General features: G+C 35.6%; 110 protein-coding genes and 1 riboswitch (1 of these 111 only partly in view). Of the genes, 38 read left to right on the plus strand and 72 right to left on the minus strand.

What is annotated here, in order from left to right:
• Nucleotides 1–290 precede the first annotated feature (290 nt).
• Complete coding sequence (gene metE, locus JNUCC52_RS04080; protein WP_337981478.1) at nucleotides 291–2,585, minus strand: 5-methyltetrahydropteroyltriglutamate--homocysteine S-methyltransferase; 2,295 nt, start codon at nucleotides 2,583–2,585, stop codon at nucleotides 291–293.
• Between the two features lie 182 nt (nucleotides 2,586–2,767).
• Nucleotides 2,768–2,946: riboswitch (cobalamin riboswitch) on the minus strand.
• 205 nt (nucleotides 2,947–3,151) lie between these two features.
• On the opposite strand from metE, the gene JNUCC52_RS04085 reads away from it, so the two are divergent.
• Nucleotides 3,152–3,514: a VOC family protein gene (locus JNUCC52_RS04085; protein WP_172771211.1), complete on the plus strand. Its 363-nt coding sequence runs from the start codon at nucleotides 3,152–3,154 to the stop codon at nucleotides 3,512–3,514.
• A gap of 40 nt (nucleotides 3,515–3,554) precedes the next feature.
• On the opposite strand, the gene JNUCC52_RS04090 is transcribed toward JNUCC52_RS04085, so the two are convergent.
• The gene (locus JNUCC52_RS04090; RefSeq protein ID WP_337981479.1) at nucleotides 3,555–5,249 is read right to left on the minus strand and encodes a methyl-accepting chemotaxis protein; all 1,695 of its coding nucleotides are present in this window, start codon (nucleotides 5,247–5,249) and stop codon (nucleotides 3,555–3,557) included.
• 565 nt (nucleotides 5,250–5,814) lie between these two features.
• Between JNUCC52_RS04090 and JNUCC52_RS04095 the strand changes: the two genes are divergently transcribed.
• A complete protein-coding gene (locus tag JNUCC52_RS04095) occupies nucleotides 5,815–6,747 on the plus strand; it encodes a C40 family peptidase (protein ID WP_337981480.1) in 933 nt (310 codons plus the stop codon).
• Nucleotides 6,748–6,953: 206 nt separating this feature from the next.
• Here JNUCC52_RS04095 and JNUCC52_RS04100 read toward each other — a convergent pair whose 3' ends face one another.
• Together JNUCC52_RS04100 and JNUCC52_RS04105 are read right to left on the minus strand one after the other, a co-directional pair.
• Entirely contained in the window at nucleotides 6,954–8,339 is a 1,386-nt protein-coding gene (locus tag JNUCC52_RS04100) for a UDP-N-acetylmuramoyl-tripeptide--D-alanyl-D-alanine ligase (protein WP_172771208.1), read from the minus strand.
• Nucleotides 8,340–8,552: 213 nt separating this feature from the next.
• On the minus strand, nucleotides 8,553–9,953 hold the full coding sequence (locus tag JNUCC52_RS04105; protein WP_172771207.1) for a Mur ligase family protein: 1,401 nt from the start codon (nucleotides 9,951–9,953) through the stop codon (nucleotides 8,553–8,555).
• Between the two features lie 151 nt (nucleotides 9,954–10,104).
• Between JNUCC52_RS04105 and JNUCC52_RS04110 the strand changes: the two genes are divergently transcribed.
• On the plus strand, nucleotides 10,105–11,310 hold the full coding sequence (locus JNUCC52_RS04110; protein WP_337982180.1) for an ATP-grasp domain-containing protein: 1,206 nt from the start codon (nucleotides 10,105–10,107) through the stop codon (nucleotides 11,308–11,310).
• A gap of 168 nt (nucleotides 11,311–11,478) precedes the next feature.
• Here the strand turns inward: JNUCC52_RS04110 and JNUCC52_RS04115 are convergent, their stop codons facing one another.
• The 7 genes from JNUCC52_RS04115 to JNUCC52_RS04145 all read right to left on the minus strand — a co-directional run bounded on the left by JNUCC52_RS04115 (nucleotide 11,479) and on the right by JNUCC52_RS04145 (nucleotide 18,435).
• Nucleotides 11,479–13,731 carry a YheC/YheD family protein gene (locus tag JNUCC52_RS04115; RefSeq protein ID WP_337981481.1) on the minus strand — a complete coding sequence of 751 codons (2,253 nt, stop codon included), beginning with the start codon at nucleotides 13,729–13,731 and terminating at the stop codon, nucleotides 11,479–11,481.
• Nucleotides 13,732–13,845: 114 nt separating this feature from the next.
• A complete protein-coding gene (locus tag JNUCC52_RS04120) occupies nucleotides 13,846–14,277 on the minus strand; it encodes a CotY/CotZ family spore coat protein (protein ID WP_172771205.1) in 432 nt (143 codons plus the stop codon).
• Nucleotides 14,278–14,616: 339 nt separating this feature from the next.
• Entirely contained in the window at nucleotides 14,617–14,961 is a 345-nt protein-coding gene (locus JNUCC52_RS04125) for a DMT family transporter (RefSeq protein ID WP_172771204.1), read from the minus strand.
• Nucleotides 14,962–14,973: 12 nt separating this feature from the next.
• Nucleotides 14,974–15,300: a DMT family transporter gene (locus JNUCC52_RS04130; RefSeq protein WP_172771203.1), complete on the minus strand. Its 327-nt coding sequence runs from the start codon at nucleotides 15,298–15,300 to the stop codon at nucleotides 14,974–14,976.
• Complete coding sequence (locus JNUCC52_RS04135; protein ID WP_337981482.1) at nucleotides 15,297–15,839, minus strand: TetR/AcrR family transcriptional regulator; 543 nt, start codon at nucleotides 15,837–15,839, stop codon at nucleotides 15,297–15,299. The genes JNUCC52_RS04130 and JNUCC52_RS04135 overlap by 4 nt, the downstream gene beginning before the upstream one ends.
• A 132-nt stretch (nucleotides 15,840–15,971) precedes the next feature.
• Entirely contained in the window at nucleotides 15,972–17,486 is a 1,515-nt protein-coding gene (opuFB, locus tag JNUCC52_RS04140; protein WP_337981483.1) for an osmoprotectant update ABC transporter permease/substrate-binding subunit OpuFB, read from the minus strand.
• Nucleotides 17,479–18,435 (minus strand): ABC transporter ATP-binding protein, encoded by a 957-nt coding sequence (locus tag JNUCC52_RS04145; RefSeq protein ID WP_337981484.1) that lies wholly within the window; start codon nucleotides 18,433–18,435, stop codon nucleotides 17,479–17,481. The genes opuFB and JNUCC52_RS04145 overlap by 8 nt, the downstream gene beginning before the upstream one ends.
• 377 nt (nucleotides 18,436–18,812) lie before the next feature.
• On the opposite strand from JNUCC52_RS04145, the gene JNUCC52_RS04150 reads away from it, so the two are divergent.
• Entirely contained in the window at nucleotides 18,813–19,571 is a 759-nt protein-coding gene (locus tag JNUCC52_RS04150) for a glucosaminidase domain-containing protein (RefSeq protein ID WP_337981485.1), read from the plus strand.
• Between the two features lie 95 nt (nucleotides 19,572–19,666).
• Here JNUCC52_RS04150 and JNUCC52_RS04155 read toward each other — a convergent pair whose 3' ends face one another.
• The 10 genes from JNUCC52_RS04155 to JNUCC52_RS04200 form a co-directional block, all read right to left on the minus strand.
• The gene (locus tag JNUCC52_RS04155) at nucleotides 19,667–20,482 is read right to left on the minus strand and encodes an SH3 domain-containing C40 family peptidase (protein ID WP_337981486.1); all 816 of its coding nucleotides are present in this window, start codon (nucleotides 20,480–20,482) and stop codon (nucleotides 19,667–19,669) included.
• Nucleotides 20,479–21,264 (minus strand): serine hydrolase, encoded by a 786-nt coding sequence (locus JNUCC52_RS04160; protein WP_337981487.1) that lies wholly within the window; start codon nucleotides 21,262–21,264, stop codon nucleotides 20,479–20,481. The genes JNUCC52_RS04155 and JNUCC52_RS04160 overlap by 4 nt, the downstream gene beginning before the upstream one ends.
• Nucleotides 21,265–21,271: 7 nt before the next feature.
• On the minus strand, nucleotides 21,272–22,201 hold the full coding sequence (locus JNUCC52_RS04165; RefSeq protein ID WP_337981488.1) for a S66 peptidase family protein: 930 nt from the start codon (nucleotides 22,199–22,201) through the stop codon (nucleotides 21,272–21,274).
• Nucleotides 22,198–23,145: an ATP-binding cassette domain-containing protein gene (locus tag JNUCC52_RS04170; RefSeq protein ID WP_337981489.1), complete on the minus strand. Its 948-nt coding sequence runs from the start codon at nucleotides 23,143–23,145 to the stop codon at nucleotides 22,198–22,200. Before JNUCC52_RS04170 ends, JNUCC52_RS04165 begins: the two co-directional genes overlap by 4 nt.
• A complete protein-coding gene (locus JNUCC52_RS04175; RefSeq protein WP_337981490.1) occupies nucleotides 23,135–24,196 on the minus strand; it encodes an ABC transporter ATP-binding protein in 1,062 nt (353 codons plus the stop codon). Before JNUCC52_RS04175 ends, JNUCC52_RS04170 begins: the two co-directional genes overlap by 11 nt.
• A gap of 12 nt (nucleotides 24,197–24,208) precedes the next feature.
• On the minus strand, nucleotides 24,209–25,183 hold the full coding sequence (locus tag JNUCC52_RS04180; RefSeq protein ID WP_172771193.1) for an ABC transporter permease: 975 nt from the start codon (nucleotides 25,181–25,183) through the stop codon (nucleotides 24,209–24,211).
• Nucleotides 25,183–26,127, minus strand: coding sequence for an ABC transporter permease (locus tag JNUCC52_RS04185; protein WP_337981491.1), 945 nt, complete (start codon nucleotides 26,125–26,127; stop codon nucleotides 25,183–25,185). The genes JNUCC52_RS04180 and JNUCC52_RS04185 overlap by 1 nt, the downstream gene beginning before the upstream one ends.
• A gap of 142 nt (nucleotides 26,128–26,269) precedes the next feature.
• A complete protein-coding gene (locus JNUCC52_RS04190; protein ID WP_443136910.1) occupies nucleotides 26,270–28,096 on the minus strand; it encodes a peptide ABC transporter substrate-binding protein in 1,827 nt (608 codons plus the stop codon).
• A 143-nt stretch (nucleotides 28,097–28,239) separates the two neighbouring features.
• Nucleotides 28,240–29,034 (minus strand): M55 family metallopeptidase, encoded by a 795-nt coding sequence (locus JNUCC52_RS04195; protein WP_337981492.1) that lies wholly within the window; start codon nucleotides 29,032–29,034, stop codon nucleotides 28,240–28,242.
• Entirely contained in the window at nucleotides 29,031–29,768 is a 738-nt protein-coding gene (locus JNUCC52_RS04200; RefSeq protein WP_337981493.1) for a M15 family metallopeptidase, read from the minus strand. The genes JNUCC52_RS04195 and JNUCC52_RS04200 overlap by 4 nt, the downstream gene beginning before the upstream one ends.
• Nucleotides 29,769–30,075: 307 nt before the next feature.
• Here JNUCC52_RS04200 and JNUCC52_RS04205 point away from each other — a divergent pair, with 307 nt between their 5' ends.
• A complete protein-coding gene (locus tag JNUCC52_RS04205; protein ID WP_337981494.1) occupies nucleotides 30,076–30,531 on the plus strand; it encodes a hypothetical protein in 456 nt (151 codons plus the stop codon).
• 44 nt (nucleotides 30,532–30,575) lie between these two features.
• Here the strand turns inward: JNUCC52_RS04205 and JNUCC52_RS04210 are convergent, their stop codons facing one another.
• Both JNUCC52_RS04210 and JNUCC52_RS04215 read right to left on the minus strand, forming a co-directional pair.
• Complete coding sequence (locus tag JNUCC52_RS04210) at nucleotides 30,576–31,634, minus strand: DmpA family aminopeptidase (protein ID WP_337981495.1); 1,059 nt, start codon at nucleotides 31,632–31,634, stop codon at nucleotides 30,576–30,578.
• A gap of 28 nt (nucleotides 31,635–31,662) precedes the next feature.
• The gene (locus JNUCC52_RS04215) at nucleotides 31,663–32,352 is read right to left on the minus strand and encodes an aspartate/glutamate racemase family protein (RefSeq protein ID WP_337981496.1); all 690 of its coding nucleotides are present in this window, start codon (nucleotides 32,350–32,352) and stop codon (nucleotides 31,663–31,665) included.
• A gap of 387 nt (nucleotides 32,353–32,739) precedes the next feature.
• Here JNUCC52_RS04215 and JNUCC52_RS04220 point away from each other — a divergent pair, with 387 nt between their 5' ends.
• Nucleotides 32,740–34,137 carry an alanine/glycine:cation symporter family protein gene (locus JNUCC52_RS04220; protein ID WP_172771186.1) on the plus strand — a complete coding sequence of 466 codons (1,398 nt, stop codon included), beginning with the start codon at nucleotides 32,740–32,742 and terminating at the stop codon, nucleotides 34,135–34,137.
• A 127-nt stretch (nucleotides 34,138–34,264) separates the two neighbouring features.
• On the opposite strand, the gene JNUCC52_RS04225 is transcribed toward JNUCC52_RS04220, so the two are convergent.
• The 4 genes from JNUCC52_RS04225 to JNUCC52_RS04240 form a co-directional block, all read right to left on the minus strand.
• The gene (locus tag JNUCC52_RS04225) at nucleotides 34,265–34,795 is read right to left on the minus strand and encodes a DUF1572 family protein (RefSeq protein WP_337981497.1); all 531 of its coding nucleotides are present in this window, start codon (nucleotides 34,793–34,795) and stop codon (nucleotides 34,265–34,267) included.
• 132 nt (nucleotides 34,796–34,927) lie between these two features.
• A complete protein-coding gene (locus tag JNUCC52_RS04230; protein WP_337981498.1) occupies nucleotides 34,928–35,578 on the minus strand; it encodes an amino acid ABC transporter permease in 651 nt (216 codons plus the stop codon).
• Between the two features lie 62 nt (nucleotides 35,579–35,640).
• Nucleotides 35,641–36,450 (minus strand): transporter substrate-binding domain-containing protein, encoded by an 810-nt coding sequence (locus JNUCC52_RS04235; RefSeq protein WP_172771183.1) that lies wholly within the window; start codon nucleotides 36,448–36,450, stop codon nucleotides 35,641–35,643.
• On the minus strand, nucleotides 36,431–37,189 hold the full coding sequence (locus JNUCC52_RS04240; protein ID WP_337982182.1) for an amino acid ABC transporter ATP-binding protein: 759 nt from the start codon (nucleotides 37,187–37,189) through the stop codon (nucleotides 36,431–36,433). Before JNUCC52_RS04240 ends, JNUCC52_RS04235 begins: the two co-directional genes overlap by 20 nt.
• A gap of 386 nt (nucleotides 37,190–37,575) precedes the next feature.
• On the opposite strand from JNUCC52_RS04240, the gene JNUCC52_RS04245 reads away from it, so the two are divergent.
• Nucleotides 37,576–38,313: a response regulator transcription factor gene (locus tag JNUCC52_RS04245; RefSeq protein ID WP_337981499.1), complete on the plus strand. Its 738-nt coding sequence runs from the start codon at nucleotides 37,576–37,578 to the stop codon at nucleotides 38,311–38,313.
• The gene (locus JNUCC52_RS04250) at nucleotides 38,306–40,066 is read left to right on the plus strand and encodes a sensor histidine kinase (protein ID WP_337981500.1); all 1,761 of its coding nucleotides are present in this window, start codon (nucleotides 38,306–38,308) and stop codon (nucleotides 40,064–40,066) included. The genes JNUCC52_RS04245 and JNUCC52_RS04250 overlap by 8 nt, the downstream gene beginning before the upstream one ends.
• Nucleotides 40,067–40,114: 48 nt before the next feature.
• Here JNUCC52_RS04250 and JNUCC52_RS04255 read toward each other — a convergent pair whose 3' ends face one another.
• From JNUCC52_RS04255 to JNUCC52_RS04280, 6 genes are all read right to left on the minus strand, one after another.
• The gene (locus tag JNUCC52_RS04255) at nucleotides 40,115–40,723 is read right to left on the minus strand and encodes an SCO family protein (protein WP_337981501.1); all 609 of its coding nucleotides are present in this window, start codon (nucleotides 40,721–40,723) and stop codon (nucleotides 40,115–40,117) included.
• 96 nt (nucleotides 40,724–40,819) lie between these two features.
• Nucleotides 40,820–40,948 (minus strand): YvrJ family protein, encoded by a 129-nt coding sequence (locus tag JNUCC52_RS04260; protein ID WP_337981502.1) that lies wholly within the window; start codon nucleotides 40,946–40,948, stop codon nucleotides 40,820–40,822.
• Nucleotides 40,949–41,025: 77 nt separating this feature from the next.
• Nucleotides 41,026–41,250: a DUF2922 domain-containing protein gene (locus JNUCC52_RS04265; RefSeq protein WP_172771178.1), complete on the minus strand. Its 225-nt coding sequence runs from the start codon at nucleotides 41,248–41,250 to the stop codon at nucleotides 41,026–41,028.
• A gap of 27 nt (nucleotides 41,251–41,277) precedes the next feature.
• Complete coding sequence (locus JNUCC52_RS04270; protein ID WP_172771177.1) at nucleotides 41,278–41,493, minus strand: DUF1659 domain-containing protein; 216 nt, start codon at nucleotides 41,491–41,493, stop codon at nucleotides 41,278–41,280.
• A 223-nt stretch (nucleotides 41,494–41,716) separates the two neighbouring features.
• Nucleotides 41,717–42,145, minus strand: a complete 429-nt coding sequence (locus JNUCC52_RS04275) for an NUDIX hydrolase (protein WP_337981503.1) — start codon at nucleotides 42,143–42,145, stop codon at nucleotides 41,717–41,719.
• 300 nt (nucleotides 42,146–42,445) lie between these two features.
• Nucleotides 42,446–43,885, minus strand: coding sequence for a sigma-54 interaction domain-containing protein (locus JNUCC52_RS04280; RefSeq protein WP_172771176.1), 1,440 nt, complete (start codon nucleotides 43,883–43,885; stop codon nucleotides 42,446–42,448).
• Between the two features lie 367 nt (nucleotides 43,886–44,252).
• Between JNUCC52_RS04280 and JNUCC52_RS04285 the strand changes: the two genes are divergently transcribed.
• Genes JNUCC52_RS04285 through JNUCC52_RS04295 form a run of 3 tightly spaced genes read left to right on the plus strand, consistent with a single transcriptional unit; the run spans nucleotide 44,253 to nucleotide 47,108 of the window.
• Nucleotides 44,253–45,434, plus strand: a complete 1,182-nt coding sequence (locus tag JNUCC52_RS04285) for an aminotransferase A (RefSeq protein WP_337981504.1) — start codon at nucleotides 44,253–44,255, stop codon at nucleotides 45,432–45,434.
• Nucleotide 45,435: 1 nt separating this feature from the next.
• Complete coding sequence (locus JNUCC52_RS04290) at nucleotides 45,436–45,633, plus strand: DUF3311 domain-containing protein (RefSeq protein ID WP_172771174.1); 198 nt, start codon at nucleotides 45,436–45,438, stop codon at nucleotides 45,631–45,633.
• The gene (locus tag JNUCC52_RS04295) at nucleotides 45,630–47,108 is read left to right on the plus strand and encodes a sodium:solute symporter family protein (protein ID WP_337981505.1); all 1,479 of its coding nucleotides are present in this window, start codon (nucleotides 45,630–45,632) and stop codon (nucleotides 47,106–47,108) included. The genes JNUCC52_RS04290 and JNUCC52_RS04295 overlap by 4 nt, the downstream gene beginning before the upstream one ends.
• A gap of 88 nt (nucleotides 47,109–47,196) precedes the next feature.
• Here the strand turns inward: JNUCC52_RS04295 and JNUCC52_RS04300 are convergent, their stop codons facing one another.
• A complete protein-coding gene (locus JNUCC52_RS04300) occupies nucleotides 47,197–47,895 on the minus strand; it encodes a Type 1 glutamine amidotransferase-like domain-containing protein (RefSeq protein ID WP_172771172.1) in 699 nt (232 codons plus the stop codon).
• 228 nt (nucleotides 47,896–48,123) lie between these two features.
• Between JNUCC52_RS04300 and JNUCC52_RS04305 the strand changes: the two genes are divergently transcribed.
• The 3 genes from JNUCC52_RS04305 to JNUCC52_RS04315 all read left to right on the plus strand — a co-directional run bounded on the left by JNUCC52_RS04305 (nucleotide 48,124) and on the right by JNUCC52_RS04315 (nucleotide 51,234).
• Nucleotides 48,124–48,447, plus strand: a complete 324-nt coding sequence (locus tag JNUCC52_RS04305; protein WP_337981506.1) for a hypothetical protein — start codon at nucleotides 48,124–48,126, stop codon at nucleotides 48,445–48,447.
• Nucleotides 48,448–48,828: 381 nt separating this feature from the next.
• Nucleotides 48,829–50,031: an MFS transporter gene (locus JNUCC52_RS04310; protein ID WP_172771170.1), complete on the plus strand. Its 1,203-nt coding sequence runs from the start codon at nucleotides 48,829–48,831 to the stop codon at nucleotides 50,029–50,031.
• 300 nt (nucleotides 50,032–50,331) lie between these two features.
• Complete coding sequence (locus tag JNUCC52_RS04315) at nucleotides 50,332–51,234, plus strand: cation diffusion facilitator family transporter (protein WP_172771169.1); 903 nt, start codon at nucleotides 50,332–50,334, stop codon at nucleotides 51,232–51,234.
• 81 nt (nucleotides 51,235–51,315) lie between these two features.
• Here JNUCC52_RS04315 and JNUCC52_RS04320 read toward each other — a convergent pair whose 3' ends face one another.
• Nucleotides 51,316–52,014 carry a CPBP family intramembrane glutamic endopeptidase gene (locus JNUCC52_RS04320; RefSeq protein WP_337981507.1) on the minus strand — a complete coding sequence of 233 codons (699 nt, stop codon included), beginning with the start codon at nucleotides 52,012–52,014 and terminating at the stop codon, nucleotides 51,316–51,318.
• A gap of 86 nt (nucleotides 52,015–52,100) precedes the next feature.
• Between JNUCC52_RS04320 and JNUCC52_RS04325 the strand changes: the two genes are divergently transcribed.
• Complete coding sequence (locus tag JNUCC52_RS04325) at nucleotides 52,101–52,826, plus strand: MerR family transcriptional regulator (RefSeq protein ID WP_172771167.1); 726 nt, start codon at nucleotides 52,101–52,103, stop codon at nucleotides 52,824–52,826.
• Between the two features lie 86 nt (nucleotides 52,827–52,912).
• On the opposite strand, the gene JNUCC52_RS04330 is transcribed toward JNUCC52_RS04325, so the two are convergent.
• The 4 genes from JNUCC52_RS04330 to JNUCC52_RS04345 form a co-directional block, all read right to left on the minus strand.
• A complete protein-coding gene (locus JNUCC52_RS04330) occupies nucleotides 52,913–53,230 on the minus strand; it encodes a thioredoxin family protein (RefSeq protein WP_337981508.1) in 318 nt (105 codons plus the stop codon).
• Between the two features lie 104 nt (nucleotides 53,231–53,334).
• Nucleotides 53,335–53,952 carry an FMN-binding negative transcriptional regulator gene (locus JNUCC52_RS04335; RefSeq protein ID WP_337981509.1) on the minus strand — a complete coding sequence of 206 codons (618 nt, stop codon included), beginning with the start codon at nucleotides 53,950–53,952 and terminating at the stop codon, nucleotides 53,335–53,337.
• An 18-nt stretch (nucleotides 53,953–53,970) separates the two neighbouring features.
• On the minus strand, nucleotides 53,971–54,489 hold the full coding sequence (gene paiA, locus JNUCC52_RS04340) for a spermidine/spermine N(1)-acetyltransferase (protein ID WP_337981510.1): 519 nt from the start codon (nucleotides 54,487–54,489) through the stop codon (nucleotides 53,971–53,973).
• A 26-nt stretch (nucleotides 54,490–54,515) separates the two neighbouring features.
• Nucleotides 54,516–54,968, minus strand: coding sequence for a MarR family winged helix-turn-helix transcriptional regulator (locus tag JNUCC52_RS04345; RefSeq protein WP_172771163.1), 453 nt, complete (start codon nucleotides 54,966–54,968; stop codon nucleotides 54,516–54,518).
• A 112-nt stretch (nucleotides 54,969–55,080) separates the two neighbouring features.
• On the opposite strand from JNUCC52_RS04345, the gene JNUCC52_RS04350 reads away from it, so the two are divergent.
• The 4 genes from JNUCC52_RS04350 (at nucleotide 55,081) to JNUCC52_RS04365 (ending at nucleotide 58,995) form a co-directional block, all read left to right on the plus strand.
• A complete protein-coding gene (locus tag JNUCC52_RS04350; protein ID WP_172771162.1) occupies nucleotides 55,081–55,701 on the plus strand; it encodes a YczE/YyaS/YitT family protein in 621 nt (206 codons plus the stop codon).
• A 132-nt stretch (nucleotides 55,702–55,833) separates the two neighbouring features.
• The gene (locus JNUCC52_RS04355; RefSeq protein WP_172771161.1) at nucleotides 55,834–56,976 is read left to right on the plus strand and encodes a winged helix-turn-helix domain-containing protein; all 1,143 of its coding nucleotides are present in this window, start codon (nucleotides 55,834–55,836) and stop codon (nucleotides 56,974–56,976) included.
• A gap of 83 nt (nucleotides 56,977–57,059) precedes the next feature.
• The gene (locus JNUCC52_RS04360; RefSeq protein WP_337981511.1) at nucleotides 57,060–58,334 is read left to right on the plus strand and encodes an MFS transporter; all 1,275 of its coding nucleotides are present in this window, start codon (nucleotides 57,060–57,062) and stop codon (nucleotides 58,332–58,334) included.
• Nucleotides 58,335–58,566: 232 nt separating this feature from the next.
• Nucleotides 58,567–58,995: a DUF2621 domain-containing protein gene (locus JNUCC52_RS04365; RefSeq protein ID WP_172771918.1), complete on the plus strand. Its 429-nt coding sequence runs from the start codon at nucleotides 58,567–58,569 to the stop codon at nucleotides 58,993–58,995.
• 150 nt (nucleotides 58,996–59,145) lie between these two features.
• Here JNUCC52_RS04365 and JNUCC52_RS04370 read toward each other — a convergent pair whose 3' ends face one another.
• The 5 genes from JNUCC52_RS04370 to JNUCC52_RS04390 form a co-directional block, all read right to left on the minus strand.
• Nucleotides 59,146–59,337, minus strand: coding sequence for a hypothetical protein (locus tag JNUCC52_RS04370; protein WP_337981512.1), 192 nt, complete (start codon nucleotides 59,335–59,337; stop codon nucleotides 59,146–59,148).
• A 100-nt stretch (nucleotides 59,338–59,437) separates the two neighbouring features.
• Nucleotides 59,438–59,935, minus strand: a complete 498-nt coding sequence (locus JNUCC52_RS04375; protein WP_172771158.1) for a CcdC family protein — start codon at nucleotides 59,933–59,935, stop codon at nucleotides 59,438–59,440.
• 24 nt (nucleotides 59,936–59,959) lie between these two features.
• Nucleotides 59,960–60,328, minus strand: coding sequence for a response regulator (locus JNUCC52_RS04380; RefSeq protein WP_255639719.1), 369 nt, complete (start codon nucleotides 60,326–60,328; stop codon nucleotides 59,960–59,962).
• A gap of 51 nt (nucleotides 60,329–60,379) precedes the next feature.
• The gene (locus tag JNUCC52_RS04385; RefSeq protein WP_172771156.1) at nucleotides 60,380–61,090 is read right to left on the minus strand and encodes a cytochrome c biogenesis CcdA family protein; all 711 of its coding nucleotides are present in this window, start codon (nucleotides 61,088–61,090) and stop codon (nucleotides 60,380–60,382) included.
• Nucleotides 61,091–61,404: 314 nt separating this feature from the next.
• Nucleotides 61,405–63,081, minus strand: a complete 1,677-nt coding sequence (locus tag JNUCC52_RS04390) for an L-lactate permease (protein WP_337981513.1) — start codon at nucleotides 63,079–63,081, stop codon at nucleotides 61,405–61,407.
• 447 nt (nucleotides 63,082–63,528) lie between these two features.
• On the opposite strand from JNUCC52_RS04390, the gene JNUCC52_RS04395 reads away from it, so the two are divergent.
• From JNUCC52_RS04395 to JNUCC52_RS04410, 4 genes are all read left to right on the plus strand, one after another.
• Complete coding sequence (locus JNUCC52_RS04395; protein WP_337981514.1) at nucleotides 63,529–64,248, plus strand: FadR/GntR family transcriptional regulator; 720 nt, start codon at nucleotides 63,529–63,531, stop codon at nucleotides 64,246–64,248.
• A 181-nt stretch (nucleotides 64,249–64,429) separates the two neighbouring features.
• Nucleotides 64,430–65,146 carry a (Fe-S)-binding protein gene (locus tag JNUCC52_RS04400; protein WP_337981515.1) on the plus strand — a complete coding sequence of 239 codons (717 nt, stop codon included), beginning with the start codon at nucleotides 64,430–64,432 and terminating at the stop codon, nucleotides 65,144–65,146.
• 24 nt (nucleotides 65,147–65,170) lie between these two features.
• On the plus strand, nucleotides 65,171–66,598 hold the full coding sequence (locus tag JNUCC52_RS04405) for a LutB/LldF family L-lactate oxidation iron-sulfur protein (RefSeq protein WP_337981516.1): 1,428 nt from the start codon (nucleotides 65,171–65,173) through the stop codon (nucleotides 66,596–66,598).
• Nucleotides 66,598–67,314 (plus strand): LutC/YkgG family protein, encoded by a 717-nt coding sequence (locus JNUCC52_RS04410; RefSeq protein WP_172771151.1) that lies wholly within the window; start codon nucleotides 66,598–66,600, stop codon nucleotides 67,312–67,314. Before JNUCC52_RS04405 ends, JNUCC52_RS04410 begins: the two co-directional genes overlap by 1 nt.
• A 171-nt stretch (nucleotides 67,315–67,485) precedes the next feature.
• On the opposite strand, the gene JNUCC52_RS04415 is transcribed toward JNUCC52_RS04410, so the two are convergent.
• Nucleotides 67,486–68,772, minus strand: a complete 1,287-nt coding sequence (locus tag JNUCC52_RS04415) for an MFS transporter (protein ID WP_172771150.1) — start codon at nucleotides 68,770–68,772, stop codon at nucleotides 67,486–67,488.
• 215 nt (nucleotides 68,773–68,987) lie between these two features.
• Here JNUCC52_RS04415 and JNUCC52_RS04420 point away from each other — a divergent pair, with 215 nt between their 5' ends.
• Nucleotides 68,988–70,232, plus strand: coding sequence for a helix-turn-helix domain-containing protein (locus JNUCC52_RS04420; RefSeq protein WP_172771149.1), 1,245 nt, complete (start codon nucleotides 68,988–68,990; stop codon nucleotides 70,230–70,232).
• A gap of 96 nt (nucleotides 70,233–70,328) precedes the next feature.
• Here the strand turns inward: JNUCC52_RS04420 and rarD are convergent, their stop codons facing one another.
• The 4 genes from rarD to JNUCC52_RS04440 form a co-directional block, all read right to left on the minus strand.
• A complete protein-coding gene (rarD, locus tag JNUCC52_RS04425) occupies nucleotides 70,329–71,234 on the minus strand; it encodes an EamA family transporter RarD (protein ID WP_172771148.1) in 906 nt (301 codons plus the stop codon).
• Nucleotides 71,235–71,404: 170 nt separating this feature from the next.
• Complete coding sequence (locus tag JNUCC52_RS04430; protein WP_172771147.1) at nucleotides 71,405–71,941, minus strand: hypothetical protein; 537 nt, start codon at nucleotides 71,939–71,941, stop codon at nucleotides 71,405–71,407.
• A gap of 236 nt (nucleotides 71,942–72,177) precedes the next feature.
• The gene (locus JNUCC52_RS04435) at nucleotides 72,178–72,969 is read right to left on the minus strand and encodes a 3-hydroxybutyrate dehydrogenase (RefSeq protein WP_337981517.1); all 792 of its coding nucleotides are present in this window, start codon (nucleotides 72,967–72,969) and stop codon (nucleotides 72,178–72,180) included.
• A gap of 37 nt (nucleotides 72,970–73,006) precedes the next feature.
• A complete protein-coding gene (locus tag JNUCC52_RS04440) occupies nucleotides 73,007–74,293 on the minus strand; it encodes a GntP family permease (RefSeq protein ID WP_337981518.1) in 1,287 nt (428 codons plus the stop codon).
• Nucleotides 74,294–74,700: 407 nt separating this feature from the next.
• Between JNUCC52_RS04440 and JNUCC52_RS04445 the strand changes: the two genes are divergently transcribed.
• From JNUCC52_RS04445 to JNUCC52_RS04480, 8 genes are all read left to right on the plus strand, one after another.
• Nucleotides 74,701–75,609: a LysR family transcriptional regulator gene (locus JNUCC52_RS04445; protein WP_337981519.1), complete on the plus strand. Its 909-nt coding sequence runs from the start codon at nucleotides 74,701–74,703 to the stop codon at nucleotides 75,607–75,609.
• A 565-nt stretch (nucleotides 75,610–76,174) separates the two neighbouring features.
• Complete coding sequence (locus JNUCC52_RS04450; protein ID WP_172771143.1) at nucleotides 76,175–76,822, plus strand: response regulator transcription factor; 648 nt, start codon at nucleotides 76,175–76,177, stop codon at nucleotides 76,820–76,822.
• A 243-nt stretch (nucleotides 76,823–77,065) separates the two neighbouring features.
• Nucleotides 77,066–77,191: a lariocidin family lasso peptide gene (locus JNUCC52_RS04455; protein WP_255639718.1), complete on the plus strand. Its 126-nt coding sequence runs from the start codon at nucleotides 77,066–77,068 to the stop codon at nucleotides 77,189–77,191.
• 87 nt (nucleotides 77,192–77,278) lie between these two features.
• The gene (locus JNUCC52_RS04460; protein ID WP_172771142.1) at nucleotides 77,279–77,548 is read left to right on the plus strand and encodes a PqqD family peptide modification chaperone; all 270 of its coding nucleotides are present in this window, start codon (nucleotides 77,279–77,281) and stop codon (nucleotides 77,546–77,548) included.
• Between the two features lie 17 nt (nucleotides 77,549–77,565).
• Nucleotides 77,566–78,036: a lasso peptide biosynthesis B2 protein gene (locus JNUCC52_RS04465; protein ID WP_172771141.1), complete on the plus strand. Its 471-nt coding sequence runs from the start codon at nucleotides 77,566–77,568 to the stop codon at nucleotides 78,034–78,036.
• Nucleotides 78,005–79,984 (plus strand): asparagine synthase-related protein, encoded by a 1,980-nt coding sequence (locus JNUCC52_RS04470; protein WP_172771140.1) that lies wholly within the window; start codon nucleotides 78,005–78,007, stop codon nucleotides 79,982–79,984. The genes JNUCC52_RS04465 and JNUCC52_RS04470 overlap by 32 nt, the downstream gene beginning before the upstream one ends.
• A gap of 58 nt (nucleotides 79,985–80,042) precedes the next feature.
• On the plus strand, nucleotides 80,043–82,049 hold the full coding sequence (locus JNUCC52_RS04475; protein WP_337981520.1) for an ABC transporter ATP-binding protein: 2,007 nt from the start codon (nucleotides 80,043–80,045) through the stop codon (nucleotides 82,047–82,049).
• Nucleotides 82,043–83,848 carry an ABC transporter ATP-binding protein gene (locus JNUCC52_RS04480; RefSeq protein WP_337981521.1) on the plus strand — a complete coding sequence of 602 codons (1,806 nt, stop codon included), beginning with the start codon at nucleotides 82,043–82,045 and terminating at the stop codon, nucleotides 83,846–83,848. The genes JNUCC52_RS04475 and JNUCC52_RS04480 overlap by 7 nt, the downstream gene beginning before the upstream one ends.
• Before the next feature lie 360 nt (nucleotides 83,849–84,208).
• Here JNUCC52_RS04480 and JNUCC52_RS04485 read toward each other — a convergent pair whose 3' ends face one another.
• Nucleotides 84,209–84,877 (minus strand): MBL fold metallo-hydrolase, encoded by a 669-nt coding sequence (locus JNUCC52_RS04485; RefSeq protein ID WP_337981522.1) that lies wholly within the window; start codon nucleotides 84,875–84,877, stop codon nucleotides 84,209–84,211.
• A gap of 65 nt (nucleotides 84,878–84,942) precedes the next feature.
• A complete protein-coding gene (locus JNUCC52_RS04490; RefSeq protein WP_337981523.1) occupies nucleotides 84,943–85,866 on the minus strand; it encodes a DMT family transporter in 924 nt (307 codons plus the stop codon).
• A gap of 112 nt (nucleotides 85,867–85,978) precedes the next feature.
• On the opposite strand from JNUCC52_RS04490, the gene JNUCC52_RS04495 reads away from it, so the two are divergent.
• The 5 genes from JNUCC52_RS04495 (at nucleotide 85,979) to JNUCC52_RS04515 (ending at nucleotide 91,649) form a co-directional block, all read left to right on the plus strand.
• A complete protein-coding gene (locus JNUCC52_RS04495) occupies nucleotides 85,979–87,406 on the plus strand; it encodes an aminotransferase-like domain-containing protein (RefSeq protein WP_337981524.1) in 1,428 nt (475 codons plus the stop codon).
• Between the two features lie 788 nt (nucleotides 87,407–88,194).
• The gene (locus JNUCC52_RS04500) at nucleotides 88,195–88,503 is read left to right on the plus strand and encodes a hypothetical protein (protein ID WP_172771135.1); all 309 of its coding nucleotides are present in this window, start codon (nucleotides 88,195–88,197) and stop codon (nucleotides 88,501–88,503) included.
• Nucleotides 88,497–89,171: a hypothetical protein gene (locus JNUCC52_RS04505; RefSeq protein WP_172771134.1), complete on the plus strand. Its 675-nt coding sequence runs from the start codon at nucleotides 88,497–88,499 to the stop codon at nucleotides 89,169–89,171. Before JNUCC52_RS04500 ends, JNUCC52_RS04505 begins: the two co-directional genes overlap by 7 nt.
• Before the next feature lie 295 nt (nucleotides 89,172–89,466).
• A complete protein-coding gene (locus tag JNUCC52_RS04510) occupies nucleotides 89,467–89,997 on the plus strand; it encodes a hypothetical protein (RefSeq protein ID WP_172771133.1) in 531 nt (176 codons plus the stop codon).
• Nucleotides 89,998–90,467: 470 nt separating this feature from the next.
• Nucleotides 90,468–91,649 carry a M20 metallopeptidase family protein gene (locus tag JNUCC52_RS04515; RefSeq protein ID WP_337981525.1) on the plus strand — a complete coding sequence of 394 codons (1,182 nt, stop codon included), beginning with the start codon at nucleotides 90,468–90,470 and terminating at the stop codon, nucleotides 91,647–91,649.
• A gap of 165 nt (nucleotides 91,650–91,814) precedes the next feature.
• Here the strand turns inward: JNUCC52_RS04515 and opp4C are convergent, their stop codons facing one another.
• The 14 genes from opp4C to JNUCC52_RS04585 form a co-directional block, all read right to left on the minus strand.
• On the minus strand, nucleotides 91,815–92,738 hold the full coding sequence (gene opp4C, locus JNUCC52_RS04520; protein ID WP_337981526.1) for an oligopeptide ABC transporter permease: 924 nt from the start codon (nucleotides 92,736–92,738) through the stop codon (nucleotides 91,815–91,817).
• Nucleotides 92,735–93,709 (minus strand): ABC transporter permease, encoded by a 975-nt coding sequence (locus JNUCC52_RS04525; RefSeq protein ID WP_337981527.1) that lies wholly within the window; start codon nucleotides 93,707–93,709, stop codon nucleotides 92,735–92,737. The genes opp4C and JNUCC52_RS04525 overlap by 4 nt, the downstream gene beginning before the upstream one ends.
• Nucleotides 93,703–94,557, minus strand: coding sequence for an ABC transporter ATP-binding protein (locus JNUCC52_RS04530; protein WP_337981528.1), 855 nt, complete (start codon nucleotides 94,555–94,557; stop codon nucleotides 93,703–93,705). Before JNUCC52_RS04530 ends, JNUCC52_RS04525 begins: the two co-directional genes overlap by 7 nt.
• A complete protein-coding gene (locus tag JNUCC52_RS04535) occupies nucleotides 94,554–95,543 on the minus strand; it encodes an ABC transporter ATP-binding protein (protein WP_172771129.1) in 990 nt (329 codons plus the stop codon). The genes JNUCC52_RS04530 and JNUCC52_RS04535 overlap by 4 nt, the downstream gene beginning before the upstream one ends.
• A 23-nt stretch (nucleotides 95,544–95,566) precedes the next feature.
• Nucleotides 95,567–97,177, minus strand: a complete 1,611-nt coding sequence (locus JNUCC52_RS04540) for an ABC transporter substrate-binding protein (RefSeq protein ID WP_337981529.1) — start codon at nucleotides 97,175–97,177, stop codon at nucleotides 95,567–95,569.
• A 36-nt stretch (nucleotides 97,178–97,213) separates the two neighbouring features.
• A complete protein-coding gene (locus JNUCC52_RS04545) occupies nucleotides 97,214–97,990 on the minus strand; it encodes a DUF1684 domain-containing protein (RefSeq protein ID WP_337981530.1) in 777 nt (258 codons plus the stop codon).
• A gap of 6 nt (nucleotides 97,991–97,996) precedes the next feature.
• Nucleotides 97,997–98,854 (minus strand): alpha/beta fold hydrolase, encoded by an 858-nt coding sequence (locus JNUCC52_RS04550; RefSeq protein ID WP_337981531.1) that lies wholly within the window; start codon nucleotides 98,852–98,854, stop codon nucleotides 97,997–97,999.
• 360 nt (nucleotides 98,855–99,214) lie between these two features.
• On the minus strand, nucleotides 99,215–100,192 hold the full coding sequence (locus tag JNUCC52_RS04555; protein ID WP_337981532.1) for an Rpn family recombination-promoting nuclease/putative transposase: 978 nt from the start codon (nucleotides 100,190–100,192) through the stop codon (nucleotides 99,215–99,217).
• A 505-nt stretch (nucleotides 100,193–100,697) separates the two neighbouring features.
• Nucleotides 100,698–101,882, minus strand: a complete 1,185-nt coding sequence (locus tag JNUCC52_RS04560) for a thiolase family protein (RefSeq protein WP_337981533.1) — start codon at nucleotides 101,880–101,882, stop codon at nucleotides 100,698–100,700.
• A gap of 13 nt (nucleotides 101,883–101,895) precedes the next feature.
• Complete coding sequence (locus tag JNUCC52_RS04565) at nucleotides 101,896–102,642, minus strand: 3-hydroxybutyrate dehydrogenase (protein ID WP_172771123.1); 747 nt, start codon at nucleotides 102,640–102,642, stop codon at nucleotides 101,896–101,898.
• On the minus strand, nucleotides 102,635–103,591 hold the full coding sequence (locus JNUCC52_RS04570) for a 3-hydroxyacyl-CoA dehydrogenase family protein (protein ID WP_172771122.1): 957 nt from the start codon (nucleotides 103,589–103,591) through the stop codon (nucleotides 102,635–102,637). The genes JNUCC52_RS04565 and JNUCC52_RS04570 overlap by 8 nt, the downstream gene beginning before the upstream one ends.
• Nucleotides 103,592–103,610: 19 nt before the next feature.
• A complete protein-coding gene (locus tag JNUCC52_RS04575) occupies nucleotides 103,611–104,921 on the minus strand; it encodes a GntP family permease (RefSeq protein ID WP_172771121.1) in 1,311 nt (436 codons plus the stop codon).
• A 16-nt stretch (nucleotides 104,922–104,937) separates the two neighbouring features.
• Nucleotides 104,938–105,582: a 3-oxoacid CoA-transferase subunit B gene (locus JNUCC52_RS04580; protein ID WP_172771120.1), complete on the minus strand. Its 645-nt coding sequence runs from the start codon at nucleotides 105,580–105,582 to the stop codon at nucleotides 104,938–104,940.
• The gene (locus tag JNUCC52_RS04585) at nucleotides 105,566–106,252 is read right to left on the minus strand and encodes a CoA transferase subunit A (protein ID WP_255639716.1); all 687 of its coding nucleotides are present in this window, start codon (nucleotides 106,250–106,252) and stop codon (nucleotides 105,566–105,568) included. The genes JNUCC52_RS04580 and JNUCC52_RS04585 overlap by 17 nt, the downstream gene beginning before the upstream one ends.
• A 105-nt stretch (nucleotides 106,253–106,357) precedes the next feature.
• On the opposite strand from JNUCC52_RS04585, the gene JNUCC52_RS04590 reads away from it, so the two are divergent.
• The gene (locus JNUCC52_RS04590; protein ID WP_172771119.1) at nucleotides 106,358–106,957 is read left to right on the plus strand and encodes a TetR/AcrR family transcriptional regulator; all 600 of its coding nucleotides are present in this window, start codon (nucleotides 106,358–106,360) and stop codon (nucleotides 106,955–106,957) included.
• 194 nt (nucleotides 106,958–107,151) lie between these two features.
• Here JNUCC52_RS04590 and JNUCC52_RS04595 read toward each other — a convergent pair whose 3' ends face one another.
• The 7 genes from JNUCC52_RS04595 to JNUCC52_RS04625 form a co-directional block, all read right to left on the minus strand.
• The gene (locus JNUCC52_RS04595) at nucleotides 107,152–107,850 is read right to left on the minus strand and encodes a YczE/YyaS/YitT family protein (protein ID WP_337981534.1); all 699 of its coding nucleotides are present in this window, start codon (nucleotides 107,848–107,850) and stop codon (nucleotides 107,152–107,154) included.
• Nucleotides 107,851–108,039: 189 nt separating this feature from the next.
• Complete coding sequence (locus JNUCC52_RS04600) at nucleotides 108,040–109,767, minus strand: amidohydrolase family protein (RefSeq protein WP_337981535.1); 1,728 nt, start codon at nucleotides 109,765–109,767, stop codon at nucleotides 108,040–108,042.
• Between the two features lie 290 nt (nucleotides 109,768–110,057).
• Nucleotides 110,058–111,038, minus strand: coding sequence for a LacI family DNA-binding transcriptional regulator (locus JNUCC52_RS04605; protein ID WP_172771116.1), 981 nt, complete (start codon nucleotides 111,036–111,038; stop codon nucleotides 110,058–110,060).
• A gap of 204 nt (nucleotides 111,039–111,242) precedes the next feature.
• Nucleotides 111,243–112,412: a toxic anion resistance protein gene (locus JNUCC52_RS04610; RefSeq protein WP_337981536.1), complete on the minus strand. Its 1,170-nt coding sequence runs from the start codon at nucleotides 112,410–112,412 to the stop codon at nucleotides 111,243–111,245.
• Between the two features lie 278 nt (nucleotides 112,413–112,690).
• Nucleotides 112,691–113,932 (minus strand): ABC transporter permease, encoded by a 1,242-nt coding sequence (locus tag JNUCC52_RS04615; protein WP_337981537.1) that lies wholly within the window; start codon nucleotides 113,930–113,932, stop codon nucleotides 112,691–112,693.
• Nucleotides 113,919–114,824, minus strand: a complete 906-nt coding sequence (locus JNUCC52_RS04620) for an ABC transporter ATP-binding protein (protein ID WP_337981538.1) — start codon at nucleotides 114,822–114,824, stop codon at nucleotides 113,919–113,921. The genes JNUCC52_RS04615 and JNUCC52_RS04620 overlap by 14 nt, the downstream gene beginning before the upstream one ends.
• Before the next feature lie 12 nt (nucleotides 114,825–114,836).
• Nucleotides 114,837–115,343, minus strand: partial view of a DUF2812 domain-containing protein gene (locus tag JNUCC52_RS04625; protein ID WP_337981539.1) — the 3' portion only. Its footprint extends 24 nt past the window's final position; 507 of the gene's 531 nt are visible here — the last part of the coding sequence; its start codon lies beyond the right edge, outside the window; the stop codon is at nucleotides 114,837–114,839.

Here is a 115,343-nt window from a genome sequence, read left to right on the forward strand (position 1 = left end):
TAATCTTGCATATATCGGTAAAAACATTAAAAACTTTCGATTTCAAAAACTTTTAACATCTTTACTTGCATCTACTTTACCTGTTCTATCACTAATAAAAAATGTCTTTTCGCTCCTGTAACCATCTTTGCATTCCTAGTCGTAGCAATTATTAAAAGACTATCCTTATGAATCTTAGAGTACCATCACCAACTTTAGATAAAAAAATCCCCTGAGCATTTTTGCCTTTCAGGGGATATATTTTAATAAAACGCTTATGGAAAAGGAACGTTTTTTCTTATACTATATAATTAAAAAGTTGATTGCTGTACTTGTTGACGTAACGTTTTGGCAGCAGTAACCATATGTGCTAGTGCTGCCACTGTTTCAGGTTCTTTTCTTGTTTTTAGACCACAATCTGGATTGACCCAAAATTGATTTTTGGATAATACTTGTAGACTATCCTGCATGATACTTAACATTTCTTGTTCACTCGGCACACGAGGGCTATGAATATCATAAACACCCAATCCTATCCCTTTTCCATATGGATTGATTTGCAGGGATGTAATAAGCTCTCCATGACTGCGTGACGTCTCGATAGATATAACGTCAGCATCCAGTGCACTAATTGGCTCGATAAAATCATTGAACTCACAGTAACACATATGTGTATGAATTTGTGTTTCATCCTTTACACTAGCCGTAGCGAGCTTAAATGCATTCACTGTCCAATCCAAATATGCGTCCCAATGCTCTTTACGTAAAGGCAAGCCTTCTCGCAATGCAGGTTCATCGACTTGAATAATAGAAATGCCAGCCGCCTCTAGTGCCTCAACCTCTTTCCTTAGTGCAAGCGCAATTTGATAGGTCACTTCTTTCCGTGCAATATCGTCACGTACAAATGACCAGTTTAAAATCGTAACTGGGCCTGTTAACATCCCTTTCACATAGCGATTTGTTAAACTTTGTGCATAGGCCGTTTCTTTCACTGTCATCGGCGCTTCCCATGCAACATCACCGTAAATAATCGGTGGTTTTACACAACGAGAGCCGTACGAAACGACCCAAGCTTTTTCTGTAAAAGCGAAGCCTGTTAGTTTTTCACCAAAGTATTCCACCATATCTGTACGCTCAAATTCACCATGCACAAGTACATCAATATCTAAATCTTCTTGTATGGCAACCCACCTTTTCGTTTCTTGTGCGACAAAGTCAGCATATGCTTCATCTGAGATCTGTTTTTTACGCCATGCATTACGCGTGCGCTTCACTTCTTCAGATTGAGGGAAACTTCCAATCGTAGTCGTAGGGAATAGTGGTAGTTGCAGTGACTGTTGTTGAATAAGCTGACGAGTATTAAAATCATTTTGACGTTCAAAATCCTCTGACGAGACCGTTTGCATTTCTTGTTGAACTGCCTGATTATTTCGTACTGGATGTTTTTTTAATGCATCAATTGCTTTCATGCTTTCAGAGATTGTGTGATTTGATGAGTGGTTTTTTTCTTTTAAATATTTAGCCACCTCTGATATTTCAGCCAATTTTTCATCAGCAAATGCAAGTGCATTTTTCAAGACAGGGTCTAGCTTTGTTTCAAGGGCGGTCGAAATCGGCACATGCTGTAAGCTACATGACGATTGAATCCATAGCTCTTGTACACTAGTCAACTGTTCGATTGCCTTAATCGTTGTACTTACCTCTGCTAAATTTGCTCGCCAAATATCTCGTCCGTTAACAATACCTATCCCCAATACTTTATCCTGTGGAAAACCAAATTGGCGTAGTGCCTCCATATTTTTCGTATAGCCATGAACAAAATCTAAGCCAAATCCTTGTACAGGGAGTTCAATTAGTGTGTTATAAGCTGATAACGATTCAAAATACGTTTGTAGCATAATATTGGCCTCTGGAACAGCGGCTGCTAATTGTGTATATATTTCTTGCACTAGTTTGACCTCAGCCTCTTCTAAAGTGGAGACTAATGCAGGTTCCTCTAATTGAACCCAGTCAGCACCAGCTGTAACGAGTTCTTGGATTACCTGCGCATAGAGTGGTAGTAATGCTAAAATAAAGGCAACTTGTGATACTTTATCGTAGCCTTTAGTTAGCTTGCAAAATGTATAAGGTCCGATTAGCGTTGGCTTTGCAGTAATGCCAAATGCATCTTTAACCTCAAGGAAATCTGTAAGTATTGTATTCTCTGTTAATTGTAGTGTTTGTCCTTCATATTCAGGTACAATGTAATGATAATTTGTGTTAAACCATTTCGTCATTTCACTAGCAACAGCTTCTTTATTTCCGCGCGCTACCGCGTAATACGTTTGTAAATCAACCTTTCCACCTTGCCAGCCAAAGCGCTTTGGCACTAAACCAAACATCGTCGCTGTATCAAGCATTCTGTCATAGCGTGTAAAATCCCCTACAGTGACAATATCTATTCCGCTCCGAAGCTGCCTATCAATACGTGCAAGACGGATTTTTTTAATTTTTTGTAAGAAATCTTCTTCTGTAAGTTCATTTCTCCAAAACGCCTCTAATGCCTTTTTCCATTCACGGTCTTCTCCTATATATGGATAGCCTACTACAGTTGTGGTATACGTCATGTTACATCTCTCCTCAAATTAAAATAAAAAAAACCATCTTCCTTTTCGGAAAATGGTAGTTATTGTAAATCTAATTAGCTATGACGAAGCGATACGATAATGTATTAATTGTCGTATATATTCGTTAGTCGCACAGTGCCAATTCGGTCACATCTCACCACCTATTTCCACGTAGGTTATTTGGTGTGTACTAGACATTGGCAGGTCTCCTGGCTTCTCATCAACACGCCTCACAGCCTTCCCAGTTCCCCAGTGGCATTTGTGATTTGCTCCGATTTACAGTTGCGGGACAGCGTCGGATTTACACCGACTTCCCTTTTAAGCCAAACTTTCATTTGGCACCAACTCTTACACAATATTCAATTATGCTCTTACTATAGCATACATTTTTCTGAAAAGTATAACTTTTATACAGTTATGCGCATATTTTCAGTAGATTGTTACAAGAGGAGTAATTTTAACTTGTACTAATTGATGCCAATATAATAAAAAATATACTAAAAAAGGTATTTTAAGTAATTTGTAGAATTATATAGTTATTACAAGAAATAGCGAGGAGGAATACTATGATTGTCGGTTTACATCATGTACAACTTACAATTCCTAAAGGCTCTGAGGAGCAAGGAAAAGCATTTTATTGCAATGTACTGGGGTTAAAAGAAATAGAGAAACCAGCATCTCTTAAAGGGCGTGGTGGTTTTTGGCTACAAGTAGGTAATCAAGAAGTACATGTCGGCACAGAAGATGGCTTTGATCGACTCACAACGAAAGCACATATTGCTTATCATGTAGAAGATGTTGCACATTGGAAAAAGATATTAACAGAACATCAAATAGAAATACTTGATTCTGTTCCAATTCCGCATTTCGAGCGCTTTGAATTTAGAGATCCTTTTGGTAATCGAGTAGAAATTATTCAGCCGATTTAAAATGAAAAAGCAGCCATCTTGCTAATGGCTGCTTTACTATTTATAGTTTAAAGTGCTGAACTTCTTTGTTTAACTTCTCTGCCATCGATGCTAAATGATCTGTATTTTTTGAGATTTCATCCATCGTCGCGACTGTTTGATCGATTGTTGCGGTCGTTTGCTCTACCCCTGCGGCAGATTGCTCAGATATTGCTGCTATTTCATCGATAGAACGGTTAATTTGTTCCGTTGTTGTGGAAATACCTTGTAAGTTTTCTGTGATGCCTTGAATATTACTAAACATACTATTAACGGCTGAAGCAATTTGTTCAAAGGTTGTATTTGTAGTCGTAATTTGCTCTGTGCCCCTTTTTACTTCTTCATAGCCCGTTTGAAGTGATGCTGTAACCCCAACTGTTTCATTTTGAATACGTCCCACTATAGATGAAATATCCGTCACAGAATAGGATACTTGTTCAGCAAGCTTGCGCACTTCATCGGCCACAACCGCAAAACCTTTGCCTTGCTCCCCTGCCCTTGCTGCTTCGATTGCAGCATTCAATGCTAATAAGTTGGTTTGGTTGGCAATATCATCAATAACAGAAACTAATTTAGAAATTTCTTGTGATTGCCTATTTAAGCCTTCAACATTTGCAACAGCCTCTTGGACGATTTTATCAATAGCAAACATTTGCTGTGTTGAAGTATTCATTAAATGTTGTCCACTTGCTGTAAGCTGCAAAACTTCACTCGAATAGCCTTGTAAATCTTTACCTTGTATATTAGCCTGCTGAACATTTATTTTAAATGTCTCCATCATTTGAGCTAAGTCTCCAGCATTATGTGCTTGTGATTCAGAACCACCCGCTAGTTCAAGCATTGTGAGGGCAATCTGTTCTGCACCTGTTTTTACTTCTAAAGAAGATTGTGCAAGTTGTTCACTGTTGGCAGCAACGTTCCCAGAAACTACATTTATCGAACCAATGATTTCATGGAGCTTACGATTTAATGCATTTGTCGATTGTACGAGTAAGCCAATTTCATCTTTCATTCTTTCAGGCAATGGAGGCTGACTAATATCACCATCTGCCATTTGCGAAATTTTTTGTATGACTGCTTTTATCGGATTGGCAATCATATGCGCCGATATGTAAGCGGTTACAATCGCGACGATAGTAGTGATTATACCTATCATTAAACCTATATTCATCGTTTGCTTCGATTGAGCAATCATCTCCTGCCCAAGCTTATTAATAGAAGCTTCTCTTGCACCTGCAAGCTCCTCGTACCCCTCTCTAATTTCTGTTGCAAGACGATCAACAGAATTAAGATTTTGAATAGCCGCTTCTACATTTCCTTTGTCATATTCAGCAAATACATCCGTTTGTACAAAACTTCGCCATTCTCTTGCTTTTTCAACCGTCTTCGATAAGCTTTTATCTGTCGACAATTCATTTAGTATTGTATTGTTTTCTTCTGCGATTTTAATATAATCATCGAATTCTTGTTTATATTTTTGATTTCCCGTAAGTACGTAGCTTTTCGCAGCAGTTGTTCGAACACTAATCGTTGATGATAGTTTTTCACTTGCTGTTAACAACTGTAACTCTTTATTGACAATTTCCTCTCCAGCACTAATGACACGTTTATTGGCGAAAAAGCTATAGGTGTTAAAACAAGCGATGAAAAATACTACAATAAAAAATGCACTAATAATTTTAGCTCTAATTGTTTTGAACCTAAGTTTTTGTAACATACTATTTTCCCCTTTCGTTCGTGAAATTATTTAAATTCCTACTATTAATCAACATTTCCCGCCAACTTTTGCGGGCAATGTATTCATCTATTTCTACCTAAATATAACATATATTACCTATCACACCTATGACTCTAACTATGTATTTCACACTTTTTAATAAGCAAAAAAATCCCCATAATACGTGCTTTTATAAGTATTCTTCGACTAATAAAGTTATTTTTATATCATTCCTTACCCTTATTTTGATTTCTCTATTTGCACATTGCCTACAAGCTTTTCAATAATATCGAGGTACATTATTTTTATTACTATATTTTTTGAAAAAATGGGTTGGCATGCATTGTTAGCCGTATGTTTCACAGGTTTTATTTATCAAACTGAAACATTTGTAATGAAACTGTAAATTCAAGCGATAAAGCCTTTTATATCAAGGTTTACAGATATGTCAATGCTCACTGTGGTAACATTTACCTCACAGAAGCCCTACTTTTTCATGCTACGATTATTGCAACAGCAAGCAAACAGATATGATTTTACTGCTCGCTTACAGGAGGTAAAAAGTATGAAAAAAAATTTTTTAAAAACTACACTAGCATTGTCGATTGGATTTAGCTCATTTGGAATCGCTCAAGCATCCTTTGAACCAATCAAAGTGGAAGCTGCAACGACAAATGCACAACATAATGACCAAGCTGTTGCAGCGAAGGCAGATCAACTTATTCAAACAGGGAAAAGTTTAATTGGTAAGGCCACATACAGCAATTCAGTGTACAAGTCTACATATCCTTACAAGTTTTCTTGTGCTTCATTCATCATGTATATTTTTGAAAAAAATGGAGTTGATATTGGGACGTATAATGAAAACTATATGATTCAGCAAGGGACATATGTTCCTAAAAGCCAATTACAAAAAGGCGATTTAGTATTTTTCAAAAGTAAAAAAACAGGTACAGATCCCGACCATGTAGGCATGTACATTGGAAATAACAAAATTATTCATATGGCTGATTCGAAACAAAATATCGTCATTTCAGATATGGGTAGCAAACCTTATTATACTGACAACTATGTATCTGCACGCAGAGTATTACCAACATTACTATCGGCTAACCCTGCAACAAAAGGTGATAAAATTGTTGAAAATGCCTTAACTTATAAAAATAAAGTAACGATAAGCTCAATAAATAAAGAACAAAGCTTACGTTTTACAGCACCTGGTTTCGTAGAATACGTTTATCGTAAGAGCGGTGTAAAACTTAGCACAACAAACTTAAAAGATCAAATGGCTAAAGGAACTACGGTCTCTCGTGCCAATTTAAAAAAGGGCGACTTAGTGTTCTTTAATAGTGTGAAAGGGTCAAAAAACCCATCCCTTGTAGGTATTTACGCTGGAGATCAACGTATCATCATTCCAACTTCAAGTGGTGTTACTACTAGAGTACTCTTTGTGGATTACTATAAAGAGCATTATATAACAGCAAAACGTGTATTTTAAGTAATCAATGGCTCTGTGATAACACGATGTCTACAATTGCAAGAAAATAAAACATAGCATACAAGCATGGTATAATCATGCTTTGTATGCTATGTTTTTGATATATAAAGCGGCAACTTTCATTTTGCAAAGTGTCATTCTCTATGCATAGAAAGCCTTGCTTCACTTAAAGGTAATTGATGATAAGTGGTCGTTAGGACTGAAGTCTATATTTGCTTTAATTGGTTAGCAAATTCAATCATCGATCGACTAGACATCGGGCCCTTTATTAATACAATTGTATCTTTATCAAGTTTTGGTTTAAGTATTTCTAATACACCTGTAACATCTTTGAATATATGAACCTCTGCCGTTGTTCCATCTTTTTTTGCTTGTGCTGCTATATCTTCTGCTCTTTTTCCAATTGTCATAAGCATTTCAATATTTCTCTGTGCCACCATCGAACCAATCTCACGATGATACTTTTCTTCGAAAAGACCCAATCGCTTTATATCACCTAATATAAGGATTATTTTTTTATCTTTTCCTATCGTATCTAAAACCTTCAAAGCAGCTTCAACTGATGTTGGGTTATTTGTCCATGTATCGTCTATAATGGTACTTTCACCGATACCAGTTGAAAATTCTAGGTGCCTTGCCATCGGTTTAAATGTTTTTAAACGCGAGATTGCAGTTTCGATAGACAATCCCATTTCCTTTATAGCTGCGATAGCTGCTAGTGCATTATACACTTGATGTTCTCCGTAACCAGGTACAAAAATAGTATATTTTTCATTTAATAGTTGAAGAGTAAATTTCATCCCATTGTTCGTAAATTCAATGTTAGATGCTTTGTAATCTGCTTGTTTCTGGACGCCAATAGTAATAATTTTCCCTTTAAACGTATGCAATGGTACTTTTTTTGTATTTTCATCATCACCATTGATGATTAATGTGCCATCCTCAGACAATCCCTCTAAAATTTCCGATTTTGCTTTTATATAGCCCTCAAGGTTTTTACATCCATCTAAATGATGGACACCGATATTAGTAATAATACCAATTGTCGGTTTGTAGATCATACATTGATGTTTAATGTTACCTGTATTCCCCAGACCAAGCTCAAATACCGCTGCTTTTGTTGTTTTATCGATGCCCGTTAAATAGGGTAAAGATTGGCGCGGCTCGTTTTTACTACTAATAGATGCCTGCACATTCCAATCTTTACTTGCAATATGTTTAATCATTTCTTTTGTTGTTGTTTTCCCACATGTTCCAGTTAATGCGACCACTGGTATATCAAAAAGTCCTCTATAATATTCGATAAACTTCCAATATGCCTGCAAAGTACTTTTTACTTGAATAACAGTCGTATTCGCTAGTGCGTTTTTTAGTTCACTTAAAGGTTTATCTGAAATGACGAGGGATGGCCCCTTATGATCTATTTCCTTCCAATTAATGGACTCACTTTTATTGATAAACATTAGTGTATTTTTTTGCGTTAAATCGTGGCGGTTATAATAAATAGCATGTTTGACAAACCATTGTTCAGAACCGCTGACTAATACCCCTTGTAGTAACTTTCTAATCACAGTTACACTTATATTTTGCACGTTACCTCCGTCCCCCCTCTCATTAGAGTATGAAAAATGATAGCTAGACGCTTGGGTAAAGGAGCGGTTCCTTCCCTATTTCTAGCAATGATTATTATTTGTTGATATGTTTTATCTTTTATTTAGAGCGCTCCTTTCTAGTAGATTACTATACAATATTATTAACTAACTTCATGTGACACAGTGTTTATCCTGTTGTCCTTGCATCTCTTTTTACCGTGCATCTCCTCTAAATGGTTTTTTTATTTTTAAATCGGCTGCCAAATTGGAAATTTGCTGACTATACATATCCCCTTTTATCAGAACAATTGTATTTTCATCTACAATTTCATGTAATAGCTTATAAACGAGTGTACTATTTTTAAAAGTATAAACAGGTTTGTTAAATCCTAGCTTTACTGCATGATCAGCCATAATTCGCGCATGCTCTCCTATTGTAATAAGAACATCTACACCAATGCGATTGATTAACTCTCCTGCTTGCTCATGGATGATATATCCCCAAGACCCTAAATCGGTGATTGTTCCAATAACGGCAATCTTTTTCATGCCCTCACCTATCGAATTCAAGACCTTTAATGCTGCTTCTAGGGAAGTAGTTGTTAAACTCCAAGTATCATCTATCAACAATGATTTATTAATTCCTTCGAAAAGTTGTAGCTGCTTTTTCATTTTCTTAAATGTAGCCAACTGTTTGATTGCTACAGGAATAGGGACATTCAATTCGTTGATGGCAGCAATTGCGGCTAATGCATTATATACTTGATGCTCTCCAAACCCAGGGACAAACACTTCATATTTTTTCATATTGTAGTGCATTGTAAACTGCATGCCATTTTCAACGTATCGAATATGACTTGCTTTAAAATCACATGATGGATGCTGACCAATTTTAATAATATCTCCTTTGAACTTCGACAAATCTATTTTTTTTATATTGGCATCTTCCGCATTGAGAATTAATGAACCGTTTGGGTCCACAATCTCAGCCATTTCACCTTTGGCCTGTATATAACCTTCTAAAGTTTTACAATAATTTAAATGGTGGGCTCCGATATTCGTAATAATACCGATAGTTGGCTTGAAATATTTTCCTGCAGTCCTTACATCCCCTGGTGATCCAACAGCTGTTTCAAAAACGGCAACTTCTGTTTCATCGTCAATGCTAAGTAAATATTGCAAAGAAGCTGTTCTAGAATTACTACTTAAAGTAGTGGCAGCAACTTCTTTTTCAGCTGAAAGAATATGTTTAATCATCTCCTTCGTTGTTGTTTTTCCTGAAGTTCCAGTAATTGCAATAACAGGGATATCAAATTGACTACGATAATAATGTACAAACTTCCAGTAGGCCTCAACTGCATTCTCTACTTGAATGATGATTACGTATGGAGGAATTTCATGCTGATTATATAGCCGATCTGTTACAAGCACTAATGGGGAAAGAGGCTCAAGATTTTTCCAGTTGATAATGCGTTTAGATGTAAAAAGTGCAGTGTACGGTTTTTTTACTTGTTTTAGTCGATATGCGCCATACTGGATCAGCACCTCATCCGACCCATGCAACAATTTACCTGCAATAATCGCTGTTAAATTCTTCACCGATAGAGGCTTCATATCAATTCACACTCCTTTCATTTCTATTATATGAATCGCCATAAAAGTTGCTTGGATGTAAACAGGATACATAACTAGAAGAAAACTATTCCACAGCATATATATAAAATGTATATTAATAATCCAAGTGCCAATTGAAGGAGTGATTATACTGAAGGCAATTATATTTATCGGTACAAACAAATCTGGATCTAGTCGTGAAGCGATAAAAGCAGCAGAAAGGTTGGGTTACTTTACCGTACTTTTCACAAACAATCCAAAACAATTACAACAGAGAAAAGCCTACCCAGACATTCATAAAATGGTTCTCATCGATACTTCCAATATAGAAGATATGATAGAAGAAATTCACAATTTGTTTGATACCGGATTAGAGATAAAATCCATTGTTAGTTTTGTAGACCCCTTTGTTCATATTGCCTCTATTTTATGTGATGAGTTTTGTCAAAACTATACGTCGTCAGCTGCTATTGAAATGATGGAAGATAAAGAAAAAACAAGGAATCTATTAAAAGATCAACCTTATTCCCCTAAATTTGTTCTAAAAAAACCACACGAATCATTTACAAATAATATGGTATTCCCACTAATAGTCAAATCACCTAAATCAACAGGTTCTAAAGACGTACTGTTTGCGACAAATAAAGACCAACTCGATACACACCTTACATTTCTCCAAAATAAAAATCCTGGGGAAACCATCATGATTGAAGAATATATTGATGGTCCTCAATATTTAGTTGAAGCCCTCGTTTATAAAAACCAAGTTTATACAATCGGCATTATTGAACAAGAGATTACACAAGGAAAGCGATTTATTATTACAGGCTATGGTGTACTCGCAGAAGTACCACCACATATTCAAAAAGGTATTGAAGAGGTACTCCATTCGATCGTTGAAGTATTTGATATTGAAAATGGAACATTGCATTTAGAACTCCGTTTAACAGAGAATGGATGGAAGCTCATTGAAATAAATCCTAGAATTTCAGGCGGCGCTATGAATAACATGCTACATGCCGCATTCGGATTTAGTTATGTTGAAGAAACGCTTAAGTTATTTTTAGGTGAACAACCTAATGTAAATCCACGTCATAATAAGTTCATTTTTACAAAATATGTGATTGTAGAAAGTAAAGGTGTGTTAGAAAGAGTCATTGGGAGAAATAAAGCTACGAAATCAACAGGGGTTGTAGATGTGTATGTAAAGCCTAGAAAAGGAACAATTTTAACCCCTCCATTATCTATGGGGCATCGCTATGCCTATGTTATTGCCGAGGGTAAATCGTTAGCTCAAGCTAAAAATCATGCGATTACAGCCGCTAAAGAAATAAAATTTCTAATACGAGCCTTATAGCGTTCCATATAAACAGTTTTTGCGAATGTAGCTACATGCTGCTACATTCGCAAAAATAAAGAAATAATTACGCAACTAAGTATTGTACATATTATTTTTATTTCCGCATTAACACAAACACCCCGAGTAGTTGACCTATTAAATTGGCAACTGCTCGGGTTATTTTATTTATTCCTTAAATGTATCATCTAAAAATTTAACCGTTTCAAACATATTAGTTTTACTTGCGCCCTTCACGAGAATCGTGTCATCAGGTTTAACAAGTTTCTCTAGCAAGGCATGTAATTGATCTTTGTTCGTATAATGATAGATATTCTCTTGTTTCATCCCTTTAGCCTTTGCTGCTGCACCAATTTCCTCTGTCCTGAACCCATAAGTAATTAAAAGGTCAATACTTTGGTCAGCAATATGTTCACCCAATTTACGATATTCTTCTTCTCTTAAATCTCCTAATTCCCGCATCTGACCAATTATTGCAATCCGCCTCTTCTTTCCGACATTTGTCAGTACTTCAAGAGCAGCTCTTACACCTTGAGGATGCGAATGCACAGTATCATCTATTACTGTAATATTTTCGCGACAATTATACACTGTCAATCTGCGTGGTGGTTTTTTGAAATGCAAGCCTGCTTTTATGTCCTGCGGTGTAAAACCTAAATAATCAGCCACAGCAATTGCATTTAGCGCATTATATACATGATGTTCGCCTAAAATTGGAATAAATAATTGGATTTCCTGCCCTTGGAGTTTCATTTTAAAGGACATACCATTTTCTTTATATTGAATATCATAAGCTCGATAGTCTGCGTCCGTCTTTACACCAGTTGTCAGTATTTTTCCCTTAAATTGATCAGTTAATAGATATTTCGAGTTTTCATCGTCTTTATTCAAGATAAGTAACCCTTGTTGGTCCATACCTTGTATCAATTCAGATTTAGCTTTGGCAACTAGTCTAACATCACCATCAAAGTTACCAACATGTGCAAGGCCGATATTTGTTACGATACTAATATTCGGTTGAATAATGCTACAGTGATTCGTAATAATCCCTGGATAAGCCATTCCATATTCTAGAACGACGGCTTGATGAGAATCATTAATTTCTTCAGCATGTTTTTTAGTATGTTCTGTCGTATTCCAATAATCTTTCGATTCAAAAACATTCCATTTTTTCGATAATATTGATCCTAAAAATGCCTTAGATGTTGTCTTCCCTGCACTCCCAGTAATTGCAATAATTGGTTTTTCAGTTTTTGCTGCACCATAAGTCGGCTTTTGCTCTACAGGCTTAGGTATTGGCTCTACAATCGTAGGCTTTGGCTCTACTTGTTTAGGTTTAGAATCTACGAGATTTGGTTTTTGTTTAACCCTTGCTTTTTTTACATGCGGTTTGTTTTCTGCTAAGTATTTTGCGTAGCGAATTGAATGAATCACGACATCTAATTCTAAATAAAATGCTGGTGGACAGCCTGGACGCCAGTTTACTTCATAGACCCATATTCTTTGTTGTGCATCTAGTCCAACATCAATGCCAATTTCGTCTATGACTTCGCCAAACTTCGTCATTTGAATATCATCTAGATGGCGTGCCAATGATAATGAAAAATGCTCTAACATACGTCGAATATTATAAGCTTCTTCCTGGAACTCCTGCTCCAAAAACGGATCTAAATAATTTGTATATCCCCCATTGTTTATATTCGGAATTATCGAGCCATGTGGCGCTATACGTGGATAAACAGTCGTCACAACCCATTTTCCCTCACCATTTTTTTGCACATGGAGACGAAAATCATACACTTGACCCGATTTCATTTTTGATTGAATATATGGTTGCATAATGAACGTTCCCGTAGCAAGAAGCTCATTTACTAATGCGTTCAACTGAGGTTTTGAATACATACGGTTATCACTATTTTGTCTTACTTCGAATGTATCCCCTATTTTTATAATGAAATAAATTCCTTTACCTTTCCGACCATCAATCGGTTTAAATACTATTTTTTTATGATGGGCGATATAACTATGAAATACATCAATGTTCTTTACTATTTCTGTAGGAATAATATATTTCTCAAATTCTTTCGCTTCTTTTAATCGCTCCATGACATTCCATTTATTCCCTATAGAATGTGTAGTAAATGGTATTTCCTTTTTCAATTTATTTATAATATCTTTTGACACCGATAATTTTTCTGGACTTCCAGCATTATAAATGACATCTGGAAAGGGCATCACTCTTTCTTGCCATTGCCCATCTTCTAATACCTTCCCATTGATAGTACGGTTGTCAAAGTTTACCTTTCTAGGTGTAAAGTAAAAAAAATCTACCCCTTCTGCTTTTGCAACTGCAGCATATGCATATGACTTAAGAACAGTTTTAGGATCTAGACGATGATGCAACATTCCTATAATTGTCATGCATTAATCTTCCTTTCTATAGATTCTTTCTATTAAATTCAGATTACGCAGCTTGCATATGGACAGATGCTCTAGTTTTTCAATTATTTTAGTAGTTTTACTATAGGACATTTCTTACCACTTAGGCTCAATGATGAATTTCTTTTTTAATAAATCAGGATTTAATAACTGAATTGCTGAAATACTGCCTAGCTCAATGGACTTTTCTGTAGTTGTTCTTTCGAGTCGTACAACATCGGCAATTGAGTTCGTTTCATTGCCTTCATAATCATAAGCTCGTAACAGTGAAATCGTTCCTCGGCAACGCTCCTTATCCACTTCTTCAATACGGAAATATTCTGTTTCAAATTGTTTAACAGTATCTATTAATCGTAAATGTGCTCCATTGTGCGTTATTAAAAAAAAGGGAATGGTATCACTACCAACGATTTTTACAAGAAGCTGACCATAATATTTCGAATGAAAATTTGTGATTATATCCTGAAGTGCTTTTATATCGTATAGCGCTTCACTTACAAAGTGGGTTCTTCCTTTTCCAACACTCATTGTCCCCAGCCCCATCCTGTTCCATTTTCGCAATGTATTATTACACGAACGATAGCAAAATATTTATTTGTCCTTTCTCGTTATAATATGTACGTTATCGAAATATGACGACATAATTTAGAAGATAGCATTAAAAAATAACGGCGTTTTACATAAAAAAAAGAATGCTAGGAGTTTACCTAGCATCCTTCACAATATCGAAAGTAATTTCCATGCACTTTTCCCGCGAAAGTACCCTAATTCCGCGATTCAGGTGCTTTTTTCCGCGATGTTAAGCTTTTATTCCGCGATTTTAAGCGATTATTCCGCGGTTCGAAGCGGTTTTTCCGCGAAGGTACTTTAATTTCGCGATTCAGGTACAACTTGTTGATTTCCTTGATTAAGTAAGATTACACCACCGATAATTAATGAAATGCCAATTGCTGTATAAAGATTAAAAATATCGCCCCAAATAACAATGCCTATAACGACTGTTAAAGCTGTACCAACACCAGACCAAATTGCATAGGCTAAACTTAATGGTAAAGTTTTTAAGCATAAGGACAAGCAATAAAAAGAAATGCCATAACCAAATGCAACGGCGATGGACGGCCCAACTACGGTAAAGCCTTCAGATAGCTTAAGCATTGTAGTCGCAAATACTTCACAGACAATAGATATAGCTAAAAATATATACCCTTTCATTCTAAAATCCCCCTAATGGCTACCGCCAGCGATGTTTAAAATTACCACCCCGATAATAATTAAAAATATACCCGCAAGCTTTTTAACATTAAAATATTCTTTATACAGTACAACGCCTACAACAGCTGTTAACGCTGTGCCTAACCCTGCCCATATTGCATAAGCTGTGCCGATTGCTAAAGATTGCAAAGTTAATGATAGAAAATAAAAAGCTGCGCCATAGCCAATGACCACACCGAGTGAAGGTAACAGCCGCTTAAATCCCGCAGTGAGTTTCAACATAGAGCTAGCAAAAACTTCAGAAACAATAGCTATGAATAAATATCCTAATGCACTCATGTTTCATCATCCTTTCTTGTCATTTGCAATAATTGTTCAAAAACACTGTCTGTTACTTCTTGTGAAACTGGTGCAATATTTAATAACTTTGAATAATACAAACCATCAATTGTTAAGCGAATCATATGAACGATCGATGAATCAAGACCATCGTTCAACAGACTTTCGAGCAATTGCTCATAGGCAATAGAAATCGAGTTATCATCATCGTGGATAATTTGAATGGCGATATTTATCCAAGCTCCTTTATCATAATCTTGTTGTGACGCTAAGATGAATCCCCTTGTACGTTTACCAGTACCATACTCCAGCTCAGTTAGTGCTTCAAAAGAATCTACAAATTCAGTCATTATGGTTTGTGCAATAGCCGAATAGAGCTCATCCTTTGTTTTAAAATGATACAGGAGTCCTCCCTTACTGATGCTTGCTTTTTGGGCAATTTTGTCCAAAGTTAAAGTATGTATATCATGTTCCTTTAAAAATTGGAGCGACGCTTGGATAATGTGAGAGCGTTTTAAATGTGCCTTGGATGTCATCATATCCCTCCTTATAAGCTATCAGAAAAAAACCGTCTGGACGGTCTTTTTATTGTATAAAAATAAAGGAAGTATCGTCAACAAACAAACCCCAAATAGTATGCACTATTTGGGGCTTTGTCAATTTATTCAGATTTACAGTAATCCTGCATTTTCTAAAAATGTCCGTGCTACATCTTCTACACTTTTTCCTTCAACGTTTACTTGATAATTCATTTCACGCATTTCGTCATCAGTTATTTGATTGGCAAGCTTGCCTAACACCTGTTCAAGCTCAGGATACTTATCGAGTGTTTCCTTTCTTAACAATGGTGCTCCTTGATAAGGTGGGAATAACTGTTGATCATCTATTAATACAGTCAAATCATATTGTCGTAACTCGCTATCAGTTGAATAAGCATCTAATAAATCAATATTGCCCGATTGAATAGCTTGATATCTAAGCTTTGGTTCCATTGTCGTAATAGAAGCAATATTAATGTCATAGCGCTTTTGAATACCTAAATAACCATCCTCACGATCATTAAACTCCAACGTAAACCCTGCTTTTACTGTATTTTGAATTGCTTTAATATCTGATATTGTTTTTAAATCATAGTTTTCCGCCAGTTGTTTTGAAACGGCCAATGCGTACGTATTGTTGTACTTCATAGGGTGGAGCATAACCATATCAAATTTTTCCAGCATGCCTTCTTTTGCCTGTTTATAAACATCTGCTTGGTCATTATTTACTGCTTGCTCTTTTAAAAATTCCGCTATTGCTGTACCTGTAAATTCAGGATATATATCAATACTCCCCGATTTAAGCGCATTAAAGACAAAGGAAGTTTTACCGAGCCCAGGTTTTAATTGCACATGTAAATCTGTGTCATTTTCAATTAATAATTTGTACATATTAATTAATATTTCCGGCTCAGAGCCTAGTTTACCTGCAATCACTATGTCCTCTTTGTCATTATTATTAATGAGTGGCATGACAATTAACACGATTGCTGCCACACAAATCGCACTTAATGCCATAACTGTTCTTTTGAAAGATAGTGATTCTAGCTTTTTCAATAGATAATCAAACACTAGTGCTAAAATAGCAGCTGGTACAGCACCTAAAATGATGAGGGATGCATTATTACGGTCGATACCAAGTAAAATAATATCCCCTAATCCACCAGCACCGATTAATGCTGCAAGAGTGGCGGTTCCGACTATTAGCACCATCGCTGTCCGAATACCTGCCATTATTACAGGCATCGCAAGTGGTAGTTCTACCTTCACTAATCTTCTTGTTGTATTCATCCCCATCGCTAATGCCGCTTCCTTTAAAGATGGGTCTACTTCATTTATGCCCGTAAATGTATTGCGTAAAATAGGAAGTAGCGCATAGACAACAAGAGCGATAATAGCAGGAGTTTTGCCAATTCCAAGCAACGGAATTAACAAACCTAATAGCGCTAATGAAGGTATCGTTTGTAATGCTGCACTAATCCCAATAACGCTTTCTGCTATTTTCTTTTTATTCGTTAAATAAATTCCAAGTGGAATCGCAATAATTACTGCAAAAAATAGCGCAATAAATGAAATTTGGATATGCTCTATTAATGATGCAATGAGCTGTCCTTTGCGTTCATTTAAGACGTCAAAAAAATTAGTCATTTCCTTCACCTCGTTCTGAGGCTAAAAATTGTAACACCGATTGCCTAGTAATAACGCCAATAATTTCAGTTCCATTCTTGACTACAACACATTCTAGTTGAGCTAATTGCTGAAGTATACTTTGTAAGGAATCTTCGACGGCTACACTATAGTTAACATAATTTTGATGTTCCTCTTTAGCAAATGGTTGTATGACTTGTTGAATGGTAAATACACTGAAGGGATCATCCTTTAGTCCAATAAATTTTTGGACAAAATCATTCACTGGATTTTGTATAATGTCTTGGGGCGTGCCAATTTGGACTATTTCCCCATCTTTCATCACACATATCCGATCCCCGAGCTTCAACGCTTCTTGCATATCATGAGAAACAAAGACGATTGTTTTTTGTATCGCTCGTTGAAGCTCTAATAAATCGTCTTGTAATTTTGTACGACTTATTGGATCTAGTGCACTGAAAGGCTCATCCATTAATATAATTTCAGGATCTGCGGCCAAGGCACGAATCACGCCAACCCGTTGCTGTTCACCGCCCGAAAGTTCCTTTGGCTTCCGCTCACTATATTTATCTGGTTCAAGCCCTACCATTTCTAATAATTCATGAACGCGTTGCTGGATTGCTGTCGTACTCCATTTTTTCATTTCAGGGACAACCGCAATATTTTCTTCTATTGTCATATGCGGAAAAAGCGCAATTTGTTGGAGCACATAACCAATATTCCATCGTAGTTCATGTATGTTATAATCGCTAATTCTTTTTCCGTTAATTCGTATTGTCCCTTCAGTTAAATGAATTAATCGATTAATCATTTTAAGTAACGTCGTTTTTCCACAACCACTAGGGCCTATAATGACAAAAAATTCTCCTTTCTGGATTTCAAGATTAATGGAATTTACTGCAACTTGGTTGCTTCCATATGTTTTCGTAACATTCTCAAATGCTATCATTTTCTAAGCTCCTTATTCATGAAAAGTTCTCACTTGTTTTGATATTTTAACTAGCACCGTTCGTCTCTCCAGTATATCTTTCCACATTCTAAAGAAGATAAACTGCCAAAAGCTTATGGACTTAAATTTTACCTTTAATTTTAACAAATACCATAAATATGAAATATAAATTTATATAGTATACGATACTTCAATATCGTAACAAACGCACATATAACGAAACTTTTTCATATTAAAGTTCGTTCTATTAATAATGAAATTAGTGAAAACCGATGCTTTTTATTGTCTAGTTGTTTTACAATAATAAGAGAGTCATTTATTTTTTAATGGGAAAGAAAGGAGGAAGGTGTTGCTCATATTCAACATCTATACACTACATGAGATTTTTAAAAAAACTATTCATTGGAATGATTGTCATAGCATCTGTGATCGGTATTTCTACTTATATGATGATTCAGCTATTTAAGCCTGCCGATACACCCTTACAAGAGTATGTAGATGAAGGTCCTAGTGTTGAAGAATTCATTGGCTCCATTGCAGAAACTGCAAGACAGCTCGGTGCAGAAAATGACTTATATGCATCTGTCATGATTGCACAAGCCATTTTAGAGAGCAAGCAAGGGCAAAGTGGTCTTGGTTCTGCTCCGAATAACAATTTATTTGGCATGAAAGGCAAATATCAAAACGATTCCGTAACACTTGAAACATTTGAGGATGATGGCTCTGGTAATTTAACAACTGTGATGGCTGAATTCCGCAAATATCCTTCCTATGAAGAATCCATGAAGGATTATGTTCGTTTACTTCGCAACGGTGTATCCTGGAACCAAAACTTTTATAATGGTGTCTTTAAAAGTAATACAAAGTCCTATTCAGATGCAACAAAGTTTTTAACTGGCTCGTACGCAACGGATTCATCATATAATGAAAAACTAAATGAATTGATTGCTAAGTACGACTTACAACAATATGACAGCCCTGTAAAAAACAAAAAAACGATTACAGTCGCGGATGGTGACTCTCTTATGCATATCGCTCAGGCCCATAATGTTAAGGTTACATCTATTAAGCAATGGAACCAGCTTCGCACAGATTCTATTGAAGCGGGGCAGCAATTAAATATATATCAATATTAAGTAATTAAACGCTATTTTCAATAGGTACACATGCTTTGAGGTATTCAACCGTTCAACAGTTGAATACCTCTTTTTACATTCTCCATTTATAGCGCTTAATAAAATATACTTCCAACTCCTGTAATTGTCGTTGCTAAATCATCACGATATAGTGCATGCTGTTTATCGAGACTATTAATATTAACCTCGTTACCCCCGAGTGATGAATGGACATAAAGGGACTGACCTAAGTACATTGCAACATGACCTGGGAAAAATAATAGATCGCCTTTTTGCATGCCGTCAAATGCTATTTCCTTAATTGGAAAACCTTCGACGATTTTCGCATCTCGGAAAATGGTCACACCATTTAACATATAAGCGATCGAACATAAACCAGAACAATCAATGCCAAGCGGTGACTTTCCTCCCCATCGATATGGTGTTGCTAAATAGCTAAGTGCCGTTTGCACGACATTTTCTCGGAACGCATGCTCCTCAAGGCTATTTTCTGCGACTTTTGGATGCAGCCATTGTTGACGTATATACCCTAGTTCTCCCGTTGCCAATTGAATAGCCGCCCATTCCTTATTTAACGCCTTATTAGCAATGACTTGCACTATTGACCCTTTTACTAATGTCATCATTTTCGAACTTTGAATTTTCGGTTCATGTAACACATCTGCAAAGCGTTGATGAATAACCTGTTGCGCATTTAGAACCCAAGCACTTGTTTTCAAATCGTCTATGAGCAAATGTTTTTTTTCACAATAGCCTTCATAACGGTAGGCCGTTTCAATGCGGACCCAATTGGTCGCTAACTCCTCAATAATTTGAACAGGCATGCCATAAAGGACTTCGTCAATCAGCTCAGAAGCGCTATCTGGTTTAGCATGTAGATTGGCAATCATTGTGATAACAATTGCATTCATGTCGCCTCTCCTTTCTGTCTAATCAGTGTGTCAAAAACAGCCTTCGATAGATGACCTATTATTTGTCGCGCGATATCATTTTCAGTAACTTCTGTCATAAATACGCCAATACTATAATCTTGAACGTCACTGTAGACGATCCCTACATCATGGTCAACGCTTTCAAGACCACCTGTTTTATGGGCAATTTCTACATCATCGGCTATATACCTTCTTAAAGATTCATGAAAACGCTGGCGGCACAAAATATCAATGACAAGCTGACTAAACTCTGGATTTAGTAAGTTTTTTGCATAAATTCGACTAAAAAGATGTGCCATATCTCGCGCACATGTAATATTATCTACACCATTAGCAAGTCGTTCGAAGTCCATCATTTTTCGTTGCACTTGTGTATGCATTAGACCAATTTGTCGACAAAACATATTAATGACATCCATACCGATAAAATCTATTAATACATTCGTTGCTGTATTATCACTTGTTGTAATCATCCATATTAAAAGTTCATTAATCGTACTTGTCGTTATTTTTTGTTCGCTAATTACACTAAAATCGACCCAGTCCTCACGACGTATCGTTATTATTTGATGTAATGATTCATGGTGATTTTGTAAATAATCTAAAACAGCAATAAGTATTGGCACCTTAATTAAGCTTGCACTAGAGAATGGCTCATCTAGACGTTCTGTAATAATGAACTGATTCGTCTTAAAATCTTTTACAAACATATGCACTTTGAACGGCGCGTCATCTATTATGTGTTGAATCGTCTGTTGCATCGTTCACCTACCCTATAACTTTTATTTTTTGCGTTTCTGCATGTACGGTAATTGTTCGTCCTAGAGGAAGTGACATTGTCGGTAAGCAGTGACCACAGGCAAGGTCCATTAAAATCGGTTTCTTCAATGGTACTAAAATCTCCTCAAAAATAGTGTTTAGTGATAAGCTACGTTCGGGATGCTCTGGATGATCTGGTCCGCAATTTGTCCATGCCCCTAGTAACAATCCTTGTGCTTCATCGAGCTTACCAGCTAATTTCAACTGTGTCAGCATGCGATCCACACGTTGCTCGCTCTCATCTATATCTTCTAAAAATAAAATTTTATCCTTAGTATCAATTTCATATGGTGTGCCTAATGAAGCCGTTATCAGTGTTAAATTGCCACCAACAAGCTGTCCTGTCGCCTTTCCCGTAACGAGAGTTGTCATTGGTTGGTGGGGAGGATTTAGCAGCAGGCAGTTGTTATCTGTTGCCATCACTTGCTTCATAAAGGAATCCCACGTAAATTGGTCCATGTTTTGAGCAATAAATTCTGTTGATGGCATCGGCGTATGGTAAGTAACAAAGCCACATTTTTGATTAAAAGCGATATGTAATGCTGTCACATCGCTATAACCTGCAAATACCTTTGGGTTATTTTTAATCATTTCAAAATCAAGTCTTGGTAAAATTTTTGTAGCTCCGTACCCTCCTCGTATACAGAAAACGCCATCCACCTGCGGATTACGGAACATTTCATTCACATCATGCGCACGAAGTTCATCTGAACCTGCTAAATAACCATGTCTTGCACGACACGTTTCACCCACTATTACGTTAAAACCGAGTTTTTCAATACTAACAATTGCGGGGTAAAGCTTTTCTGGTGGCGTAGCACCTGAAGCACTGATCAGTCCGATTGTAGCCCCTTTAGTTAAAGCTTTAGGTCGAATCATTCATTAACCTCCACTTTTTTAGATGTATGATAATTTTCGATTTCCTCTTCGTTCGCTAATACAAAATGCCCTTTCTCAATTTCCACAAATGACGGCGGTGACTTTTCATATCGGTGCTGTAATGGATTATAAATTTCTACTACCTTTGCCCTCTCCTTATATGGATTTGGCTCAGGTACTGCTGACAGCAATGCACGCGTATACGGATGTATTGGATTAGTAAAAAGCTTTTCTGTTTCAGCTAGCTCGACAATATTCCCTTTGTAAATGACGGCAGTACGATCCGTAATAAATCGTACGATTGATAAATCATGAGCAATAAATAAGTATGTTAAGTTATTTTTTGCTTGTATGTTCGACAGCAAATTAAGTACTTGCGCCCGAATTGACACATCCAATGCAGAAATCGGCTCATCTGCAATTATAAATTCTGGCTCCATCACTAAGGCACGGGCAATCCCAATACGTTGACGCTGACCACCTGAAAATTCATGTGGAAAACGACTAGCGAATTCAGGCAATAGGCCAACATTTAATAGCGCGTTTTGTACTTTTTGTTGACGGTCAGCCTCATCTTTAAAATTTTTCGTATTTATGAGACCTTCTGAAATAATATAGTCGACCTTTGCCCGTTCATTGAGCGATGCCATCGGGTCTTGAAAAATCATTTGTATTTTTTGCGTAATTTCACGGTCCCAACTTTTAGTTATTTTGCCGTTAATTTTCTTGCCATGATACAATATTTGACCACTCGTGACTTCATTGATGCGCATAATGGCACGGCCAATGGTCGTTTTTCCTGAGCCCGATTCACCCACTAAGCCGAATGTTTCGCCTTTATAAATGTCAAAACTCACATTGTCAATTGCGACAAACTTATTTTTCCCTTTGCCAAAAATAATGTTCAAGTTTTTCACTTCGACTAATACTTCTTTATTGTTCATTGGCATACAGTCTCCCTTCTTCAAAAAACGCTTGTAGCGTTGCGGGAGGTTCTACTTTTGGTGCACGAGGGTCTAATAACCACGTACGTGCGTAATGTGTTTCACTTACTTGAAAAAATGGAGGACGTATCTCGTAATCAATCTTTAAGGCAAATTGATTACGCGGGGCAAAAGCATCTCCTTTAATTTCTTTAAAGAGGTTTGGTGGGGTCCCCTTAATAGAATAAAGCTGTTCCCCTTTTGACCCGAGCTGTGGTAATGAAGAAATAAGTGCCCATGTATATGGGTGTTTACCGTTAAAAAATACTTCATGTGTGCCACCAACTTCGATAACATCCCCTGCGTACATCACAGCGACACGATCCGCTACTTTTGCTACAACGCCTAAGTCATGTGTAATATAAACAGTTGTTAGTCCATATTTTTGTTGCAAACTTTTCAAAAGCTGTAAAATTTGTGCTTGAATGGTTACGTCCAGTGCCGTCGTCGGTTCATCACATATTAAAATTTTCGGTTTGCAAGCAAGTGCAATCGCGATAACAATACGTTGGCGCATTCCTCCTGAAAATTCGTGTGGGTATTGTTTATAGCGTTTCTCTACATCATAAATTCCGACGTCCGTTAATAGTTTGAGTGTTTCGTCATAAGCACTTTTGCCTTTTAGCCCTTGGTGTAACACAACACATTCCTCAATTTGTTTGCCGATTGGTTTTAATGGATTCAAAGATGTCATTGGGTCCTGTGTAACAATGGCGATTTCTTTACCACGGATATTCAACCATTGCTGTTCCGTTTTAAATTGTGCTAAATCCATATCGTTGTATAAAATTTGCCCTTGCTCGACAGTGCCGTTTTTATCGAGTAGGCCCATAATTGATTTCATAAGCACTGATTTACCTGAACCCGATTCACCAACAATGGCAAGACTTTCACCTTTATATAGATCAAGTGAGATATCTCGAATGGCTGTGAGTACTTGACCACGAAGTGTAAATGTAATGACTAAATTTTGAATCGCTAAAATACGAGATTTTGTTTGCTCCACTGCCATTTCATTTCCCCCCTACACATGATTTTTCGGGTCTGCTGCATCTGCAAATGAGTTACCAATAATATAAAATGCTATCGTAATAATGCTTAGTACAATACTGGGGAAAATTAACTGATATCTTAAGTCAGGTGACATCATAAGGACACGACCTTCATTAATTAAATTCCCTAGTGAAGGCTCACTAATTGGTAAACCTAAGCCAATATACGTTAAAAATACTTCTGCACCAATTGCAAATGGAATCGCCAGACTCATCCGAAGCATGATGACAGAAATTAAGTACGGGAGTAGATTTTTTATAATAATTCGATAATCAGACGTTCCCAAGCATTTGGATGCTAAATTGTATTCGCGATCTCGTAAAATAACAATCTGATTACGGATAAAACGCGCCATTTCTACCCAACCAGTAATGCACATGGCAATAATTATGGTCGAAATACTCGGACGTAATATATAGGACATTAAAATGAGAACAATCGTTGTTGGAATATTATCTACTACGTTATACAGCTGAGTAATCGGCATTTCTAATTTTCGAGAGAAGCCCCATAATGTGCCGATTGTAATTCCCACAACCGCTTCCACTAATGCGACAACACAGCCTATCATTAACGATGTCCTTGTCCCTGCCCAAATACGAGACCATAAATCCTGCCCTATTGAGTTCGTGCCAAACCAAAATTCAGCGTTTGGTGCAATATTACGTGCCTGTAATCCCGTTTGTTCATCAAGATATATTTCGGTCGGTGATTTTTGAGCTGGCAAATAAGGCTGCAACATGGTGAAAGCTACAATGATACAAACGATTATTAATAACAAGACAGCCATGCGGTTTTTCAAAAAAGATTGCCAAGTAGAACGCCAATAAGAATAGTTGGAGTATGCTGTTTCTTCCGCTTGACGATCACTCGCTTCAAAAAATTCAAATAGCTCTGCACGAGATTTGTCTGAAATATTATCTATCTCTTCGGTATAAATGCTCATTAGCGCACACTCTCCCCTTTCCCTAATTTAATGCGTGGATCAACAAGCGCCATGGCGATATCACCTAAAATTAAACCGATAATTCCCAGTGATGAAAAAACAAGCACTAAGCCTTGTACAATCGTATTATCCTGCCGTTGGATAGCATCAACGAGCAGTCCTCCCATGCCTGGAATAGAATACAATGATTCAATATAAATTGAGCCAGTGATAGTAAAAAGGATTGTTGCTGGCAAATATTGCGCCATCGGAATAAAGGCATTTCGCAATACATGACTAAACATCAGCGTGCGCTCTTTCACTCCTTTTGCACGTGCTAGCTTAATATAATCTTTGTTTAGTTCATCGACCATATAACGGCGCATCCACATCGCATAGGAAGCAGTCGGTGCTAACGCCATTGATATTAGTGGTAATAGCCAAGTAATTGGCCTGTATTCATCAAAGAGCATTGGTAAATGAAAAATATCGGTAATATACATTTGGATTACTAAGTAATACACTGCTGCTGGTACGGCTACGACAAAAACTATGTAGCCAGTCCCTAGCCGATCCAGCCATCGCCCCTTCATTTGAGCCATGAGAATACCCAGTGGCACACCGATAAGAAGCGATAAGACGACAGCCCCTAATCCAAATAACAGTGAATACGTTATTTTATCGGAAATAATTGTGACAACAGGTACATCCGTACGATATGTAACGGATTTGCCTAAATCACCATGCATTAAATCCGCATAAAAATGCCCCAATTGCACAGGCAATGGATCACGTAACCCTAAACTCGTTAAATAGGTTTCCTTTTGAGCTGGTGACATTTTCTCTGCCGCTGCCCCTAAATACCCTTCTTCGGGCATTAATCGTAGTAATGAAAACACAATCGTAATAATAATAAACAGTGTGAAAACGGATTGTAATAAACGCTTTCCTACATACCACAACATATCGAAGCCCTCCCCTCCATATTGATAGGTGTACAAAGCATGAAGGAGATGCCGAATCAGCATTTTCGGTCATCTCCTCTTTATTGAAAAATCACCACTTATTGCAAACGGATTAAATCATGGCAATGATTATTTCACTCTTTTATTTTGTTGCATTGGTTAATGCATTTGCCCTTTCCTGCTCCCACTGTGCCAACGCTTCCTTAAACTCCTCATTACTCATTGGTTTTTCTAACACTTTTTGCCCTTTAAACTTCTCTGCTGTCACACCAAATGGTGAATATTGAGCTTCGAATGGATTTAATTTTGAAGCGACATAACCGCTTCCACCAACGGCGTACGGAATGACAAAGGCTTCATCAATTAAGAAAGCTTCTGCTTTAGCAAATAGGTTATAGCGTGCTTCCGTATCAATCGTCGCTTTCGCTTTTTCTAATAAATTCAAGTAGATTGTTTGACCATTTGCTTCTGTATATCCTTCCGCTAATTCTGGCTTATTGTAAGTGCCGTCCACGCTGAAAGGCTCTGTATATGTGGATGGATCCGCATAATCTGGCCCCCAGTTTGCTTCGATTATTGCAAATTTACCAGGACGTCGAACTTCCGATAAGAAGCCTGTCGATGGACCTGCTTCTACAATAATATCAACATAGTCGGCACCTAATAATTTTTCAATTTGTTGTTCAATGACTTGTGTACGATTTGCCCAATCTGGCATCCCAGAGTTGTATGGCATTAATACCTTTACTGGGAATGTCGCCTTCCCTTCCAGTGCAGTCATTGCTTTTTCTTTAAACTCTAATGCTAAATCTTTGTTAAAGGAATCATTACTTGAAATAGAAATCAATGGTTCTAGTTGTGTATAGTCAACACCTTCCACATCTACAAAGTTTTTCGGTGTGATTGTATTACTCAGTAAATCTTGTGGATTAAACGGTTCAACTGTTAGCATCGCTGATACACGATCAAGTGCATGGAATAATGACTTTCTGAAATCTTTATTATTGACAGCGACTTTCCAGTTATCGGGTTCATATTCCGCATCGAATTGTGGATTAAAGTTTAATGCATAGAAATACGAGTAGAAATTATTTTGCGTTTGACGTACTTGTGATTTTTTCTTATCATCATTGAACCATTCGTCAATTATGGAAGTAGGGATATCTGCTGAATCGATTTCACCACGTAAAAACAGCTCTGGAGCAACTGTTGCCGCTTCTTTATTATATTTATAGCGAATCCGATCAATGAGCACGTTACCTTTATCCCAATATGTTTCGTTCTTCACTAAAACACGCTCATTTTGAGGCTCAAATTTATCTAAAATATATGCTCCGTTATATAAGAAATTCTCACGTGTTGTACCAAATTTCTCCCCTTGCTCAGCTAAAAACTTGCCATTCACAGGGAAGAAACAAACATAATTTAACATCGAAAGAAAATATGGTGTAGGCGCCTCTAAAGTATATTCAACTGTCTGTTTATCAATCGCCTTGATTCCTACTTTGGAAAAATCAGTTTGCTCTCCGTTATAGAACGCTTCACCATTTTTTACAACCGTCGCACTCCATACGGTAGAGGATTCATTTTTTGCATCTAAAACATAGTGGAGGCCATCCACAAAGTCTTGTGCTACAACATCTGCGTACTCCTTACCTTCATGCGTCACCCATTTCACATCATCTCGTAGCTTAAATGTCCAAACCGTTGCATCTTCATTTGAAGACCATTCTTTCGCTATGCCTGGTTGTACGACGCCATACTTATCGTATTCAATGAGTCCATCAACTAGATTAGCAGCAACAGCAAATTCATTTGTTTCAGAAGTTTTTAAATAGTTTAATGTTTTAATTTCTCCAGAATAAACGACCCGATACTCAGATTTTTTCTCGTCTGAAGAATCATCGCTACAGGCTGCACAAAGTAAGGCGACTAGACATACTAATAGAAACCATTTCCTTTTCATCATAAGCATCCCCCTAAGCTTTTTTTATCATGAAAATCCTATTGCCTCCGTCATCGATATTCGATTATTGTTAAAAATAGGACTACCTGCAATAGGATCTTTCACACATAAACTCGATCCGTCTAAATCTATCCTTGTGATATTTTTTATGTTAAAAACTGTAATAGCCGAAGCACTTCAAAATAATCATCTGTAACGAATTCGACTGTGTTATGCGGCTTAAATGTCGCATTCGGATAAAATGAGTTTCGGTAAGCTCGTGTATGGTCACGGTAAATAATTTCCACGACAAATCGGTCGGGTAATGTCACTTGTAAGTCGGTCCGTGATACTTTCATAGATGCTTCTACAAGCCGTTTTGTTTCGCTAATTGCCAATTGAGGACTAACACTTATTGTTGCATTGCCTACCCCTTCCTTTATGGCAAATGTTATAATGTTACGATTAAATGATTGAATCTCTTCTGTCAGCCCCACATCTCCACTGACAAAAGATACTGGCACACCATGTAAGGCAGCGGCGTACGTATTAATGAGAAATTCACTTGCATATTCGCCATTTATTTTAATATCTGCAAATACACAAAGCGTGTGTGCTAATGGATTACGCTCGCTTCCACCTTTACTGTGATACCCGATGAAAATAGCACGATCGAAGCTACTATCCAGTCCAGCAACCATACACATCGGATCATATGTCCAACCGCGAATGACTTTACAATTGATAGGCAAATTCGAAATATCGATATTGCGAGCTGAATCATGGGCATCCTTCAATAAAACCTCTGTGGCACCACCAACTATCGCACCTTCAATGGCGGCCTCAACTTCCTTCGTCATCTGCTTCTGAAAAAAATGATAATCTGGTGCATTCAGTTCTGTCTCACTCCACGAAGTTGTTCCTGTAATGCCTTCAATATCTGCACTTATATAAACTTTCATAAATATCGATACTCCTTTATTAAATAATTTTCAACCTTTGCTTCAATAGCACCATAACTAGCTTCCTTAGCATTTACCCTTGTCGCCCAAGCAATATTGTGAAAATCATAATGCCACCATTCCTCAGCATAATTCGTAAATCCTGCCGCGGTCATACAGTGATACAAAAGACGGCGATGAAAACATGCTTGCCTATTTTCATCAGAATGCAGTTCAAAATAGCGCGTTGCAGATTTTTCACTCATTTCATCAAATGCTGTCCCAAGATCTAGGGCATTGCCTTTGTCATCTCCGAGTGTTAAATCAATGGCTCCCCCTGTAACATGCGGAACAAAATGTTCTTGGCCTTCTTTTGGAAAAGCAACAAACTTTAACGTTTCTTTAAAAACAGCTTCTTCTGAGAAATGAGCATTTTGATATTGAATTTGTTTAGAAAATTTAGCAAACAAAAATTGTTGCACCTGAAGTGGACGGTATCCGTCATATAAAATAAAGCTATAGTTTTCAGGCAATAGCATTACAGCTTGCTGTAATCGCTCAAAAGCTTCTTTGCGCAAATAAATGGATTGTAAACTGCTAACAATTTGTTGTTGGTAATATATAGGCTGAGTAAATATTCTAGGGTGTAGGTTGTCAATTTTAATTAATGGCTCGAAGTTTTTTCTAATTTTAGGAGTTGATTGATTCGTCGGAGTAGCGCTCAGTTCGATTGGCTGATGAAACTTTTCTTGCATCGTACCCACCTCTTTGTAGGAAACATGTAAAATTATTAGATAATTCAGTATTTTCATTGAATATTAACACACCACTTAATTGTTGACTAGATAAAAAAAGAATAATTACAAATTATTAGCTATTCTCTACTGATTACACAAATTATGCTACAAATAGGAAAATAATTAATGCATATGGCGTTTTTTTTGCTATTTTATAGTAATTTAGCGAAATTCCATATTGAAAGTTATAGAATCTAACCGAAATATATCAAATAATGGCATCGCGTTTATTTACCTATAATTGTAGTTGAAAAGGAGGTACCCTATGGATATAAAAGTGATGGCAGAAGTTTATCGATTAGGAATAGCAATAGGATATTTTACGGTACAAGATGTAATTGATTGGGCAGACGCTCTGATTGAAAGTCTTGAACAACCGCCATATGAATTAATCGATATTTCATTATCCTTAAAAGCAAAACCGATTGATGTCTGTTCATTATTACATTCCTTTTATGGAAGTCCTTTCAACGATTCCCCTTTGTACATCATGCTCAGCATGCTCAGTAATGAAAATACCTCTTCAAACAATTTGGCTAAAGTGGCGGCAATGCTTTTTGAATTAATTGACTTTATCCAGTTAGAGGATTGTTCAAAGGGGATAATAATAGATTTATTGCATTTATCAGATGCTTACTATTTAGCAAAAAAAGGAATATATGGTGATATACAAGCAGTAGAAAACGACATTAAGAAATTTTTACAGTCCTTTGAGATTTAATGCAAAAAAGCTACTAAACACCTTTGTGTTCAGTAGCTTTTCGTTCAAGTATGAAATGTATAGGCTTCTACTATATGACCGTCTCGACCAGTAGTTGTTTGTGCCTGTGAAAGAGAATTTAAAATGGCCTCCTCTGTAACTTCGGCAGCTGCGATAAATAACTGATTCATAATCGGATGGTCTTCACGTAGTTGCTGTCGTGTTTCTAAATATTGATCCGTCTGATGCGAAATTAGCCTTGCTGTCGTAAAGCCAATCACTATATCACCACTACCATGTGAATAATGACTGCCTGTGCGTCCAAGTCCGATTCCACAGCGTTTAATCACACGTGTTAATTGACGACTACTAAGCGGGGCATCCGTTGCCAGAACAATGATAATTGAGCCATCTGTTGGTGATAAAACCGAGTTACTGTGAGCATTTGGAACATTGTAGTGTTCTCTTAAAAACTCCGAATTGTGGCCAAAATTACTTAAAACGATACAACCAACTGTATAGTTGATCTCATCATGTTGTTCCATTGTCACGATACGCGATGATGATCCTATTCCGCCTTTATAGCCGAAACAAATCATACCTTTTCCTGCTCCAACAGCACCTTCTTCTGCTCTATCTTCAGATGCATTATGAATCGCTTCGACTGCGTGATTTGGTGTAACTGGACAAGCCCGAATAGAATTTAAATAACTATCATTACATTCCCCCACTACTAGATTAATCGTCCCTGTACTATCACCAATTTCACTATTTGTCTCTAACATATATTGCAACGTTCCTTGTGTTACAGCGGGCACACCAAAAGTATTTGTCAGCATAATTGGTGACTCAATCACCCCTAGCTCATTTACTTGAATAAGACCCGTTGTTTTACCGAAACCATTTAATACATAACTTGCCCCTGTCACTTTCTGTTGAAATAAATTTCCACCATGCGGTAAAATGGCTGTTACACCTGTACAAGCATATGCTCCGTCTTCCTTTAATCTTTCGTCAAGTGTGACATGACCTACTTGCACACCTTGCACATCGGTAATACAATTTTTTTCACCTACTGGTAACATACCTATTGTAATTCCCATTTCCCGCACTTTTTTAGTCATTTTATCGCTCCTTATCAAAAAGCCCTCTCTATTCTAGTGCCTTCTCTACAGCCGCTAACGCATGAATGATAGTCGTATCAAAAACAGGGACTAAAACATCTTCTTGCTGAATTAACAATCCAATCTCAGTACAGCCTAAAATAATGCCTTGTGCGCCAGACTTCACAAGATTGGCTATAACCTGTAAATAAGTTTCTTTTGAAGTTGGTTCAATTTTTCCTAAACATAATTCTTCATAAATAATTCGATTGATGACTGTTCGTTCTTCTTCATTTGGCACTATTACGTTAATACCAGCCTGTTCGATTCTAGTTTTATAAAACTCTTGTTCCATCGTATATTTTGTACCAAGCAATGCAATTGTTTGTATACTAGCCTGTTGAATTTGAACAGCTGTTGCATCAGCAATATGTAAAATGGGTATCGTAATATTCGTCTCAATAATATCAATTACTTTATGCATTGTATTTGTACAGATGACAATAAAATCGGCACCTGCTTTTTCTAATGATCGTGCCGCTTCCCTTAATATTTCTCCTGCTTTTTGCCATTGTCCATTCGCTTGATAATGCTCGATTTCTTGAAAATCGACACTATATAAAATACACTTTGCTGAATGTAAGCCACCTAATTGCTGCTGTACCTTCTCATTAAGTAGACGGTAATACATTGCTGAAGACTCCCAGCTCATACCACCAATTAATCCAATCGTCTTCAAATTATCAACTCCTTATTTATTAAAATCCTCTTTCGCTTCTAACGTGATTTCATCATAAATTTTTATTAAAATAGAAGAAAAAAACTACTTTCTTTGCCAATAACAGCGTTTTCCGTGAAACTTTATACTAATAATAGTCATTTCGTCTTTACTATTTATAGGTATAAAAGAAAAACCAAGTTCAATACTAAATTGAAAAGAATATTACATTTACTGTAGTCGACACCTGCTTTCCTTTACTCCCATTTTACCACCATATAAATATTTACAAAATAACAATATTCTTCAAAATTTAAATATCATTTTATTATTATGAATTTTTAAAAATTTGATGTTTAATAAAAAAAAAGTGTAAAATAAAAACTTATTGAAAAAGGAGGAAGACAAATGGAATGGATTTCAAATATTGTAGATGGCACGAATAATATATTATGGACGTACCTCTTAATTATATTATTATTAGCAGCTGGATTATATTTTACGTTTGGCTCTAAGTTTGTACAAATACGTCTTTTCCCTGAAATGTTTCGTTTAATAACGGAGAAAAGAGATGGTGAATCTGGTGTTTCTCCGTTTCAAGCTTTTACAATTAGCGCGGCGTCGCGTGTAGGTACTGGTAATATTACAGGTGTTGCACTTGCTATCGGTGTTGGTGGTCCTGGTGCAGTATTTTGGATGTGGATTATTGCCATCCTCGGTATGGCTACAGCTTTTATTGAAAGTACACTCGCTCAAGTTTATAAAGTAAAAGACGGCGATACTTTTCGTGGTGGTCCTGCCTATTATATAGAAAAGGCATTAGGAAAACGTAAGTTAGGAATCGTTTTTAGTATTCTTTTAACATTGAGCTTTGGCTTTATTTTTAACGCTGTACAGTCAAATACGATTGCAACTTCTGTAGGTGAAGCATTTAATATTAGACCTGTTATTATTGGCATTCTATTAGTAGTGTTAACGGCCATGATCATTTTCGGTGGTGTACATAGAATTGTTAAATTTACACAAGTAATTGTACCTGTAATGGCCGTATTTTATTTACTCGTAGCACTATATGTCGTTGTAACAAATTTAGGTGAAATTCCAACAGTGTTCAAGCTTATTTTCTCTCAAGCATTTGGACTTCAGGAAGCCACTGGTGGTGCTATAGGTATAGCCATTATGCAAGGGGTTCGTAGAGGATTATTTTCTAATGAGGCTGGTATGGGTAGTGTGCCAAACGCAGCTGCAACAGCTAATACCTCACACCCCGCTAAACAAGGACTTGTGCAAAGTTTAGGCGTATTTTTTGATACAATTATGATTTGTTCAGCAACTGCCTTTATTATTATTTTGGCAGGCTTATATAAAACAGGTGAAAGTGATGGCATTATTCTAACGCAAAACTCATTAGCCGTGCACGTTGGCGATTGGGCACCTTATTTTATTGCAATTAGTATTATTTTCTTCGCATTCAGCTCCGTTATTGGTAATTATTATTACGGCGAATCAAATATTGAGTTTATCAATGCACATAAAGGCTGGATGACTCTATATCGCTTTTTAGTATTAGCCATGGTAATGTTCGGTTCAGTAGCTCAAGTACAACTTGTATGGAACTTAGCTGATTTATTTATGGGGCTAATGGCGCTAATCAATATTACGGTTATTATGATTCTCGGTAAAATCGCTTTCCGAGTTTTAGATGATTTTACGCAACAACGTAAAAAAGGAAAAAACCCTGTCTTTTACGCAAAGTCTATCCCAGGATTGAAAAATACAGATTGCTGGGAAGATGATCGAAAATAAAAGAAACGCCATCCATCAAGTTAAACTTGGTGGATGGCTTTTTAAATGCCATTTTATGTGCCCATTTTATGTGCCTGTCACCTAAACAATTCTTAATTTTCTATCAATAATAATTTTGCCAGTTGAGCTATCCCTTTTTTATCATTGCTTCTGTGAATGCCTGCGATTGCCCTCTTGGAATACTCAATGTATTCCACTCATTTCCTTTTATTTGCTTACCTACGTAGACAATTTGTCCGACATGCGAAGCATAATGTGCCATCTGTCTTTCAATAGCATCTATCACTGTATGCTGCTGTCCTCTTATTGTGACGTTGGCCAACAAATCTTCTGTTGTTAAACTCTGTAAAGCATTCAAAAATACTTGCCAGCCCTTTTCCCAAATCGCTATTAACTCTTTTTTAGTATCAATGCTATCAATAAATTCATCATCACGATTCCTTGTCGTTTTCTCGCCATCAGTTAATAAAAAGTCAGTCCATCTTGAAATCATGTTTCCACTAACATGTTTGACAATGACCGCAATACTATTTGACTCCTCATTGAAAGCCCAATGCAATTGCTCAATGTCTAATTGTGCAATTGTTTTATCACCATCCGCCTTAACAGATTTAAATCTCTCTAGAACAACGTGTAAATATGTTTCACCCATGCTCATACAAAACTACCTCCCCTTATTTGTAGCTGGTGCAATCATATTATAACAAGTGCCTGTCACCCAAACAATTTTGAAAATTGCCAATTTTTTCGGTGTCAGGCACTGTAACGTACTCGTTGCTACAGTTTCCCTTTAATGACGCGTCTGTAAATTTAAACGCTTCTCCATTCTATTGAAAATAAACGTAAATGCTAAAACTAATATTAAATAGAAGGCACCTGTCACCATATATGTTTCTAATGGACGATAGTTTGCACCTGCAATGGCTAATGTCGTACTCCATAAATCCGACATCCCAATATAAGCAACTAGTGCCGATTCCTTCAGTAATATAATGAATTGATTGCCTAATGGCGGAATTGCTCTTCGCATAGCCTGAGGTAAAATAACTCGACGCATCCCCAATGTTTGAGACATCCCCAATGAACGAGCCGCTTCCATTTGACCAAGATCGATTGACTGAATTGCGCCTCGAAAAATTTCAGAAATATACGCACCGTTATGGACAGCTAAAGCCAAGACACCCGCCCAAAAGGAAGGCAGCGTAAGGAACGAAGAAATACCAAAATATAATATAAAAATTTGAACAATCATCGGTGTACCACGGATTATCGCTAAATACACTGCCGCAAAATATTTCAGTACTTTTATTTTAGACATATTAAAAAAGGCGATAATTAACCCGACGATACTACCTAATACTAATGAACAAACCGTTACTGAAAGTGTTACCCATAGCGCATCAAAAAGCATTCTATAATTCGATTGAAAAATTTCTAACATCTATTCACCCACTCTGTTGTCTTCATTGTTGTAAGGAAACGGAGGAAAGTTTCCCCCGTTGCTCATTTACTAACTCTTTCGTCCATTAAGTTAAAACCAAACCACTTTTCACTGATTTTTGCATATGTTCCATCCGCAATAAGTTGTGCTAACGCTATATTTAGCTTTTCTTTTAATTCCTCATTGTTTTTATTCACAGCAATTGCTTGCTCATTCACTGCTAATAAATCTCCAACAGCTTTCACTGGTATTTTCGCTTCATCAATAGCAAGCTGCGCAAAAATATTATCTGCCACAACTGCATCTAAACGACCTGTTTTAATATCCATCAATGCTGCCACATCCCCTTGTGGATACGTAATGACATTTTCTTTGGCCGTTAATTTTAACGCATCCGTTTCATAATTTGTAGCGGGCACGGCACCAATTACTTTGCCCTCTGCATCTGCTCCTGATTTAATGCTCGTATTATTTTCAGCTACAAACAGTTGTGAGCCTGAACGATAGTAAGTGTCCGTAAAGCTAACAACCTTTAAACGCTCCTCCGTGACGGTCATACTGCCTAAAATCGCATCAAATTTATCATCTAGTAGACCTTGAATAATTGATTCGAATGGGAAAGTCATCGGGACAGGTTTCATGCCCATTTTTTCAGCTAAAGCTTCTCCAAGTTCTACGTCAAATCCAACTAACTCGCCATTCTCTTTATAATTAAATGGCTTATATATTCCACTCATGGCATAAACAAATTCCTCTTGTTCAGTGCCTGACGATGCCGCTTTTTTTGAATCTTCATTTGAACTACAACCAACTAAAAGTCCTACCCCTAATGTTAAGGTTGCTAATAATGCTTTAAGCTTGAATTGCTTCATGTTTATTACCCCCCATGTGTAAAATTCTGTTTAAAAATTGTTTTGTTCGTTCATTTTTTGGGTTATCGAAGAAAGTGTCAGGATGACCTTCTTCTAAAATTTGTCCACCTTCTAAAAAGACGATATGATTTCCAACTTCACGCGCAAAGCCCATTTCATGCGTCACAATAACCATCGTCATGCCGTCATTAGCAAGTTGCTTCATAACTTGTAATACTTCCCCAACTAACTCTGGATCTAATGCAGAGGTTGGTTCATCAAATAACATCACTTTTGGCTCCATCGCCAATGCACGTGCAATAGCTACTCGCTGCTTTTGACCGCCCGATAAACTATCAGGGTACATTGTCGCTTTATCTCGTAACCCTACTTTTTCAAGTAAATCATATGCATAAGCAGTTGCTGTTTCTTTTGACTGCTTTTTTACAAAGATGGGTGCTTCGATGATGTTTTCAAGAACTGTCCGATGAGGGAAAAGATTAAAATGCTGGAACACCATACCTACCTCAGCTCGAACTTTATTTAAATCCGTTTTAGTCGCATGTATGGCTTGTCCTTCTATACAGATATGGCCTTCGTCATATAACTCTAAGAAATTTAAACAACGTAACAGAGTGCTTTTTCCTGAACCACTCGCGCCAATTAATACAACAACATCCCCTTGCTGTATTTGTAAATCTACTCCTTTTAAAACTTGTAAAGAGCCAAAGGATTTTTTTAAATTGTTGACTTGAATCATTGCTATCATCCTTCCTGCAAAATCGATATCATTTGCTTTTTCATCGGTATTACTCAACTTTTATTTTCCATTATATATTTGGACATTTTTCTACTTAATTAAAGACTCCCCCTCGTTCATTATCCCCTTGCACATTTCGTCACATATCAATTATCTGAAATTACTAAATTGCTAAATAATTAATACACTTTTAATTAAACAGTAATAATATTGTTGAAAAAAGGGCTTTTATTAGACATAATAGTATCTTTTTTTAATATGTTAGTCCCTTACACTTGTTTAAAGTATCAATTTTCAACATTTTAGATTCATAAACTTACTAAATAGAGTATGATAAAATGTAAATATTTTAATATTTCTAATTATTTTAAAGGTGATGATGTACTATGTATAAATTATTAATTGCTGACGATGAATTTGAAATTCGGAATGGCTTAAGCAGTTATTTTCCATGGGAAGAAATTGGTTTTGAAATAGTTGGTGTTGTTGAGAACGGGATAGAGGCTTTAACTTTTATTTCAAATCATCATGTTGACGTGTTACTTACAGATATACGGATGCCAGAACTAACAGGTATTGAAATTGCGCAACAACTCGATGAACAAAAATCGCCAATACATGTCGTTTTTTTAAGTGGCTATAAAGATTTTGATTATGCACAGCAAGCTATCCAATACGGTGTAAAAAACTATATAACGAAACCGACAAAATACAGTGAGCTTGTGACAGTTTTTACAAAAATTAAAGCACAGCTCGACGAAAAATATGTAACATATAAAACAGACTTTAATCATGATAAGGTCATTGAAACGATATTTAATTATGTGAACGAGCATTATCAACATGCTTCTCTTGAAGGCGCGTCACAGCTTGTTCATTTAAATCCAGTCTACATAAGTAAATATTTCAAGGAAAAAACAGGCCGCAATTTCTCAGATTTTGTCGTCGAAGTCAAAATGGAAAAGGCAGCAATCTTTTTAAAAAATCCTGACTATAAAATTTACGAAATTAGTGAATTGACAGGATATAGCAATGCTAAAAATTTCACTCGTACATTCCGAAAATATTTTGGTAAAACACCTCGTGAATACCGAAACGAGGAGTGTGGTCTTCACATTGACTAATCATTACATACGTACCTATTTTTTAAAAAATTTAATTAGCCTATTAATCCCAATGCTTATTCCACTTATTGTATTAGGCGCATTATCCATTTTTTTAATTCAACAATATGTATTACAGGATATTATTGATCGCAATACAGATCTTTTAACGCAAACAAAGGAAAATATCGAGCTTATCTTTTATGAGCTCGATTCGTTAAACAGCTATATTATTTCAAGTACAAATCAATTCGATAACTTGCAGCAGCTTATGGATAAGCCATCACTTACCCACCAGGACTATACGGACCTTGTCACATTAAAAAATTTTATTGATGCACCAAAAGAGGCTAGAGAATATATTCATTCGATATACATCTATGTAAAGAACGACTCTGGAAAGTATTTATCGACAACTACAACTGGTTTAGTCGAATTACGAAATACACTTGATTTTAATTGGTATCATAGCTTTGTAACGCATCTTGGCTATGAGGAAACTTGGGCTGAATCAAGAACTATTAAACGTATAACGAATAACCAAATGGATACACCTTTAAATATTATTACGATGTATCGCACTATCCCTAAAAATAATGGTGTGCTTGTCTTAAATATTAAAGCAGACTATTTGCAGCAACAGCTCGCATCACTATCAACAACAGTAGGACGCAATTTAGTCATTGTGGACAACAAAAATAATATTATTTTTAACGAACAAAATTATGAACTAGGCAACCGAATCATCCAAAGGCTGACATCTAATCCCAATGCATTTTTTGATATGACAATTGATGGAAAGCCATACGTCATCTCTAAAATGGAGTCATCAAAATATGACTGGACATTTTTATCGATCAATCCTAAAACGAGTCTTTACCAAGTGCCAAAGAAACTGTTAAAGCTTGTTTTATTTCTTTCAGCAATTTGCATCATCGGAAGTGTTATTTATGCCTTTTGGATAACGCGAAAAGCAACAGTCCATATGCGAAAGATATTAGCAATTTTTCAATCTGCTGAACAGGGCGGTGTATTACCTGACATTTCAATCCCTGTTAATGATGTGTATAGTCTCATTACACATAAAGTTTTACTCAATTTTACGGAGCAGAATACATTGAAACGAAAGCTAGCGGAGAAAAAATACAAGGAGCAAACGTTAGAGCTAGCCGCCCTCCAATCACAACTGAATCCGCATTTTTTATTTAATACTTTAGAAACATTAAATTGGCGTGCCATCTCATTAACGGGAAAACCAAATGAGTTAAATGATATGATTGATAATTTAGCGACAATTCTCCGCTACTCACTTGACGATGAATCAAGTATGGTCCCTATAATGGAGGAAATTAAATACACGAAGCACTATATTGATATTTTGAAAGCACGTCATCAAAATCAATTTCACGTTCTATGGGAATATGATGATGATATTATGCCATTCAAAGTGAAAAAGTTGACGATACAGCCATTAATTGAAAACGCCATTGAGCACGGGAAACATAAAAAGCTTCTTTGTCATATTAAAATTAAATTGACCGTTCAGGCTGATTCGATGATATTAGCCGTTATCGATAATGGAAAAGGGATGGAACGAAGTCAGCTACAATTAGTACGTGAGCGTCTTCAGCAAAATGAGCAATACAGTCATATTGGGTTAAGTAATACACATAAGCGCCTTCTTGTCGCCTTCGGAGATCATGGGGGACTTACTATTCTAAGTAAAAAAGGTTGGGGAACGGTCGTTAAGATGAAGATTCCATTGAAAATATAATAAGGTGTGCAATAAAAAGCTAGTGCTATACCCGCACTAGCTTTCTTTTTATAAGTTTTCATCTATATATGTTTCTAAATCGCCCACGATAGTATCGATTGGTACATCTGCTGCGTCCTTCGCATAGCCGTCATATTGTTTTACGAGGATACCATCTTTATCGACTAAGAAAAATTGGATACCGTGGATAACTTGATCTGAATTTGGGTCATCCTTTACGAGTAATTTTGTGGATTTTACGGCAAATTGCTCAATATATGACTGAGAATACCCCGTAAGAAGATTCCATTTTGATTCGTCAGGCACTGTATATCTTGCTAAATAGTCAGCGAGCACTTCAGGTGTATCAACTTCAGGATCTACTGAAAAAGCGACAAGATTGTAATCCTCTATTCCTTTTTTCATGAGCTTTTCTTGTATTTGGGTCATGTTAAACGTCATTGGTGGACAAACTGAATTACAATTCGTGAAAATATACATGCCTAACCAAGGTTTGCCTTTTAAACTTTCAAGTGACACATTTTCTCCACGCTGATTGACATGGTCAAAATCTTGTATTTCATAACTATAATCAGCTTTAAACTTCACATTTCCACATGCACTCAGTACTGTAACTAACGCTAATAGTAACACTAATCCTATTACCTTATTTTTCATCTTCACACACTCCCTACCAACATTACCCCCATCTTATCGAATGGTGTAAGCGTTGACAACTACCTGACGTGACAGCTTTCTTACATCTTTGTGAAATCATCTTTCTTTAATCGAAACAAGCACATCATGTATTGCATCCAGCTTTACTTCAACGCGATGTAATAAATAAAACGATATAAGTATTGGAAAGCCAATATTGGAGACCATATTCAGCCATTGTTCCATAGTGCTTTCTCCTTTCGATATTTTGTTCCCTTTTTAAAAATGGTCTTTGCAGCTTAGTGCAAAGACCATTTCAATCATTATTTCATGCCTAGTTCAAATTCTGAAACTTGACGATCAATGAGCCGAGCTCCCTTTATCCTCACAAAAGCACCAGCTTGTCCACCAAATACATTGTTCGTAATAATCGTTTGCATTACTTGTTGAATTTCAGTAGGTGTAACATTTGGTTTCGGTGCATCAATTGCAATCGACGCCGTCTTCCCCGTCTCTGTTTCAAATAGTAACTCTAATACTTTTGCCAATGTAATCCCTCCTTATGTTTTCTGTTATTACGATAATTCTGTAGTTTCTTGCTTCAAAATACCTTCGAGTGGCTGTGAGGAAAGACTCGCAATTGCTTTCGCTACCGCTACGAATGCTTCTGTAGTATGCGTCCCATTGACATTACGGTATGTTTTGATTGCGAACTTTGGCTCATTTTTTTCATTGTGGCCCGCCATATACTTTAGACGAAGTGTTGCACCTAAAAAATTCGTTTTTTGCATCAGTAACACCCCCTTTCTGCACACTATATACGCCTATTTCATGTGTGAAGGGACATTAATTAGAAATTTGTTTTTGAAACAAGCAGCAGTTTACGACCACAAAATAAACAAGCGTGAAAAATACACCTATAAAAAAGCCGTCCGACTATCCGAACGACTTAAAAATATATTATTTGTTTCTTTAGAGTAAGAAGTTTCCGTAGGTCCTAACTCATGTAGCCATTCAAAGCAAATCGAGTAATCCGTTTGGCACTAAAGTTATTTTATTATTTGTAAAATCACTAATTGCCTTCCATAGCAATTTGAACGTTGAACCATTATCTTCTTTTCCAAAAAAAGAAGGGTTTGCATAAAAGGACTTATCTACAAATTCAGCATCATATACAAATACTACTTCGTGCCCAAGGTCACCGTTATATGTAAATATGTTTTCAATTGTTCCTATATAGTTTAGATTCTGAATATTTGCCTCTATTTCTTCACGTACTTCTCTTTGTATTGCTTCCGCACTTGTCTCACCAAATTCAATTTTTCCACCAATTGGCCGATAATAAAATTCCCCTTTTACTTCATCGAAACCTTCGGCGACAAGTATTAAATCGTCATTTCTAAATAGACAAATAGCTTTTGTTATAATTTGCTCAGCCCTCATTCTATTCCTCCAAACGCCACCTTTATTGAATACTCCTTTTTAATACCAACTAGGTACTGCTCATCACGAAGTTGTCTTATTTATTTTCTCAGATATAATATGGCAAATTATAATCGTAGCTGTAAAAATAAAGGTATGCATCAATGCTTCAAGAAAGGGATATTTATATTTAAATAATTGTATGACTAGCATTAAAATAAAAGCTAAACTATAAAAACTATAAAAAAATGTTCTTTTCAAATAAATTTCCCACTTCCTTTATCCTTCATTTTAAAGATAGAGATTATCTGACTTCCCACATTATTCCGCACTAGTTAAGTTTTTCGTTTCTGTCACGCTTAAATTATACTTTTTAAACCTTCTTGCAATATAGGCTTGGGTGACGCCTAGTTTAGCAGCTGTTTTTCTTGTACTTTGAAGTTGATTATACGTTTTTTCAATGATTTCTTTTTCAATATGATTAAGGTATTCCGTTAATGTTTGACCTTCAGGTAATGTATCCAGCAAATTAGCTGTCTCTTCACGACGAAAGTCACTCGGAAGATCCTGTTCATTCATTACTTGATTAGGCGCTGTTATGACCAATCGTTCCAATAGATTTTCTAATTCTCTAATATTTCCAGGCCAATCATAGTTATATAAAATATTAGTTAGTTTACCTGATAGATTACGGTCTTTTTGATATTTATTATTATATTTTTTCAGGAAGAAGTCCAAAAGAGGGACGATATCTTCCCTGCGTTCCCTTAAAGGAGGGATTGTTAATGGCAAAATATTTAAGCGGTAATATAAATCAGCCCGAAATTGTCCAGCTTTTGTCATTTCTAAAAGATTAGCATTTGAGCCAGCAATCACTCGAACGTCTGCTTGATGGACTTGTGTATCACCAATCGGTGTATACGTTTTATTTTGAAGGAACAAAAGTAATTTAGATTGTATTTGCAATGGGAGTTCACTAATTTCGTCAAGAAATAATATGCCATTTTCTGCTGCAGCGATTAGCCCTATTTTCCCGTTATTATTGGCTCCTGTAAATGCACCTTTCTTATAGCCGAAAAGCTCTGATTCAATTAAAGACTCAGGAATTGCACCACAATTCAAGTGTACAAAAGGCTTATCGCTGCGGTTACTCAATTGATGCATTTTTTGGGCAAAAGCACTCTTCCCTACGCCAGTTTCCCCTGTAATTAAAACAGTCGTATCCACATCTGCCACTTTCTCAAGCCATTCAAGAGCTGTGTGAAAAGCTTTACTTTTTCCAACAAATGATTCTAGCTCTTGCTCTTTATTTTGATGCCTGATCATTTCCCGAATTTGGTTTTTATAACGTTGTAAAAGATCTTCTGCCTTTTCCAATTCCATATTCATATTAAATGCTTCACTTAACGTGCGAGCATGGGTAACAATAAATTCTATTTCACCATTTTCGTCAGTAATATAATCCCCCGATACTAGTAGTTTCTGGTTGTTCTTTATAACTTGCACTGTGTTGACAAACTGCTTATTCTTCAATACTAGACGGGCAATGGAAGGTGAAAATAATCCCCTTTTTTCCATATCAAATACACTCTGATTGATTAAGTCCACTTCATCCACATCAAACAGTCCCCGCTTCGCAGCATCATTTACCCAAATAACGGTTCCATTTTTATCAAGTACCCAAATACCGTCCTTTATAGTGTTCATAATATCTAAAAAAAATTGATTCTTTTCATCTTGAAAAAGAGCTAATTTATCCATTCCAATCACCAAATTCTCTATTTATTACATTCAATTCTATCAAAATTTTTTAAATAATCTATCAAAACGAGCCGCTCCATAATTTTTTATCAATATAATCATCCTTATTTACTTGCCAATATAGATGTTTCACTACATTTTGATTCGGAAACGACTCATTTTGAATCTCTTTTTAAACATACAATCGCATTTGATGATGATGCGTTATACAAAATTGAATCGAAAACGATTCAGTGATTTTAAATCAAAGCATTAATTCGTCAAATTACTTATTGAAAACACTGATTTATCAACGTTTTCGAATTGGCATGCTTTTTGCATATTACTAAGCTGTCCCCAAATATAGAGATAGGAAAAGGAGAGCAATATGAAATATTTACTTAATAAAACGATTAAAGACATTAAAATTTCGGCCATACGCGAAATTGGAAACAAGGTGGCAAATGACCCGTCGATTATTAATCTGACAATTGGACAGCCAGATTTTGTCACACCACACTCTATTTTAGAAGCAGGAAAACAGGCCATTGATGCACATAAAACTGGTTATACACATAACGCAGGTGTACTTGAGCTTCGACAGGCTGCTGCTAACTTTGTCCAAAGACGCTATAGCCTAAATTACAATCCAGAAGATGAGATTTTAATTACAATGGGTGCAAGTGAAGCGTTAGATATTGCCTTTCGTACAATTTTAGAGCCTGGTGATGAAGTCATTTTACCAGCACCAATTTATCCTGGTTATGAGCCACTTATTCGTTTGTGCTACGCAACACCTGTATTTGTTGATACACGGAAAAATAATTGTAAAATCTCAGCAAAATTAATCGAAGAAAACATAACAGAAAAAACAAAATGTGTTGTTTTACCGTATCCATCAAACCCTACAGGTACTATGCTAGAGGCTCGTGAATTAGAAGAAATAGCAAATCTATTAAAGGGTAAAGATATTTTTATTATTTCAGATGAAATATATAGTGAGCTAACGTATGGATTGAAACATACGTCAATTGCTTCATTCCCAGCAATGAAAGAGCAATGTATTGTCATCAACGGTTTATCGAAGTCCCATGCTATGACAGGCTGGCGAATCGGCTACACATTAGCCCCTGCATATATAACAGAAGAGATGTTTAAAGTTCATGCCTTCAACTGTGTATGTGCAAATTCAGTTAGTCAATATGCTGCGATCAATGCATTAAATGACGATTTACCAGAAGTCGAAGAAATGCGCCAACAATATGAAAAACGACGGAATTTTATTTTTCAACGTATTACAGACATGGGCTTAGAAGCAATTGAACCAGATGGTGCGTTTTATTTATTTGTTTCCATTGAAAAAACAGGTTTAAGTTCAAATGATTTTGTCCATCAGCTTGTGGAAAAAGAGAAAGTAGCCGTTATACCAGGCTACGGATTTTCTGAGTATGGCGAAGGCTATATCCGTATTTCGTATGCATGTTCAATGCAACTTTTAGAAGAGGGATTAAAGCGTATACAACAGTTTGTACATCCCCTATTAGAAAAAGCACTTGAGGAGGTTGATTAATTTGAAGCCATTATATTATCTAGCGTTTATTCCAGTCTTAGGTTTTCTTGTTGGTGTACCTTTAACGAATCGTGTTGAACCTTATGTATTAGGGCTTCCATTTTCGATGTTTTGGATTGTTCTATGTGTCGTGCTAACTTCCTTAACTACATTTGTTATGTATAAGTTGGATCAGCATGATGAGGAGGGCGTAGAATGAATATTTCTATTACAATTATGATTTCGTTTGTCATCGTCTGTATGTATTGGGCGATTAAAGCTGGTCGAGGTAAAAATGAGAATATGGAAGAATGGGCATTAGGTGGACGTGGCATGGGTGCCATCGTGACGTTCTTTTTATTAGCAGGTGAATTTTTTACAGCATTCTCACTAACTGGATTAGTGGGACTAGCTTATAATAGTGGCATTGCAACACTTTATATTATGACTTATATTTCAATTGGTTGCGTACTAGGCTATTTCCTATTACCTAAAATTAGACGGTACAGTAAAGAGCATAATTTAATGTCGCAAGGTGATTTTTTTGAGAAGAAATATACGAGTCCATTTTTAGGAAAACTCATCACAGTTGTAGGTGTAGTGGCAATTGTCCCAATGATTGTAATGGCATTGAAAGGTTTAGGGCTGATTGTATCTGTTGCCTCCTACGGGGTAATATCTTCTACTACAGCAATATGGATTGGGAGCATTATTGTCGTAATTTATACATTAATTTCAGGGCTCCACGGTTCATCCCGCGTAGCATTAATTAAGGATATTCTTACATTTGGCGTACTTTTATTTTTAGGATTGTATTTACCGTTCCATTATCATGATGGAGTTGGATCAATGATTAAAAATATTTCTGAAGTGAAGCCACAAGTGTTGTTCTTTCCAGATGCAGGTCTAAGCCTTGTTTGGTTTATCTCTACAATTATATTAATGGCATTAGGAGTGTATATTTGGCCGCATACATTTTTATCAACATATGCAGCGAAAAGTGACAAGGCACTTCGTAAAAATACGATTTTAATGCCACTGTATTCATTAATGCAGCTATTTTCTTGCTTTATCGGATTAGCAGCAATCTTAACAATCCCAAACCTATCAGGTGCCGAAAGTGATTTGGCATTAATTCAATTAGTATTCCAAACATTTGACCCGTGGGTTGTCGGATTAATTGGAGCCGCTGGATTATTGGCATCATTAGTTCCATGTTCAGTAATGCTTATTACAATTGGTTCCATGATAACTTCTAATATTTATGTTCAATTAAAACCAAATACTTCAGCTCGTAAGCAAATGAATATTGCCCGATATTTCGCAATTATTGCTGCGATAATTAGCCTATACTTATCATTAAACTCAAGTGGTGCACTCGTATTATTACAATTAATTAGCTATAACTTTATCATACAGCTTTTCCCTGCTCTAATTTTTAGTTTATTGAAGACAAACTTTGTGACGAAGCAAGGTGCTATTGCTGGAATTGTCGTTGGTATATCCATCGCTTTAATTTCAGCAGCGACAGGCACAACAATAGCAACGTTATTCCCTAATTTACCATCATTTATTTTAGACATTAACAATGGTTTATATATGTTAATTATCAATGCAATCATTACAATAGTGGTCAGTCTTCTCCCACAAAAAGCAGCATCTGAAAATAACAGCTTAGAACGCGGAATCATCTAATTTAAAGTGTAATTTAAAGTGTCAGGCACTCACACAATTTCTCCCCAAAGATTTTGTTTGGTGTCAGGCACTCACACAATTTTTAAACCTAAAGAGAACCTAAAAATTTTGTTTCAAGTTCCATTTCTGTCATTTCCGTATCGAAGTTAACTTTATAGGCCTTAGCGTTTGGTCTTGAACTCACGATATGACTGATTTCTTGGTCAACGAAATGAATGGCAACACCGTCATCAGCTGCATAACCCGGTGTAATACTATTAGTAGCAATAAGATTTTGATATGAAGGCCTTCTTTCAGATTCTCCATCGTAATGAGGACAATGACTCCCTTTTAGGAATCCTAAACATTTTAATGGCGCTAGTCCATCACCATAAGAATCTGTAACCCCTTCCTCAAACCAACAAATGGAACCCGCACTAATACCAGCCAGTACTATACCTTGTTCCCAAGCTTTTTTTAGAATAGTGTCCAATCCCCAAGCTCTCCATAAAACTAATAAATTCTTTGTATTACCACCGCCAACATAAATAATATCTTTCTCCAATAAAAAACTTTCTAGATCTCTTGAAGGTGGGTTAAATAAAGATAAGTGCGATGGCTGACAATCCTGTTTCTCAAAGAAATGATAAAATCGAGAAATATAATTATCTGAATCCCCACTTGCTGTTGCTAGAAAACAGATCTTCGGATTTGTTTTCCCAGATTGTTGAAGAATATATCTATCCAATAAAGGATTTTCGGGCTCCATCGAAAAGCCACCACCGCCAAGTGCAATAATTTGCTTCATATACTCCATCCTTTCAACTTTGTTCCTTATGGATTATAATACCTCATATACCCATTATTTGGATGATTTTTACCATTTTCATTTTAGAAAATGTCCAATACATTTATACGAAAAATGAATGAGTTCATTATGGTCATTTCATACACTGTATACAAAACATATAAAATAGATTAAACATATGCTCTTTGGCGGGCAAAATTATTAAACTATTTTTAAGGAGCGGAGCATTTGAAAAAATTCGTAATGGTAGTGACGCTTGTTAATTGTTTAATTATCTTTTCCTTTATAGGATGCTTTGGTTATATAAAATATAAACTTTACGCAATAAAAAAAGAGACTTACGAATTTTTAATAGATGATAAGAAGTATGATAAGGAACAAATATATTCAATCGACTCAAAGCTAGGTGTCGGCATCATATTTCAGGTATCTGTTGTTTTTGAAGATGAACAAAATATTGTATACGACTACGCGAAAGTCCAAGGGCAAATTAAGCAAATATACCCTAGCGAAGCTGATACTGAAGGCAATTATAAACATAAAGCACAATAATAAAACGTAAAATAAGCACCTCGCTTTTTACATCCCGTTTGCCATCGCTTAATATCAATTGAATAACGTGGCTGTTTTCGAATTTTTGCTCTCTTATACCTCCCATTGAATAAAACAGGATACAATTCCCACATTAAGGGCTTGACTCTAAAATTGAATAATAATTATAATTCAACTATTCAACAAATGACTTGCATAGTTAAAAGAATGGCCTTGCCTCTATAACCTTCTCTCAATGAATAATAGTTTTAGAGCTGTTAAATAGTAAAATAAAATTTTCATAATTTAGTCAAATAGCTAGAAAGATGGTGTTACATACAATTGAAGACTGCGAATAATTCAAACGGGCATTTTGTAAATTCTCCCGAAAAACTAAAACAAATGTATAAAAGAGTTTTACTTGTTGTAAGTTTATCACAAGTTTTTGGAGGAGCTGGTCTTGCAGCAGGAATTACTGTAGGCGCATTATTAGCACAAGAAATGCTAGGAACAGACGCTTATGCTGGACTGCCTTCCGCGCTATTCACATTAGGTTCTGCAATTGCAGCATTTCTAGTTGGAAAGCTCTCACAACGGTACGGACGTCGTTTAGGTCTAACTATAGGTTTTATTACAGGTGGACTTGGTGCGATTGGCGTCGTCATTGCCGCTTTATTAAATAGTGTTTTCTTATTGTTCGCCTCCCTACTTGTTTACGGTGCAGGAACAGCAACAAATTTACAGGCTCGTTATGCAGGGACAGATTTAGCAAATAAAAAACAACGAGCAAAAGCAATAAGTACGACGATGGTTATGACAACATTCGGCGCTGTAGCAGGACCTAATTTAGTTGAAGTCATGGGGAAATTTGCACGTTCTATCGGTATTCCGTCATTAGCTGGCCCCTTTATATTATCTGCGGTAGCATTTATATTGGCAGGATTGGTTCTTTTTATTATGCTTCGGCCTGATCCTTTACTTTTAGCTAAGTCAATAGAAACCCATCAACAGCAAGACACAGATGGAATGAGCAATCTTTCTAGTCCTCTAATGAATAAAAATGGGATTATTGTCGGTGCAGTTGTCATGGTCCTTACGCAAATAGTTATGGTGGCCATTATGACCATGACGCCGATTCATATGCAACATCACGGACATAGTTTAAGTGCTGTAGGAATTGTAATTGGTTTTCATGTTGGAGCGATGTATCTCCCCTCTCTCGTAACGGGCATTCTTGTAGATAAGATTGGTAGAACAACGATGAGTATCGCTGCAGGTGTTACATTACTACTTGCAGGTTTAGTCGCTGCATATGCACCAAGCGATTCGATGTTTATGCTCATATTGGCCCTTTCTTTATTAGGGCTCGGATGGAATTTTGGCTTAATTAGTGGAACTGCTCAAATTGTTGACTCTACAGAACCTTTAACACGTGCGAAAATTCAAGGAACAATTGACGTTTTTATTGCGTTAGCAGGTGCTACAGGAGGTGCTCTTTCAGGAGTGATTGTTGCAAATTCAAGTTACGCAGTTTTATCGTTAACTGGTGGACTTTTATCGTTATTGCTAGTACCCGTGATTATCTGGTATCGAAAAGCAAGCTGAAAAATTTATATATTTAAGTAATGACCAAGTTTTCAATTAATCCTATGAAGGCTTGGTTTTTTCTGTCTAATTCATTAGCCCGCTCCTAGCATTACCAGTCTAAAACACTTGAAACAAATCATTATTGAAGCAATGGATATATTATGGTACACTCAGTGGACGCCTATATAGGAGTGAGTAATATGATTGAAATTTCAAATTCACGAAAAAAACTATATTTTTTAATCAAAACCTTTGACGTATAACGAGTCAAAGGTTTTTGTTGCTTTTAGGAAAGAATTTTAACGGAGGTATACTTTTATGAGTCAAAGCACAAATTCAGATGCTTCAATAGTCGCTGGATGGATTAGTTTAATAAGTAATATCGTATTAACAATTTTAAAAATTGTAGTTGGTACGCTCTTCCATAGTCCTGTTCTTCTAGCAGATGGTTATCATAACGCGGGAGATGTGATTGCAAGCGGTGCCGCTTTAACATCAATGCGTATTTCTAAACGCCCTGCCGACGAGGATCATCCATACGGACATGGAAAGGCTGAAGTGATTAGTTCAGCTATTGTAGGAATCATTTTAATAATTGCAGCATTGTATATTGCATATGAATCGATTACAGCATTTTTTCATGAACCAGAAAAAGCCAGTTTAATTGCCTTTTTTACTGCAATCATCTCACTTGTTTGGAAGCTCATTTTATACGTCTATACGATTAAAATTGGCAAAAAAACAAATAGTAAAGGCTTAATTGCCACTGCATATGATCATCTTGCTGATGTGTACGCTTCAATAGCTGCGGTATTAGGTATTGGGCTTGCGCTCGTGGGAGAACTCACTACTATTCATATCCTTACATATGGGGATCCTATTGCTGGTATTATTGTGACAATATTAGTTTTTAAACTTGCATATGGGATGCTCTTAGAAGCGATCGACACTCTTATGGAGAAAAGTGTAAGTCGGGATACATTGGATAATTTCGCATCGTTAATTTTAACGATTCCAGAAGTAAAACGTATAGATCGTTTACGTGCGAGAGAGCACGGCCATTATGTATTGGTAGATCTTCGTGTGAGTGTACCTGGAGGCTTAACAATTCAAGAAGGTCATGATATTATTCGTAAAATAAAGAAAACGATAATGGAAAAGCATCAGAATGTAGAAGAGGTTCTAATTCATCTAAATCCTTGGTACGAGGATGATAAATAAATGTGAAACAACAAAACCTCCGAACTAATCACCGTTAGTTTGGAGGTTCTTTCATGTGCTATAACTTTTCAAAACAGTATTTTAACCGAAACTTGTCAGCAAAACCATCAAGCCATTTGTTATCCCATGAATCCATATTGGTGTCCAAATCGATTGCGTTCGTTCATATGCTAAAGCGAATAGGATACCACTAAAAAAGTTTACAGGCATTACGTTATATGTTGGTATATGAACAATTGTAAAAATGAGTGAGCTCAACAATATAGCACTAGTAAATCCTACACGTGTTCGTAACCAACGATATAAAAACCCTCGATAAAAAATTTCTTCGTAAATTGGTGAAATTATAGCTGCGGAGATAAAGGCTATCAAAATCGTAAAAAACGTAACACTTTGCTGCATTGCCTCTGTTTTGCTGTTTTCTACGGAGATACCTAGAAAACTAGTAAGCACGACAATCAGCACAGCACCCATTAATAAAATAACAGAATAAATCATAATGACTTTCCAATCAACATTTGATTTTAGCCCTACTTCACCCCATGAAAGTTTTTTAGGGCGTAGTGCAATAAAATAAACACCCAATAGAAGGGTAATGGCTATTGTTAACCCCGTTAATGTCCCCGCATATAGTTCATTATTAAATACTTGAAAATAGAAAGGCTTAACAACAAATTTAATAACACCGATTACAAACACAAATTCAAGTAAAAGTAATAAAATAAATTCTTTCCATCCCCAATCGTCTTGCTCTTTCCAGTTTAGTTGCATTCTTTCCATCCACAATCCCTCTTTCTCTATATGTTATAATTTAAGTGTATTAGATGACGTTACGTCACCTGCAACCTTTTTTAGGAGGAAATTAAATGAAAAGATGGACAACTGGCGAGGTATCGAAACAACGGAATATTTCCGTTCGTACACTTCGTTATTACGATCAGATTAATCTCCTAACACCAAGCTTTAAAGATGATAATGGAAGGAGGTACTATTCAGAAGAGGATCTGTTTAAATTAGAAAAAATCATCATTTTAAAATCACTTTCATTGCCACTCGATAATATCCGAGATTTATTAGATAAGCTATCTTACAAACAAATTTTAATTTCGCATCATAATTATTTACAAGAACAACTATCCAAACTTCAAATGAGCATTTCAAATACGTCTTCCTTAATTAATATGATTGATTTGGAAGAATCATTATCTTGGGAACATGTCACAAAACTTGTTCAAAATTCACAAAGCAACGCAAAAAAATGGATAGACTATTTTAAAGATGATGAAAAAGAATTTTTAATAGATGTAATTCCAAACCTTAGTAATAATGATACAACGACACAACAATATATCGCGTTGCTACAACGAATTGAATGGTGTATAAAACATAATATTAAGGCAGAATCAGAAGAAGGATTTCAAATTGGTTCCAAATTAATAGAACTATCAAATGATACTTTTCATGGCGATACGGAATTGATTGAAAAGTTCTGGGAGGTTAGAAAACGTCCCGTCGAGGAAACTGGGCTATACCCGATTTCAGAAGATGTACTTGACTTTGTGGAACGTTGTATTGCTAATATAGAAGCTTGAAATACAACAATAAAGCTATAGGAGACTCCCCCTATAGCTTTTCAAAAAATAATGCTGATTGCAATGTTGTGATTTTCTCTCTCACATTATGCTGCTAATCCATCAATAAAAGCTTCAATCTCTTGCTGTGTTTTACGATCTTTGCTAACAAATCGGCCAACTTCATTGCCTTTGTCGAAAGCTAAAAAGCTTGGAATACCAAAAACATCTAATTCAACACATAGGTCGATGAATTGATCGCGGTCAATCTTTACAAAATTATATTGACTGTAGTTTTCTTCAATTGTAGGCATAATAGGGTCGATAAATCGACAATCTCCACACCACTCTGCTGAAAAAACAAATATTGTACGCTCACTTTTTTTTAGTTCTTCAAATTGCTCAATTGATTGTAAATTTTCCATGTAAAAATCTCCTTTATAACTGCTGTTTTTCTAATAATAGCATATTTCCATCAAAGGGTATTTCTAAAACAATCCAAGAAGCAGATGAACAAAGGAGTCTATATTTACTTTTTACATCTCTTTTCCATTACCTGTGCCATTTGTTTCGAGTTTGGCGTTTCTTCATTTTTTAATTGGTCAATAATGTTTATATAATCAGCTTCATTACGGTTTTGACTTAATTTATATGCAGCTTGAATTTCGCCAATCTTTATTTTAAATCCGACAATACCTTTCATTTCCTTTTCTAATAATTCAGGGGAAAGGCTTTCCCATAAAATAGGATTCTCTCTATTATTCTCATATTTTTCTAATAGCTTTGTTAAATCTTCGACTAATTCTTCTTTTTCTAAAATAGTTGCGTGTCCATAGATGTGGACAGACTGATAATTCCATGTAGGAACATTTTCCTGTTCATACCATGAAGAAGAAATATACGCATGTGGGCCCTGAAACATAACGAGCACATCTTCACTCGTTTCAAATGTTCTCCACTGTGGGTTACCATATGCCATATGCCCAGTGAGATAACAATCCTCGCCCTTTTTATTGAACATTAAAGGTAAGTGAGTCGCAATCGGCTTCCCTTGTTTTGTTGTTACGAGTGTAGCAAAAGAGTTCATTTGAATAAATTCTTCAATTTCATTAACATCCGTGACTTTATAGTATTTAGGAATATACATATATGCCCTCCTTAATATTTAGATTAGTGTTTTAGTCATAATAATATCCATTTGTTCTTCATCACCCATATAAAATGAGTGTGCGCCAGTTTGAACAAAGCCTAACTTATTATAAAAACGTATTGCCTTCTCATTTTTTTCCCAAACACCTAGCCAGATGCTTTTTTTATTTTGTTCTTCTGCAATTTCTATCGCTTTGTCAATCAGATATTTTCCAAGCCCTTTTCTTTGAAACTTGCTTCTTATATAAATTCTTTCAATTTCGAGAAACTCATCCCCCATTTCTTCTGATTGGGCATCATTTACATTAACTTTTAAATATCCTGCAATTTCTTCATCACACCACATAAAATAAAATTGGGAAGAATGATTGGCCAATTCCTGTTCTAGTTGTGTTGAAGTAAAAGCTCTATCCAAATAGGCTTTCATATTGTCAGCTGAATTTTGATTACTAAATGTATCGTTGAACGTTTCAATACTTATTTCTCGGAGTACTTGTAAATCTTCCAAGTTGCACTTTGTAATTTTTTCTGTCATTTTTACTTCAGCCCCTTTATTTAAATTCAATAATCTCTCTTATTTCCCTTTTTCACATATTCCCAGTCGACTTCTACGTTTTCTCTCACCCTCTTTAGAAGATGAAAAATGGTTTGTGCTTCACTTTCGGAAAACCCTGCTAATGCGACACTATTGGAATAATCATTTTCTCTTTTTATAATTGGAAAGATTGTTTTCCCTTTTTCTGTAGGAAAGAGTTTTTTTATTTTTTTGTTATGGTCATCCTCTTTCTTTTCAATAAAGCCATTCATCTCCAATTTTTTAATAGCCCGAGCTGCTGTAGTTCGATCTACTTTAATCATCTCTGCTAACTTTTCTTGTATAATGCCTGGATTTTCACAAATACGTACAAGATATAAATATTGCCCTTTTGTAAGGTCATATTCTTTAAACTCTATATTACTGATAGAATCTAACGCCCTTGCAATCATGCCTATTTCACGAAGAATTTCCTCCATAAATTATCTCCTCCGTTTTTTATTGCAAATGCAACAAAAAGAATATATATTGAATTTAACCTAAATTTGTTGCAAATGCAACAAAAAATCAGTGGTAGAGAGGTCGAAAAAATTGAAATATAGTTTATATGTTGTTGGAATTTTACTATTAACCCTTGGTATTTCTTTTACGATTCAATCCGATCTAGGAACTTCTCCGTTTGATGCACTTTTGGTAGGATTGTCTGTCAATGTAGGTCTAACTGTAGGAAGTTGGGAAGTAATTATAGCAATCATAATGATCGGCTGTAATGCAATCATAATTAAACAAAGGCCAGAGTTTTTAGGATTAATTACAGCCTTTATTACAGGGATTGGGATTGATTTATGGCTATTTTTGTTACATAAATTGGTAGCGCCAGAACTATTGTTTAGCAAAACCATTTGCTTTGGAATTGGATTGATCATTATCGGCTTAGGAACTGCAATCTATTTACAAACAAATATTGCACCGATTCCTGTTGATCGATTAACATTAATCATTCAACAATTAACGGGAAAAAGTATTTTTTTTGCCCGAACATCCATTTACCTATTGTTTTTACTATTAGCTATGCTGTTTAATGGACCGATTGGTATTGGCACTCTATTAACCGTTAGCTTAGGTGGTCTAATACTGAATTTCTTTATGCCAATTACACGAAGATTAATAGACAACAATTTAACACCTGCTGCTACATTAAAAAAAGGATAGCGTTAACCTTCACGCTTAACGATAATGTAGAGCATGGAGTTTCATCGCATATTCATTCTAAGTAATTAGGTTTATAAATCACCTATCTGTTAAAATAACGATAAGCATATACCATTTTATGGAGGTGAAGGAATGGAAAAGATTCAGTTTTCCAAAACTGATTATAACGTAACATATCGTTCAGAAAAAATTGTATTTTTACCGAGGGAATATCAGCTCTTTAAATTTTTATATCAAAATCCTTCACGTGTTTTTTCTAGAGAAGAACTATTGAACGCTGTTTGGCCAATGGAAGATCCAGTCGATAGAACTGTAGATGACCATATTTATAGAGTTCGGAAGAAAATACAACCCTTTTCATCTGTTGTAGAAATTGAAACGATTAGAGGACAAGGATATCTTTTGGCAATGAAAGAGGTACAAGACAGTCCATTGTTAAAAGACAACGAGGTATCTGCACAAATTAAAAATCTGTTTCATAAATATCATCGCTACGGACAGGGAGATGCGTTAAAGCTTTTGGCAGAAAATCAGAATGTGTTCGGCTTCCAAATTGATTTGCCAGAACTTCTGTATCTTCATTTCATGAAAGGAGATTTCAGTTGGTTTCTTGAAGCGCAAGAAATCGACTTTTGGGAAAAATGCTTTTATTTATTACACATCTATTCATTCGTAGAGTCGGATAAAGAAAAATGCTTTGATTACTTAACTAAAGCTTTATGTGCAGAGGAAATACCAGCGTATCATCGTTTAGAAATGAGGTTGTTAAATCGTCTATCATTATTGATATTCACTAAACAACTAGATCAAGCTGCTACCCTTCTACATCAATCTAAACAGGAGATTTATGAAAAAAACTTGGAAGGTTTCATCCCCTTAATCTTGCTTTTCGAACTATGGCTTTCCTTACTTCAGCAGGACATTTTAGAGATAGAGGAGCGAATGGAAAAAGCAGAAAAAAAGCTTGCAAGTTATCCATATTTAAGAGAAAAAGCAAACTTTTCAATTATTAAAGGCATTTATTGGCTCCTTAAAAAAAATGCCTCGAAAGCTAACGATTTTTTTGATGAAGGGTTTCAGCAACTGCTGGAAGCTAAATTCATACCTGGAGTGTTAATGAATATCAACATAATTTTGTTTTGTTTAGATGAGTTTGGTATGAGTGGCACACTGCAAACTTACTTTAAAGAATTAAAGGAAAAATATATTCAAGAATACAAATTAATTGAATTACATAGTAAAATCGAACATCAGTTACACCACCATTTAAAATAATTGCTCGACTTTTATTTCCTCTGATATTCCTCTGATAATTTCTCGTTATGCTTGTAATTAGCACTAACGTGGAGGGATTATTTATGAATAACGAACTATCAATATGGCGCAATGGCAATTTTATTAAATTTTTTTCTGCTAATACATTAGCCAATTTAGGCAACTGGTTTGATTTTGTGGGCGTACTTATTTTATTCAGGTATACATGGCACGCTGACCCGATGATGATTGCGCTAATTCCTATTATGTATGCCATTCCAAGTATATTATTAGGACAATTTGCAGGTGTATTTGCAGACCGAAGAAACAAACGGAAAATACTTATTTATTCTGACTGGTTTCGTGCAGCGTTAACTTTGTTGCTTGTCTTTACGCCAACACCTTGGCTAGCGTTGCCCATCTTATTTTTTCGTAACACTGCTGGTGTGATAAGTCTTCCTGCACAGCAAGGATTAATGAGAAGTATTGTGGATGAAAAAAATATTATGCAAGCCATTACTATTAATGGCAGTCTGTTTCAGTTAGTAAAGGTCATTGGCCCACTTATAGGTGGGTCAGTAGCTGGAATTTTTTCTCCTAATATATCCATTGCCATAAATGCGATAGCTTTCACTATTTCTGGCATACTGCTTACACGAATTAAAGTCCAAGAAATCGAATCTAATATGAAAATAGCAGATACACAATCTGGGTTTCTTCGTGCTTGGCAAGATGGGTGGCAAATTGTTTTAAACAGCAAAGTTCTTTTAGCGAGTATAATATTCGGGATATTTAGCACCTTAACAATCCAAATGATTGACGCACAAATTGTTACATTGTTTAGTGAGGTATTCCCCAGCAAGCCAGCGTTTACTGGCTGGGCAATTTCTGCTATCGGCATTGGTTCCCTTCTTGTAGTCATCCTTCTAACCAAGTTTAAAAAAATCTCTAAATATGGTTGGTTTTTTGGTGTGGGAAGTCTTCTAATTGGTTTAATGACTGGAGGGTTCGGATTCCTATTACAATACAATTTCATAGCACTTGCTATTATTCTCTCGATTGTTGGTGGAGTCGGCAACGGGTTAATGTTTACAGCCATAAATTATCTCATTCAAACAGAACCCCCTAAGGAAGCGATAGGAAGAGTTACGGGAATAATCGATTCCTTAATGAGTATCCTTTTTATTGCAGGCCCTCTTCTTGGCGGGCTACTCATTACACAATTAGGGATATTAACTGCCTTTAAAACAATCGGACTTGGACTAACCATTATTGGTATAACAGGTATATTGCTGCAACGCCTCATCTGGAAGCAGCCCAAACTGGCAAACATACAAATGAATGTTAATGAGGGAAATGAACTTGTTAAAGGTGGGTAGGATTAATAAACACCTTTTTCTCCCTCCACGTAACTATTAAAATTTCAACATCCCTCCTTTAAAGAAGGGATGTTTTTGTATATGAAAAGTTTTAAAACAATGCAAAGTAATACTTTGTTATAGCTCAATATTTACAATTAAATAAACTAATTATAAAAATAGGCACAATAAGGATGAATTTTTTTGTTCAAGCTTTTATAATAGAGTGAGTGAAGACAAAGAGGTGAACGATTTGTTAGATGGTTGGTTTTTATGGTTTATTTTATTTTGGGTAGTCGTCCTTATCTCGCTAATGGCTATTGGCGGATTTTTCATGTTCCGTAAATTTTTAAAAGCATTACCAAAACAGGATGGGAAATCGGATTTAGATTGGCAGGAATTTTATTTAGATAAAACGATTCATTTATGGGGACAACCTGAGAAGGAACTTCTTTATGAGCTTGTGAGCCCCGTGCCTGAGTTATTTAGACAAGTTGCTAAAGAAAAAATTGCAGGTAAAATTGGGGAACTCGCTTTAGAAGAGAAAGCTAAAGCTATTGATAATGACTTAATTATTCGTGGCTATATACAAGCTACACCTAAACGTGACCATAAGTTTTTACGCAAAAAATTAGATCAATTGCAAATTGATGTATCTCCGTACGAGCATCTGTTTGAATAAAAGAGAAAAAGTGTTAGATTGACTTTAATCAATCTAACACTTTTTTGCTATGGCGTTTGTTGACCTAAGGCCTATCGGCGATTCGCGGACTTTTATCGGCGATTTCTAATGTCTTACTAGCGATTTTCATATAACCTTAATCTATAAAGATTATTTAAAAAAATGATCTAATGCTTGATAGTCTTGTTGGTAGCGCCCACCGTCTGCTACTTCTGCATGATACAACGCTTTTAATGCGTAATTTTTTTGCAAATCCATATCTGCCATTAACTCTTTTAGTCGATCATGTAATTCACGGTTGTCTTTCACTAGCTGCTGCATCTGTGGTTTAAAATATTTCATGTAATAAACTCCTCATTTTTTAACATGCTTCCTAGTATACCACGAATATGCTTTAACATAAAAAAACTACAACAGCACAAGTGCTAGTGTAGTCTTTTCATTACATACTTTTAAGCGGAATTGTTTTTTTGACCTTTTTAAATTGAATAAGCATCGCAATTCGCCATGGAACTAACATAGCAAATGCTAATATCCAAAACATGCCTGCTAACTCGCCGACATCGATTGAGCTACTTAATATCATTTTCGCCACAATACGGAATATTAACAGTCCAACTAAAATAAATACAAACGCTTTTGAACGTTTTAAATAAATATCCTGACCTTTTACTTCAAATTTAGAAGTAGCAATTAAGATTGTCGAGAACACTACGCCTACAGCAGCTGCTTCTAAAATTTGCATTGGGGGTACTCGAAATTGCGCAAATAAAAACATTAATGCACCTGAAGACATTGCGATCGGTGGAATAATAATTTTCTTCTCATTTGTAGGTTGTTTGGAAGCTCGCATTCGTACTACCATAACGAAGCTACCCATTATAATGGCCATTATAGTCGAACCTATAACATAATAGTGAGAAGGGATATTGCTTAACATAAAAAATCCTCCTCTGATGTTAAATTAGCAATTTTGACCAACTAATTGGTCTGCTATAGCCCTTAATCTTTCCGGTTCGAAAGGCTTCGTTATAAAATCTTTCGCACCACTTTCAAGCGCTTCTACAATTAATTTTTGTTGACCTAAAGCAGTAATCATCACAATTTTTGCTTTAGGAAATTCTGGGACGATTCTTTTTACAGCCGCAATACCTGTCATTACGGGCATCGTTACATCCATCGTTACAAGATCTGGTTGTAACTCTCGATACAGCTCTACAGCTTCTTTACCATTTACTGCATTGCCGACTACCTCGTAACCCCATTCATTAAACATATTACTGATTGTAACACGCATAAATAGCGTATCATCCACTACTAAAACTGTAGGCACGTATTCATCTCCCTCCACGTTAAAGTACGGTATGCCCTTAAGTTTAGCAGATTAGAAGCCAATAAATCCACCAAAAATAGGCTGTAATAGTCGTGTGATGTATGTTAAACCATCGAAGAATAACAATATCCCAACTGCAATCATTATATAACCGCCGACTTTTACAATTTTTTGACTATGGTTGCGAATCCAACTCATACGTGAAATAAAGAATGATAGCACGAAGAATGGTATTGCAAAGCCTAAATAGTAAGCAAACATATAGCTAAAACCTGAAGAAGGATTTGCTCCAGCTAATGTAATGATAGACATTAATATAGGACCTGTACATGGTGTCCACCCCGCCGCAAATGCAATACCGATTAAAATCGAACCTAAGTAGCCGGATGGTCGATTTTTAAATTGGAATTTTCGATCTTTCATTAAAAAATCAATTTGAAGTAATCCTACAATCATTAACCCAAAGATTACAATTAAAATAGCGCCAACTTGACGTAACAACGTTTGATAATTGAGGAAAAACTCTCTTGCTAAAGATGCGCCAAGACCAATCATTATAAAAATAATTGAAAATCCTAGTAAAAAGAATAGCGTATGCATTATCGCACGCTTTTGCAACATGCCACGTTCAGATTTTAGCTCATCTAATGTCATTCCCGTTATGTATGATAAAAATGCTGGATACAGTGGGAGTGTACATGGTGAAATGAAGCTTAAAAAACCTGCGCCAAACGCTAAAAATACGTTAATATCAGTTTCCATATTTTTCATTCTCTCCTTACAGTTACTGCATCCATCGTACCAAAAAACAATGGAAATTGCGCCCTTTACGCTTGTGAACGTTTCATGACGAATAACTACAAAAAAAGCGAAATTTCGATATGTTTTCAAATGTACTTCTGAAGTATGCGCTCGCATCGTTTTTCTGTCAACGAAATTCACTATTACATTAGAGGATAAAACAGTCTTCCATAGTATTTCGTATGTATTTCCTCCTTCCCAGGAACTAACCCCCCACTACAAAAAAGCATTGAGAAATCTATTCTCAATGCCAATGATTAAAACTATTTAATTATTTATGGAATCATCCAAGCTAGAACATTACTTTGTAAAAAAGTAAGTATACAAATAAATAACAGCAACATCACACTATACTTTAGCGCAAAACGCATCAATTCTGATTCTCTACCGACAAGCCCAACCGCCGCTGCTGCTACTGCGATAGACTGTGGCGATATCATTTTCCCCGTCACTCCTCCTGATGCATTAGCAGCAAGTGCAAGTACAGGTTCCATGCCAACAGATTCAGCAGTTACTTGCTGTAACTTGGCAAATAGTACATTTGAAGATGTATCAGAACCCGTTATAAATACACCTAGCCAGCCTAGTACTGGTGCGAAGAATGGGAACAATACGCCTGTTTTCGCTAACACTAAAGCTAGTGTAGTCATCATTCCAGCAGTATTTGTGACATAAGCATATGCTACTACACTACAAATCGTAATAAGTGGATACTTAATTTCATTTAATGTTTCAACCAATGTTTTGCCCCATTCGTGCCAAGAAACTTTAAAAATAAATTTCGTAACGATTGCTGCTAAAAATATTGCCGTGCCAGCTGCTCCTATCAGCTCTAGTTTATAAAAAGCAGCTAGTGGTTCCTCTGTAGCGCCATTTAATACTTGATTATGTAAAAGCGGTACTTCTGCTGTAAATGTTACAGCTTGTCCTACTGCATTGATGCCTTTTAAAATGACATTTGTACCGTCATAATTTCCCGTTAAAGCACTTTTGACTACTGGTATTCCCCAACAGGAAATAAAAGCTGTCAAGATAATAAAGGGTGACCAAGATTTTAATATTGTGCCTCCGCTATATGATTTTATTGCCTTTGGATCAGTTGTCGCTTTTAGTTCTGAAGCAAAGCGATAAATCGTTTTAGGCTGCCAAAATTTCATAAAAACAGCTAGTGCAAAGAGCGAAACTAATGCAGATAAAACGTCAGGTAATTCAGGGCCTAAAAAATTCGAACTCAAAAACTGTGTAAGTGAAAATGAGATACCTGACACTAAAATGGCAGGCATTACTTCCCACGCTTTTTTTAAGCCAGTCATGATTAACACTAAAAAGAATGGAATAAATACTGCCAAAAACGGTAGTTGCCTTCCTACCATTTTTGAAATTTCAAATGCGGCGATACCTGTTGGCCCTTCCATTGCAGTAATCGGCACACCGATGGCACCGAATGCAACTGGCGCAGTATTAGCAATTAAACAAAGTCCTGCAGCATACAACGGGTTAAAACCAAGTCCAACTAATAACGCAGCTGATATAGCAACAGGTGCACCAAATCCAGCCGCTCCTTCTAAAAAAGCGCCAAATGAGAATGCTACAAGTAATGCTTGAATACGTCGGTCTTCCGTAATAGATAAGACAGAATGACGAATGATATTAAAATTCCCTGTTTTCACCGTGATATTGTATAAGAAAACAGATGTTATAATAATCCAGCCGATTGGTAATAGTCCATAAACAGCCCCCTGTGTAGCGGACATGATTGCAGTCCCTACTGGCACTTTAAAAGCAATAGTTACCAAAATTAAAGAGACAAGCAACGTCGTTACACCAGCCATATAACCTTTCATTTTTTTAATCGCTAACGCCCAGAAAAAATAAAGAATAGGAATAACTGCGACAATTGCAGACCAAGCTAAACTACCCCCAACAGCTGTAAAATTTTGTGTAAATGTCAAGTTACATACCCCCAAATAAAAATTTCCCGCAAATTAATGACTGAAAACAAACAACAAACCTCACTTTGTTTCATTGCCGAGTTGCAAGCCAAATGGCTTCCTGCTCACACCTACGCATCGTCAAAACCTTTGTAGAAACTACAAATGAAAGTTATCCCTTTAGCAACACCTACTAAATATTACAAAACCATATAATTTTTCTAAGCCCCCCAAACAATAATAGATTAGGTCATCTGATGATTATATGATAAAATTATATTAACTATATTTTAAAAATTCAATATTTTTTTAAAATCCTTTTAGCTTAATGAATCAAACCTTAGCGCATAGTTTACATAAACGGACATTTTAAACGATTCACTTTTAACAGTGAGTAAAATTCGATTCATCATGTATAATAAAATTATTATGTAGAGCAATCGATTGAGATGAATGAGGTGTAGCTCCGTGGAATTAAAGAAAATTAAACAAAAAAAAATATATGAAGAAGTATCAGAAATGCTCTATGAAAAAATTCGAGCTGGTGAACTAAAACCAGGAGATCGTCTTGATTCAGTAGAGCAACTTGCTGAACAATTACAGGTTAGTAGATCTGCCATTCGAGAGGCATTATCCGCCCTAAAAGCGATGGGCTTAATCGAGATCAAACAAGGTTCTGGGACTTTTGTAAAGAGCACTCCTTCCCAAAAGCTTGAGTTCCCATTTTCAACATTAACTTTAACAAATAAAAAAGATATTTCACACTTATTAAAAGTTCGAAAAATTATCGAAGTGGGTGCTGCTGCGAGTGCTGCCATCCATCGAACAGAAGAAGATTTACAAGCAATGCTTCGTATTTTAGATGATATGAAACTTGCACAAGGTGATGGTGAGCTAGGCGAAAAAGCAGACTTCCAATTTCACGCAGCAATTTCTACTGCCTCTCAAAATCCCCTACTGGCAACAATATTGGACCAAATATCTGGATTAATGATTGACACGATGAAAGAAACACGCCGCATTTGGCTATATTCGAAAAAAACAACAAGTGAAAAATTATACGATGAGCATATGCAAATCTATCTTGCTATTAAGCAACAAAACGAAGAACTAGCAAAGCATGCGATGTCTTCACATTTGAGTAACGTCGAAGAAGTTTTAATGCAATACTTTGAAACAAATTATTAAAATAAATGTAGCTATCTAAACATTCTGGGTAGCTACTATTTTTTTGAAAATTTGAAATTAACACTTTCAACCATCCAAAAGGTTGTAGTATTATTAAAACAATCTATTTACATACCAAGTCATCTGATGACCAGTTGATTAATTATTGGAATAGGAAATTATCACATAAGGAGTGATGAGCATGAAAGTAACACTATTTGCAACTTGTTTAGTGGAAATGTTTCAAGGTGATGTAGGAAAGGCTGTCGTAGAAGTTTTAGAAAGACTCGGCTGTGACATCGACTTTCCAGAAAATCAAATTTGCTGTGGACAGCCTGCCTACAATAGTGGCTACGTACAAGAATCTAAAAATGCAATGAAAAAAATGATTAAAGCTTTTGAACATGCAGAATATGTTGTTTCCCCTTCTGGCTCTTGTGCCTATATGTTTAAAGAATATCCTGAAGTTTTTAAAGGTGATCCTATTTGGGAACCTAAAGCGCAGGCATTAGCAAATAAAACGTACGAGTTCACTGAATTTATTGTCGATGTTTTACAAATTGAAGATGTTGGTGCCCATTTAGAAGGTAAGGCTACATTTCACACTTCTTGCCATATGACGAGATTGCTTGGTGTGAAAGAAGCCCCTATCAAATTATTAGGGCATGTGAAAGGCTTACAATATGTTGAGCTTCCAGGAAAAGAGCGCTGTTGCGGTTTTGGTGGCACATTTTCAGTAAAGATGGGCAATATTTCTGGAGAAATGGTCAGTGAAAAAGTACAAAACGTAGAAGAAACGGAAGCAGATATTTTAATCGGTGCTGATGCTGGCTGTTTAATCAATATCGGCGGTCGAATTGAAAGACAAGGAAAACCAATTAAAGTGATGCATATTGCGGAAGTGCTAAACTGCCGATAATTGCACTTAAAGGAGGATAACCGTATGGCAATGAAAACAAGCGATGATCGGTTTAACCAGCGCGTAACAAAAGAGCTAGAAAATACATTTATGCGTGGCGCGGTATCAAGTGCGCAAGAACGCTTTCAAACACGTCGTTTAAAACAAGCAGATGAGCTTGGGCACTGGGAAGAATGGCGGTCCCATGGCGAGGAAATTCGTCAACATGTACTTGCCAATCTAGACTATTACTTATTTCAACTCAGTGAAAATGTAGCAAAGCGTGGTGGACATGTATATTTCGCTAAAACGGCTGAAGAAGCAACAACCTATATCCAACAAATTGCAATAGAAAAGCAAGCCAAAAAGATTGTAAAATCGAAATCAATGGTAACAGAAGAAATTAATTTAAACCCAGCCCTTGAACAACTCGGCTGTGAAGTAATTGAAACAGACCTTGGTGAATATATTTTGCAAGTTGGAGATCATGAACCGCCATCTCATATCGTCGTACCTGCATTGCATAAAAATAAAGAACAAATTCGTGATATCTTTAAAGAAAAACAAGGCTATGACAAAACAGCTAAACCAGAAGAACTCGCACTGTATGTTCGTGAAAAACTGCGCAACGAGTACTTAACAGCAGATATTGGTATTACTGGCTGTAACTTTGCCATCGCAGAAAGTGGCTCTATTACGCTCGTTACAAATGAAGGAAATGCTGACTTAGTAACGGCTTTACCTAAAACGCAAATTACAGTTATGGGAATGGAACGTATTGTACCAACATTTGAGGAAATGGAAGTGCTTGTAAGTTTATTAACAAGAAGTGCTGTTGGGCAAAAGCTGACAAGTTATATTACAACGTTAACAGGTGTAAAAGATGAGGGCGATACAGATGGACCTGAAGAATTCCATTTAGTCATTGTCGACAATGGCCGCTCTAATATTTTAGGTGGTGAATTCCAGCCTATACTGCAATGCATTCGTTGTGCAGCATGTATCAACGCCTGTCCTGTATACCGCCACGTTGGGGGGCATAGCTATGGTTCGATATACTCTGGACCCGTCGGCGTCGTACTATCACCACTTTTGGGAGGTTATGATGATTTCAAGGAGTTACCATATGCATCTACTTTATGCGGTGCTTGTACAGATGCTTGCCCTGTCAAAATCCCATTGCATCAGCTAATACATCGACACCGTCAGGTTATTGTTGAAAATGAAGGGAAAGCTCCAGTGTCTGAAAAGCTCCTCATGAAGGCATTCGGCTTAGGTGCTTCTTCCCCTACTTTATACAAGATGGCGACGAAAATGGCATCCCCAGCGATGTCGCCTTTTACAAAGGATAATAAAATTTCAAACGGTCCTGGGCCATTAAAGGCATGGACCGAAGCTAGGGATTTCCCTGCACCGAATAAGGAGAACTTCCGTAGCTGGTTTAACAGCCGTACGAAAGGAGAGTCTGAATAATGGCAGGAAGTATTCTAAATCGAGAAACATTTTTATCTACTATCGCCAAGCAACTCGGACGAGCACCAAAAACAGAAATAGTGAAGCCAATTTGGCAATATCAACCTCAAGACCGTGTTTTAAAAGATGCTACTAAGGATGATTTAGTAGTCGTGTTAGAGGCGCAATGTAAAAATATTAATACAAATATGGTCATTACTAATACAGCGAATCTAGCTACTGATCTCCAAGCAGTTATAGATATCTACGGCGGTCACTCTGTCATCACATGGCAAGACGAACGCTTTGAAGGCTATGGATTAACACATTTAATGCAAACTCAATGGCCACAATCAAATATCCAGCTTTATGTATGGAATGAGACACAGCCAGAGGAAAATATTCGACAAGCGGAAAAAGCAAACATCGGTATAACTATTAGTGAGATGACATTAGCTGAATCTGGTACCGCTGTGCTATTTAGTGATAAGCATAAAGGAAGATCAGTTAGCTTTTTACCCGAAAAGTCGATTATTTTAATTCCTAAAAGTACAATCGTGCCACGCATTACTCAAGCAGCTCGATGGATTAGCAAAAAAGTACAAAATGGCGAACATATTGCTTCATGTATTAATTTTATTACGGGGCCAAGTAATTCTGCAGATATCGAAATGATTCCTGTCGTCGGTGTCCATGGCCCAATTAAAGCAACTTATATCGTTATCGAGGATCAATAAACATCTGACAGGCATGCACGGGAAACGATGCATGCCTGTTATTATGATGAAATTTATATTATGGCAAATAGAGCTAGCGATTTCGCTAGTCAAAATATTGTAATTGACAGGAAATCCTGCACTAGCGCCAATAAAGCCCGCTTCCGCTAGTTGCATACGCCCTACTTGTAATTAGTTTGCTACTCTTTCTGCCAACGTCGTATCATCGTAAAATTCTGGATGCGCTTGTTTTAAGACAGCCTTGCGTAGTAAGACAAGTGTCATTACGACAATAATTGCACTTGTGACAAGTAAAATACCAGTTGCTGGTAACCTATCGTACAATATACCATAAATGAGCATACCAATTGGCATCATCGACATAGCCATCGTTTCCATTAGGCCAACTACTCGACCTCGATACTCCTCCGAAATAAGCTTTTGCATAAAAACACCTAGTGGCATATTTACACCCATCTCAAAAACAGCAAAGATAAAATATAATCCTATATAATAGCCAACAATCATGGAATATGAAAGATTTGTCACTAAAGGGATTACCGCAAATGCTAAGCTACTTGATAGCAACAATAAACTAATTTTAGAAAAACGAAGTGGTATTTTAATTTCTGCACGTGTTGCAAAATAGATGGAAGCTACTAGCATGCCCAGTGCACCTGAAGCTTCGATAAAGCCAAAATGAGTAGAATCGATCTTCAGTAATTCAATAATCACATACGTTCCACCAACTACGATTGCAGAGAAAAATAAATTTATCCATAGTGATAGCCACATTACTACTGTAATGACTTTATGTTGCTTAATATAGCTAAATCCACTCACAAGCCCTTTCCATATCTTTTCGGTTTTAGCGTTTTCCCCTATTGTACTGTACAATTTAAAATTCATCGTTGCCTCTAAGCAAAAGGCAATCATGTAGGCTATCATATGCACAATTAAAAAAACTTTCATTGAAAAAAATCCATACATCATCCCACCGATAACTGGCCCCCCAATCGCTGCTACGGACATTGACATTTGATTAAATGACATTGCACGTTGTAAACGTTCTGGATTGACAAGAATCGCGATAGAAGAAGTAAATGTTATGCCTGAAAATGCAGAACAGAGCGTATACAATACTGTTGTCACATATATCGCATTGACGGACATACCAAATATTTCAGTATATAGTAGTAAACCTGCCATCGTCAAAATCGTCCCAGCTTGCGCTAATAATATTGTTCGTTTTTTCGAAAAATTATCGGCTACATACCCAGCTAATGGTGCTACTAGTGCTCTTGGGAGTATGGAACAAATCATATTTGTTGCAAAGCTTGTGGCAGAACCTGTCATGGCTAAAATATACAAACTAATACCAAAGGACAACACATGTGAACCTAACATTGCAATCATTTTACTTGCTGTAAACGTCCACAAATGATAGGTCGCCTTTTTATATTTTGCTGCTTCATCCAACAAAATCCCCTCCATATTTCAATTTAATTTAAAAGTTTAATTTTATTAAACAAAAATATACCACATTATTTCCTTTTCATGCAACAAAAAGTTTAATATAATTAAATAAATCATAAATTTCATTGTCACCCTGACGCTGTTAGTCGTTTTGGAAAATGTATAGACTTTGTGAAGAATAGTTATTATTGTTAATAGTGGAGAAAGGAGGCGAGGAAGTGGACTCTTTAGGCATGCGAATTCGCAAATTACGAAAAGAAAAAAAATTAACATTAGAGGCTCTTGCTGCCGATCGTCTAACTAAAGGTATGCTAAGCCAAATAGAAAATGATAAAGCGAAGCCATCTATGGAAAGCTTAGACTATATTGCGGAACGACTTGGCGTGAAAGCAAGTGAATTACTTGAACAAGTAGCATCTTCTGATATCCGTCATCTTTTAGAGCAAGTAGAAGCTATGTTTGCCGAGGCCGAGCTTGGTGATGCAAAGCATCATCAGCACCTCGTAGATATCATTCACCCGTACATAGACGATTTACCTCTTAGCTATGAAGCTGGGCGATTATTATATATTTATGCAAATGCGCAGTATGTGGCTGGTCTCACAACATGGGAGCAACCGCTACAACAAGCACGCCAAATATTTAAAGAAATCAATTTGTGGAGCCATTGGTTTAAAACCTATATGCTGCAGCTCGGTATTCTATCAGAAAATCGTCGATATGATGAAGCTTATCATTGTATTTTACAAGTGAAGGCAGAAATCGACCTTGAAAACTATCAGCTAGATTCTCGTGATACGGGAAAATTGGCTTATTATATTAGCATTTTTCAGTTAGCCATTGGTGAGCATGAAGCGGGTAAAAAATTAATTAACGAAACCATTGAACACGCGCATCAAAACCAATTGTTTTATCATATTGATGACTTATATCGTATTGGTTCCTATTGCGCCATGATTGATGGTGACTTTGAGCAGGCAGATCAAATGATGATGAAGTTGGAGCAGTATCGTATTTTCGTTGAACAAGCTGATGTCGATGCTTTTATATACGTCTTAAAAGCACATTATTATAACAATTATAAACAGGAATATGAGCAAGCTTTAGTTGAAATTGAACAATTACATGCACTTACAAGTTCAACAAAAATAGATAAAAATTTCTATTACGCTGAAAAAGGAAAATCATTGTATTTACTTGGTCGCTATTCAGAAGCACTTGCCGCATTTAATCATTTAAAAGAGATTCCCATTTTAATTGTGCATCCATATGATTTACTGAGTATGAATGAATGTTTCTCCTATAAAGCGCTTTGCTACGCTCAGTTTGGAGAGTTAACAACGGCTTACGAAATTGCCAAAACTGCATATATGGATTCGAAAGGTTTAATCGACCTACCTTATAAACAAAAAATTGAGGAAACGTATTTTAAAATTAAAGCACAAATCGATTCTAGACAATAGATTAAAGAACCTGTGAAAGTGCGGAATGCTGCTACGGATGGATGCTTTCGTCTACACGTTAAAAGGACTTGTAGATTACTCTACAAGTCCTTTTCATTACGCAGATTTATGATGTGCTTTCCTTATTTCTATAATTTTTGAACCAGAGAACAACAATAAAGCAAGCCATATAATACTGAATGCCAGTAGTTCTACTTGACTGAATGGTTCTTTATAAAGTACCACACCTAAAATTAAAACAATTGTTGGCGCTACATATTGTATAAAACCTAATAAGTAAAGCGGAATATTTTGAGCACCTTTAGCAAATAAAACTAGAGGCACTGCTGTCACAATACCGCTAACAATCATTAATACATCTGTATGGATATTCACGTGTAAGAAAGATGCTTGGCTTGTTGAAAATAAATAAATGTAATAGCCTAACGCAAATGGCAGAATAAACATAGTTTCGATGGCTAGACCCCTTGTTGCATCAAGTGTAATTTTCTTTTTCAGTACCCCATAAATAGCGAACGTTAAGGCAATTAGAATAGCCACCCAAGGTACTGTACCATAATTTACTGTTAATATAATAACCGCAATAAACGCGATGGCTGTAGCAACCCATTGTGCACGACTCAACGACTCTTTAAAGAAAACAACCCCGAAAATAACCGACAATAGTGGATTAATATAATAACCGAGGCTTGTCTCAATTAAATGCTCGTGAGTTACAGCCCAAATATATAAATACCAATTCATTGAAATGACAAAAGATGCGCCAGCTAACTGCCAAAAAATCTTCTGATGTGTCCATAAATATTTTAAATCTGCTAGTAACTCTTTGCGCATACCGAGAATAATGACTGCTAGCACTGTAAAGACGAAGGACCAAATTACACGGCCTAATAAAATTTCCATACTTGGCACATGCTCAAGTAATTTCCAGTAAAGTGGGAATGCTCCCCAAATGGCATAGGCAAAAAACGCTGCCAATACACCTTTTTTCTCATTTGACATTGTCTTTAATTCTCCTACTCTTTTTAAATCGATTACGACTCTCTTGTAATTTCTCAAGATTGCCGTTTATTCATAATGTGAAAGAATAGACTAATTATAGGACTTTGACTGGCTACTGTAAATGCACAATTTTACTATTAACATATTGTTTATTGCTTAAACACCAGACATTACGCTTTATTTTCGCTTTCAAGCTCAGAAATATATTTTCGCACCATACTATAACTAATTTCAGGATTAATTTGACGCTTAATACGAATATGAATTTCTTTTATACCTACCCCCTGCTCCCGCATATCTCGAATCATTGATTTTAAAGGACCTGAAAGAGATTCCCTAGACAGAGCGGTATATTTACTAAGCTCAATTAGCAAGTCGGTATTTTGTCGTCGGAGCTCCTTTAACTCGTCGACGACACAATTATATTCTGTTAGCTTTTTTTGCAATACCGCATTTTGTTGTGTCAATTTTTGCATGTCTTCTGTTAGCTTCGCATTTTGTTTTTTTAAATTTTTTCGCTCTTGCTCCAATACAATTTGCTTTTCATCTAAATCAAGATGGACGGCATTATACAATTCTTCAATATGCATTAGCTCTTTATAGCGGCTTTGCGTTAACATCATAAGTGTTTCTGTCGATTTGACAGCAAGTGTGCCATCTTGCATTTTTTCACATGTTAATGCTGATAAATCCATTTTGTTCGTCATATTTTTCTCACTCCATTACTAAATTGTTCGTGTAATGGGATTGCTTTGTTTAACATCCTTCAGCTTCCTTTTATATGATAATCATTCTCATTTATCTTATCATAATGAGAAAAGCACATTTTGTCAAAAATAAAAAAGCTCCCTGCATAAAAGCAAGGAGCCTTTTAAATCTGCTCTTATTACTGCAAAATAGAAAGAATCCATTTTTCTTAAAATAGATTCTTTCTTCAGGTATACTATTGTGCTACATAACCACCGTCAATGACAACAGCTTGTCCTGTAACGCTTTTAGCTCGATCACTTGCTAAGTATAGCGCATAGTCTGCAATTTCGCTTACATCTAGTAATTTTTTCTGAGGCACTTGAGCTAAAATAATATCTTCAAGCGCTCTATCTTCTGGAATATTACGCGTTTTTGCTAAATCAGCTATTTGACCACGCACAAGTGGTGTATCTACATAACCAGGGCATAAAGCATTTACTGTGATACCATGTTTTGCACCTTCTATAGCTGCAACTTTAGTTAATCCGATAACACCATGTTTTGCACTGTTGTAAGCAGCCTTGCCAGCAAATCCAATTAAACCATTAATCGAAGCGATGTTGATAATACGTCCAAAACCTTGTTCTTTCATAATAGGAAATACAGTTTTAATTAAAATAAATGGTGCAACTAACATAATTTTTTGCATTAATTCAAATTTTGCAGTTGGAAACTCTTCTATTGGAGAAACGTGTTGTAAACCAGCATTATTAATAACGATGTCAACAGAACCGAATTTTTCCTTAGCCGTTTGAACTAAGTTTTGAAGTTCTTCTTCGCTCGTAACGTCCGCTTTCACACCAATCGCTTGAAAACCTTCTTTAATTAGAGATTCTGCAGATTCTACTACCATTTCTTCATTGATATCAGAAAGAACTACTTTTGCTCCGAATTGAGCAAAACGTTTACCGATTTCAAATCCAATTCCGCGACCTGCACCTGTAATAATAACTACTTTATTTTTAACATTGATGAATTCAGACATAATATATTCCTCCTAATTTTTTAAGCTAACATCGTTATTAAACTAAACCTATTGCAGCTAAGAGAATTCCAACTATCAAAGCAATAGTAGGAATGAAAAACGCTACAACAAATACATCTTTATAAGTTTCTTTATGAGATAATCCTGTAACAGCCAGTAAAGTTAATAATGCCCCATTATTAGGAAATATCGATGCACCTGAGGCAATAGCAGCAATTCTGTGTAAAGCGTCAGGACTAATTCCTGTCGTTTGGGCAACGTTATTAAACGTATCTCCTAAAGTTGAAAGAGCAATACCCATACCACCAGAAGCAGATCCCGTGATGATGGCCATAATTTGAACAGCTAAACCTTCAGCAATTAATGGATTATCAGAAATACCTAACAGCCATGAAGTTATGTTATCGAATGCAGGCACAATGGCAATAACTGAGCCAAATCCTACCGCCGCACTTGTATTTAAAATAGCCATGACAGAGCCTTTACCACCGTCATTAATAGATGGAATAAATTTTTTATAATCCTTTAAGTTAAGAATCATGATACATAAGACCCCAACTAGTAAAGCGATAACAGCATCTAACTTAACAATATTTAATAGCACAACGACAACGACAAGTGGAATCAAGGAAATAATCCAATGAGGGACTTTCTGATCTCCATCAGTTGTCATGTGCGTACTATTTTCTGGTTCTGTATACCCTTCGCCTTGAGCAGCAAACTTTTTCGCTCTATATGCTAACCAAAGATATCCACCAACAGCCATTATAATTGTGGCAGCAATGCCAATGATTGATCCTGACGTAGGAGAAGTTTTAAAGTAATCCATTGGAATCAAGTTTTGGATTTGTGGAGTCCCTGGTATAGATGTCATTGTAAATGTAAATGCTCCAAGTGCAAACGTTGGTACAAGTAATTTTCTTGATACATTTGCTTCACGAAATAGTTGAAGCGCAATTGGATAAATAGCAAATACAACTACAAAAAGACTAACACCACCATAAGTTAGTAACGCAGCAGCAATTAATACACCAAGTATAGCTCTCTTTTTACCAATTAATTGAGTAACCTTTTGAGCTACAGATTTTGCAGCGCCTGTATCCTCCATCAATTTTCCGAACACGGCTCCTAATAAGAAAATAGGGAACCAACTTTTTACGAAATTAACTAACCCTTGCATATACGTACCTGTATATGTGTCAAGTACATTTAATCCGTTAAGAACTGCAACAACACCCGCTACAAGGGGCGCAACCCATATGATAGACCATCCAAGATACGCTAAAGCCATTAATAGGACTAGTCCAATAATAATACTTAACAAATAGTTTCACCTCTTTCCTTAAAGCTAATACTGTTTACCAACTATTTGATAAGATATAATTACCAAAAAGTATTAAATTTATTTGACCAATGTATACCTTGACCAAATAGAAACTTTTGTAACTATCCTGTAGTTACATCTCGTAAACAATATAATCCTAAGAAAGGACAACTAAATGCATATTTAGATTGCCATTTTATTTAAGTTGTTAATTCTCGTGAAATATATATTTCACAAAAATATTTTTTTACTGGAACGTATTGTATTATCTAAGATGCTAAACAAGTATGTTACAAAAATTTGAACATTAATGTTATATCCGAATAAAGTATAACGCTGACGAATTTATTAGTAAAACGAATAATATGAATAACATTAATGAATAAAAAGAATAAATAGGTGTAAATATGGAACTACGTGAATTAAAATTATTTTTAGAAGTGACGAATTATAATAGCTTTACGAAGGCTGCTGAACATTCATACTTATCTCAATCTTCCTTGAGTAAAGCTATAAAAAAATTAGAAGAAGAACTACAATTGGAGTTATTTGATCGATCAACAAGACATATGCAATTGACTGAAGCAGGTAAAATTGTTTATAACCAGAGTCAAAAAGTATTCGAAGTGATTGAGGAGTTGAACGTTCAATTAGATCAATTTCGTGAAATAGCTACTGGCGAAATTAAACTAGGTATTCCTCCGCTAATTGGGACATTGTTTTTTTCTGAAATTGCTCGAAATTTTGAAGAACGATATCCAGAAGTATCTTTAATATTAATTGAACGTGGGGCTAAGGTGATTAATCAACTTGTCGAAGAAGGTACGATTGATTTAGGCATTATAGTCTTACCCGAGGATGAATCTAAATTTAATATTACTCCGTTTATACAGGATAACTTTGTGCTATTTGTAAATGAGGAGCATAGGCTTGCCCATAAAAAAAGTATTAAATTAAAAGAATTAAAAGATGAAAAATTTATCGTTTTTACAGAAGATTTTGCTTTGCATGATTTTATGATTGAAGCTTGTCAAGCAGCTGGGTTTACGCCAAACATTGCACTCAAAAGTTCACAATGGGATGTTATGATTGAAGTAGTAGCATCCAAATTAGGTGTTACAATTTTACCGAATTCAATTTATAATAAACAAACAAATAAGAATGTCAAAATTATACCGATTGAAAAACCTGAATTATTTTGGCGACTAGGCGTCATTACTAAAAAAAATGCCCATAAACCGTTGGCATTAAGAGAACTACTTAACCTATTGCCGACTTTGGAATTTTCAGCTCTGCAAAATTTTAAAGGAAGATAATTGGATCTATCTAATGCAAACATAATAACTATAGAAGTACAAACCTAAAATCAAGGGTTGTGCTTCTTTTTTTGATCTGTTAAGTGTCATTTTTATCTCTTTGCACTAAAAGTGTATATAAGATATTTGTGTACTGCCGCTTAAATAGATTATAAAATAAGACTATAATATCTTTTTATGGAAGTAACGAACCTAAATACAGTAAACTAATTCTGAAATAGAGCATCAAAGAAAAAAAACCACCTTTTTGCAAGCCAACTAATTATCATTATCTTCTATAATCATCTAACTATCTAAGAGAATTAATAGCTCTTTAACAGCAGCTATTTTATTATATTTTGTAATTCCCTATTAGACATATCATGACATAATATCAGTAAATATAAATTTATCCTCATAATCCATATATTTTTAATTACCATACTTAACATTTTCTAATAAGGCTATAAAGGAATTTTTATACAACTACAACACTATCTTCCCACAGAAATAGATTACTGTTTCAACTATTTATATACAATATATTACATATATTTTTAATAGTTTTTCTTAAGGAGGGTTAAAGTTGATTAAAATATTGGTTGTAGATGATCATAACTTAGTAGGTGAGGGCACGAAATTATTACTAGAGCAAGAAAAAGATTTTAAAGTAACTTTTGTTAATTCTAGTGAAAAAGCATTAGAAATTTTATTAAAATACGAATTTGACGTATTTGTATTTGATTTAAACATGCCAGGATTAAACGGACAAGAACTTGCTAAAGAAGTTTCAAAAATCTCCCCTAAATCTAACATTATTATTTATACTGGTTACGATATTGAACCACACTTCAATAAGTTAGTTTCTTCAGGTGTTTCAAGTTTTATTAATAAAGTTGCTTCAAAAGAAACACTTATAGCGGCGATTAGAGCAAGTTTAGAAGGTAACTCAATGATGCCAATAAATTTATTACAGCAATTAAAAATACCTGATAATAGTATAAACATTTTAGAGGGTTTCCACCTATTAAAAAAATATAATTTAAGTAAAAATGAAATAGAAACTCTAAGACTTGTTATGGCAGACAAAACAAATAAAGAGATCGCAGCAGAATTATTTATTAGCCTAAGAACTGTGGAATATCGCTTATCAAATATCTTCAAGAAATTAAATGTAAACTCAAGAATCAAGGCAATCAAAAAAATAGAGGAAATAAGCAAGCGAACTGAATAGAAACTACATTTACAAGCTAAACCACAAATTAATTCTGGTAACACCGTAATTAATTTGCGGTTTTTTTGAGGTTTCTTTACGGTATCTAAAGTTTTTTTCATAAGTTAATCTATAAATAAACCTCCAAACAGAGGTAACATATGACAGGTTAAATTATTGAATCTTTGTAGGTTGCTAAACTTACAAGATGTTAATTATTTTTCCTATCATAAAACTATAAAAAAATGAAAGGAGTGAGAGATTATGAATAAGTTACAATCTGCTCAAGTAAAAAACTATGGTGATTTCTTAGCGGTTACTCTTTCTAAGAAAAGCAAACCTGGTGATGGTAAATTTGGTCGCGGAAGAAAAGGAGGGAAAAAAGGTTAATAAATAGTGACATTCTTTTTAGAGAGAGTCTTTTGACTCTCTCCTCCTGCTAATCAACTAATCATACATAAGAAGGTCGGAAATTTTATGAAAATTGCTCGTAATAAAGATATCGCTACGACAGTTATGGAACAGGAATGTATAATACTTGACTTAAAAAGTGGTCAATATTTTGGATTAGAACATGCTCTTAAGGAACTTTGGTTAGAAATTGACAACGAATACAAAGATATAAAAGTAATTCTTTCAAAGTGGAAAAGTCAATTTGATCAATCTGAAGAAGAATTGGTTCAAATTCTCTATGAAGCTACACGCGAACTTGCAGATAAGAAACTAATCAAAATAAAAGATATTTAAGAGGAGGATTTCCCGTTATGAATGAGGGGTATTTTACAACAGTTCATGGTTTTGTAAGGATGTTACTGTTGGAATATGATTTTGAAGAAGCCTATGAAAAAATCGCTGTTCATATGTATCCTCTTTATGCAAGTGCAAATGGTAGAAAGGTAAATGAATTAAATATAGACGAATTATATCGATTAGGTCAATTTCTGTATAAACTCGATGAAGATGATCTTCTAGTTACATCATGTGTATCCATAGCAGTTACTATTCAAGCCATTTTATTCAGTGGAGGATACGATTCAGACTTAATAATAGGTGTTAAAAAAATTGATCACAAGTTATTTTCTCATGCATGGGTACAATTGAAAAGTGGAAAAAAGATTGACCCTAACAATAAAAATGAAGATTTAAAAGTTTTACAAACTTATAATATGAATAAATATACTGAAAGGTGGGTTTTGTCACGTTATGAAAATTTGGATTGCAATGCAAGGAAATAACAAAGAAAAATGGAGCGAGTGGTTAGAAAATTTAATAAAATGGGGACGCGCTTTTGCCGTTCATGTTATGGACAATGATATGTTCCATATGGCAGAAATCAAGGTTGAATATACAACTACAAATTTTAAGCATTCAGAATCACACCAAAATTTCTTCCCCCCATTAGTAATCGATGGTTGGATAGGTGGTAAAATCCCAATATATTCGGATGGCGTTAGTTCATTACCAGATTACCAAAGAAAAGAACTATATACTACCCTACAATATGAACCTGACAAATTATTATCTAATTCTTACGGTGAATTTACGATAGCTTTTTTGGATGAGACAACTCGAAATTTTATAGTTGCTACAGATATCTATGCAACACGGCCAATTTATTATTGGATTAGCAAAGAAAGGGAATTATTTATTGCAAATGATATTCGTGCACTATTATTAATAACTGAAATTCCATTCCTAATAGACGATGAAATATGCAAGATTTTCCCAACATCAGGTTTTGCTGTTGGAGAGAACGATTTCGAGGAACGGACTTTCTTTAAAGGTATAAAAAAAATCCCTCCAGCTTCCCTTGCTAAATGGAACCACGATTCTTTACAAATTAAAAGTTATTGGGGTATGTCTCAATTGCTTGAGCAACCGCAAATAATAAGCGATGCTACTCAATACTTTTGTGAGTTGTTTCAAGAGGTTACAGCTGATCGTTTAAGAGGAAAAAAGCACATTATTGAGCTAAGCGGAGGGCTAGATTCTGCTACTATTACAGCAGCGGCATTGGCTGAAGGTAATAAGGAACGTTTTCTTGCTGTCAATATTTCATTTGCAGATAACGACATGATTCTTAGTCACGATAAGGACCTTGTAAAAAAAATGATGAATGACTTAGATATTCCTGGACTTATTATTTTAGCAGATGCAACGGCTAAAATTCCAAATGCAGAATTAGGAAGAGATCCACTTTGGTACATTGATGGACCAGATCCTAGAGCAAATGCGCTTGTCAATGAAACTTTCACTATAATTGCTGAAGAATATGGTGCTATATCTGTTTTAACAGGTGAAGGTGGCGATTTTATTTTTAGTGGAGAAGTAGCTATAATTGATTCTTTTATCCGACAGAAACGCTTATTTGAAGCATTTAGTCTTCTAAAAAAATGGTCTGGCGGAAGCCTTAAACAAATGGTGAAGCTCGGATTCCTATATGGTATTTCCCCGTTTATTCCTTATTTAGGTGAGAAATTCTATTATGATTTATTATGGTCTGATACAGAATACGAGTTACCAGAATTTTTTACAGTTGAACATTTGAAGCGTGAAAAGAAAATTACTAAAGAAGACTATTTAAGTTATAGAAAAAGTAAGGCTCTGAGGTATTGGGGTAAAAGATATCATTATGATTTTCTTTGGCCGCGAGCAAGATATATGGATTCTGTTGGTATAACACTACCTACATATCATCCATTTTTAGATAGACGAATTATTGAATTTTCATTCTCAGTTTCTCCTGAACAGCATTTCGATCTCATCAAAGGGAAATCGGAAAAGTATGCTGGGTCTAAAATGCTCTTACGTAAGGCATATACTAATATTTTGCCTACATACATGTACAATCGCACATCAAAAACAACTTATGCACATATGGCAAGAAAGAGTTTTCTAAATGACCGTAAACAAATTCTCCAGCTATTTGATAAAAGGAAAAATTCACAAGTAGTAGAGCTGGGTATTATTAAAAGAGATGTATTTTGGAAACATTTACTTGCTATGTCTATTCGCTCAGAAGATCCAAATAATGATTTAGGTATGGTCTATCAATATATGAGAGCCATCATTGATTTGGAAATTTGGTTACAAGAGATGGAAAAAGGAAAAAAATATGTGCTCGAACGCTCCCGTCCTAATAAACCCCGTTTATTAGGTGAAATCGAGACTTTAAATTTATGACATTAAAGAGATTTTCACACTCTTATTTAGATAAAATACTCCAATAAAGGTGAAGAAAATGGTACATAAACAGAAATGGCGATGTAAGGAAAAGCGAAATTATCTGAAAAGTGCCGGAGAAACATTTATACTACTTCTTAATATGGTTTGGAAATCCGGACCCCTTCTAACACTATGCATAGCTATTTTTATTGTAGTGGATGCCATCATCCCTATCATTCAATTATATTTTTCAAAAAAAATAATCGACGGTATTGTTGAACCAAATGAATTATCACATACAGAGTTATGGGCTTTTGCTTATGCCATCAGTTTAATTATTCTGAGTATAGTAAAAACTTTAGAATCATGGGTAAAAACAATACTTGCGGAACGCTCCATGATTACTGTTAATAGTTTTTTGCTTGATGCTTTTGAACGTATTCCAGGGATGCGTTTTTTTGAAGATCGCCAGTATAGAGATAGACTTGAAATACTACGAGATCATGCTACTTGGTTACCTTTCCAATTGATTAGTATTAGTGCAAATCTCATTACTGCAATACTTTCATCGATCGGAATCATTTTAGTTTTCGTCTATTTTTCACCAGTGCTTGCTTTACTACTTGTTCTATCCACTGCTCCTTTTGCTTTTGTACAAAACCGTTATAACGAGATGGAATGGGACTATGCTAAAGAGTATGCACCGTTAAGAAGGAAAATAGATTATATTAGGAGTTTATTACTGAGCAGACGTTCGGCAAAGGAAATCCGCTTATTTGGTTTAGGAAATTTCTTTCATAACATGTATAGTACAACTTTTGGACATCTATATCGTATCTTTAGTAGAATTCAAAAAAACGGTTCTTATAGCACTGTATTAACTAGTTTATTATCAGGGATAGGATCAGGTGTTGGTTACTTTTGGATATTAATGAAGATCGGTTCCAGCAGTATATCTATTGGAGATTTTGCCTTGTACTTAGGAGCCGTATTTCAATTATCTGTTGCTATGAGAGAAATTGCTAAAGAAGGCGCGGATACGATTGATTTATGGCGAATGGGAAAAGATTTTATTCTTTTTATGAAAGCTGAAAAGGATATCGAACTTTCTTCTAAACCAGTGCCAATTGCTAGTGAAGGTGCCCTATCTATTGAATTCAGAGATGTTTGTTTCCGCTATCCATATCAAGAATCAGTTCAAGAGGATGTAGGCTATCAACAATCTGATGAAGACTTAGAGGAAACAGAAGAGGAAGATTTCTATGATGAGCCTGATTGGTATGAAGACTTTAATGAAAATGAATTTGAAAAGAATAACCAAGAGCAGATATTAAACACCGATAAAGATAATATTGAGAGTTCTGAATATGTTTTAGATCATATTAATTTCTCTGTCTCTCCAGGTGAAAAAGTCGCAATTGTAGGTGCTAACGGTTCTGGAAAAACTACACTTATCAAATTGCTTTGCCGATTTTATGAATTTAATCAAGGCGAAATTAAAGTAAACGGTATTGATATTCGCACTCTCGATTTAGACGAACTAAGAAAGCAAATTTCAGTAGTATTCCAAGAGTTTGGTCGATATGACATGTCAATAAGAGAAAACATTGCTCTTGGAGATTTAAACGCCCTACATAATGAAGATAAAATCAACCAAGCAGTACGCTCAGCAAAATTGGAAACAACAATTGCTGAATTAACCGAAAATCTTGAAACAATGGTTGGGCCAGAATGGGGAGGTATTGACTTATCAGGAGGACAATGGCAAAGGATTGCCTTAGCTAGAGCGCTTATGAGACAGGCTGGATTAATGATTTTAGACGAGCCATCTGCTGCTTTGGATATAAGAGCAGAATATGATATATTCCAACAGTTTAAGAAACTTACACATGGTAAAACAGTTATTATGATTTCACACCGCTTCAGTACGGTGAGGATGGCTGACCGAATTCTGGTACTGAAGAATGGCAAGATTGTTGAAGAAGGAAGTCATGAAACTCTTCTCAAAAAGAATGGGGAATATGCAAAAATGTTTCGCCTACAAGCCAAATCTTTTCAAGGGAAGGATGAGGCCTTTTGCTAAAAATTAAACGTGTTATTAAAAAATTCTCTGAAACAACCTCTGTAATTTTATATGGTTTAAACTTATTTTGGCAATGTGACAAACTTAAGACATGCGTTCTATTCTTAATAATATTATTAGAATCTTTGCTTGGCCCGTTACTTATTTGGTTAAGTGCTAAGATTATTGATAAAATTACACTTACTCCCTTTAATTTATTCTCTTGGAACACGGTAGTATGGATGGCTTTAATTTATATTGCTTTTACTTTACTAGTCGATGCTCTTCAACCATTGGTTGAGATGCAAAAAAGACTGTTAACCTTTAAACTTCAAGCTCATATAGATAGATTACTCATTACTAAGGCTATTTCCATTCCTGATATTGCACCTTTTGAACAAGCATCTTACCATACTAGAACTCAAATTGTTCGTTATAATGAGTATTTTGTTAATATGTGGATTACCATTGTCACACAATTCTTGAGTGGTGTTGCTTTGATTATTGCTGGAAGTACATTAATCGGAATGTTTGCGCCTTGGGCACCAATTTTATTCGTTCTCTTATCTTTTCCCAAAATGTATTTGGAAGCAAAAATTAATAATTTGACTTTTGAGGGACGTGAAGAGATTCAAGAGCTAAGGCGACGTGCAGAATATTATCTATGCACCCCTCTTATGCCTGAAACAGCCGGCGAGATGAAAGTATATAATCTTATCCCCTTTTTCAAGTCCCGTTACAGTACTACTGCCAAACATTTACTACAAACTATTTCAAACGATCAAAAAAAGCTGACTCTTCATCAGTTTATTTGGTCCCTTCTACAGTCTTTGGTTGCTGGAGGTATTCTAATTTATATTGTACGGCAAGCTCTTCAAGGTCAGTTATCCACTGGAGATATACTACTGTTTATTGGAGCCATTATTCAATTCAATGAAGGTACAAATGAATTATTTGCAGTATTTGCAATTGGCCCTAGAGAAGCTAGACATTTAAGAAAGATCGTTTCTTTCTTAACAAGCGAAAACAATATGAAATCGGGTAATTTTTTGCTCGATAATGCTATAAACAAAGGATATGAATTTAATAAAATATCATTTAGCTATAATGGTGAAAAGGAAGTATTAAAGATTGATGACTTACAAATTCCAAAAGGTAAAATAACAGTATTAGTTGGTGAAAATGGATCGGGTAAAAGTACTATCATTAAGTTGCTTTTACGATATTTTGATCCAAATGAAGGAACCATATACTTCAATACATTACCATTAAGTTGTTATGATATTGAGAATTTCAGATTAAATTCAACAGCAGTCTTTCAAGATTTTCTACGATATGAAATGGACTTGAAGTCAAATATTGGAGTAGGCAAAATTTCTAAGTTTGATGACTTAAGGAGTATTGAAAAGGCTGCTTGCCTTGGAGGGGCTAATCAATTTTTGCATAAGCTTGAAAATAAGTATGATACTGAACTAGGAAGGCTATTTGGTGGAAGAAATCTATCTGGGGGCGAATGGCAACGTATTGCTCTTTCTCGCGCTTTTATGAGACATGAGTCAGCAAACCTACTTATTTTTGACGAGCCTACATCTGCATTAGATGTTTTTATTGAAGAAGAGATTTTCGAAAAATTACGTAAATTAGCTTATGGAAAAACAGTAATTATTGTCTCACATAGACTAAGTACCGCCCGCTTTGCTGATAACATTATCTTTTTAGAAAAAGGAAAGGTCGTAGAGACCGGTACTCATGATGAATTAATAAAAAACCAGGCACACTATGCAGAGTTGTATAAGTTACAAGCTCAAAAATATAAATGATAGAAGAATAAAATAACGTGAAAAATAACTGTAATTAAGGTTTTTAACAAGCAAGAGAACTAGAAGCGTGAAATTTTGGTTTTAGGAAGGGCTAACCCTTCCTAAAAACCAAAAATAATCCTTCGAACAGAAGTAGTAAAAATAATAATGTGTAGATTTACATTGAATTGTCATTTATTCAAAAATATTGACACTCCCCTTATACGTGTAACTTAACGATTTGAACTATTAATTGAAGAAATTATAGTTCCTTCTTACATTTGAACCTACACCGTAAACTATTCATCAACTTTTTTTATTCAATTAGCTTTTATACAGGAATGATTTTTTTACATTTCCCAATAAAAGAATGTCCTTCAATCAGTTAGAGATACTTAAGTTGTTCCGAATCTGCTCATTAATATTCCCCTTACTCAAGCCTCCGTGGTAACAAACTACCGATTCAATGTCTAAATCTAAATATTTCTTTATCGATAGTTGGGCTTCTTTTATATCCAACGTCGTTGGAATATGAATTCCTCCCAGTGTGCCGTTTGCACTATACATCGAATCTCCAGCAATAAGCGTTTTACTTTGTTTCAAATATAAGCTTATATGGCCAGGCGTATGCCCTGGTGTATGGATAACACGAATGCCTCCGCAATACGGCAAATCTTGACCATCCATCAATGTATCATCCACCTTTCCCTTAGGTGGATTCTCTATGTGCCCATCTTTCAAAAGAGGTAACTCCCCCTGAATGTATGGCTTATCTAATGCGTGCGCATAAACTTTAATATTGCTTCCACAAACCTGCAATAGTTCAGGAAGGCTACCTATATGATCAATATCCTGATGTGTTAAAATGACAACTTTTAATTTATCGAATGACACCCCTGCCCTCTCCATTGCTATGCGTAAATCTTCAATTTGTCCTGGGAATCCAGTATCTATTAAAATCGCGATTTCCTGATTCCACAATAGTGTTGGATAAATTATATTCCCATTAAAATCAAGCTCCAACATTTCTACTCCTTTAGAAACTTCCATATGTGTTTATTCTCCTTTTACACTATAGTTTTCACGTAAAATAGGTTTTCTTATAAAAAATAGAGTCAATTTTTAACATCCTTAAGCACAGTCCCTTTCTGCGAAAATAATGCCCGCAATGTTTCAAAATTAACTAACACTGTTCCTACAATAATCGTCACAGTACCTATGACTGTTAGCCATGAAATATATTCATGATAAAAAAGTACACCTAGTACAACGGCAATGAATGGCGAAATATACAGCCAAGTAGAAGGAAAAATAGGATTTGTCCTGGAGACAAGCCAATAATACATACTATGGCCCATCATTGACCCAACAATAATTAAATAAAGAAGCGAGCCAATGGCAGCTGGACTAAAAAGATATTCAAGATGAATGTTCTCGGTAAATAACGATAAAATAATTAATAAAAGCCCACCATGCATCATTTGCGCTGCATTTAAAGCAATCGGTGATGTCGTATTATATTTTCGAACGACATTTTTTGTATAAATCGTTCCAGATGCGTAAAAAACTTCACCACATATAATGGCGAAACAACCGACTATCCAGAAAGGACTTATCTCAATTGAAAAACTAGGTAAAATCAAAAACGTAACACCGATGACGCCGACGATACAACCAATGAATGAGTTCCGACTGCCTTTTTGCTTTAAAATGAATGACTGAATAATGATAATCATCATCGGCCCTGTAGCAGATAAGACCGCCGCAATTCCTGACGTTACATATTGTTCTGCCCAGTATAATGTAGCAAATGTCCCAAAAGTTAAACATATTCCTGTCAAAAACATCTCTTTTCGAAAGAATAACCGAATTGTCGCTCTTTCTCTCCATACCATAAAACTAAATAGCAACAAACCAGCAATGAAAAAACGAATTCCTGCTGATAAAAATGGAGGAACGCCTGCATCGACACCAATTTTTATTGCTAAAAACGTCGTTCCAAAAATTAAACACACAAAAAAATAATTAATCATTACCATAGCAAAATCCCCCTCTTTTTTATCATAAAAGAAAGAAGATAGAACAGATTGAAAAAGATAGACCAGAATAGATTTGGTCGTGATACAATCGTTTTGAGTAGGAGGAATTGAAGTGAGCAAAGCCATTCAAAATGAAGACTATCTTTTTAAAAAAATATATGATTATGTACTACACCGAATTGAACGGAATGAATGGAAAGAACATGAAAAAATACCCTCTGTTCGGCAATTAGCAACAGAAATGAATATTCATCGGTTAACCGTCTTAAAGGCTTATCGATTACTGAAACAGCATAATAAAGTGTATGTAAAAGATAAAGTCGGCTATTTTGTTCAATCTGATTTAACTGAAAATTATGAATACCACAATCAAGACAATCCAATCATTTCTGCATACGTACAAAAAAATCATTTATCTGAAATTCATCAATCGACAGTTTCTTATCATTTTTCTCAGGCGTTAATCGACCCAAATCTATTACCTAATCACTTTTTCTCGGACTATGTGAAGAAAGTGTTTGATCTTTACCCAAAAGTACTTGCCACTTACTCAACTGTGCAAGGAGATTTAGAGCTACGTGAGACACTAGCACAATATTTTATCAACCAATATAAAACGCATCTCACTGCAGATGAGCTTTTAATTACTTCTGGCTCACAGCAAGCAATTCACTTAGTCGCTCAAACTTTTATTAGACCTAGAGATGTCGTTTTATTTGAACGGCCAAGCTATAGTGCGGCGATTGATATTTTCAGAGCACAAGGCGCTCACATTGTAACGGTTGATATCTATCCTGATGGGTACGATTTAAATCAGGTTGAATCCTATATGAAACAATACAAGCCGCGCTTATTTTATGTTAACCCAACATTTCATAATCCGACTGGTTATACGGTTCCTGCTCGGCAGCGAAAAAAATTAGTAGAGTTAGCTGAACAATATCGATGTTTATTAATTGAGGATGATGCGTATCATGACATTTATTTTGATGATGCTCCTCCTCCACCCATTTACACATACGATACAGCGGGAACAGTTATTTATATCCGAAGCTTTTGCAAATATATTTCACCTGGTTTGAGAATTGCGACTGTTATTTGTCGATCATCATTACTGAACTTACTTTTAACAGAAAAATCATTAGCGGATAATGGCTCACCACTTCTCAACCAAAAAATTTTTCTCCATTACTTTTCATCAAGTAGATTGCAGCAACACCTGGAGAAAATTCGGATTGCCCTACAAATACGAAAAGAAATCATGGAGGAAGAGCTAGCAGAAACAGGTTGGCAATGGATCAGTCCTAAAGGTGGTCTGAATTTATGGGTGCAGCTCCCTAATCAACTTTCAACTGAAATATTATTAACGAAAAGTATCGAACAATCTATATCCTTTGTACCAGGGCAAATATGCGATCCATTAAAACAACAATCTTCTTGGATACGTTTAAGTTATTCTTATGCAAATGAAAAGCAAATAAGAGAAGGGGTAAAAAGCTTGGTTGCCGTGGCGCAGTCGCTTGCTACGTATGGTGCATGATGCACTCTGTTTTGGTACTCCCACTGCATTTTTCAAAACCTTTCATCATTGTAACTATCGTATGGTTGGTTCTAAGCAAATTGTTGCTAAAATAAAAAAGCTCAAATAACTCCCGGAGTTCTTTGAGCTTCATTGCTATTCCCTTTTTACTATCATCTTTCTCGCATTGCTTTTTACTTTTTTTAATGCCTTTTTCAATCCTAGCTTGTTCTGCTTGGTATTTTCAATTCTTCCCAAGATTGAAAAGCTTCACGTAAGTTGCTGTCTTTCATCGCCAATTCCTCCAATACATATTAATATCTTCAATTACATCAGCTAAAAAGAGAATAAAATTTCACTTCTTCTAAAGTTATAACTAGATTAGTCCAATTTTAAGACTTCGTAATTAATATGTTTTATTCCAAGTATTCTCCAGATTACGTGATTAATCTGTCTCAACACAATTCATTTCAAAAACATTCCAAAATTGCTTCTTCATATCTCATTCCCCCTATTATTTAATGATAGTTTGAAGCCAATAATTTTTAAATGTTTTTGAACTTTTTATATTTTGAATATTCATTTTTTTAGGCTTCTAATATAATTAAATATGTACGTATAATTATTGGGGAAATTATTTTTTCAATGCTAAAGAGTATAATTATTTAAATTTTCTGAGTGAAAAGATATTTGTGAAATTTTCTCCCTTCCGAAGAAATATCTTTTAATAAAAATCTACAGGTATCTATAAGAAATTTAATTTTCCCTCTTTATTATAAGTACATATATTTTTTATAGGAGTGATGTTTATGGCAAGTTGGTCAACTAGTATCAATAATGCTTTAAAACAAACGGTAAAAGATCAAATTTGGCCAGTTTTTACTGTAGGTGCTGCTATAACAGGTGCTAAAGATGGTTATAAAGTCGGTGTTGAAGCCTATAATAATAACAAAGCAAACGCACATAAAGCTGCCGTCGGAGTAGGTGCTTCACAAGCAAAACAATCCGTTGTTAAAGCTGCTATATCAACAGCTGCTAAAACAACTGGGGTAGGTGCTGTAATTTCTTTCGGTACAAATTTCGTATATCGCTTAGGACAAGAACGAGGCGTATGGTAAATAGAAAATTTCAAATTAATTTATCTCCTTTTGTCAAAAAGCTAGAAATGAAGTATTTAGAAGGAAATGAATTAATCAATGTACCTCTTTATTACAATAGAATTTCGTGTCAATGGGAAATCGATAATTTGGTATTAATTCAAAACTGTTTGTATTATTATTGTTTAAATGACTCTAACTTTTTTTTGGATCCTTTAAACCTAAATATTTATAAAGATAAAAACACTATGATATATTCGGTTTATGATCAGCATCTAATTAATACAGAAATATATGAGGATTTTATATTGTCTGTTCAATCTTTTAAAATTCAAAATTCCAATCCGGACACTTATTTGTTTACTAAAAATTTCTTTTTAACAGATGAGGTGATTGGTCTTTTAGTGAATATTAATAGAACAATTATTGACACAATTAAGTATAGTATTATCGTAACTTTTGAATGGATAGGACCAGAAGGAACATATTATATTACTGATAAATATTTACCTGTAGATTTTTTTCAAGGTTCATCTACTATAAAGCATGGGCTTAGAATTGATTCAAATACCATGCAAACAGGAAAATGGATTGTAAGAATACTTGTTAATAACATATTAAACTTTCAATTTAATTTTTATATTCAAAGTGTCACATATAAAAACCCATATAACTCGAAAGGGTATTAAAATTTTATTTTGTTCATCTAGTAAAGTAAAAAATTTTTAGAGTAAACAGTGAAGACGAAACAATAAATACTATTCGCGCCTAACCTACTGTGCTTAACAGGCCAAACAAGACTGTACTCTTTTGCAAAATCCAGTGATATGGGCGTAAGCGCGAATAGTACATCACTAATTACTTGTATAACTCTAATTGTTAAATACCTCCATATAATAGCATCGCATAATATAAAACCCTATTCAAAAAGTTTTTATCAACATAAGTTAATAAATTCAAAATACAATGTACGGGGGATATATCTTGAAAAACTATATAATAATTATTTCTATTCTTCTTATATTTACTGTATTTTTAATTATACAAAGAACTTATTCTATTGAATCGAACGAGAGTGCAATGACTACTAGTATTCAACAACAATTAGAGGCCGATATAGAGATTTCATCGATAGAAGAATATGACATTTCAAAATCTAATTCAAAGATTGTTTTATTTGAGTATGGTAATGAAAAGGGATATGCAGTTTTCAAAGTGAATTATGTTAACAAAAAATTAAAAATTATTTTTGTAAAATCTAATATTTTAGATAAGAATATCAATATCATACATACAAATCGAGGTAATTATATTCTTTTAAGTGGTAACTATAATGAGAAAATAAATTATATAGTTGTAAATGAAGGCAATACTAAGCACTTATTTGAAGTTGCACTTATTAACGAAAACTTTAGAAATTTATATATTACTCTCGAAACTATTCCACGTAGTTTAACTGACACGATGCTAAATGATGTATTAGTATACAATAAGGATAATAAGCTAGTATATTAGAATCACTGCCAATATCTTCAACTCCATCAAGGACTATGCCCTCCCCTTTTTATAAAATAGAATTTATCTACCTGCGTGTTTAAATGATTAAAACCGAGATGGTAACTCCTGTAGAAACACAAAGTATATAAATGCAACAAGGGGCACATTAGCGAGGGTTGCAGTTTTCGATGCACCTGAGGAAGCGTCTGCATGGAGCGAGAATCAAATGCTAGAATGCTTGTTTAACGTAAATAAGTATTCCTTTTCAACAAAATCAGTTAAAATCGTCCTTTTTTTATCCTTTATCTTCTTGTGCTTATCTAAGAATGATGTTTTTTCGCAAGATCCCACTTACATTAAAAAACAAGAGCGATTGGATTGGACCCAAGAAAACTTTTTCATAAAGCGTTTATATTTTTATATCATACTTGACAACTTGGTTTAATCAACGTATTATCATTTTCATACATTTAGATAGAGGTGATCTTGTGAGTTTTCAAAATCAAGTAGAACAATTACATACACTTTTCGATGATATTGTAGCTAATCGTCGTTATATGCATATGCACCCTGAATTATCATTTGAAGAAGAAAAAACATCCATTTTTATTGCAAATACATTAAAAGAATATGGTATCCCATTCCGCGAACGCGTTGGCAAAAATGGAGTCGTTGCTAACATTGATGGCGCTTTACCAGGAAAAACACTCGCGTTCCGTGCCGATTTCGATGCCCTGCCAATCAATGATGAAAAAGACGTACCCTATAAATCGACAGTACCTGGCGTTATGCACGCTTGTGGTCATGATGGACATACTGCTGCACTACTTGCATTTGCAAAAATTGTACAGCAAAATAAAGATCAATTAAGAGGCTCTATCCGTTTAATTTTCCAACCTGCAGAAGAAAAACCACCAGGTGGAGCAAAATTTATGATTGAGGATGGCGTGCTTGATGGTGTTGATTTTGTATTTGGAGCTCATTTAGCTTCCGATTTACCTTTGGGAAAAATTTCAACTGCAGCTGGTCCAATAATGGCCTCTGTTGACGCATTTACGATTAAATTATTCGGTAAAGGTGGACATGGAGCTTACCCACATACGACGAAAGATTCAATCATTGCAGCGACTCAGCTTATTCAAAATTTCCAGCAAATCGTTAGCCGTAGAGTAAATCCAACTGAGGCAGCGGTTGTAACAGTTGGTAGTTTACATGCAGGAAATGCCTTTAATGTTATTGCAGACACTGCTACATTAGAAGGTACTGTTCGTACATTAAATCAAAATGTACGTAATCAAATTGAAAAAGAAATTTTCGCTATTTTAGATGGCTTAAAAGTTTCAAATTATGTAGACTATGAAATCGATTATTTAAAAGGCTATCCTGTTTTAATTAATACAGAAAAGGAATCTGTTATTGTTGAACAATTAATTAAAGAACAATTCACAGAAGAAGCTTTCGAAATTAAAACTGCAGTCTTGGGTGCCGAAGATTTTGCCTATTACTTACAACATGTACCAGGAAACTTTATTCACGTTGGCTCTGCCAATGAACATGCAAATACACAATTCCCTCACCACCATCCAAAATTCGATTTTGATGAGCGTGCATTGCTAAATATCGCAACAATATTCTTAAAAATTATTGATTATTACGGTAAAGTCGAATAAATAAAACGGATTTGGAAAACGTGTAATTTTCCAAATCCGTTTTTGTCTTTTCTAGGAAAATGTAAGCACAAAATTACATTCGTTTAATTTCAATTGCTAGAGTATGATCCAAAATCAAAAAAGCCAAATCCGAAAATAATGTTTTTTTCGGATCTGCCCCTTTTGCTACTTTGAATTGTGTGGGTCAAGTGCGTCTCGCAATGCATCCCCAATATAGTTAATTGATAAAACTGTACATAATATTAAAATACCTGGTGGAATCCAAAGCCACGGTTGATCCGTTAAAATCGAAATCGATTGGGCATTTGAAAGCATATTCCCCCAACTTGCATCTGGCGGCTGTACGCCTAAGCCTAAAAAGCTTAATGCTGCTTCATCTAATATTGCCCCTGCAACACCAGAAGTAGCGAAAATCAAAATAGGTGCAATGGTATTCGGTAAAATATGCTTAAACAAAATACGTGGCGTCTTATATCCTAGAGCAATACTTGCTTTCACATAGTCCGATTGCTTAATCGCTAAAACATTGCCGCGCACAAGTCGTGCTATACCTGGCCAGCCTAACACTCCTAAAATAAGAATGATATTCGTTAACCCTGGTCCTACAATACTAGCAACAACTAAAATAAACAAAATATATGGAAATGACATAAACATATCTGTAATACGCATAATAATCCCATCTATAATGCCACCAAAATAACCAGAAATTAACCCTAATACAGTACCAATAATCGCCGAAATTGCCACCGCACCAATACCTACAGCTAACGAAACACGTGCCGCATAAATGACCCGACTAAACACGTCTCGTCCTACTTGATCTGTACCGAGTAAGTGCTGCCATGAAGGTGGTGCACTAAATTCGCTTGTAATTTCAGCTGGATCAAAAGGTGCAATAAACGGTGCAAAAATGGACGCAATCGTTACAATCGCTAAAAACCATAGTCCAATTACAGCTAATTTATGCTTTTTGAATCTTTTCCAAAATAAGCTCTTCGTATTTGCTACAGCAAATTCTTCATTCCAAGTGACCGTGTGTTCTGTATCATACTGTTTTTTATTAAAATACCGTTTAAATAAACTCATCGTTTGCCACCCCCAACATAGCTTTTGCGAATACGTGGGTCGACAAATGCGTATACAATATCCGTTAAAATATTTGAAGCAATAACAATGAATGCAGCTACTAAGTTTAATCCCATAATGGTAGAGTAATCACGGCTCATAATGGAAGAAAGCGTAAGCTGACCAATACCTGGCCAGGAGAAAATTTGCTCAATTACAACTGCTCCACCAAATAAAATCGAAATCTCTAATCCGATAATTGTTACAATTGGAATTAAAGCATTTCGCATCGCATGTTTATTCACAACGAAAAATTCTTTTACTCCTTTTGCACGAGCTGTACGTAAAAAATCTTGTCCCATAATTTCAAGCATGCCCGAACGCACATAACGGATGTTTCTCCCAGCAACGCTTGCGACAAGCACTGTCACTGGTAAAATCATATGCCATAAAAGTGATCCGAAGCTTCCTTCAGCACCTAATTCTTTCATACCGCCTGAAGGTAACCAATTTAATTGAATTGAGAAAATATATACTAATAATAAAGCCAAGAAGAAGTTTGGAATGGAAACTCCTAAAAATGAACCCGTTACAAATGTATAATCAAGTTTCGAATATTGCTTCGTTGCACTATAAATGCCAATTGGAATCGCAATAATTAACCCTAATATTAACGCTGTTCCCATTAAAATAATTGTCGGACCCATTCGGCTCGCAATTAACTCGGTTACAGGCTCATACGTAATCATGGAATAGCCTAAATCGCCATGCAACACTAAGTTTTTTAACCAATTCCAATATTGAATGTAGGCTGGATCATTTAGTCCTAATTCTATCATTTTAGCCTGTCTTGCGGCCTCTGGTAACTTAGGGCTCACGAGCATATCGACAGGATTACCCGGTGCCATTCGCATAATAATGAAGTTAATAACCGATACACCAAATAAAACGGGGACGGCGATTAATAATCGTCTTAAAATATATCCTAGCATGCATCTGTCCCCTTTTCACGGCGAATAATACTTCGTTTTGTCGGATCTGGCTTCGGATAAGCATTTAATAATTTTTTTGTATAATCATGTTGAGGGTTTAAGAAAATTTGTTCTGTTTTACCCATCTCCACAATTTTGCCCTCATACATTACTGCAATACGATCACTAATATATTTCATTGCACCTAAACCGTGCGCAATGAATAAGTATGTTAACCCTAATTCATTTTGAAGCTGTTTAAACAAGTTTAAAATTTGCGCTTGAATCGAAACATCTAATGCCGATACAGGCTCATCACAAATTAATAATCTTGGTCGTAATGATAACGCACGAGCAATGCCGACACGTTGGCGTTGACCACCCGAAAACTCGTGTGGGTAACGGTCTTTTGCTGTCGTTGGTAGCCCCACTAACGCAAGTAATCGGTCTACTTCCTGCGCTATCTCATTCGTTGGAACTATTTTATGTACGCGTAGCGGTTCTGCAAGTAATGATCCGATTGTTTGTCTTGGATTTAAAGAAGAATATGGATCTTGGAAAACAATTTGGATTTGTTGACTTAAGCTAACGCGGTCTGTTCGATAATCCATTTGTTGACCATTAAATAGAATACGGCCCCCCGTTTTCGGTTCTAGACCGATAATCGTGCGCCCTAACGTTGATTTTCCACAGCCAGATTCTCCTACGAGCCCAACTGTTTCCCCTTCGTAAATTTCGAATGAAACGCCATTTACTGCTTTCACATAATCGGTTTTTAAATTCATAAAGCCTGTTTTAAACGGATAGTACGTTTTAACATCTTCTAATACAAGTAACGGAGAGTTGTTTTGCTCTGTTTCCTTTTTCATTTCTGCTCTCCTCCTTGTGCGACCTTTTGCCATTCAAAACATCTCGTTTTATGCCCTTTTTCAACTTCAATTAATGGTGGTTGCTGTTTTTTACAATGCTCTGTTGCAAAAGCGCAACGGTTTGCAAAACGACAGCCAACAATATTTTGATAACGTCCTGGTATCGTACCTGGTATTGCCTTTAATTGTTTTCCGTCAAAATCCATTGATGGAATTGAATCCATTAGGCCCATTGTATATGGATGTAATGGTCGTTCAAACAACGTAAAAACATCTGCTTCTTCGACAACTTGCCCTGCATACATAACGATGACACGATCTGCCATTTCTGCAACGACACCTAAATCATGTGTAATAAGTAAAACAGACGTCTGCAGCTCATAACACAATTCATTCATTAAGCGCATGATTTGTGCTTGTACCGTTACATCAAGTGCCGTTGTCGGTTCGTCCGCAATTAATAGCTTTGGTTTACATACTAAAGCTATTGCAATCATGACACGTTGTCGCATTCCACCTGATAAAGAGAATGGAAATTGCTTCATCACACGTTTAGCATTAGGTATACCAACTTTATCTAACATATTTTGAGCAATTGCTTTTGCTTCCTTTTTATCGACATCTGTATGGAGTAAAATGGCCTCTACTAGCTGATGGCCAATTGTAAAAACAGGATTTAACGCGGTCATTGGCTCTTGAAAAATCATTGAAATTTCTTTCCCTCGTAACGATTGAAATTCCTTATTAGAAAGAGCTGTTAAGTTTTTATCTTCTAATGTAATCTCACCTTGCTCAATTGAACCGCGTTTCCCTAATAGACGCATAATAGAGAGTGCTGTTACGCTTTTCCCGCTTCCCGACTCACCAACAATCCCCAATGTTTCACCTTTTTTTACATCAAAGCTAACATCGTCGACACTGACTACTTTTCCATATTCAGTTTCGAATGCCGTTTTCAGCTGTTTTACGCTTAGCAAACTCTCCATTAAAACACGTCCTATCTCTCTCTTTATTTAACAGTCCACTCGTGTACGTTAATGAACATACCGAAGTCGCTTGGTGTAGCGCCTTGAACTCGTTTATTAACTGCGCCTAATGCTGTTGTAGCATAAATTGATGGCATTGGTACTTCTTGTTGTGTTATTTCTTGTAATTCACCGTATAACGATTTAATTTTCACTTCATCTACTTCAGTCGCTAATGCAGCTAAAATTTCATTGACACGCTTATTGCTATAAGCGTTTGGATTACCTTCTCCTAAGAAGTAAGCAATATCCGGAAGTGGGTTAATTGGTGTAATGGATACTGTTAAAATCGCTAAATCATACTTCTGGCTTACAATTTCATCGATAATTGTACCGAAATCCATCATTTGGATTTCAGCTGTAATACCTGCCTCCCGTAGGTTTTCTACGATGATGTTTGCAGCTTGCTCTAACGTTGCATCACCTGATAATACAGCTAATTTCAACTTTTTGCTTGAATCCCATCTAGACTCAGCTAATAATTGTTTTGCTTTTTCTAGGTCATACTTAACTGGTTTCATACCTTCTTTTAAGTACGGGCTATTGCTTGGGAAGAAGCCATCTGTTACTTCACCAGCACCTTTTAATAAATTATCAATAATTAACTGACGGTTCATAGCATATGAAATCGCTTGACGTTGCTTCACATCTGGCACAACGTTTTCATTAATATACATATATTGTGTAGCTAATGGCTCACCATAAGCCGTGTTTAATGTATCTAAACCTTGCACATTTGCATAATCTGAAACGGGAATAACACCTGCTGAAGGGATATTCATATCAATTTCACCGCTCTTTAATTGAGCAGCAATTTGATTCCCTTGTAATACTTTAAAGTTTAATTGATCTAATGTAGAAGCACCTTTGAAGTAATCTTTATTTGGTACCATTTCTACAAAATGTGCACGATCCATTTTTGAAATGATAAATGGACCAGAAGTTACTGTTGGATTTTGCATGAAATCACTTGCATTTAGCTCTTCAACTGCAATTGTTTCAAGTTGTGCCTTCGGTAATGTTAATAAATAACGACCTACTGTATCTTGGAAGATGGATAATGTCGTTGGTTTTTTAGTTTTAATTTGAATTGTATCTTCATCTAATTTTGTAACGCCTGAAATAGAAGTGGAACCTTGTGGTAAGTAACCACTATCATCTAAGCCTTCAACAATTGCAAACATATAAGCATAGTTTGACGCCACAACAGGGTTTGCCATTAATTTCAATGTAAAGATTACGTCATCCGTTGTAATATCTGTGCCATCTGTCCATTTAGCTTCTTTGTTTAAATTAATTGTAAATGTTTGATTATTTTCTGTTGTAATTGAATCAGCTAGCATTGGCTGATAGTTTAATTTTGAATCTAAATCAACTAATGGTAAAAATAATAAATTTGAAACATAAGTAGAAACTAATCCACTAGGTTGTAACGGATTAATGTTGCTAGCTGGATACGTAACACCGATATTAATAACATTTTTATCGCTGCTCTTCCCTTCAGAAGAAGATTTATCGTTACCACAAGCTGCTAAAACAACTAGTACTACCATTGTTAATAACGCTAACATAACCTTTTTTGAGTTTTTGAACATTGCTATTTCTCCTATTTCTCTAATTTAGATGCTTTATTATGAATCCAATGAAATGATTTGCTTTTCGCCTGCCTTCACTTTACTTTCAATGCGATTGCTCATAGGTGGCATCGGACAGTTAAAGTAAGGTGAAAATGCGCATGGCGGTAAAAAGGCTTTATTAAAATCAAGAAGCACTGTATCATCGTCTAATAGTTCGATGATTAACATACGACCCATACCGTATGTTTCGTTACCACTTGTTGCATCTTGGAAAATAATAATTGAGTGTAGTCCAGATTGAAAAGGTCGTAATCTATATAGCGCTCCGTCAATTTCCACTTCAATAACACCTATTGATTCATGACTACGCGCTGCACGATTGTCATCTCCCGTGTGAGAAAACTCAATCATCGAATCATCTTTTATAAGCTTTCCATTATAAATTGCTTGTTCGTTTAATTCGTACGAATCAATATGACTAAACGTTTGAAGTGCAGAGCTGTTTTCATCCCAAATGGCTAGTAAATGCATAGAGCCTGGCTGACTTGTGGCCATTGCAGAAATGCCGTTAGTAGTTTGAACGATAGTTTTATCCGCAATAATATTCACCATACCTTCCACTAGCACACCGTTTATAAATAATTGGTCTTCAGCTAATGCCGTTATGGTAAGACCTGGTACAGATAGGTTTGTCGGCTTCCAGCTTCCAGCAATTTGTTTAACTGTTGTTTCACTCGTTAACTCATGCATTGCGATTAAACTTAAATCGCCTTGTGCTCCCGTTACTTCTAAATGACGTTGTTTATGCCAGGCTTGTAATGTGGTATGCATCTTGAATCAGTCCTTTAATAAAAATTCTCGTACTACGATTAAGAAGTCTTCATGCTCTTCGATGAATGGCATATGCCCACTCTCTTCAAATACAGTTAATTGCGAATTTTTAATTAATGAATGCATTACTTCTGACTGTGTTAACGGTGTAATCCAATCGTGACGGCCCGCTACAATTAATGTAGGCACTTCAAGGTTGGCAATTTGTGAGCGTACATCGTATTGTGGCATTAAATGTTTGAACGTATAGTTTGTAATTTCTAAGGAACCGATTGGACGACTTCCTGTATCGCCACCTAGTTCTTCCTGATAGTTGTACCAGTATAAATCCCAGCAAATATCCCACCATTGAATTAAATGATCGTCGTCACGGATGTTACCTTCAAATAACTCTGGAATAGTTTGAATTTGTTTTTCCGTTCCAATTCGTTGTGCAAACTCTTTAGCTTCCTTATAGAATTCATAGCTTGGTGCAGTATTAATTAATAAGAGCTTACTCACTGATTGCGGGTAGCGCGTAGCAAATACTTGGGCAATCATCCCACCGAAAGAATGGCCTAGCACAGCAACTTTTTCTAAGCCTAAATAATTGCGTAACGCTTCGATATCATCTGCTAACTGATCAAATGTTGCTGTCGTTACATCTACACGCTCTGATTGACCATTGCATCTTTGATCTAAATAAACAATCTGATAGAATTCTGATAGTGGCGTTAACCATGGCTTGAAATCAGAGTGATCACTACCTGGTCCACCATGTACGGCAATAAGTACTGGTTTTTTCACCATTTTTGGTCCTACCGGAATATACCCTGAACCTTCTACGTCAAAATAAATTTTCGTTCCATTTATCGCAGCAAACATTATTTTCCCCACTTTATCAAATAAATTTTATTTATATAATTATTAAAACTACTTTGTTATTATCTTAATTCCTATTTGTTTAGTCAAGTTTTTTGTTAAGAGAAATACTATTACAAATAATAGAGTAAAAGTGAATAAAATTATAGTTATTTTTTCATAAATTACTACTGATTATGCTCATATAACATATTTTCACTTAGGTGAAATTAGTTTTACACTCGTTGGTAACAATTCGAAGGGTAAAACATGAGATTAAAAGATATTATCTAAAGATAAAATAATTTAACTGCAAAATATGAAGATTTTCAAAAAAATATAAAAAAGCTCAAATAACTAGTAAGTTATTTGAGCTTAATCTATCTATCTTTCTACATCCTGTCTTAACACTTGAATTTCTTCAAACGTTAAACTTGTTAACTCCATAATCTCTTCATTGCTATTTCCTTTTCCTATCATTTTTCTTGCAATGGCTTTTATACCTTCTTGAATGCCTTTTTGCATACCTTCTTGAATGCCTTTTTCAATCCCTACTTGTTCTGCATGGTATTTTGCATCTTCTAATGTTGCCACTTCGTCAATCATAAATTTGACTCGTGATTCGTACGCTATAATGGATTCTGGATCTTGACTTAGTTCTTCCCACGCTTCAAACGCTTCACGTAAGTTTCTGTCTTTCATCGCTAATTCCTCCAATACTTTATAAATATCTTCATATACTTTCTGCTTGCGACCATCTACCATAACAAGCAATAGCAACCATTTTACGATTATATCTTCAATAGGATTTAGTTCTTCCATTTGCCAAGCCTTTAAAAATTTATTCATTTCTATAAAATGAATTTCTAAAACATCATCTGATTTTTGTACACGCTGTAAAGTCTTATCTTCATATAAATGATACGTACTATGATAATGAGCAATATCTTTGAACAATGTAAAATCACAAATATTTATAGTAATGGTTGGATTCAGTGTATAATAACCTTTTCCTTTTTGTAACTGCAAATTATACAACCTTGACCAATAAAATAAAGTTCGTTTGAACATGTCATTTTTATTCGCTAATTGTATTTCTATATTAATTATATCTTCTTTTTCTGTTTTTACGACAATATCTAAGCGGGATTGTTTATCCTCTTTATACTCCCCACCTACTTCATGGTTGATAAACGTTATTTCTTTTATTTTGTTGCTACCTGTCCAGTTTAATATAGCATTCAGAAAAACAATTGTTAGTTGTTTATTTCGTTCACTACCAAAAAGATGCTTAAAAGCAAAATCAATCTTTAAATCCATTAGGTTTTTTAGTGGTATTCGACTAAGAACTTGATACTTCATTACTCATCAACTCCTGTCCTAAATATTATATCCTACTTCTAATACTATTTTTATTAGTCTATTTAGTTTTGTTTAACTGTGACATCCGTCAATTTTTTTATTGTTCATCGTTCTTCTCATTCACAAACGAGTAAAAAATTGCTCACATCACTAATTGCTTTGTTTAAAATCTTCACCTTGTTATGTGATAATCATTCTCATTTATTATATCGTAATGAGAAAATCCATTCTTGTCAAAATAAAAAACACCCTGTTTATTTGCAAGGAGCACTAGCTTAAATACACCACTAAATTTCAATAGTACTATATTGGGAATATACTGTTATCGCGATTCTATTATCAAAAATATCTACAAAAAAATCATCTTATCTCTTAGAATGCTAAGAGATAAGATGATTTTTAAACAAACTTTCCTGTAAAATAAAATCTTTTTACTTCTATTAATACGCACTATAAGTTTTTAGATGTTAGAAACCCCCAAGCAGTGTGAATTCATATTGCCCTACTACACTGTTGGATTTTCTAGTAAAATAGCAATGCCTTGTCCGCCACCAATGCATAGGCTTGCTACGCCGTATTTAACACCTCGTTTTTGCATTTCTAATGCAAGCGAGTAAGTAATACGTGCTCCACTTGCACCGACTGGATGCCCAAGTGCAACTGCTCCGCCATTGACATTCACTTTTTCTTGATTAATACCTAACTCCTTTAAAACTGCTAATGACTGTGCAGCGAATGCTTCATTTAGTTCAAACAATCCGATATCCTCTAATGTTAAATTTACTTTTTTCAATAATTTACGAATCGCTGGAGCTGGGCCAATTCCCATCATTGTTGGATCAACACCTGCCGTTGCGGAAGTGACGATTTTTGCTAATGGCTTTAACTGATGCTCCTGTAAGTAAGCTTCCGATACAAGAACGATTGCTGCGGCACCGTCATTAATACCACTTGCATTCCCTGCTGATACCGAGCCGTCTTTTTTGAATGCTGGTTTCAGTTTTGCTAAAGCTTCCATCGAAATTTCTTCGCGTATATGTTCATCCTCAGTTATCTCAATCATACCTTTACGTGTCTTTACTAATACTGGTGCAATTTCCTCCGCAAAACGACCTGAATGACGAGCTTCCGCTGCACGTTTATGTGAGTTGTAGGAGAATGCATCCTGTTCTTCACGTGATATTTCATATTTCTCCGCTAAGTTTTCAGCCGTCATCCCCATACCACATCCTGCAACCTCATCATATAAAGTCGCCCATAACATATCCTCTACGATTGGTGCTTTATTTGGCGATCCAAAACGTGTACCTCGTAAAACTTGGGGTGCTTGACTCATATTTTCTGTACCCCCTGCAATTGCAGCTTGAATATTCCCAAGTTCAATTTCCTGCGATGCAGTCACAATTGCTTGTAAACCCGACCCGCATAAACGGTTAACCGTAAGTGCAGTACTGTCCTCCGTTAAACCACTTTTTAATCCGATGTGTCGAGCTAGATATGCCGCTGAACTTGTTGTTTGAATGATATTGCCAAAGACGATTTCTTCTATCTGATTTGCCTTTAGCCCTGAACGATGTAATGCTTCTTTCACAACGACAACACCTAGATCAATATCAGTTGTATTAGCAAAGACACCGCCAAAAGAACCAAATGCTGTTCTACTACCATTTACAATATATACTGCCATCATTACTCCCCCTTTTTTACATTCCACCTGAAACATTAAGCGCTTCGCCAGTTATAGCCGTTGCATCCTTTGAAGAAATGAAATATACACTATCTGCAATTTCTTCAGCTGTAATAAAACGTTGCATTGCTTGTTTCGGATACACAATTTCGTTTAATGCCTCGGCTTCAGTCATACCTCTACTTTCTTCAAGATCTTTTAATTGTTTCACCAGTAAAGGTGTTTTCACTGGTCCTGGTAAAATGGCATTTACTGTAATCCCATATGCAGCACCTTCAAGTGATGCTACTCGTGTTAAACCAATTACACCGTGCTTCGCAGCGACATATGCCACTTTTTCTGGTGTTGCCAGCTCACCATGTACGGAAGAAATATTAACTATACGGCCATGTTTTTGCTTTTTCATATACGGAAAAACATATTTCGTCATTAAAAACGGGCCTTTTAGCATGACATTTTGAAGTAAATCCCACTTTTCTTCTGGAAAATCTTCAATTCTAGCACGGTATTGTAGGCCTGCATTATTCACCAATACATGAAGTTCATGATTTTCACAAATACTATTTATTACATGTTGGATTGAACTGGCATTTGAAACATCTAGTTCAACCGCTTCAACCTTTCCAGGATATAAGTCTGCCACTGCTTGTGCAGCTTCTATCTTTAAATCTGCAGCAAAGACATAATCGCCTTCTGTTACAAACTTTTTCACCATTGCTGAGCCTAGACCTCCACCTGCACCAGTCACTAAAATATTACGCATGTTCCATCCCCCTTTGAATAGTAGTAAATGTTTTTAGCTGTTGAATTAACGAACGATCACGCTCGATTACATATTCATCTAGACCTTTTCCAGGATAATCAAAGAAACCTTTAGAAGACTTTACACCAAGGTAGCCTTGTTCAGTTTTATCATTAATCACACTATACGAACGAACTTTTGATTCAATTGCAGGCTGTAATTGATCTAATACTATTCCCCAGACGTCCAATCCACCAAAATCAATAATCTTCAATAATCCACTAGATGCAAATCGGAAACCTGGGCCTGCGAAGATTGCTTTTTCTAAATCCTGTTCAGAAACTACACCGTCTTCTAACAATGCTAATGCTTCACGTGCTAATGCTACTTGAATACGATTGGCTACTAGCCCTGGTACCTCAACTTGAACTTTAATGGTCACTTTGCCCACTTGTTGCATTAATGCGTCAACTTCATCATACGTCTCTTGTTTTGTATCAGGACCTTTTAGTAGCTCCACAAGCGGTACAATATGAGCAGGGTTAAAGAAATGTGTTAACATCACTTTATCTTTCCGCTTCTCTACATAACGAACAATTTCTGAAAGTTTTAGGCTGGAAGTATTTGAGGTTAATATTGTATGTTCAGCACAAACCTCATCAAGTCTTTTAAAAATTTCCTGCTTGAGCTCTAGATTTTCCGTGGCAGATTCTATGACCAAATCACAAGTAGCAAGCTCTTCGATTTTTGTAGTAAAGGTTAAACGATCCGTAATGGTATGATCCGAATCTGCGAACACTGTCCCCTCCTCCCTGAAAATCGTCAAATAGGTTTTCAGTTTTTCACTAGCTAATTGTAGAGATTCTTCGTTAATATCTTGTAAAATAACAGGCATTCCATTTGTGATAAATTGAAAAGCAATACCAAACCCCATTGTTCCTGAACCTATAATTCCTATTTTTTGAATCATCTTTCTTCCCCCTTAAGAATTAATATAATAAAATTGCTGCTATTAGCATTGGAATACTTGCAATTAATGGCGCAATAACCGAAACGACAAAGATATGTTTATAAGCATCTTTATGGGTTAACTTTGAAGCTACTAAAATTGTAATAACAGCTCCATTATGTGGTAGCGAGTCTAGACCGCCCGAGGCAATTGCGGCTACTCTATGCATAGCATCAGGATTTAACCCCATTTTCAAGTAAGTTGATGAAAGGGCTTCCATTGCAATTCCTAGTCCACCACTTGAAGACCCCGTGATGCCAGCAAGCGCCGTTGTTGCTAGGAAAAGTGATATAAGCGGACTACCTGGAATTTGTGCCATCGCTTCATTAAAAATACTAAAACCTGTCGTAATCGCTATTACTGAACCATAGCCAACATCCGCACTCGTATTAATAATAGGTAGCACTGCTGATACAGCACCTTCGTTAAGCGAATTTTTCTTCACTTCAATATATTTCCAAAATAAGACGGTTGTTAATAATACAACACCCATTAGTGTGTAAATGATTTCAACCTTGAAGATATTCAGCGCGACTAACAAGGCAATTGGCGGAACTAAACTAAGAATTGCATTTGGTAATGTACGCCCCTCATAAATATCTTTAATACCTTCCTTACCATTATGATCAGGGTTTGTCATCCCCGCATAAGTTTCCTTGCGCTGTTCTGAACGTTTTAATGCAAATTTCATATACCATAGGTTTATCGCAATAACGAAAACTGCTGCGATAATCCCTAATAATGGAGCTGCCGTAACCGTTGTACCAAGATAGTTTGTCGGGATAATATTTTGTACAGAAGGTGTTCCTGGTAACATCGTCATTGTAAAGGTTCCGATACCTGTAAAAAATGCTGCCATAAATAGATGCCACGGAATATCTAACTCTTTAAATAACGGCTTCGCAATTGGTAATACTGCAAAAATAACTACGAATAAACTTATGCCGCCATACGTTAAGAACGCACAGATAACCATAATTGCTACTAACACTTTATATTTACTATCTTTTCCGATAATTCGAAGTAGTAGATTAGCGATTTGACGAGCTGCACCACTATCATCCATTAGCTTACCGAACATCGCCGCAAATAAGAAAATTAGAAAATAATTTCGAACGTAATTGATAAAGCCAGTCATATACGTTTCTTGGAACGTTTCTAAAATCGGAAACCCATTCGTCACCATAACGAATAAACTTACAACTGGAGCAATAATGATAATACTAAATCCTCTTAGTGCTAATACGATTAATAGAATTAATGAAATTGTAATCGTAATCAAACTCCACATAGGCTTCCTCCTTCAATTAGATACTAATTTTCCGTTTTAATGGTAATCCAATGCGTGATTCTAATTCTTCAAATGTTAAATCTCCATAAATATCCTTTAGAATAATCTCACCATCTTGGAATAAAAAGTTCGCATATTCCGTTATAAGTTGATTAACACGCCGTTCGCCGCTAGAATCCAACGTCAATGTTTCTACTAGTTTAGAAGAACCATTTTTGGTAAAAAGGGTACTTGCTACAATTACTTTCTTCGCACCAGCAACTAGATCCATAGCGCCCCCTACACCTAAAATTGGTTGATTGGGTACAGACCAGTTTGCAATCTCACCATAACGATCAATCTCTAGTGCTCCTAGAACAGCTACATCTACATGTTTTCCACGAATCATCGCAAATGAGAAAGCGCTATCAAAAAATGCTGCTTCTGGCGTAATAGTGACAGGAGCTTTCCCTGCATCTATTAATTCTATATCTTGCTCGTTTTCTCTCGGTGGAGGACCCATGCCGATTAACCCATTTTCAGTTTGGAAATATATTTTTTTATCTTCAATATATTTAGAGACTAGCGTTGGAATTCCCACACCTAGATTGACTACATCGCCATCTTTTAGCTCATCTGCTATATGCTTTGCAATAATTTCCCGACTATTTAGCTTCAACATAGGCTCCCCCTTGTTTGATGTACTTACTTTCAATGATGTAGTCTACAAAAATATGTGGTGTAATAATTTCTTCAGGGCTTAACTCCCCTATTTCAACGATTTCATCGACTTCCACAATGACTATTTCTGCAGCAGTTGCCATTATTGGGTTAAAGTTTCTTGCAGTTGTGTGATAAACCAAATTGCCAGCTTTATCGGATTTTGCAGCTTTAATAAGGGCAATATCTCCTTTTATGGCCTTCTCAAATAAATAACGAACACCATCAATCTCTCGAACTTCCTTTCCTTCTGCTAGCCTTGTTCCAACACCAGTGGGTGTGTAAAAACCACCAATGCCAGCACCTCCACTTCGAATTGCCTCTGCTAAAGTCCCCTGTGGCAATAAATCAATTTTCAAATTCCCCATTGACCAAGCCTTAATAGCTTCTTTGTTAATCGTGAAAAATGAACCTATCGCTTTATCAATTTTTCCTGCTTCGAACACTTTATAAAGACCTTTGCCTTCATCCCCAAGATTATTGCTGACAACTTCATAATTTCCTGCCTCAAACTTCGCAACAGCATCTAATAATGTTAACGGTGTACCTGAAATGCCAAAACCGCCGACTAATAGACGCATAGAATCCTTAAACAAAAATTCTAGCTCTTCAGCTTTTCTCAGTTTTTCCACTTTTACTATCACTCCTTATTAGACTAGACTATAGTCTGATGATATAATGGGAATAAATAATAGTCAAACATTTTAGAAAATTCTTTCTTTAAGGAGCGAGAAACAATGGATTTAGAGAATAAAACAACAAAAGGTATTCAAACACAACTTCACATTATGAGCGTAGCCCTCGAATTATTTAAAAAGCTTGGCTACGATAATGTATCGGTGGATCGAATAGTCAAAGAAAGTAAAACATCAAAGGGGTCCTTTTATCAACATTTCCCTTCTAAATCAAGTATTTTTATGATGCGTTTTATGGAAATGGACAAAAGTTATGTACATATTTATGAGGAAATAAAGCAACAATATACTTTAGCAATAGAACGATTGGAAGCCTTCTGTCTAGCCGTATTCCGTTGTATTGAGGAAGAAATGGGAAAGGATTTAATGCGCGTTATTTACTCGGCTGCAATCATAAGTAATGAGCATACTTTTTTCACAAATGAAAATCGTAAATTGTATGTGATATTGCACCAAATAATTGAAGAAGGAAAAAAAGATAACTCCATTCGACACATTGAATCGACAGAAAAATTTTTTCAGATGATTGTACAAAGTTTGATGGGAGCCATATATTATTGGGGCTTGCAGTTAGATCATGCAAAATTAGAGGACTTAGGAAAACCTTTAATAAAACATCTCATAACAAGTCTACGAAACTAGCTAATAATTTTAAAAATAGAGACTGTGAAAAAATAAATCTTATTTTAGAAATCTGCTAGCTTTTTGAATTGTTATGCCAATATTGACATGTGTTTGCTCATATTTTCTGTAATGCTGTAGGACCATAATAAAAAACTCCTCAAAATGAAGCTGCTTTGGGGAGTTAGTTTTATATTGCCTATTTTACAATAAAATTATTTTGCCATCTGTTGAGTAATTTCAAATCTTTTCTTAGTCTTGTGTCTTTTGTACATATAAGAAAATAGTTTAATATATTGGCCGACAAGTATAGCGTTTAAAACCGTACCTTCTCGAATAAACATAATTTTACCTGCTAAAATCAGTCCGAAGATTAATGCTAAAGCAAGTAACGTCAAGTCAAAACACGTTTTAACATTCCCCCATTTAAATCCTGTCCTTAGCTGAACAGCATTAACAAAATTATCAATCGGCATTAGGACAACCTCCGATTGAAGCATAAGGAATACACCAAAAGCTAAAAATGCATCTCCAACAACAAGTGTTAAAAATTTGGTCCAATACTCTGGAAGTTCTAGGTAAGTAAATGTTAGAGAGAGATTAAAATCTAAACAAACTGCAAATATCGCCGATGCGACTAGTCCCATAATATGATATAGCTTAAACCCTTTTCTGTAGACTAAAAATGCTAGCACTAACATGATGCACTCTAAAATAAAATTTGCCCTTCCCTGTGTTAACCAATCAAAATGAACTACAAAAACTCGTTGAAAGGCACTTTGAGGTGAAATTCCAATCCCCGCTGTTATGGCTAAACTAACACCAATTGATAAAATATAAATACCAATGATATAAACAATCCATCGTTTTAATAAACTGTTTCTATCCGATTTTAAAACGCTTTCATTTTGCATAAAAATCCTCCCTTTCCCCCTTATGAATTTCAATAGCACTGGTTAATCATTTTATATTTCGGGTAGAACATATAGCAGAAAGTGCCTCTTCGAAAAAAGTTATTTTTCACCGAATAGGAATTTTTTCGGATGTTTCACTATCAATCTTAGTTGCGGGATTTATTTGCTCTGGCTAATTAGCTGTAAGTCTTATTTCATAAGGCGGAATCGGTGTAGAGAAATAAATAGACTTAAAAGTTTATTTACGACAGGTTCACCTTCGTTGTGATTACCCATTTCTTCTAAAGCCACATCAATGGCATCCGCACTTTTAGTTAATTCATCCACAGTCATGTTCGCCATGGCGCCATAAATTTCTAGTGGCATGACACTCTTTATTGCCTTATCAACGGTTACAATACAGGCTCCTGAATATTTATCTACTTCTTTTGCACAGAAGCACATCTCGTCACTTTCTTGTCCGACGACAACGAAATATGGTGATGGAGCTGACCAGAAAGTTGCAACTGCACCTTGTTCGACATAGACACCTTTAAATAGGCCATTCACGACATGACGTTTTCCATCTGCATAACGTTGAATAACAGACAGACGGCTGAATTTTTCACCTTGATATTCTGGAACAATCTTGCCATTTACCATTGGCACCCAAATTTCTTGATGAAACTTTTCATGGCCGCGACCATATACATCGAATAAATAAACTTTTGCTTTAGTCCCATCTTCGGAAACTTCAAAAGGGACAATATCTAACTCAGACGGTGTTAAATCATTTAAACCTGGTACGCCCTTTGTACACATGGAAGAGTAATCTATCTCTACCTTCTTTAATAATTTTTTGTCTTTCGCTATCAATTCGCCATCCTTAAATACATAAAGAGGATTTATTTTTGATAGGCTGTCCGTCAAGACAATGTCTGCAAATCGTCCAGGTGTTAAAGAACCAATTTGATTTTCCATATGGTAAGATTTAGCTGTATTTAATGTTGCCATCTTGATAGCTTTAATCGGGCTAATCCCCATCTCCGTACATAGGGAAATAATCCAATCCATATGCCCCATCTTAAGCAACCTTTCAATGGAAATATTATCGGTACATAACATAAAATTATCTGTTGGAAATTTGCGGTCTACAATGGCACGAAGTAATGTTTTAATTACTTCACTGCTTCCTACACCAAACTTAATTTGGGTTGGAAAACCGTAACGAATGCTTTTCTCAATATCGTCCGCATTCCAAACGTCATGATTATTGGATGTACCGATGGCAGGCAAATAGTTTAAGATCATATCTGGAAGAGCAGTCAAGCCCCAATGCCCATTCATGAATCCCCCTTTTTCTCTTACCCAGGAAGCCTTTTGGAAGTCATCTTCATCTCCCTTACTATAGGTAAAATGTTCGAATTCACCTAACCCAATTACAGGCTCCATTTCTAATACTTCCTTTGTTACCGATGCAGCTACTTTTTTCCCTGGGGCAAATGCATATAATCTGTAGGGCAGTTTTTCATAATCTCTAAACAAACCTTGTGCCGCTTTTACACCATCTTCACCTGCTGCACTTAACAGGTCTAGTGTCTCAGCAAATATTGTCGTTGTTCCATTAGGGACCATTGCCTCGCCAAGTGCTACTGGATGTGCTAGCTGAGATTCAAAATGCAAATGTGCATCAATCAATCCTGGAATCGCATAAAGCCCTTGTCCATCAAATACATCCTTCACTTTTGTAGCTACTTCATCAGGATTTAGCGCTATAATCCGCTTATCGTAGATTAATAAAGACCCTTGAAAGATAGTTTCGCCATGCACATCCAAAATGTTTACATTTTTAATTAGGCGATCTGCTTCTTTTGTGCCGTTTAAAATGTCGTAAATATCCCGTACTTTTTCAAGATGATTTATTTCTTTTTGTTTCATAGTAACCTCTCCCTTTCATTCTCTGTTTTCTTTTTTATAAGAAGAGCATAGCTCTTAACTTATCGACAATTACTCTTTAGTTAAACGTTTAACTAATATTGAGATAGCTTGGTTAAACGTTTAACTAAACGGTACACTTACATTCTTTGAAAAGGTTAAACGTTTAACTAAAATACTGTATTCACTTTTAAATCGGTTAAACGTTTAACTAATTTGGAATTTCACTTTCATTAAAGTAGTTAAACGTTTAACCAATAGGTTTAGACTATTTCTATTGAACTTTTATAAATTCAAGAAGATTTCCGTTCAACGATAAACGGTTCCAATACAGTTACGGATTCAAACTTTTCTTTTTGAATTTCACTTAAAATAATCTCAGCACTTCTTATGCCTAATTCCTGATTTTGCAAGTCTACACAAGTTAGCTCAGGTGTAGAGATTTGCGATAATAAAGAATTACCCAAACTTAATACAGCAATATCCTCACCTATCCGAACGTCAGCTTGAACTAGCGCTTTCGTCAAATAAACCGCACTCAACTCGTTAAGCACAAAGGCACTATTAATATTATTTTGAAGAAGGATTGGCACACAATCTTTCGATAAGTCCATATTATCGTCGATTTCTATAATCATAGGCTTTTGCTTAACCTTGCTAGCTTGACTAATCCCAGCCAAAAATAAATCTAGTACATCGTTAGGTAGCTTTTTGTGAACTAAAGCCATTTGATTTTTACCTTTTGAATATAAATACTCCGCCCCTATTTTACCAGCCTTGCTCAAATCGGGGTACACAATCGGAAAACCAGCATATGGGATACATCTATTTGCATAGACAACGGGAATACCACATTCGTTTAAAAAACTAGGAATATTATCTTTAAATGATAGATCAGAAAATAAGCCAATAATGATAATTCCTGCCACCATATTTTCACGCATTAGTTGTAATATTTCATTTTCACTTATATTTAGGTTGTCTACTTCATAAATAAAGAGATTATAATGATGTTTTCCTAAAGTTTGACTGATTCCAGAAGTGATTTCTGAATAATAAAGGCTATTAATCTTTGGCAGGATTACCGCAACATTTGTAGTTTCCTTACGTTTTAATGCTTTCGCAACTATATTTGGTACATATCCCAACTCTTTAATAGCGACTTGAATTCTTTCCTCTGTTTCTTTTTTCACAACAATATTTTGATTTAAATATCTAGAAACGGTACAAGCGCTTACATTAGCATGTTCTGCAATATCTTTCAAAGTTGTCATATCCATTCTCCTTGCCTTTAGTTAATCGTTTTAGTAAAACGTTTAACCTTTAATAAACATAAAATATCACGTTAAAAGTTTAATAGCAAGAAGATTCTGTTTATTTTGTAATTTAAATTTCTAAACACCGCATATATTTCCATTAATAAAAAGACAGGACGCAAACTCGATACAAGCGAGTTTGCTTCCTGTCTTTTGTTCATGTTACATTTTTTTTAATTTTTCATATTCAAGCTGTAATTTTTCGATACGTTTTCGGCCTTCCTCGCGGTTTCTTGCTGTTTCTGCTTGGATTTGCTTTGTTTCTTGAATGCCAGCCATAATTGTTTGCCATGTAGTTTCAATTGTTTCGATTTTAATGCTTGGGCTACCAGCAGCGCGTGCAATATTAACACTGTTTTTGCTAATGTTTTCTGCATTGCGCACAAGCATTTCATTTGTGCGGCGATCTAGCTCACTCATTGAATCTGAAATAAGCTTTTGACGCTTTAATGTTACAGCGTGAATTAAACCTTGTTTAAAAATTGGAATAGTCGTTACAAATGCAGAGTTTATTTTACCAATTAAATGGTTATTACCTTGCTGCATTAGGCGAATTTGTGGAGCAGATTGGAATGATACTTGCTGTGCCATTTCTAAATCATAGCGTCGTTGCTCAAGTAATTCTACGGCACGTTGCATCGTTTCGAATTCCATTGCAGCTAGTTGATCACCTGTTTGGGCTTTTTGCTCTAACATTGGTAACGCTGTACGAACTTCATCTGCCTTTACTTCAATTGCCGCAATAAATTTACTTAATGTTTGGAAATAGTCTAAGTTTTGGTCGTATAAATTTTCGAGGTCTATCGTATTGCGTTTCATTTCAACTTCATACTTTTGAATTTCACGGTATATTACGTCAACTTCTTTATTCATGCTGTCATATTTTGATAAAAATCGTTCTAACTGTTCTTTGCCTTTGTTAAACAGCTTTGTAAGGAAGCCTGCTTTTTTCTCTTCTGCAAAATCTTGTGGATCAAATTTATCCATCACTTTATTTAAGTTATTTAATAGTACACTGGATTCTTCAAGCTTACTAGCTTTCATTGTCGCCAACATTTTATCTGAAAAAGTAGAAATGCCATTCGCCGTTTCTTTTCCTAGCTCTAACATAGCAATTTGATCTTTTACGTCTATTTTTTGAGCAAGCGCATGAACTTCTGGGTCCTTCTTTAAAATAAGCTGGTTTTGTGCAATTTGTGATAGCTCTTGCTCAGAAACCAATGTCGGTGTTTGCACTGATTCAGCATGCGTTATTGGATTCGGTTGTAAAAGTGGATTTTCAGTTGCGAATGGATCTTTTGATTTAAATAGGTCATTGTTCATTTCAGACATAAGTAATACCCCCTGCGATTAATCTCTTCTATTACATACGAATAGTAGATGAAAAAGTTTCACCTCTTTCGCGTTAGTTAAAGTTTCAGTCTAATGGAAAGACTGTTTAGCTTCATTTGCCATAAAGTCCATCATTCCTTCTTCCCAAGTATAGCTTGTTTGAACTAAAAATTCGACTGCTGTTTCTTTCTAGTGACAGGCACTCAAACAATTCTCAAACAATTTTTAAACAATTTATTAAAAAAGCAGCTACATGTATAGCTGCTTTCCATCATTCATTATGTTGTTACTTTTAATACCGTTTTGAACTTTTGAATTACGCCGCCTGTACTATATGTTAAGACGCTACGTTTATAGAATGATAAGCTAAATAAATATGCTACTATAATTGTCACAATTAAAATGCCAAGTGATAGTAATGGCTCAATTACCCCTATATCTGTCGCACCAATACGCATTGGCATCACCATTCCTGATGTGAACGGAATATAAGAGAAAACTTTAATAATAATCGTATCGGGATTACCAATGCCCGACAGCATTACATAAAAGCCAATTAGGGTAATCATCATTGCAGGCATTAGCACTTGACCTGCTTCTTCAACTTTAGACACTAATGAGCCGAATAATGCACCGACAATTAAGTACAATACAATTGTTAGCAGTAAAAATAGAATTGCATACAGCACATAGCCGAGCGATAATTCCTTCACAATACTTGCCGCCATTTCCCAAATAACGCCGTCTTTTGCGAACTTTGCGTAGATTAGGAAGACTACTGCAATTATCGCCATTTGTGTCATGGCCAGCAGCAGAACACCTGCGATTTTTGCTTTAAAATGCGTAGCAGGTTTCACACTTACTAATAGCATTTCCATAGCGCGTGAGCCTTTTTCAGAAGCAATTTCAGTTGTAATCATTGATAAGAATGTGGAAATAAAGAAGTAAATCAATATACCGACAGCATAGGATACCCATAGCCCAGATTGTTTTTCTTCCTCACTTTTCCCACCAGTCGTTTCTTCATTTAAATTTTTATTTGATATAATCGTTTTGGCAGCCATGATTTGCGCTGCTTGTTCTGAAGATAAAGATAGTTTTTGTACAGCGTAATGCTGCCCAGCATATTGCAATAACGATGAAATCGTTGATTGATCATTTAATTTCAAAGGCTTAAATGTTGAAATTTCTGCATGCAACTGACCGTTCTGATCACTTACTTCCACAATAGCAGCAAGTTCCCCATCTTTTACTTTTTGCTCTAACTTCTCTATATTTGTCTCATCTTGAATAAACGCCATATCACTATTTGATACAAATATTCCGTTTAAATCGGCTGATGTATCATTAACAATCGCGATTTGCTGCGCTTCATCGTTACCAGTAAAAAGTTCCTTTATATCTGACCAAAAAATAGCAACAGACATTGCAAGTACATATAATAGCGTCATTAAAATAAACGATTTGGATTTCAATTTTGATTTATATAATTGCTTCATTAACAAACTAAATTTCGACAACGCTGCCACCTACCTTATCTTTAAAAATTTCATCCAGTGTTAAATAGTCTAAACTAAATTTTTCAATGTACTTACCTGCAGATAAATATTGGAAAATACTTTCAGCATAATGCTCATCCTCTAGCATTAACACCGTTTGCTCTTTTTCTACACGTACGTCTTTAACCCCTTCCAGCTTAAGTAATTCGGTTGTAGAGTAATGCGTTCGTACAGACAGCTTCGTTTTACCATACTGTTTCTTTAAATCTAATAAACTGCCAGAAAAAAGTGAAACGCCCCGCTTTAAAAGACATAAATGATCGCAAAGTTCTTCGACATTATCCATTTGATGACTTGAAAATAAAATCGTTGTTCCTTGTTCTTTTAGCAGTAAAATGGCATCTTTTAGTAAGTCTTTATTAACTGGGTCGAGACCACTAAAAGGCTCATCTAAAATTAAAAACTGTGGTTTATGAATAAAGCTTGCAATTAACTGTACCTTTTGTTGATTTCCTTTGGACAACGTTTCCGCTTTATCTTTACGTTTTTCTTCTAAATCAAAACGGCTAATCCAAAAATCAATATCCTTCTGAAGCTCTGCTTTTTTCATCCCTCGTAGCTCTCCAAAAAAGTAAAGTTGCTCCTCAACTTTCATTGTAGGGAAAATGCCTCGTTCTTCTGGCAAATAGCCAAGAACATCACGGTTGATTGAATTAACGGGCTTGCCATTCCATGATATTGTGCCAGCTGTTGTTTCCTGTAAATCTAAAATCATACGGAATGTCGTTGTCTTGCCCGCCCCGTTTTGACCAATAAGTCCAAAAATCTCCCCTTTTTCAATTGTAAAATTTAAATTATCAACCGCTGTGAAATCTTTGTATTTTTTTGTGACATGCTGTAATTGTAATGTCATCCTTTATCCTCCTTACCCTTCAAATATATGTAAATCAAGTTCTAGATGCTTTTTTCGTTTTTGAATTTTTCTAATTGGTACATACATTAAAAGCCCTAAAAAGACATTCAAAAAACCAAGATTAATAGACATAAACGCTACTGGTGACGCTGTTAGCCCCGTAAATATATTGAAAAAACCTATTAAAATACTAAGAATAGCCATTGGAATAAACAGCCTACTAATTGATTTTAAATATTTTATTTTAGAAGGTGCATCTGAGTATAATTCAAATGCTCCATCAGCTGCTTCTTTACGATAATATGCCCACACACCAAATTTAGAAACACATTCAATATTCAACGATTCTAAAAATTCACAATAGTCTTTCTTTTCACCAACTACTAATTCATTTCGATAAATATACTTTCCAGGCTCGCCTTGTTCGAATACAAAGAAGCTAATTATATTTCTTCGTAAATGCCAGCCTTGCGCAGCCATTTCATTAACCCATTTCTCTTCTTTCTCATAGTCCAAAAA

The sequence above is a fragment of the Lysinibacillus sp. JNUCC-52 genome (assembly GCF_015999545.1).
Classification (GTDB): Bacteria; Bacillota; Bacilli; order Bacillales_A; family Planococcaceae; genus Lysinibacillus.

Bases quoted from the DNA above. Each gene is read 5' to 3' on its own strand.
- metE (WP_337981478.1), bottom strand. From the start codon at position 2,585: ATGACGTATACCACAACTGTAGTAGGCTATCCATATATAGGAGAAGAC.
- JNUCC52_RS04085 (WP_172771211.1), top strand. From the start codon at position 3,152: ATGATTGTCGGTTTACATCATGTACAACTTACAATTCCTAAAGGCTCT.
- JNUCC52_RS04090 (WP_337981479.1), bottom strand. From the start codon at position 5,249: ATGTTACAAAAACTTAGGTTCAAAACAATTAGAGCTAAAATTATTAGT.
- JNUCC52_RS04095 (WP_337981480.1), top strand. From the start codon at position 5,815: ATGAAAAAAAATTTTTTAAAAACTACACTAGCATTGTCGATTGGATTT.
- JNUCC52_RS04105 (WP_172771207.1), bottom strand. From the start codon at position 9,953: ATGAAGCCTCTATCGGTGAAGAATTTAACAGCGATTATTGCAGGTAAA.
- JNUCC52_RS04115 (WP_337981481.1), bottom strand. From the start codon at position 13,731: ATGACAATTATAGGAATGTTGCATCATCGTCTAGATCCTAAAACTGTT.
- JNUCC52_RS04120 (WP_172771205.1), bottom strand. From the start codon at position 14,277: ATGAGTGTTGGAAAAGGAAGAACCCACTTTGTAAGTGAAGCGCTATAC.
- JNUCC52_RS04125 (WP_172771204.1), bottom strand. From the start codon at position 14,961: ATGAAAGGGTATATATTTTTAGCTATATCTATTGTCTGTGAAGTATTT.
- JNUCC52_RS04130 (WP_172771203.1), bottom strand. From the start codon at position 15,300: ATGAGTGCATTAGGATATTTATTCATAGCTATTGTTTCTGAAGTTTTT.
- JNUCC52_RS04135 (WP_337981482.1), bottom strand. From the start codon at position 15,839: ATGATGACATCCAAGGCACATTTAAAACGCTCTCACATTATCCAAGCG.
- opuFB (WP_337981483.1), bottom strand. From the start codon at position 17,486: ATGACTAATTTTTTTGACGTCTTAAATGAACGCAAAGGACAGCTCATT.
- JNUCC52_RS04145 (WP_337981484.1), bottom strand. From the start codon at position 18,435: ATGATAGCATTTGAGAATGTTACGAAAACATATGGAAGCAACCAAGTT.
- JNUCC52_RS04150 (WP_337981485.1), top strand. From the start codon at position 18,813: ATGAGATTTTTAAAAAAACTATTCATTGGAATGATTGTCATAGCATCT.
- JNUCC52_RS04155 (WP_337981486.1), bottom strand. From the start codon at position 20,482: ATGAATGCAATTGTTATCACAATGATTGCCAATCTACATGCTAAACCA.
- JNUCC52_RS04160 (WP_337981487.1), bottom strand. From the start codon at position 21,264: ATGCAACAGACGATTCAACACATAATAGATGACGCGCCGTTCAAAGTG.
- JNUCC52_RS04165 (WP_337981488.1), bottom strand. From the start codon at position 22,201: ATGATTCGACCTAAAGCTTTAACTAAAGGGGCTACAATCGGACTGATC.
- JNUCC52_RS04170 (WP_337981489.1), bottom strand. From the start codon at position 23,145: ATGAACAATAAAGAAGTATTAGTCGAAGTGAAAAACTTGAACATTATT.
- JNUCC52_RS04175 (WP_337981490.1), bottom strand. From the start codon at position 24,196: ATGGCAGTGGAGCAAACAAAATCTCGTATTTTAGCGATTCAAAATTTA.
- JNUCC52_RS04180 (WP_172771193.1), bottom strand. From the start codon at position 25,183: ATGAGCATTTATACCGAAGAGATAGATAATATTTCAGACAAATCTCGT.
- JNUCC52_RS04185 (WP_337981491.1), bottom strand. From the start codon at position 26,127: ATGTTGTGGTATGTAGGAAAGCGTTTATTACAATCCGTTTTCACACTG.
- JNUCC52_RS04190 (WP_443136910.1), bottom strand. From the start codon at position 28,096: ATGATGAAAAGGAAATGGTTTCTATTAGTATGTCTAGTCGCCTTACTT.
- JNUCC52_RS04195 (WP_337981492.1), bottom strand. From the start codon at position 29,034: ATGAAAGTTTATATAAGTGCAGATATTGAAGGCATTACAGGAACAACT.
- JNUCC52_RS04200 (WP_337981493.1), bottom strand. From the start codon at position 29,768: ATGCAAGAAAAGTTTCATCAGCCAATCGAACTGAGCGCTACTCCGACG.
- JNUCC52_RS04205 (WP_337981494.1), top strand. From the start codon at position 30,076: ATGGATATAAAAGTGATGGCAGAAGTTTATCGATTAGGAATAGCAATA.
- JNUCC52_RS04210 (WP_337981495.1), bottom strand. From the start codon at position 31,634: ATGACTAAAAAAGTGCGGGAAATGGGAATTACAATAGGTATGTTACCA.
- JNUCC52_RS04220 (WP_172771186.1), top strand. From the start codon at position 32,740: ATGGAATGGATTTCAAATATTGTAGATGGCACGAATAATATATTATGG.
- JNUCC52_RS04225 (WP_337981497.1), bottom strand. From the start codon at position 34,795: ATGAGCATGGGTGAAACATATTTACACGTTGTTCTAGAGAGATTTAAA.
- JNUCC52_RS04230 (WP_337981498.1), bottom strand. From the start codon at position 35,578: ATGTTAGAAATTTTTCAATCGAATTATAGAATGCTTTTTGATGCGCTA.
- JNUCC52_RS04235 (WP_172771183.1), bottom strand. From the start codon at position 36,450: ATGAAGCAATTCAAGCTTAAAGCATTATTAGCAACCTTAACATTAGGG.
- JNUCC52_RS04240 (WP_337982182.1), bottom strand. From the start codon at position 37,189: ATGATTCAAGTCAACAATTTAAAAAAATCCTTTGGCTCTTTACAAGTT.
- JNUCC52_RS04245 (WP_337981499.1), top strand. From the start codon at position 37,576: ATGTATAAATTATTAATTGCTGACGATGAATTTGAAATTCGGAATGGC.
- JNUCC52_RS04255 (WP_337981501.1), bottom strand. From the start codon at position 40,723: ATGAAAAATAAGGTAATAGGATTAGTGTTACTATTAGCGTTAGTTACA.
- JNUCC52_RS04260 (WP_337981502.1), bottom strand. From the start codon at position 40,948: ATGGAACAATGGCTGAATATGGTCTCCAATATTGGCTTTCCAATACTT.
- JNUCC52_RS04270 (WP_172771177.1), bottom strand. From the start codon at position 41,493: ATGCAAAAAACGAATTTTTTAGGTGCAACACTTCGTCTAAAGTATATG.
- JNUCC52_RS04275 (WP_337981503.1), bottom strand. From the start codon at position 42,145: ATGAGGGCTGAGCAAATTATAACAAAAGCTATTTGTCTATTTAGAAAT.
- JNUCC52_RS04280 (WP_172771176.1), bottom strand. From the start codon at position 43,885: ATGGATAAATTAGCTCTTTTTCAAGATGAAAAGAATCAATTTTTTTTA.
- JNUCC52_RS04285 (WP_337981504.1), top strand. From the start codon at position 44,253: ATGAAATATTTACTTAATAAAACGATTAAAGACATTAAAATTTCGGCC.
- JNUCC52_RS04295 (WP_337981505.1), top strand. From the start codon at position 45,630: ATGAATATTTCTATTACAATTATGATTTCGTTTGTCATCGTCTGTATG.
- JNUCC52_RS04300 (WP_172771172.1), bottom strand. From the start codon at position 47,895: ATGAAGCAAATTATTGCACTTGGCGGTGGTGGCTTTTCGATGGAGCCC.
- JNUCC52_RS04310 (WP_172771170.1), top strand. From the start codon at position 48,829: ATGTATAAAAGAGTTTTACTTGTTGTAAGTTTATCACAAGTTTTTGGA.
- JNUCC52_RS04315 (WP_172771169.1), top strand. From the start codon at position 50,332: ATGAGTCAAAGCACAAATTCAGATGCTTCAATAGTCGCTGGATGGATT.
- JNUCC52_RS04320 (WP_337981507.1), bottom strand. From the start codon at position 52,014: ATGGAAAGAATGCAACTAAACTGGAAAGAGCAAGACGATTGGGGATGG.
- JNUCC52_RS04325 (WP_172771167.1), top strand. From the start codon at position 52,101: ATGAAAAGATGGACAACTGGCGAGGTATCGAAACAACGGAATATTTCC.
- JNUCC52_RS04330 (WP_337981508.1), bottom strand. From the start codon at position 53,230: ATGGAAAATTTACAATCAATTGAGCAATTTGAAGAACTAAAAAAAAGT.
- JNUCC52_RS04335 (WP_337981509.1), bottom strand. From the start codon at position 53,952: ATGTATATTCCTAAATACTATAAAGTCACGGATGTTAATGAAATTGAA.
- paiA (WP_337981510.1), bottom strand. From the start codon at position 54,489: ATGACAGAAAAAATTACAAAGTGCAACTTGGAAGATTTACAAGTACTC.
- JNUCC52_RS04345 (WP_172771163.1), bottom strand. From the start codon at position 54,968: ATGGAGGAAATTCTTCGTGAAATAGGCATGATTGCAAGGGCGTTAGAT.
- JNUCC52_RS04355 (WP_172771161.1), top strand. From the start codon at position 55,834: ATGGAAAAGATTCAGTTTTCCAAAACTGATTATAACGTAACATATCGT.
- JNUCC52_RS04360 (WP_337981511.1), top strand. From the start codon at position 57,060: ATGAATAACGAACTATCAATATGGCGCAATGGCAATTTTATTAAATTT.
- JNUCC52_RS04370 (WP_337981512.1), bottom strand. From the start codon at position 59,337: ATGAAATATTTTAAACCACAGATGCAGCAGCTAGTGAAAGACAACCGT.
- JNUCC52_RS04375 (WP_172771158.1), bottom strand. From the start codon at position 59,935: ATGTTAAGCAATATCCCTTCTCACTATTATGTTATAGGTTCGACTATA.
- JNUCC52_RS04385 (WP_172771156.1), bottom strand. From the start codon at position 61,090: ATGGAAACTGATATTAACGTATTTTTAGCGTTTGGCGCAGGTTTTTTA.
- JNUCC52_RS04400 (WP_337981515.1), top strand. From the start codon at position 64,430: ATGAAAGTAACACTATTTGCAACTTGTTTAGTGGAAATGTTTCAAGGT.
- JNUCC52_RS04405 (WP_337981516.1), top strand. From the start codon at position 65,171: ATGGCAATGAAAACAAGCGATGATCGGTTTAACCAGCGCGTAACAAAA.
- JNUCC52_RS04410 (WP_172771151.1), top strand. From the start codon at position 66,598: ATGGCAGGAAGTATTCTAAATCGAGAAACATTTTTATCTACTATCGCC.
- rarD (WP_172771148.1), bottom strand. From the start codon at position 71,234: ATGTCAAATGAGAAAAAAGGTGTATTGGCAGCGTTTTTTGCCTATGCC.
- JNUCC52_RS04430 (WP_172771147.1), bottom strand. From the start codon at position 71,941: ATGACGAACAAAATGGATTTATCAGCATTAACATGTGAAAAAATGCAA.
- JNUCC52_RS04435 (WP_337981517.1), bottom strand. From the start codon at position 72,969: ATGTCTGAATTCATCAATGTTAAAAATAAAGTAGTTATTATTACAGGT.
- JNUCC52_RS04445 (WP_337981519.1), top strand. From the start codon at position 74,701: ATGGAACTACGTGAATTAAAATTATTTTTAGAAGTGACGAATTATAAT.
- JNUCC52_RS04455 (WP_255639718.1), top strand. From the start codon at position 77,066: ATGAATAAGTTACAATCTGCTCAAGTAAAAAACTATGGTGATTTCTTA.
- JNUCC52_RS04460 (WP_172771142.1), top strand. From the start codon at position 77,279: ATGAAAATTGCTCGTAATAAAGATATCGCTACGACAGTTATGGAACAG.
- JNUCC52_RS04465 (WP_172771141.1), top strand. From the start codon at position 77,566: ATGAATGAGGGGTATTTTACAACAGTTCATGGTTTTGTAAGGATGTTA.
- JNUCC52_RS04470 (WP_172771140.1), top strand. From the start codon at position 78,005: ATGAAAATTTGGATTGCAATGCAAGGAAATAACAAAGAAAAATGGAGC.
- JNUCC52_RS04475 (WP_337981520.1), top strand. From the start codon at position 80,043: ATGGTACATAAACAGAAATGGCGATGTAAGGAAAAGCGAAATTATCTG.
- JNUCC52_RS04485 (WP_337981522.1), bottom strand. From the start codon at position 84,877: ATGGAAGTTTCTAAAGGAGTAGAAATGTTGGAGCTTGATTTTAATGGG.
- JNUCC52_RS04490 (WP_337981523.1), bottom strand. From the start codon at position 85,866: ATGGTAATGATTAATTATTTTTTTGTGTGTTTAATTTTTGGAACGACG.
- JNUCC52_RS04500 (WP_172771135.1), top strand. From the start codon at position 88,195: ATGGCAAGTTGGTCAACTAGTATCAATAATGCTTTAAAACAAACGGTA.
- JNUCC52_RS04505 (WP_172771134.1), top strand. From the start codon at position 88,497: ATGGTAAATAGAAAATTTCAAATTAATTTATCTCCTTTTGTCAAAAAG.
- opp4C (WP_337981526.1), bottom strand. From the start codon at position 92,738: ATGAGTTTATTTAAACGGTATTTTAATAAAAAACAGTATGATACAGAA.
- JNUCC52_RS04525 (WP_337981527.1), bottom strand. From the start codon at position 93,709: ATGCTAGGATATATTTTAAGACGATTATTAATCGCCGTCCCCGTTTTA.
- JNUCC52_RS04530 (WP_337981528.1), bottom strand. From the start codon at position 94,557: ATGAAAAAGGAAACAGAGCAAAACAACTCTCCGTTACTTGTATTAGAA.
- JNUCC52_RS04535 (WP_172771129.1), bottom strand. From the start codon at position 95,543: ATGGAGAGTTTGCTAAGCGTAAAACAGCTGAAAACGGCATTCGAAACT.
- JNUCC52_RS04540 (WP_337981529.1), bottom strand. From the start codon at position 97,177: ATGTTCAAAAACTCAAAAAAGGTTATGTTAGCGTTATTAACAATGGTA.
- JNUCC52_RS04545 (WP_337981530.1), bottom strand. From the start codon at position 97,990: ATGCATACCACATTACAAGCCTGGCATAAACAACGTCATTTAGAAGTA.
- JNUCC52_RS04550 (WP_337981531.1), bottom strand. From the start codon at position 98,854: ATGTTTGCTGCGATAAATGGAACGAAAATTTATTTTGACGTAGAAGGT.
- JNUCC52_RS04555 (WP_337981532.1), bottom strand. From the start codon at position 100,192: ATGAAGTATCAAGTTCTTAGTCGAATACCACTAAAAAACCTAATGGAT.
- JNUCC52_RS04560 (WP_337981533.1), bottom strand. From the start codon at position 101,882: ATGATGGCAGTATATATTGTAAATGGTAGTAGAACAGCATTTGGTTCT.
- JNUCC52_RS04565 (WP_172771123.1), bottom strand. From the start codon at position 102,642: ATGCGTAATATTTTAGTGACTGGTGCAGGTGGAGGTCTAGGCTCAGCA.
- JNUCC52_RS04570 (WP_172771122.1), bottom strand. From the start codon at position 103,591: ATGATTCAAAAAATAGGAATTATAGGTTCAGGAACAATGGGGTTTGGT.
- JNUCC52_RS04575 (WP_172771121.1), bottom strand. From the start codon at position 104,921: ATGTGGAGTTTGATTACGATTACAATTTCATTAATTCTATTAATCGTA.
- JNUCC52_RS04580 (WP_172771120.1), bottom strand. From the start codon at position 105,582: ATGTTGAAGCTAAATAGTCGGGAAATTATTGCAAAGCATATAGCAGAT.
- JNUCC52_RS04590 (WP_172771119.1), top strand. From the start codon at position 106,358: ATGGATTTAGAGAATAAAACAACAAAAGGTATTCAAACACAACTTCAC.
- JNUCC52_RS04595 (WP_337981534.1), bottom strand. From the start codon at position 107,850: ATGCAAAATGAAAGCGTTTTAAAATCGGATAGAAACAGTTTATTAAAA.
- JNUCC52_RS04600 (WP_337981535.1), bottom strand. From the start codon at position 109,767: ATGAAACAAAAAGAAATAAATCATCTTGAAAAAGTACGGGATATTTAC.
- JNUCC52_RS04605 (WP_172771116.1), bottom strand. From the start codon at position 111,038: ATGACAACTTTGAAAGATATTGCAGAACATGCTAATGTAAGCGCTTGT.
- JNUCC52_RS04610 (WP_337981536.1), bottom strand. From the start codon at position 112,412: ATGTCTGAAATGAACAATGACCTATTTAAATCAAAAGATCCATTCGCA.
- JNUCC52_RS04620 (WP_337981538.1), bottom strand. From the start codon at position 114,824: ATGACATTACAATTACAGCATGTCACAAAAAAATACAAAGATTTCACA.